Source organism: Thermobaculum terrenum ATCC BAA-798 (assembly GCF_000025005.1).
GTDB classification, from domain to species: domain Bacteria; phylum Chloroflexota; class Chloroflexia; order Thermobaculales; family Thermobaculaceae; genus Thermobaculum; species Thermobaculum terrenum.
Genome location: NC_013525.1, coordinates 346,029 through 461,371, shown reverse-complemented (window position 1 = coordinate 461,371; position 115,343 = coordinate 346,029). Strand labels below are relative to the sequence as shown.

Annotated in this window: 104 protein-coding genes and 3 riboswitches (2 of these 107 cut by a window edge); of the genes, 46 read left to right on the top strand and 58 right to left on the bottom strand. The window is 48.5% G+C overall.

Annotated elements, in window-relative coordinates:
* From TTER_RS02115 to sppA, 4 genes are all read left to right on the top strand, one after another.
* Nucleotides 1-292: the 3' portion of a LacI family DNA-binding transcriptional regulator gene (locus tag TTER_RS02115; RefSeq protein WP_012874382.1), read on the top strand. 854 nt of this gene lie to the left of the window's left edge; 292 of the gene's 1,146 nt are visible here — the last part of the coding sequence; its start codon lies off the left edge, out of view; the stop codon is at nucleotides 290-292.
* 158 nt (nucleotides 293-450) lie between these two features.
* Complete coding sequence (locus tag TTER_RS02110) at nucleotides 451-1,464, top strand: alpha/beta hydrolase (protein WP_012874381.1); 1,014 nt, start codon at nucleotides 451-453, stop codon at nucleotides 1,462-1,464.
* Nucleotides 1,464-2,123, top strand: a complete 660-nt coding sequence (locus TTER_RS02105; protein ID WP_012874380.1) for a Yip1 family protein — start codon at nucleotides 1,464-1,466, stop codon at nucleotides 2,121-2,123. Before TTER_RS02110 ends, TTER_RS02105 begins: the two co-directional genes overlap by 1 nt.
* 12 nt (nucleotides 2,124-2,135) lie before the next feature.
* Nucleotides 2,136-3,155 carry a signal peptide peptidase SppA gene (gene sppA / locus TTER_RS02100; protein WP_012874379.1) on the top strand — a complete coding sequence of 340 codons (1,020 nt, stop codon included), beginning with the start codon at nucleotides 2,136-2,138 and terminating at the stop codon, nucleotides 3,153-3,155.
* Between the two features lie 26 nt (nucleotides 3,156-3,181).
* On the opposite strand, the gene TTER_RS02095 is transcribed toward sppA, so the two are convergent.
* The 6 genes from TTER_RS02095 to TTER_RS02070 all read right to left on the bottom strand — a co-directional run bounded on the left by TTER_RS02095 (nucleotide 3,182) and on the right by TTER_RS02070 (nucleotide 10,778).
* The gene (locus TTER_RS02095; protein ID WP_012874378.1) at nucleotides 3,182-4,600 is read right to left on the bottom strand and encodes a class II fumarate hydratase; all 1,419 of its coding nucleotides are present in this window, start codon (nucleotides 4,598-4,600) and stop codon (nucleotides 3,182-3,184) included.
* Nucleotides 4,601-4,616: 16 nt separating this feature from the next.
* Entirely contained in the window at nucleotides 4,617-5,918 is a 1,302-nt protein-coding gene (locus tag TTER_RS02090) for an MFS transporter (protein ID WP_012874377.1), read from the bottom strand.
* A gap of 135 nt (nucleotides 5,919-6,053) precedes the next feature.
* Nucleotides 6,054-6,995: an ABC transporter permease gene (locus tag TTER_RS02085; RefSeq protein ID WP_012874376.1), complete on the bottom strand. Its 942-nt coding sequence runs from the start codon at nucleotides 6,993-6,995 to the stop codon at nucleotides 6,054-6,056.
* A gap of 22 nt (nucleotides 6,996-7,017) precedes the next feature.
* Nucleotides 7,018-7,941, bottom strand: a complete 924-nt coding sequence (locus TTER_RS02080; protein ID WP_012874375.1) for an ABC transporter permease — start codon at nucleotides 7,939-7,941, stop codon at nucleotides 7,018-7,020.
* Nucleotides 7,942-8,081: 140 nt separating this feature from the next.
* Nucleotides 8,082-9,950: a peptide ABC transporter substrate-binding protein gene (locus TTER_RS02075; RefSeq protein ID WP_012874374.1), complete on the bottom strand. Its 1,869-nt coding sequence runs from the start codon at nucleotides 9,948-9,950 to the stop codon at nucleotides 8,082-8,084.
* Nucleotides 9,951-10,268: 318 nt separating this feature from the next.
* On the bottom strand, nucleotides 10,269-10,778 hold the full coding sequence (locus tag TTER_RS02070) for a class IV adenylate cyclase (protein WP_012874373.1): 510 nt from the start codon (nucleotides 10,776-10,778) through the stop codon (nucleotides 10,269-10,271).
* 81 nt (nucleotides 10,779-10,859) lie between these two features.
* Between TTER_RS02070 and TTER_RS02065 the strand changes: the two genes are divergently transcribed.
* The 7 genes from TTER_RS02065 to xylB all read left to right on the top strand — a co-directional run bounded on the left by TTER_RS02065 (nucleotide 10,860) and on the right by xylB (nucleotide 21,082).
* Nucleotides 10,860-12,254 (top strand): gluconokinase, encoded by a 1,395-nt coding sequence (locus TTER_RS02065; RefSeq protein WP_012874372.1) that lies wholly within the window; start codon nucleotides 10,860-10,862, stop codon nucleotides 12,252-12,254.
* Between the two features lie 116 nt (nucleotides 12,255-12,370).
* Nucleotides 12,371-14,245: a transketolase gene (locus TTER_RS02060; protein WP_012874371.1), complete on the top strand. Its 1,875-nt coding sequence runs from the start codon at nucleotides 12,371-12,373 to the stop codon at nucleotides 14,243-14,245.
* Between the two features lie 22 nt (nucleotides 14,246-14,267).
* A complete protein-coding gene (gene tal / locus TTER_RS15995; RefSeq protein ID WP_049822929.1) occupies nucleotides 14,268-15,443 on the top strand; it encodes a transaldolase in 1,176 nt (391 codons plus the stop codon).
* Complete coding sequence (locus tag TTER_RS15990; protein ID WP_049822928.1) at nucleotides 15,440-17,101, top strand: bifunctional transaldolase/phosoglucose isomerase; 1,662 nt, start codon at nucleotides 15,440-15,442, stop codon at nucleotides 17,099-17,101. Before tal ends, TTER_RS15990 begins: the two co-directional genes overlap by 4 nt.
* Nucleotides 17,102-17,193: 92 nt before the next feature.
* Nucleotides 17,194-18,738, top strand: coding sequence for a glucose-6-phosphate dehydrogenase (gene zwf, locus TTER_RS02045; RefSeq protein ID WP_012874370.1), 1,545 nt, complete (start codon nucleotides 17,194-17,196; stop codon nucleotides 18,736-18,738).
* A 32-nt stretch (nucleotides 18,739-18,770) separates the two neighbouring features.
* A complete protein-coding gene (pgl, locus tag TTER_RS02040) occupies nucleotides 18,771-19,508 on the top strand; it encodes a 6-phosphogluconolactonase (protein ID WP_012874369.1) in 738 nt (245 codons plus the stop codon).
* An 83-nt stretch (nucleotides 19,509-19,591) separates the two neighbouring features.
* Nucleotides 19,592-21,082 (top strand): xylulokinase, encoded by a 1,491-nt coding sequence (gene xylB, locus TTER_RS02035; RefSeq protein WP_012874368.1) that lies wholly within the window; start codon nucleotides 19,592-19,594, stop codon nucleotides 21,080-21,082.
* A 39-nt stretch (nucleotides 21,083-21,121) separates the two neighbouring features.
* Here xylB and TTER_RS02030 read toward each other — a convergent pair whose 3' ends face one another.
* Both TTER_RS02030 and TTER_RS02025 read right to left on the bottom strand, forming a co-directional pair.
* Nucleotides 21,122-22,273: an Ldh family oxidoreductase gene (locus tag TTER_RS02030; RefSeq protein ID WP_012874367.1), complete on the bottom strand. Its 1,152-nt coding sequence runs from the start codon at nucleotides 22,271-22,273 to the stop codon at nucleotides 21,122-21,124.
* Between the two features lie 23 nt (nucleotides 22,274-22,296).
* A complete protein-coding gene (locus tag TTER_RS02025; RefSeq protein ID WP_012874366.1) occupies nucleotides 22,297-23,715 on the bottom strand; it encodes an FAD-binding oxidoreductase in 1,419 nt (472 codons plus the stop codon).
* A 95-nt stretch (nucleotides 23,716-23,810) separates the two neighbouring features.
* Between TTER_RS02025 and TTER_RS02020 the strand changes: the two genes are divergently transcribed.
* Together TTER_RS02020 and TTER_RS02015 are read left to right on the top strand one after the other, a co-directional pair.
* A complete protein-coding gene (locus tag TTER_RS02020; protein ID WP_012874365.1) occupies nucleotides 23,811-24,284 on the top strand; it encodes a hypothetical protein in 474 nt (157 codons plus the stop codon).
* A gap of 21 nt (nucleotides 24,285-24,305) precedes the next feature.
* Nucleotides 24,306-25,064: a phosphatase PAP2 family protein gene (locus tag TTER_RS02015; RefSeq protein WP_012874364.1), complete on the top strand. Its 759-nt coding sequence runs from the start codon at nucleotides 24,306-24,308 to the stop codon at nucleotides 25,062-25,064.
* Here TTER_RS02015 and TTER_RS02010 read toward each other — a convergent pair.
* Nucleotides 25,054-26,076 (bottom strand): Gfo/Idh/MocA family protein, encoded by a 1,023-nt coding sequence (locus tag TTER_RS02010; protein WP_012874363.1) that lies wholly within the window; start codon nucleotides 26,074-26,076, stop codon nucleotides 25,054-25,056. The genes TTER_RS02015 and TTER_RS02010 overlap by 11 nt on opposite strands.
* 20 nt (nucleotides 26,077-26,096) lie before the next feature.
* A complete protein-coding gene (locus TTER_RS02005; protein WP_012874362.1) occupies nucleotides 26,097-26,999 on the bottom strand; it encodes a GNAT family N-acetyltransferase in 903 nt (300 codons plus the stop codon).
* Nucleotides 27,000-27,236: 237 nt separating this feature from the next.
* On the opposite strand from TTER_RS02005, the gene TTER_RS02000 reads away from it, so the two are divergent.
* The 3 genes from TTER_RS02000 to TTER_RS01990 all read left to right on the top strand — a co-directional run bounded on the left by TTER_RS02000 (nucleotide 27,237) and on the right by TTER_RS01990 (nucleotide 29,872).
* Nucleotides 27,237-27,653 (top strand): DUF3054 domain-containing protein, encoded by a 417-nt coding sequence (locus TTER_RS02000; protein WP_012874361.1) that lies wholly within the window; start codon nucleotides 27,237-27,239, stop codon nucleotides 27,651-27,653.
* A 22-nt stretch (nucleotides 27,654-27,675) separates the two neighbouring features.
* Nucleotides 27,676-27,797, top strand: a riboswitch (FMN riboswitch).
* Nucleotides 27,798-27,953: 156 nt separating this feature from the next.
* Nucleotides 27,954-28,769: an ABC transporter permease gene (locus tag TTER_RS01995; RefSeq protein WP_012874360.1), complete on the top strand. Its 816-nt coding sequence runs from the start codon at nucleotides 27,954-27,956 to the stop codon at nucleotides 28,767-28,769.
* A 20-nt stretch (nucleotides 28,770-28,789) separates the two neighbouring features.
* The gene (locus TTER_RS01990) at nucleotides 28,790-29,872 is read left to right on the top strand and encodes an ABC transporter substrate-binding protein (RefSeq protein ID WP_012874359.1); all 1,083 of its coding nucleotides are present in this window, start codon (nucleotides 28,790-28,792) and stop codon (nucleotides 29,870-29,872) included.
* Between the two features lie 95 nt (nucleotides 29,873-29,967).
* Here the strand turns inward: TTER_RS01990 and TTER_RS01985 are convergent, their stop codons facing one another.
* The 8 genes from TTER_RS01985 to TTER_RS01950 form a co-directional block, all read right to left on the bottom strand.
* Nucleotides 29,968-31,431 carry a DUF512 domain-containing protein gene (locus tag TTER_RS01985; protein ID WP_012874358.1) on the bottom strand — a complete coding sequence of 488 codons (1,464 nt, stop codon included), beginning with the start codon at nucleotides 31,429-31,431 and terminating at the stop codon, nucleotides 29,968-29,970.
* Complete coding sequence (locus TTER_RS01980) at nucleotides 31,428-32,105, bottom strand: PHP-associated domain-containing protein (RefSeq protein WP_012874357.1); 678 nt, start codon at nucleotides 32,103-32,105, stop codon at nucleotides 31,428-31,430. Before TTER_RS01980 ends, TTER_RS01985 begins: the two co-directional genes overlap by 4 nt.
* Before the next feature lie 39 nt (nucleotides 32,106-32,144).
* Nucleotides 32,145-33,005: a carbohydrate ABC transporter permease gene (locus tag TTER_RS01975; RefSeq protein ID WP_012874356.1), complete on the bottom strand. Its 861-nt coding sequence runs from the start codon at nucleotides 33,003-33,005 to the stop codon at nucleotides 32,145-32,147.
* Nucleotides 33,002-33,940 (bottom strand): carbohydrate ABC transporter permease, encoded by a 939-nt coding sequence (locus tag TTER_RS01970; protein WP_012874355.1) that lies wholly within the window; start codon nucleotides 33,938-33,940, stop codon nucleotides 33,002-33,004. Before TTER_RS01970 ends, TTER_RS01975 begins: the two co-directional genes overlap by 4 nt.
* Before the next feature lie 69 nt (nucleotides 33,941-34,009).
* Nucleotides 34,010-35,578, bottom strand: a complete 1,569-nt coding sequence (locus tag TTER_RS01965; protein ID WP_012874354.1) for an ABC transporter substrate-binding protein — start codon at nucleotides 35,576-35,578, stop codon at nucleotides 34,010-34,012.
* A gap of 563 nt (nucleotides 35,579-36,141) precedes the next feature.
* Nucleotides 36,142-37,008: an LLM class F420-dependent oxidoreductase gene (locus tag TTER_RS01960; protein ID WP_012874353.1), complete on the bottom strand. Its 867-nt coding sequence runs from the start codon at nucleotides 37,006-37,008 to the stop codon at nucleotides 36,142-36,144.
* A 35-nt stretch (nucleotides 37,009-37,043) separates the two neighbouring features.
* Nucleotides 37,044-37,607 (bottom strand): ankyrin repeat domain-containing protein, encoded by a 564-nt coding sequence (locus TTER_RS01955; RefSeq protein ID WP_012874352.1) that lies wholly within the window; start codon nucleotides 37,605-37,607, stop codon nucleotides 37,044-37,046.
* Between the two features lie 110 nt (nucleotides 37,608-37,717).
* On the bottom strand, nucleotides 37,718-38,848 hold the full coding sequence (locus TTER_RS01950) for an inositol-3-phosphate synthase (protein WP_049822924.1): 1,131 nt from the start codon (nucleotides 38,846-38,848) through the stop codon (nucleotides 37,718-37,720).
* Nucleotides 38,849-39,026: 178 nt separating this feature from the next.
* Between TTER_RS01950 and TTER_RS01945 the strand changes: the two genes are divergently transcribed.
* The 3 genes from TTER_RS01945 (at nucleotide 39,027) to TTER_RS01935 (ending at nucleotide 42,570) form a co-directional block, all read left to right on the top strand.
* A complete protein-coding gene (locus TTER_RS01945) occupies nucleotides 39,027-40,070 on the top strand; it encodes an NAD-dependent epimerase/dehydratase family protein (protein WP_012874350.1) in 1,044 nt (347 codons plus the stop codon).
* Between the two features lie 100 nt (nucleotides 40,071-40,170).
* A complete protein-coding gene (locus TTER_RS01940; RefSeq protein ID WP_148211866.1) occupies nucleotides 40,171-40,413 on the top strand; it encodes a hypothetical protein in 243 nt (80 codons plus the stop codon).
* Nucleotides 40,414-40,488: 75 nt separating this feature from the next.
* Nucleotides 40,489-42,570 (top strand): hypothetical protein, encoded by a 2,082-nt coding sequence (locus tag TTER_RS01935; protein ID WP_012874348.1) that lies wholly within the window; start codon nucleotides 40,489-40,491, stop codon nucleotides 42,568-42,570.
* Here the strand turns inward: TTER_RS01935 and TTER_RS01930 are convergent.
* The 3 genes from TTER_RS01930 to TTER_RS01920 are packed head-to-tail and all read right to left on the bottom strand — an operon-like array spanning nucleotide 42,567 to nucleotide 44,972.
* Nucleotides 42,567-44,024, bottom strand: coding sequence for an MptA/MptB family glycosyltransferase (locus tag TTER_RS01930; protein ID WP_012874347.1), 1,458 nt, complete (start codon nucleotides 44,022-44,024; stop codon nucleotides 42,567-42,569). The genes TTER_RS01935 and TTER_RS01930 overlap by 4 nt on opposite strands.
* Nucleotides 44,021-44,500, bottom strand: coding sequence for a hypothetical protein (locus TTER_RS01925; RefSeq protein ID WP_012874346.1), 480 nt, complete (start codon nucleotides 44,498-44,500; stop codon nucleotides 44,021-44,023). The genes TTER_RS01930 and TTER_RS01925 overlap by 4 nt, the downstream gene beginning before the upstream one ends.
* Complete coding sequence (locus TTER_RS01920; RefSeq protein ID WP_012874345.1) at nucleotides 44,493-44,972, bottom strand: flavin reductase family protein; 480 nt, start codon at nucleotides 44,970-44,972, stop codon at nucleotides 44,493-44,495. The genes TTER_RS01925 and TTER_RS01920 overlap by 8 nt, the downstream gene beginning before the upstream one ends.
* Nucleotides 44,973-45,089: 117 nt before the next feature.
* Between TTER_RS01920 and TTER_RS01915 the strand changes: the two genes are divergently transcribed.
* Nucleotides 45,090-45,551 (top strand): MOSC domain-containing protein, encoded by a 462-nt coding sequence (locus TTER_RS01915; RefSeq protein ID WP_012874344.1) that lies wholly within the window; start codon nucleotides 45,090-45,092, stop codon nucleotides 45,549-45,551.
* A gap of 12 nt (nucleotides 45,552-45,563) precedes the next feature.
* Here the strand turns inward: TTER_RS01915 and TTER_RS01910 are convergent, their stop codons facing one another.
* From TTER_RS01910 to TTER_RS01885, 6 genes are all read right to left on the bottom strand, one after another.
* Complete coding sequence (locus tag TTER_RS01910; RefSeq protein ID WP_012874343.1) at nucleotides 45,564-46,592, bottom strand: dipeptidase; 1,029 nt, start codon at nucleotides 46,590-46,592, stop codon at nucleotides 45,564-45,566.
* Between the two features lie 104 nt (nucleotides 46,593-46,696).
* On the bottom strand, nucleotides 46,697-47,506 hold the full coding sequence (locus tag TTER_RS14500) for a PP2C family serine/threonine-protein phosphatase (RefSeq protein ID WP_012874342.1): 810 nt from the start codon (nucleotides 47,504-47,506) through the stop codon (nucleotides 46,697-46,699).
* Between the two features lie 200 nt (nucleotides 47,507-47,706).
* Nucleotides 47,707-48,213, bottom strand: coding sequence for a DoxX family protein (locus TTER_RS01900; RefSeq protein WP_012874341.1), 507 nt, complete (start codon nucleotides 48,211-48,213; stop codon nucleotides 47,707-47,709).
* An 89-nt stretch (nucleotides 48,214-48,302) separates the two neighbouring features.
* A complete protein-coding gene (locus TTER_RS01895) occupies nucleotides 48,303-48,779 on the bottom strand; it encodes an Hsp20/alpha crystallin family protein (RefSeq protein ID WP_012874340.1) in 477 nt (158 codons plus the stop codon).
* A gap of 18 nt (nucleotides 48,780-48,797) precedes the next feature.
* Nucleotides 48,798-49,088, bottom strand: coding sequence for a MerR family transcriptional regulator (locus tag TTER_RS01890; protein WP_012874339.1), 291 nt, complete (start codon nucleotides 49,086-49,088; stop codon nucleotides 48,798-48,800).
* A gap of 191 nt (nucleotides 49,089-49,279) precedes the next feature.
* Complete coding sequence (locus TTER_RS01885) at nucleotides 49,280-49,537, bottom strand: glutaredoxin family protein (protein WP_012874338.1); 258 nt, start codon at nucleotides 49,535-49,537, stop codon at nucleotides 49,280-49,282.
* 438 nt (nucleotides 49,538-49,975) lie between these two features.
* On the opposite strand from TTER_RS01885, the gene TTER_RS14495 reads away from it, so the two are divergent.
* The 4 genes from TTER_RS14495 (at nucleotide 49,976) to TTER_RS01865 (ending at nucleotide 53,091) form a co-directional block, all read left to right on the top strand.
* A complete protein-coding gene (locus TTER_RS14495) occupies nucleotides 49,976-50,968 on the top strand; it encodes a hypothetical protein (protein ID WP_012874336.1) in 993 nt (330 codons plus the stop codon).
* Nucleotides 50,969-50,994: 26 nt separating this feature from the next.
* Complete coding sequence (locus tag TTER_RS01875; protein ID WP_012874335.1) at nucleotides 50,995-51,315, top strand: hypothetical protein; 321 nt, start codon at nucleotides 50,995-50,997, stop codon at nucleotides 51,313-51,315.
* 188 nt (nucleotides 51,316-51,503) lie between these two features.
* Nucleotides 51,504-52,436 (top strand): drug/metabolite exporter YedA, encoded by a 933-nt coding sequence (yedA, locus tag TTER_RS01870; RefSeq protein ID WP_012874334.1) that lies wholly within the window; start codon nucleotides 51,504-51,506, stop codon nucleotides 52,434-52,436.
* A gap of 88 nt (nucleotides 52,437-52,524) precedes the next feature.
* On the top strand, nucleotides 52,525-53,091 hold the full coding sequence (locus TTER_RS01865; RefSeq protein ID WP_012874333.1) for a YdcF family protein: 567 nt from the start codon (nucleotides 52,525-52,527) through the stop codon (nucleotides 53,089-53,091).
* Nucleotides 53,092-53,096: 5 nt separating this feature from the next.
* Here the strand turns inward: TTER_RS01865 and purU are convergent, their stop codons facing one another.
* The 3 genes from purU to TTER_RS01850 form a co-directional block, all read right to left on the bottom strand.
* On the bottom strand, nucleotides 53,097-53,948 hold the full coding sequence (purU, locus tag TTER_RS01860; RefSeq protein ID WP_012874332.1) for a formyltetrahydrofolate deformylase: 852 nt from the start codon (nucleotides 53,946-53,948) through the stop codon (nucleotides 53,097-53,099).
* Between the two features lie 82 nt (nucleotides 53,949-54,030).
* Nucleotides 54,031-55,464 (bottom strand): RtcB family protein, encoded by a 1,434-nt coding sequence (locus TTER_RS01855; RefSeq protein WP_012874331.1) that lies wholly within the window; start codon nucleotides 55,462-55,464, stop codon nucleotides 54,031-54,033.
* An 18-nt stretch (nucleotides 55,465-55,482) separates the two neighbouring features.
* The gene (locus TTER_RS01850) at nucleotides 55,483-55,911 is read right to left on the bottom strand and encodes an archease (RefSeq protein WP_012874330.1); all 429 of its coding nucleotides are present in this window, start codon (nucleotides 55,909-55,911) and stop codon (nucleotides 55,483-55,485) included.
* 121 nt (nucleotides 55,912-56,032) lie between these two features.
* Between TTER_RS01850 and TTER_RS01845 the strand changes: the two genes are divergently transcribed.
* Nucleotides 56,033-56,458, top strand: coding sequence for an Hsp20/alpha crystallin family protein (locus TTER_RS01845; RefSeq protein WP_012874329.1), 426 nt, complete (start codon nucleotides 56,033-56,035; stop codon nucleotides 56,456-56,458).
* Between the two features lie 24 nt (nucleotides 56,459-56,482).
* Here the strand turns inward: TTER_RS01845 and TTER_RS01840 are convergent, their stop codons facing one another.
* The 3 genes from TTER_RS01840 to TTER_RS01830 are packed head-to-tail and all read right to left on the bottom strand — an operon-like array spanning nucleotide 56,483 to nucleotide 59,814.
* Complete coding sequence (locus tag TTER_RS01840) at nucleotides 56,483-57,313, bottom strand: QueT transporter family protein (RefSeq protein WP_012874328.1); 831 nt, start codon at nucleotides 57,311-57,313, stop codon at nucleotides 56,483-56,485.
* Between the two features lie 32 nt (nucleotides 57,314-57,345).
* The gene (locus tag TTER_RS01835; protein WP_012874327.1) at nucleotides 57,346-58,107 is read right to left on the bottom strand and encodes an energy-coupling factor transporter transmembrane component T family protein; all 762 of its coding nucleotides are present in this window, start codon (nucleotides 58,105-58,107) and stop codon (nucleotides 57,346-57,348) included.
* A complete protein-coding gene (locus TTER_RS01830) occupies nucleotides 58,108-59,814 on the bottom strand; it encodes an ABC transporter ATP-binding protein (protein WP_012874326.1) in 1,707 nt (568 codons plus the stop codon).
* Nucleotides 59,815-59,980: 166 nt separating this feature from the next.
* Between TTER_RS01830 and TTER_RS15525 the strand changes: the two genes are divergently transcribed.
* A complete protein-coding gene (locus TTER_RS15525; RefSeq protein ID WP_012874325.1) occupies nucleotides 59,981-60,136 on the top strand; it encodes a hypothetical protein in 156 nt (51 codons plus the stop codon).
* A gap of 18 nt (nucleotides 60,137-60,154) precedes the next feature.
* Here TTER_RS15525 and TTER_RS15520 read toward each other — a convergent pair whose 3' ends face one another.
* The 6 genes from TTER_RS15520 to TTER_RS01800 form a co-directional block, all read right to left on the bottom strand.
* Complete coding sequence (locus tag TTER_RS15520) at nucleotides 60,155-60,826, bottom strand: hypothetical protein (protein ID WP_012874324.1); 672 nt, start codon at nucleotides 60,824-60,826, stop codon at nucleotides 60,155-60,157.
* A gap of 5 nt (nucleotides 60,827-60,831) precedes the next feature.
* Complete coding sequence (locus TTER_RS01820) at nucleotides 60,832-61,824, bottom strand: NAD(P)H-dependent amine dehydrogenase family protein (protein ID WP_169302601.1); 993 nt, start codon at nucleotides 61,822-61,824, stop codon at nucleotides 60,832-60,834.
* 41 nt (nucleotides 61,825-61,865) lie between these two features.
* Nucleotides 61,866-62,882 carry an RNA polymerase sigma factor RpoD gene (gene rpoD / locus TTER_RS01815; protein WP_012874322.1) on the bottom strand — a complete coding sequence of 339 codons (1,017 nt, stop codon included), beginning with the start codon at nucleotides 62,880-62,882 and terminating at the stop codon, nucleotides 61,866-61,868.
* Between the two features lie 130 nt (nucleotides 62,883-63,012).
* Nucleotides 63,013-64,173, bottom strand: a complete 1,161-nt coding sequence (locus tag TTER_RS01810; protein ID WP_012874321.1) for an acyl-CoA dehydrogenase family protein — start codon at nucleotides 64,171-64,173, stop codon at nucleotides 63,013-63,015.
* A gap of 4 nt (nucleotides 64,174-64,177) precedes the next feature.
* The gene (locus TTER_RS01805) at nucleotides 64,178-65,362 is read right to left on the bottom strand and encodes an acetyl-CoA C-acetyltransferase (RefSeq protein ID WP_012874320.1); all 1,185 of its coding nucleotides are present in this window, start codon (nucleotides 65,360-65,362) and stop codon (nucleotides 64,178-64,180) included.
* A 15-nt stretch (nucleotides 65,363-65,377) separates the two neighbouring features.
* Nucleotides 65,378-66,598 (bottom strand): acyl-CoA dehydrogenase family protein, encoded by a 1,221-nt coding sequence (locus TTER_RS01800; protein WP_012874319.1) that lies wholly within the window; start codon nucleotides 66,596-66,598, stop codon nucleotides 65,378-65,380.
* A gap of 142 nt (nucleotides 66,599-66,740) precedes the next feature.
* A riboswitch (cyclic di-GMP riboswitch) is annotated at nucleotides 66,741-66,815 on the top strand.
* A gap of 238 nt (nucleotides 66,816-67,053) precedes the next feature.
* Here TTER_RS01800 and TTER_RS01795 point away from each other — a divergent pair.
* Nucleotides 67,054-68,118 (top strand): hypothetical protein, encoded by a 1,065-nt coding sequence (locus TTER_RS01795; RefSeq protein WP_148211865.1) that lies wholly within the window; start codon nucleotides 67,054-67,056, stop codon nucleotides 68,116-68,118.
* Here the strand turns inward: TTER_RS01795 and TTER_RS01790 are convergent, their stop codons facing one another.
* The 3 genes from TTER_RS01790 to TTER_RS14490 form a co-directional block, all read right to left on the bottom strand.
* A complete protein-coding gene (locus TTER_RS01790; protein WP_012874317.1) occupies nucleotides 68,119-70,071 on the bottom strand; it encodes a hypothetical protein in 1,953 nt (650 codons plus the stop codon).
* Between the two features lie 4 nt (nucleotides 70,072-70,075).
* A complete protein-coding gene (locus tag TTER_RS01785) occupies nucleotides 70,076-71,401 on the bottom strand; it encodes a phospholipid carrier-dependent glycosyltransferase (protein ID WP_012874316.1) in 1,326 nt (441 codons plus the stop codon).
* A 1,874-nt stretch (nucleotides 71,402-73,275) separates the two neighbouring features.
* Nucleotides 73,276-73,362, bottom strand: a riboswitch (cyclic di-GMP riboswitch).
* A 311-nt stretch (nucleotides 73,363-73,673) separates the two neighbouring features.
* Nucleotides 73,674-75,407: a S8 family serine peptidase gene (locus TTER_RS14490; RefSeq protein ID WP_012874314.1), complete on the bottom strand. Its 1,734-nt coding sequence runs from the start codon at nucleotides 75,405-75,407 to the stop codon at nucleotides 73,674-73,676.
* A gap of 129 nt (nucleotides 75,408-75,536) precedes the next feature.
* Here TTER_RS14490 and TTER_RS14485 point away from each other — a divergent pair, with 129 nt between their 5' ends.
* Nucleotides 75,537-76,154, top strand: a complete 618-nt coding sequence (locus TTER_RS14485) for a histidine phosphatase family protein (protein WP_012874313.1) — start codon at nucleotides 75,537-75,539, stop codon at nucleotides 76,152-76,154.
* Here TTER_RS14485 and TTER_RS01770 read toward each other — a convergent pair.
* The 5 genes from TTER_RS01770 to TTER_RS01750 form a co-directional block, all read right to left on the bottom strand.
* Nucleotides 76,151-77,020, bottom strand: coding sequence for a DNA-methyltransferase (locus tag TTER_RS01770; protein WP_012874312.1), 870 nt, complete (start codon nucleotides 77,018-77,020; stop codon nucleotides 76,151-76,153). The two genes, TTER_RS14485 and TTER_RS01770, sit on opposite strands and share 4 nt — an antisense overlap.
* Before the next feature lie 6 nt (nucleotides 77,021-77,026).
* On the bottom strand, nucleotides 77,027-77,953 hold the full coding sequence (gene rbsK, locus TTER_RS01765) for a ribokinase (protein ID WP_012874311.1): 927 nt from the start codon (nucleotides 77,951-77,953) through the stop codon (nucleotides 77,027-77,029).
* A gap of 79 nt (nucleotides 77,954-78,032) precedes the next feature.
* The gene (locus TTER_RS01760) at nucleotides 78,033-78,962 is read right to left on the bottom strand and encodes a glycosylasparaginase (RefSeq protein WP_012874310.1); all 930 of its coding nucleotides are present in this window, start codon (nucleotides 78,960-78,962) and stop codon (nucleotides 78,033-78,035) included.
* A gap of 14 nt (nucleotides 78,963-78,976) precedes the next feature.
* A complete protein-coding gene (locus TTER_RS01755) occupies nucleotides 78,977-80,344 on the bottom strand; it encodes an aspartate aminotransferase family protein (RefSeq protein WP_012874309.1) in 1,368 nt (455 codons plus the stop codon).
* 86 nt (nucleotides 80,345-80,430) lie between these two features.
* Entirely contained in the window at nucleotides 80,431-81,252 is an 822-nt protein-coding gene (locus TTER_RS01750) for a M55 family metallopeptidase (protein WP_012874308.1), read from the bottom strand.
* Nucleotides 81,253-81,375: 123 nt separating this feature from the next.
* Here TTER_RS01750 and TTER_RS01745 point away from each other — a divergent pair, with 123 nt between their 5' ends.
* Both TTER_RS01745 and TTER_RS01740 read left to right on the top strand, forming a co-directional pair.
* Nucleotides 81,376-82,335 carry a 2-hydroxyacid dehydrogenase gene (locus tag TTER_RS01745; protein ID WP_012874307.1) on the top strand — a complete coding sequence of 320 codons (960 nt, stop codon included), beginning with the start codon at nucleotides 81,376-81,378 and terminating at the stop codon, nucleotides 82,333-82,335.
* Between the two features lie 74 nt (nucleotides 82,336-82,409).
* Nucleotides 82,410-83,261, top strand: coding sequence for a hypothetical protein (locus TTER_RS01740; protein WP_012874306.1), 852 nt, complete (start codon nucleotides 82,410-82,412; stop codon nucleotides 83,259-83,261).
* Here the strand turns inward: TTER_RS01740 and TTER_RS01735 are convergent.
* The 3 genes from TTER_RS01735 to TTER_RS01725 all read right to left on the bottom strand — a co-directional run bounded on the left by TTER_RS01735 (nucleotide 83,251) and on the right by TTER_RS01725 (nucleotide 84,931).
* Nucleotides 83,251-83,994: a metal-dependent transcriptional regulator gene (locus TTER_RS01735; RefSeq protein WP_012874305.1), complete on the bottom strand. Its 744-nt coding sequence runs from the start codon at nucleotides 83,992-83,994 to the stop codon at nucleotides 83,251-83,253. The two genes, TTER_RS01740 and TTER_RS01735, sit on opposite strands and share 11 nt — an antisense overlap.
* Entirely contained in the window at nucleotides 83,987-84,436 is a 450-nt protein-coding gene (locus TTER_RS01730) for a Fur family transcriptional regulator (protein ID WP_012874304.1), read from the bottom strand. The genes TTER_RS01735 and TTER_RS01730 overlap by 8 nt, the downstream gene beginning before the upstream one ends.
* Before the next feature lie 123 nt (nucleotides 84,437-84,559).
* Nucleotides 84,560-84,931 carry a YggT family protein gene (locus TTER_RS01725; RefSeq protein ID WP_012874303.1) on the bottom strand — a complete coding sequence of 124 codons (372 nt, stop codon included), beginning with the start codon at nucleotides 84,929-84,931 and terminating at the stop codon, nucleotides 84,560-84,562.
* A 178-nt stretch (nucleotides 84,932-85,109) separates the two neighbouring features.
* Here TTER_RS01725 and TTER_RS14480 point away from each other — a divergent pair, with 178 nt between their 5' ends.
* A complete protein-coding gene (locus tag TTER_RS14480; protein WP_012874302.1) occupies nucleotides 85,110-87,455 on the top strand; it encodes a VanW family protein in 2,346 nt (781 codons plus the stop codon).
* A gap of 30 nt (nucleotides 87,456-87,485) precedes the next feature.
* On the opposite strand, the gene TTER_RS01715 is transcribed toward TTER_RS14480, so the two are convergent.
* Together TTER_RS01715 and TTER_RS01710 are read right to left on the bottom strand one after the other, a co-directional pair.
* Nucleotides 87,486-88,145, bottom strand: coding sequence for a histidine phosphatase family protein (locus TTER_RS01715; protein WP_012874301.1), 660 nt, complete (start codon nucleotides 88,143-88,145; stop codon nucleotides 87,486-87,488).
* A 48-nt stretch (nucleotides 88,146-88,193) separates the two neighbouring features.
* A complete protein-coding gene (locus TTER_RS01710) occupies nucleotides 88,194-88,373 on the bottom strand; it encodes a hypothetical protein (protein WP_012874300.1) in 180 nt (59 codons plus the stop codon).
* Between the two features lie 292 nt (nucleotides 88,374-88,665).
* On the opposite strand from TTER_RS01710, the gene TTER_RS01705 reads away from it, so the two are divergent.
* The 7 genes from TTER_RS01705 to TTER_RS01675 all read left to right on the top strand — a co-directional run bounded on the left by TTER_RS01705 (nucleotide 88,666) and on the right by TTER_RS01675 (nucleotide 93,414).
* Nucleotides 88,666-89,256 carry an RNA polymerase sigma factor gene (locus tag TTER_RS01705; protein ID WP_012874299.1) on the top strand — a complete coding sequence of 197 codons (591 nt, stop codon included), beginning with the start codon at nucleotides 88,666-88,668 and terminating at the stop codon, nucleotides 89,254-89,256.
* Between the two features lie 6 nt (nucleotides 89,257-89,262).
* Nucleotides 89,263-90,042, top strand: coding sequence for an anti-sigma factor (locus TTER_RS01700; RefSeq protein ID WP_012874298.1), 780 nt, complete (start codon nucleotides 89,263-89,265; stop codon nucleotides 90,040-90,042).
* Between the two features lie 131 nt (nucleotides 90,043-90,173).
* Nucleotides 90,174-90,785 (top strand): superoxide dismutase, encoded by a 612-nt coding sequence (locus TTER_RS01695; protein WP_012874297.1) that lies wholly within the window; start codon nucleotides 90,174-90,176, stop codon nucleotides 90,783-90,785.
* Between the two features lie 125 nt (nucleotides 90,786-90,910).
* Nucleotides 90,911-91,282, top strand: coding sequence for a VOC family protein (locus tag TTER_RS01690; protein ID WP_012874296.1), 372 nt, complete (start codon nucleotides 90,911-90,913; stop codon nucleotides 91,280-91,282).
* Entirely contained in the window at nucleotides 91,279-92,208 is a 930-nt protein-coding gene (locus TTER_RS01685; RefSeq protein ID WP_012874295.1) for an ADP-ribosylglycohydrolase family protein, read from the top strand. Before TTER_RS01690 ends, TTER_RS01685 begins: the two co-directional genes overlap by 4 nt.
* A 2-nt stretch (nucleotides 92,209-92,210) precedes the next feature.
* A complete protein-coding gene (locus TTER_RS01680) occupies nucleotides 92,211-92,597 on the top strand; it encodes an MGMT family protein (RefSeq protein WP_012874294.1) in 387 nt (128 codons plus the stop codon).
* 22 nt (nucleotides 92,598-92,619) lie between these two features.
* Entirely contained in the window at nucleotides 92,620-93,414 is a 795-nt protein-coding gene (locus TTER_RS01675; RefSeq protein ID WP_012874293.1) for an LLM class flavin-dependent oxidoreductase, read from the top strand.
* Here the strand turns inward: TTER_RS01675 and TTER_RS01670 are convergent, their stop codons facing one another.
* Nucleotides 93,415-94,467 (bottom strand): 2-oxoacid:ferredoxin oxidoreductase subunit beta, encoded by a 1,053-nt coding sequence (locus TTER_RS01670; protein WP_012874292.1) that lies wholly within the window; start codon nucleotides 94,465-94,467, stop codon nucleotides 93,415-93,417.
* A 3-nt stretch (nucleotides 94,468-94,470) separates the two neighbouring features.
* The gene (locus TTER_RS01665; RefSeq protein ID WP_012874291.1) at nucleotides 94,471-96,294 is read right to left on the bottom strand and encodes a 2-oxoacid:acceptor oxidoreductase subunit alpha; all 1,824 of its coding nucleotides are present in this window, start codon (nucleotides 96,292-96,294) and stop codon (nucleotides 94,471-94,473) included.
* A 236-nt stretch (nucleotides 96,295-96,530) separates the two neighbouring features.
* Here TTER_RS01665 and TTER_RS01660 point away from each other — a divergent pair, with 236 nt between their 5' ends.
* The 8 genes from TTER_RS01660 to TTER_RS01625 all read left to right on the top strand — a co-directional run bounded on the left by TTER_RS01660 (nucleotide 96,531) and on the right by TTER_RS01625 (nucleotide 110,652).
* Nucleotides 96,531-99,368, top strand: coding sequence for a 2-oxoglutarate dehydrogenase E1 component (locus TTER_RS01660; protein ID WP_012874290.1), 2,838 nt, complete (start codon nucleotides 96,531-96,533; stop codon nucleotides 99,366-99,368).
* Nucleotides 99,358-100,608, top strand: coding sequence for a 2-oxoglutarate dehydrogenase complex dihydrolipoyllysine-residue succinyltransferase (odhB, locus tag TTER_RS01655; RefSeq protein WP_012874289.1), 1,251 nt, complete (start codon nucleotides 99,358-99,360; stop codon nucleotides 100,606-100,608). The genes TTER_RS01660 and odhB overlap by 11 nt, the downstream gene beginning before the upstream one ends.
* Before the next feature lie 220 nt (nucleotides 100,609-100,828).
* Complete coding sequence (locus TTER_RS01650; RefSeq protein ID WP_012874288.1) at nucleotides 100,829-102,787, top strand: alpha-1,4-glucan--maltose-1-phosphate maltosyltransferase; 1,959 nt, start codon at nucleotides 100,829-100,831, stop codon at nucleotides 102,785-102,787.
* Between the two features lie 6 nt (nucleotides 102,788-102,793).
* On the top strand, nucleotides 102,794-104,449 hold the full coding sequence (treS, locus tag TTER_RS01645; RefSeq protein WP_012874287.1) for a maltose alpha-D-glucosyltransferase: 1,656 nt from the start codon (nucleotides 102,794-102,796) through the stop codon (nucleotides 104,447-104,449).
* A complete protein-coding gene (locus tag TTER_RS01640) occupies nucleotides 104,446-105,903 on the top strand; it encodes a phosphotransferase (protein WP_012874286.1) in 1,458 nt (485 codons plus the stop codon). Before treS ends, TTER_RS01640 begins: the two co-directional genes overlap by 4 nt.
* Nucleotides 105,900-108,032: a glycogen debranching protein GlgX gene (glgX, locus tag TTER_RS01635; protein ID WP_012874285.1), complete on the top strand. Its 2,133-nt coding sequence runs from the start codon at nucleotides 105,900-105,902 to the stop codon at nucleotides 108,030-108,032. Before TTER_RS01640 ends, glgX begins: the two co-directional genes overlap by 4 nt.
* Nucleotides 108,033-108,062: 30 nt before the next feature.
* Nucleotides 108,063-110,258 carry a 1,4-alpha-glucan branching protein GlgB gene (glgB, locus tag TTER_RS01630; RefSeq protein WP_012874284.1) on the top strand — a complete coding sequence of 732 codons (2,196 nt, stop codon included), beginning with the start codon at nucleotides 108,063-108,065 and terminating at the stop codon, nucleotides 110,256-110,258.
* A 16-nt stretch (nucleotides 110,259-110,274) separates the two neighbouring features.
* Complete coding sequence (locus TTER_RS01625; protein WP_012874283.1) at nucleotides 110,275-110,652, top strand: hypothetical protein; 378 nt, start codon at nucleotides 110,275-110,277, stop codon at nucleotides 110,650-110,652.
* On the opposite strand, the gene TTER_RS01620 is transcribed toward TTER_RS01625, so the two are convergent.
* The 4 genes in view from TTER_RS01620 to TTER_RS01605 are tightly spaced (at most 46 nt apart) and all read right to left on the bottom strand, a layout consistent with a single transcriptional unit that may run on beyond the window.
* On the bottom strand, nucleotides 110,638-111,768 hold the full coding sequence (locus tag TTER_RS01620) for a quinone-dependent dihydroorotate dehydrogenase (RefSeq protein ID WP_012874282.1): 1,131 nt from the start codon (nucleotides 111,766-111,768) through the stop codon (nucleotides 110,638-110,640). The genes TTER_RS01625 and TTER_RS01620 overlap by 15 nt on opposite strands.
* A 46-nt stretch (nucleotides 111,769-111,814) precedes the next feature.
* Entirely contained in the window at nucleotides 111,815-113,026 is a 1,212-nt protein-coding gene (locus TTER_RS01615; protein WP_012874281.1) for an argininosuccinate synthase, read from the bottom strand.
* Between the two features lie 15 nt (nucleotides 113,027-113,041).
* Nucleotides 113,042-114,652, bottom strand: coding sequence for a sugar phosphate isomerase/epimerase family protein (locus tag TTER_RS01610; protein ID WP_012874280.1), 1,611 nt, complete (start codon nucleotides 114,650-114,652; stop codon nucleotides 113,042-113,044).
* Nucleotides 114,649-115,343: the 3' portion of a Gfo/Idh/MocA family protein gene (locus tag TTER_RS01605; protein WP_012874279.1), read on the bottom strand. The gene runs 376 nt beyond the window's last position; only the last 695 of its 1,071 coding nucleotides appear in the window; its start codon lies beyond the right edge, outside the window; the stop codon is at nucleotides 114,649-114,651. Before TTER_RS01605 ends, TTER_RS01610 begins: the two co-directional genes overlap by 4 nt.

Sequence of the window (115,343 nt, the reverse complement as noted above, 5' to 3'; positions counted from 1 at the left end):
GGTACCCGAGGACGTCGCGGTAGTAGGCTTCGATGACATAGAGGAGGCTAGCTACAGCAACCCTACACTCACCAGTATATCTCCCAATAAGGAACAGATCGCACGCATCGCGATGTCCATGCTGATATCTCGCATGGAAGAAGGCACTACAACTCCTCCCAGAGAAGAACAGGTAGACTTTAGACTGATCGCTCGCGAAAGCACTCTTGGCGTAAGATGCCAGGAGCAGGTAGTCTATGACTCTCTACAGGAGGACAAGGCAAGGAACAATAGTGCCCTGATGGAGGGCTAGCGCAAGACTGATAGCGGCAGATATGCATCATGGATGTCTGCTCAAGCGCCGATTTCTTCATACTTACTTACTACATGGCTCTCAAAGATTTACGCTCTTAGTGTGGTATCCTGCTTCTGAGAAAATGCCTGTAGATATTGGACTCATAGGAGCTGAGGATGAAGAGAGGAAGAGTTGAGTCGATCACAATACAGAGCGAGGTGCTGAAGACCAATCCCCTGGGTGACCCTTGGGAGCGTGAGCTGCTAGTGTATTTACCACCTGACTACAGCGAGTCCTCTCGGGGCTATCCTGTGGTATACATGCTCGCGGGGTTCTCAGGCACCGGCAGATCCTTCCTGAACTTTCAGCCCTGGCAGCCCAACATTGCCGAGCGTATGGACAGACTCATATCTCAGGGGGTACCCCCTGCTATACTTGTTATGCCCGACTGCTTCACATCCTTCGGGGGTAGTCAGTACATAAACTCCACTGCAACCGGTATGTACGAAGACCACCTCATAACTGAGGTTGTGCCCTTGGTAGATAGTAGCTTCAATACTCTGCCAGGTCGTGACCATAGAGGGATCATGGGGAAGAGCAGTGGGGGATATGGCGCCCTGGTGCTGGGAATGAGACATCCTGATATCTTCTCAGCGGTCGCCTGTCACAGCGGGGACATGTACTTCGAACTGTGTTACAAGCCGGATTTCCCGAAGTTCGTGAGCGCCATCGAGCGGGCAGGAGGACTCGAGGTCTGGTGGCAACAATTCAACGACAAGCCCAAGAAGTCTGGCAGCGACTTCGAGGCCGTGAACATACTGGCTATGGCTGCCGCCTACTCGCCTGATCCCAATAAACCTCTGGGGATAGACTTCCCCTTTGACCTGAGAACCTGCCAGATAAGAGATGACGTCTGGCAGAGATGGCTGGAGAATGACCCTATATACATGGTAGACCGCTATGCTGACTCGCTTAGATCACTCAAGCTACTCTTCTTGGACTGCGGCTTCAGAGATCAGTACAACCTTCATTTCGGGGCCAGAATCCTTACATCCAGACTGGAAGAGCTTGGAGTGCCCTATGAGTACGAAGAGTTCGACGACAACCACTCCAACACCAGCTACAGATACGACGTATCCCTGCCCAAGGTCATACAGGCACTGGCGGAGCAGGATCCCGGAGGCAGCTAATGGAAACCCTGCGAATCCTTTGGGCCCCAAATGAAGAATTCCCGCGACTGCTAAAAGCTGGCGGCACCCGATGGGCGGTAGGTACTGTATCACTGCTGGCGTTCCTTAACCTTATTACTACCCTGATCAATCTCAACAGTGGCGTTCTACAGCTGGAGCAACAGTATTTCCCTGACGTGCCGCGTGACGTCCTCCAGGCCACCCAGCAAGCAATGAAAGTGCTAACGCCCGTAGCAGCTGCTACTTACCCTTTTATAACTTGGCTGGTGCTTGGTGTACTCATGTACCTTACTGGCAGAGTGTTCGGTGGCACGGGCAGGCTGTCATCCATGCTAGTGGTCTCGGGCGTATCCCAACTTCCGCTGATCGTGGGTCTGGTAGCAGGCTCAGTCCTGGCAGCAGCCGCATCCACTACATCCCCAGATAGTCCAGCGGCGGCATTCCTGGGCTCACTGTCCTTCAGTCTGTTGATAGGGCAATTCATGTGGATGGCGTGGCTGGCAGTTACGGGCATCAGGCACGTACATCAGCTGGATCCAAGGAAGAGCACGGCCTCCTGCGGGTTATCTTGCCTGGGTTGTCTGGGCGTATTTTTTATACTTATGTTCGTGGCAGCTATAATACTAAGTCTGGTCATAACTACAAGAGTAAGCTCATAAGAGGAGACCCTATTGGAGACACCTGCACAACCACAACATCAGACTCAACCTCAACCTCAACCCAGGAAGAGATCATGGATACCTATAGTTGTGTTCCTATCTGCACTGGTGGTAGCATGCGTGGCGTGTGTGGCTCTGGCAGTACTAATGGGTAGATCCGTGGAGAGCACGGCAGAATCCATACATGAGGAGGCAGTCCAAGGTAGCGGTGAATGGAAGATAGCCATAATCCCTGTAACAGGGACTATACAAGAGAGTGCCGGAGGTTTCACCACCTCTGCTGCTACACCTGAATCTCTGAAAGCTATGCTCGATCAGGCCGAAAACGACTCCAAGGTCAAGGCCATTATCCTTGAGGTGGACTCTCCCGGCGGAGAGGTCGTAGCTAGCGATGAGATGTATAGGGAGATCCTGGACTTCAAGCAGAGAACACGTAAGCCCGTGGTGGTGCGTATGGTCAGCACAGCCGCCTCGGGGGCATACTACATCTCGATGGCCGCGGATAAGATAGTTGCCAACCCCATGACCCTCACAGGGTCTTTGGGGGTGATCATGGAATACATGAACTTCTCCAAGGCTGCTGATAAGGTAGGCATAAGCCAGGTAGTGATCCGTAGCGGAGAGTTCAAAGATATAGGCAACCCGTTTCGGGACCCGACCAAAGAAGAGAGACAGATCCTGCAGCAGCTGGTCGACGAGGCCTACAACCAATTCGTTAACGTCATCGCCCAAGGCCGCAAGATGCCGACATCCAGGGTCAGACAACTTGCTGATGGTCGTGTCTATTCCGGGCAACAGGCCAAACAGCTGGGGCTGGTAGATGAGCTTGGAAATCTGGATAAGGCTGTACAGGTAGCGGAACAGCTTGCAGGTATAAAGAATGCCCAGGTAGTAAGGTACCGCCACTCGGTGTCCCTGCTCTCACTACTTAGTAGCAGGCTACAGATGTCGACCGAGCCCGACGCTATGAAGATCCTCAGATCCGCCGGTTACGACATCACCCCAAGGCTAATGTACATCTACCGGCCGTAGTAGTTAGGTAGGAGTCTCAGCCCCGCCTAACCACCAGCTGGACCTATGTTCCTGCCAGGCTCGGTCATGACCTCTGGGTTGAGTATCCGGTCCAGCTCTTCGTCTGAAAGCTGTGTCCTCTCCCTAGCCACCTCACGTATAGTCCTGCCTGTCCGATGTGCTTCCTGCGCTATCTTGGCAGCAGCATCGTAACCTATCTCAGGAGCAAGGGCTGTGCATATAGCCAGCCCTTGCTCCACCAGCTGAGGGCCTCTCTCCGTCGCTCTCAGCCCCCTGACACACTTCCTCGCAAAGTTGCTGGAGGCAGAAGCCATTATCTCTACCGATTGTAGTAGGTTGTAGGCTACCACAGGCATCATGGTGTTCAGCTCGAAGTTGCCCCACTGACCGCCAGTGGCCACAACAGCATCACTACCTATCACCTGTGCACACACCATGAGCAGGCTCTCAGCTATCACCGGATTCACTTTCCCCGGCATTATAGAACTGCCAGGCTGAACCTCGGGTAGCTCCAGTTCACCGATCCCGGCCCTAGGGCCCGATCCCAACCACCTGATGTCGTTGGCGATCTTCATAAGGCTCACGGCTATCGTCTTGAGTACGCCGCTGGTGAGCACACAGGCATCCAGCGAACTCTGCGCCTGAAAGTGGTTCGTCGTTTCCCTGATCTCAAAGCCGTTCAGCTGCGAGAGCTTTTCGCACACCCTGCGTGCGAACTCTGGATGAGTGTTTATTCCTGTGCCCACTGCTGTACCACCAAGCGCCACCTCAGAGAGCTCGGCCTTGGCATAGGATAGGCGCTGCAATGCCCTCTCCACCTGGCCAGCGTATCCTTCAAACTCCTGGCCCAGACGGATGGGAGTAGCATCCTGCAGATGCGTCCTGCCGGTCTTGATGATAGGCATGAACTCCACAGATTTCTCCCGTAGAGCTGCTAACAGCTCACTCAGTGCCGGCTCCAGATCCTCCTGTATGGCTGACAGCGTAGAAACATGAATGGCTGTGGGGATAACATCATTGGAGCTTTGCCCCAAGTTTACGTGATCATTGGGATGCACTGGGGACTTTGTCCCAATCTCACCTCCCAGTAACTCTATAGCCCGGTTGGCAATCACCTCATTAGCGTTCATGTTGGTCGAAGTCCCAGAACCAGTCTGAAAGATATCGACCACGAACTGGGAGTCCATCTTACCCTCGATAACCTCTTGAGCCGCCTGCACTATTGCCCTTGCTATCTCAGGATCAAGCAGCCCAAGATCTGCGTTCACCTCGGCAGCAGCCATCTTGATCTGTCCAAGAGCTTTGATAAATCTCCTCGGAAATCGCAGGTCGCTTATCGGGAAGTTCTCAACCGCTCTCTGAGTCTGCGCACCATAGTAAGCATCAGCTGGAACCCTGACCTCACCCATGGAGTCTCTTTCTATCCTGAACCGACCATCCGTCATATCCGCCCTCCTGTTCTTATAGTTTCGTACTCCTGGTAAACCTTGGGTCTCTAACCAGCATAGATGTGACCAGGAGCGCCAATAACGCTGCCATCATCGCGATCACGAAGATGATTACATAGCCGTATCCTGCTATCACACCTCCCAGGATCGGCACTAAGCTCCGCAGAGGTGCAGTGATAGCCATGTTGATGGAGCTGTAAGTAGGCACCTGTCCTGGGGGTGCAAATTCTAGCGGCATGTTGGAGCTGCCCATATTGGATCCTACTATCATTAGTCCATTGAGGGCGAACACTATATAGAACCACTCTATAGATGGTGCCATAGCCGCGATAAGCGGTGCGATCACCCCGGAAGACATAGCCACCTGGAGGACTATTTTGTTACCTCGCCTGTCGGCCAAGGTGCCATAGAGTAAGTTGGCTACAGTGTTCGAACCCATCAGGATAGTTGTAAATAGAGCTACCTGCTGGGGAGAAGCCCCAAACCTATCTATAGCATATGCGGTGTAGAACGCTGAGGCCATGAATGCCAAGGTGTAGATCGCCTGTGCCCCAACAAATAAGCCAAACTCCCTGTCCTCGAGCAGCAGCTTGGGAGCCCTCCTTAGATACTCCAGGATAGATCGATGCCTCGTCACATCTTCCGACGGGAGCTCTCGAGTGAATGGAAAGCCTAATATGCCTACGAAGAGTATCACGAACGCTATGAAGAAGATCAGAGCAAAAGCATCCGGAAAACCATACCTCTCCAGGAGAACTCCAGAGAGAGAGCTTCCCAATATCGCCAGTAGCCCACCTATGGTACCCCCAAGCCCCCAGGTGATGCCCCTCCTGTTGGGTGGTATGACCTTCGAGAAGAGGTTAAAGTACGAGGGCATGTTCAAACCCATTGCAAGGTTATGCATTGTCCATGCACCAAAGAATACCCATAGAAGAAGATCAGGGTTGCTCCGGCCTAAAAGCGGCGTGAGTATGGACAGTGCCAGTATGGGGAACCTCTCTATTAAGGCAACAATGAACAGATACCACTTCTGGATGGCCTTCTGCTCTATATAGCCAGCGACAAATATTGCTGGCAACAGCGTCCCGAGACTCGCTATGGCAGTTATCAGTCCCACTGCCAAGGTAGAATCAGTTATCTCTCTCACGAACAGAGGCAGTATCGTGACTTGAGACATTAGGCTGGTAGCAAGCTGAAAGGAGATCGAGTCTGCAAGCATTATCAGAAAGTTGTGCCTGAAGTTGAGCCTTGTGAACCTCTCGCGCTCCAGCTCGCCCGCCTTGTAAGCAGCACCGGACACTACCCCCTCGGACACACCAATCCCCTCCGAAAGTGAGATTATGAGAGCATACAGTCGGCAAATCCGACTCACAATACACAGCCGAGGGCTTTGTGAACCCTCGGCTGCGGCTTACCTCTATAATAGAGCTTTGCTAGGCCGTATGGCTAATTACTTGCCCATGTAGGGGTCAAGGGCATCCCTCAGACCATCACCCAAGAAGGTAAAGGCAAGCATTATGAGGGCTATCAGGATCGAGGGCATCAGCACGAACTCGGGAGCATAAGTCACCTGCGGGAAGCTATCGTACACCATGCTGCCCCAGGTAGGTGTTTGCGGTTTGACGCCCAATCCCAGGTAGCTAAGGGAAGACTCGGCAAGTATGTATGATGGTACTCCAAAGGCTATCGAAACAATGATCGGTGCCAAGCTGTTGGGCAGTATATGTCTTATGAGTATTCTTCGCGTGGGTACTCCCAGAGCTTTGGCTGCCTCCACGAACTCTCTGTTCTTCAGCCTCAGGACTTCTCCTCTAACCAATCTCGCCATGCTCACCCAGTCCGTGATAGCAAAGGCTATGAACAGTAGTAGCAACCCACCAAATATATCTCCGATCTTAGAATCCCTGAAAGCAGATTGGACAACTATGTAGAACAGGAGTGCAGGGAATGCATACACTACATCCACTATTCTCATTATGATGTTATCCGCGCGGCCTCCTAGCCAACCTGAGGTCATTCCTACTGTTACGCCTATAGCAGTAACTATAAAGACCGGGACAAAACCAACTATCAGGCTGACTCGAGCTCCGTAGATCAGCCTGCTAAGCTCATCCCGAGCGAGGGAGTCAGTGCCTAGTAAATACTGAGGATTATGACCCGCTACCCAGAATGGTGGGGTGTTTGGAGCCGCGGTCGGGTCTATAGCGTTGGGGTTGTGGGGCGCCAGAACATCAGCAAATATGGCAATAAGCGCCATTATCAAGATGTATATTGCGCCTGCTATAGCCATCTTGTTACGTTTGAGTCTTCTCCAGGCATCCACCCAAAGTCCCCTAGGGCGTACAGCGCTGGCCTCTCTTAATGCCGTGATCTGATCTGCTGCCTCTGCCATTGGATTTACTCTTGCCTCCTTCTTAGCTAGTCTTGATGCGCGGATCTACCAAGCCATATGTAAGGTCCACTAGCAGGTTGCCTATTACTATGAAGAAGGTATAGAACAAAGTGGTGCCCATTATCACTGGATAATCCCGTGCAGAGATGCTTTGGATAAATAGATAACCCATCCCGGGCACATTGAAGACGTTCTCTATGATAATCGTTCCAGTTATAAGAGATGCCAGGGCAGGTCCAGAGATCGTTACCACCGGAATTAGGGCGTTGCGAACTATGTGCCTGAGGTTTATTATGCGCGGCGGTAGCCCCTTAGCTCTAGCCGTACGTATATAGTCCTGCCGTATTATCTCCAGGACGCTCGCTCTTGTGAGCCTAGCTATGAAAGCTGCGGTGCTTAGTCCTAGAGCTACGCTAGGTAGTATGTAGCTCTTCCAGCCCGCAAACAGCACAGGCACCCATCCCAGCTTCACAGCAAAGATGATTAGTAGAAATATACCTAACACAAAGCTGGGGATAGTATAGCCCACAGTAGCGAAGAACAGACTCACATAGTCGATCCAGGTGTTCTGTTTGAGCGCAGCTATTATTCCTAGAGATATCCCTAACACAAGCGCCATAACCCAAGCGTACAGACCTATTCGAGCGGAATACGGGAAGCCTGCCATTATACGCTGTACGACAGTCTGCGACTCATTAGAGTAGGATTGCCCGAAATCCAGCTTGAGCACGTTGCGCCAGTAGATCAGGTATTGCACTACTAGAGGCTTGTCAAGACCATACTTCCTGTTGAAGGATTTCTCCAGCTCAGGGCTGATATTTTTTCCTCCCACTCGAACATCCCAAGGGCTGCCAGGAGCAGCATGCATCAGGAAGAAAGTTACAGTCCCCACAAGCCACAGTACTGGAATCATCCATAAAAGCCTGTTGACTATAAACCTAAGCACCTTATCCCCTCTACTATAAGAACTTTATCTGCTTGAAGGTTTTACATCATTTTACCGGTTATGTCCAGAATTTGACCAAATAAACAGAGGGGGCCGCCACCTTGTGGCAACCCCCCTCTAGTTGTGCTACCTAGGCAACCCTACTTGGTCTTGTAGATCTTGTCAGACTCGTAGATCAGGCCAAGAGGATCGCTCAGGTGATGGGACACACCCTTGACATTTGGCTTGATCAGCACCAGCGACTCGGAGTGGAACTGGAAAGCGACTGGAGCCTTTTCAACCAGGATCTTCTCCGCTTGCTGATACAGAGGTATAGCCTGATCGATTGGCAGTTTGTCAGCCTTGTTCACCAGAGCGTTGAACTCTGGATCGTTCCAACCGTTAGGAGCCAGCGGGCTGTTGTTGCCAAACACCAGGGAATCCCAGTCCTGTGGGTGTGGATAGTCCTGAATCCATCCCAATCTATAGATTGGTGGGTTCTTGGACCTGTCGTTCAGCATAGATTGCAGGGTCGTGGACTCCAACGGAGTAGCTACGATGTCTATGTTGAGGACCTGCTTCAGGTTCTGCTGTATGAAGATAGCTCTCTTCTTGGCAGCACTGTCCTCAGCATCGTAGTACAGCTTCTGCGGTGGGAATCCTCTACCATTGGGATAACCAGCCTCGGCAAGCAGCTGCCTGGCCTTCTCAGGATCATAGGTCTGCTGAACCTCATCCTGGTGACCTGGAATTCCAGGCGGGATGAAGGTGCCAGCGGGCTTACCTACACCACCGTTGATCTGTCGTATGTACTGCTCGCGGTTGAGAGCATAGGCTATAGCCTGGCGAACCTTCTGGTTATCAAATGGCTTCTTCTCCAAGTTGAAGCCGATGTAGAAGGTCGCTGCATCAACCTGCCTTACCAACTGCTTCTGGAGATCACCCTTGATCTGAGGTAGCTGGTCAGAAGAGATACCTACTGCATCCAGCTCACCCCTCTGGTAAGCCAGGAAACCAACCTGAGGATCGTTGATGACCTTGAAGACGAGCTTGGCAACGCCCGGCTTACCACGGAAGTAGTTGTCGTTGCGCTCGAACACTACACCCTGCTGTGGGTTGTAGCTGACCATCTTGAATGGGCCATTACCGATGAAGTACTTGGGATCCTTCCACCAGTTAGTACCACCGGCCTCTACCAGATCCTGGCGGGATGGATAGGTAACCCATGTAGCCATCACGTACGGGAAGTAACCAGCGGGCTGTGTCAGCTTGATAACCAGGGTCTGGTCATCAGTCGCGGTCACAGCCTTGTCTACTACGGCCTTGAGTTGTGGCAGCTTAGCCTTGTCCTTCTCCAGATCTGCCTCGCGCCAGGCCTGGCAGCCCTGTATGGCGTACAGGATCGAAGAGTACTTACCGTTTACATTGGGGTCGCATGCCCTCTTGATGGCATAAGCATAGTTCTCAGCAGTTACAGGCTTGCCATCGGAATAGGTCATGCCCGAACGAATCTTGAACGTGTAGGTCTTGCCATCAGGAGAAACGGTCATGCTCTCCGCAGCATTTGCCACCAGGTTGTTATCCTTGTCGAGAGCCAGGAGAGGTGCAAACACCTGAGAGCTTACCTGGATCTCATTGACGAAGGACTCAACCTGTGGGTCGAAGGTCTGAGCCCCTTTGGCATAGTCTATAGTCAGAGTGGCGTTGGGATCTGCGTCTGGATTCTCAGCTCCACCACCCATAAGGGCGGGCCCGAGCTTATAAGCCTGCCCGCCAGAGGTCTGTCCACCGGTAGTAGGTGTCTCCGAAACAGTCGGAGTCTGAGACACGGCCGGCGTAGCGGACGCTGCCGGTGTCGGACTGGCTACAGGCGAAGCTACAGGCGTTGGACTAGCTGCCGGTGAGGGCGACGGGCTGGCAGTACTTGGGGTAGGAGTCTGCCCGCCTCCACCGCCACCGCAGGCAGCCAGGAACAGGCTCATAACACCTGTAGCAAGCAGCATCTTGAAAGAGCGCTTGTGGCTGTCCATTGTACCTCCTTTGTGCTGTTTTCTATTCTGAGATTACCCTAAGGAAAACTAGCTTTTTACTCTCAAAAATAAGCAAACGCTACGAAGACTAAATTCGGTACCATCACCCCCTTACCTTGTTTACAGATCCCTTCTTACCCCTCGTTTTGCACTTTCGCACTAACAGAGGCTCCACATAGAGGTTATTATAACCCCAGGCTCGGAAAAATATAACAAGTAATTTGACTAAATACTGCTCTTACCTAACTATGATTAGTCTACACAACTAATTTTCCATGACTAGGATAATGCATTACTGTCATATATTTTGTCAAGTCGTCATTTCCCGAGATGTATTCTGGCCATCTCAGGATAGCTCAGCTTTACCTCCTCAGCAGCTTCTAATTCCAGTATTCGCCTCACTCGCACTATCGCAGCCTCATCGCCTTCTATCTCAATAAATCTGCCAAACGGTAGCGTGTCCAGGCTCACCATACACCCTTCTAGCTCCCAGTAGTTGCGCACTTTGGAAAACTCAAGATCGACTTCGAAGCCCAGGCGTCTTAATATCTCGATCATAGCCTCCGCTGATTCTACTCCTGTCTGTTCTTCTTCCCTCTCCTTCACCCCTCCTCTAAACTTGGGCTCACCCTTCCATGTGAGTGTGTTTTTGCCTGCAGAGGTACGCAGGCGCAAAAGCTGACTCTCAAGACGATCGCCGGTAACATCCCGGAAGATCCTGTCAACCTCTTCTACGCGCTCTTCCCTGGGCATAGCTCCTACCCTTCTGAGTCTCTCTTCAACTTCTTCCAGGTTCTCAACCCTAAGCTTTATCTCAGTTTCCCTCATTATTCTGATATCCCTTCCGCGCCTTGCCCTAGAGTTTCAAGTTATGCGAAGATTCTAGAAAATACACTACCAGAGTTTCCCATGTCCCATAAACCGTCAGAGCCTTGTGTCCTAAGCATAGATATAGGAACTTCATCTATACGCTCATGCCTGATAGATGCTACTGGCGATATAGCCGATAATACACTGTTTGCCATCGAGCACTCACCAACAACCACCCCGGATGGGGGATCTGAGCTAGATCCCGAAGAGGCTTTCACTAAAGTCTGTGCTGTCATAGATAAATCGCTATCAGCTGCTCGGGAGTACAGCGTACTGCCAGCTGCAGTAGCGATGACATCTTTCTGGCATAGCCTCATGGGCATAGACCACAGAGGAAAGGCTATCACCCCAGTTTACCTGTGGGCAGATACACGCTCAGCACCATATGTAGATCAGCTAAGATCTGAAGCGAGCGTAGACGAGACATACAAAAGGAATGGCTGTCCGCTTCATTCCTCCTACTGGCCGTCAAAGCTGCTCTGGCTAAGAGACTCGCGGCCTGAGCTGTACTCTCAAGTAGACAAGTGGCTGTCATTTGCCGAATACGTACAGCTGAGGTTCACAGGGGAGTTAAGATGTGCCCATGGCATGGCATCAGGTACGGGCATCTACCTACAGCGTGAGATGTCATGGGATCCCTTCTGGATCGACCTCCTCGATCTGAGAGAAAATTCTCTCCCGAGACTCACTTCTCTGAGAGAACCCTTGGGGTACCTGCGCGTCTCAGATTTTCCATGGAAGGATCTTGCTGGTATCCCATGGTACCCTGCAGTAGGAGATGGAGCCTGCTCCAATATAGGTAGCGGTGCCTTCGATAGCAGCAAAGTCGCTATAAATTTTGGCACTAGCGGAGCCATTCGAATCGTGGTTGATCAGTACTTAGAACCACCCTATGGTCTATGGTTGTACAGGATAGATAAGGACAGGTTGCTATTTGGAGGTGCCCTGAGTAACGCGGGCAATATATATGAATGGTTAACTGAGACACTGCGCATCTCGCACGAGCAAGCCGAGCAATGCCTGCTGACCATTCAGAAGGTCAAACCAGGCCTGGTATTCGAACCTTATCTAGCTGGGGAAAGAAGTCCCAGGTGGCGACCTGATGCTACTGGCACCATCAGAGGATTGAGGCTGGACACAAAACCCGAGGATATATTCAAAGCCGGCATGCTGGGCGTGCTTTATGAGTTCGCCAAGGTACACGATATGCTGGATAACTCATTAGGCAGTGACGATAGAGTCACACTCTTAAGCGGTGGTGCAATCATAAAATCTCAGGCTTTGAGAAAGGCTCTCAGCGAAGTCTTGAGACGCCCAACGATGATTTGTCTGGAAGAAGAACCTTCAGCGAGAGGAGCTGCTCTACTAGTTCTGGAAGCTATAGGAGCGGTCAAGGAGTTAAAAGACGCTCCTACAAGGCTAGTAGCTCCATAGTTTTCGCCTAGGATAATGCCCTGGGTATATAATCTATATTCAGGGGGAATGTGAATTTGGAACCATGGCGGCACGAATCTTGATCTGTCGCTTAACTTAGTAAGGAGGCTGAGTAAATGGCTGTAACAACCGACCAGAAGACCCAGATCGAGCAGTGGCACGAACTAGCCCAACAGTTGAGGGTTGATAGCCTTAGGTGCAGCACTGAGGCAGGGTCCGGTCATCCCACCTCTTCCATGTCTGCTGCGGACCTTATGGCAGTCCTGATGAGCAAATATCTGCGATATGACTTCAATAATCCAGAGAATCCTGGAAACGATCACCTTATCTTCTCAAAGGGGCATGCCTCTCCCCTGCTGTATTCCATGTTCAAGGCAGCGGGAGCCATCACCGATGAGGAGTTGATGACCTTCAGAAAATTTGGTAGCCGGCTCCAGGGACACCCCACACCCGCTATACCATGGGTGGATGTTGCCACCGGGTCCCTTGGGCAGGGACTTCCCATAGCCATAGGCATAGCACTCTCTGGCAAGTACCTTGAGAAACTTCCCTACAGAGTCTGGGTACTCTGTGGCGATAGCGAAATGGCTGAAGGCTCAATGTGGGAGGCCTTCCAACACGCAGGGTACTACAAGCTCGACAACTTGATAGCAATAGTAGACGTCAACAGGCTTGGCCAGCGCGGCGAGACGATGCTCGGATGGAACCTGGACGGCTACGCGGAGCGCGCTAAGGCCTTTGGATGGCACGTCATAGAGATAGATGGTCATAACCTTGAGGAGATAGATCGAGCATACGAGGAGGCCATACAGGTCACAGGCCAACCTACCGTTATACTCGCACGCACCCATAAGGGCAGAGGCGTAAGCTTCCTTGAGGATAAGGAAGGCTGGCATGGCAAGCCCATAGATAAGGATAGCCTCCCCAAGGCGATTGAGGAACTGGGCGGTGAAAGAAACATCACCATAGAGGTTCCTAAGCCAGATCCGGTAGAAGCTCCAAGCAGAGGGGAGAACAAGCCCTTGGAGCTTCCGAAGTACGAGGTGGGAGATTCCGTAGCCACCAGAGGTGCCTATGGTGATGCCCTCAAGGCGCTGGGCGCAGCCAGAGGAGATGTGGTGGCTCTCGATGGAGAGGTAAGCAACTCCACTTATTCTGAAAGATTCGCCAAGGCCTATCCAGACAGATTCTTTGAGATGTACATAGCGGAGCAACAGATGGTTGCCGCAGCCATAGGCCTTGGAGTGCGCAAGTGGGTGCCCTTCGCATCCACGTTCGCCGCGTTCCTGACAAGAGCTTATGATTTTATACGAATGGGTGCTATATCCAGGGCTAACATCCGGCTCTGTGGGTCCCATGCGGGCGTATCCATCGGAGAGGATGGTCCTTCGCAGATGGGTCTGGAAGACATAGCGATGATGCGTGCGGTGCATGGCAGCACGGTGCTGTATCCTTGTGATGCCAATCAGACCGCCCAGCTGGTAGCTGCGATGGCAGACCAGAACGGCATCAGCTTCCTGCGAACAACCAGAGAGAAGACACCCGTCATTTATTCCTCTGACGAGGAATTCAAGATAGGCGGCAGTAAGGTCGTCAAGCAGTCAAGTAACGACGTCGCCACAGTCGTTGCCGCCGGCATAACGGTACACGAGGCGATTAAGGCCTACGAGGAGCTACAAAAAGAGGGGGTGTCTATCAGGATAGTAGATGCTTACTCTGTCAAGCCGATCGATGTGGCGACTCTGATCGAATCCCTGCAGGCCACAGGTGGCAAGCTGGTGATCGCAGAGGATCACTGGCCAGAAGGAGGCTTGGGCGAGGCAGTACTCTCTGCTCTGGCCGATTCAGGGCAAGTATCGCTTTCTGATATCAAGGTCAAGCACCTGGCGGTCCGCGATATGCCTGGCTCTGGTAAGCCGCAGGAGCTGTTGGACGCAGCAGGTATCAGCGCCAAGCACATAGCCAACGCAGTACGTGAGCTATCCAAATAGCGCTATCGGGAGGTAAACAAAAATGCGCACTAGACTACATGAGCTTATCGAACAAGGGCAGAGCCCATGGATAGACTACATCACCAGAGACATAATCAAGTCCGGAGAGCTCCAATCCCTGATAGATAAAGGCATAAGGGGTTTGACATCTAACCCAACCATATTCGAAAAGGCTATCTCTAGCTCGAAAGAGTACGATGAAGCCTTCAGGGAGTTGGTACAGAATGGAGCTTCCCAGTCCGAGATCTACGAAGGGCTGATTGTGGAGGATATACGCATGGCCGCTGATGTCCTCCGGCCTGTGTATGATGAAACAGGAGGGCTTGATGGCTACGTCAGCATAGAGGTCAACCCCAAACTGGCCTACGATACTGAGGGTACAATCGCTGAGGCCCGAAAGTTCTTCCAAACAATCGATCGTCCGAACATCTTCATAAAGGTGCCCGCTACCGACCAGGGCATCCCTGCTATCAGGCAGTTGATCAGTGAGGGCATAAACGTCAATATCACCCTCATATTCTCGATCGATTACTACGAGCGCGTCATGGATGCCTATCTTGAAGGTCTTGAGCAAAGAGTATCTGAGGGCAAGCCCATAGATAAGATCGCTTCTGTAGCCAGCTTCTTCGTAAGTCGAGTCGACACAGAGGTGGATAAGAGGCTCCAGAAGCTCATCGAATCTGAGCAGGACAGCCAGGAGAAGAGTGAACTGGAGAGCCTACTTGGAAAGGCGGCAATAGCTAACGCGCGTATAGCCTATCAGCACTTCCTCAAGAAATTCCAAGGTGAGAGGTGGGAGAGCCTGAAAGCCAAAGGAGCACGGGTACAAAGACCTCTGTGGGCCAGCACGAGCACTAAGAACCCCGCATACAGAGACGTCATGTATGTAGAAGAGCTCATCGGACCCGACACGGTCAACACTATGCCTCCACAGACTATAGAGGCTTTCCTGGATCACGGCAAAGTTGCCAGGACCATCGACAAGGATCTGGACCAGGCGTATGCTGTGATCGAGAAGCTCGAGAGCCTTGGAATAAGCATGAAAGAAGTAACTGACAAGCTCCAGGCAGATGGAGTCAAGCTCTTTGCAGATTCCTTCGATAGCCTGGACAAGGTGATCAACGAGAAGAGGGAGACTCTGATGGCGGAACTCAAAGACAGGCAGTTCGCTAATTTGGGCTCCTACGAGGGAAAATAACCGACCGCCTCCACCGATTCCAGCAGGAGTCGGTCGGCAGGCGGTTATGGCAACATGACGCCAGCATCTGGAAGGATGATCCAGCCGTACAGCAGAAGATCTGCAATAGGCTGGGTTGGCTGGATGTCATTCCAGAGATGATCAAAGAGGTCCCCAACCTGCAAAAGTTCGCAGAAGAGCTCAAAGCTGAAGGTTTTACCCATGCAGTGCTTCTTGGCATGGGAGGCAGCAGCCTTGCTCCTGACGTGCTGCGTCATACCTTTGGCTCAGCACAGGGGTACCCAGAACTCCACGTACTTGATACTACAGACAGTACAACTATCAAGTCTGTAGAGGACAAGATAGATCTGGCAAAGACCTTGTTCATAGTTGCCAGCAAATCCGGCACAACTATTGAGACGGTCTCGCAGTTCAAGTACTTCTGGGAGAAGGTTAGCTCGCTAGGGATAAGCGACCCTGGTAAGCACTTCATAGCAATCACAGATCCAGGGACAAAGCTTGCAGAAGAAGGCAGAAACAAGGGATTTAGGGCCGTATTCGAGAACCGAGAGGATATAGGCGGTAGATACTCCGCATTGTCCTACTTCGGCCTGGTGCCTGGGGCTATCATTGGCGCTCCAATTGATAAGCTTCTGGACAGAGCTCAGGACATGTCAAAGGAATGCGGTCCTAACGTAGAGCCTAAGGACAACCCCGGAGTGTGGCTCGGCACCATCATGGGTGAGATGGCCCTAGCTGGCAGAGACAAGCTCACTCTGGTGATTTCGCCTGGGATAGGCACCTTCGGCTATTGGGTAGAGCAACTTATAGCCGAAAGCACAGGGAAAGAAGGCAAAGGCATACTACCTGTTGAGGGCGAGACCTTAGGTGAGCCCAGCTCCTACGGGGATGATAGGCTCTTCGTCCATCTAGACATGGGCTCTCCTGAGGACAAAGAAATGGGGCAAAAGCTCGAGAGCTTGGCCCAGGCCGGGCACCCCGTCGTTACACTTCGCCTGGCAGGTCCAACTGATATGGGCGGAGAGTTCCTGAGATGGGAGATAGCTACAGCTATAGCAGGAGCCATACTTGGTATCAATCCATTCGATGAGCCCAACGTGCAGGAGAGCAAAGATAACACCAATCGCCTCCTGAAAGAGTACGAAAACACAGGCAAGCTGCCGGAGCCAGAGCCTGATATAACCGAGGATTCGATCTCTCTGTATGGATATCAAGGGCATACTCTTGCAGGGGCGCTAGAAGCGTTCCTATCCAGCGCAAAGGCAGGGGACTACCTGGCTATCATGGCTTATGTGCCTTACAATCCAGAGGTCGAAAAGCCCCTACAGGAAGCCAGAATCCAGCTAAGAGATGCACTAACGATAGCTACTACCTTTGGCTATGGACCGCGATTCCTGCATTCCACAGGGCAGCTACATAAGGGCGGAGCAGATAACGGCATGTTCCTGCAGGTAACTTACGATGAGCCCCAGGACATGCCAATACCAGGAGTTCCTTACAGCTTCAACGTTCTCAAGAGGGCTCAGGCTCTGGGAGACTTCGAAGCCTTGAAGGGAAGGGGGAGAAGAGTGCTCAGGGTGCACTTGCGAGGAGAACTCGTAGAGGCACTCAGGCAACTACAATCCCTCGTACAGGATGCTATAAAGGTTAGAAGCTAGGGTGGTATCATAGAGGGTGGGGCGATAAAATCTAACGTCCCACCCTCGTAGTTTTCGTAAAGGTAAACGTAATAAAGAGCTGTGAGGCGTATATGACGACTGTAATCGAGAACCCACTTAGGGCAAGTACGCATATAGAACGTACTCCACAGCCCTGTGCGATAGTGGTCTTTGGTGCTACCGGCGATCTAACACATCGCAAGCTAGTTCCTGCCTTATATAACCTTGCAGTTGATAAGCTTTTACCACCTAACTTCGCGATAATAGGTTTTGCCCGACGCCCCTGGAGCGACGATTACTTCAGGGAAGAGATGCTCAAAGGGGTACAGGAATTCTCGCGTAGGAAGCCTGATCCAAAGATCTGGGAAAGTTTTGCACAAAATTTGTACTACGTGCAATCAGAATTCGACAACGTAGAAGGTTATCAAAAGCTAAAGGATTTTTTGGATAAGCTCGACAGTGAAAAAGGACTCGGTGGGAACAGGCTATACTATCTGTCAGCCTCTCCATCCTATTATGAAACGATAGTCGAAAGATTAGGCGATGTAGGTCTAAGCGGGAGGTCTCGCAGAGCTGAACAGGGATACACCCGTATCATCATAGAAAAGCCTTTCGGCCATGATCTGCAGTCGGCACGAGAACTTAATGACCTGTTGCACCAGTTCTTCTCTGAGGATCAAATATTCCGCATAGACCACTACCTGGGTAAGGAAACCGTACAAAACATACTGGTATTCAGGTTTGCTAACTCCATATTCGAGCCTATATGGAATCGGAACTACATAGACCACGTACAAATAACGGCAGCTGAATCTATTGGCATCGAGGGGCGTGGGAAATACTACGAGGAATCAGGCGCGCTGAGAGATATGATGCAGAGCCACCTATTGCAGCTCCTCAACTTAGTAGCAATGGAGCCGCCTGTGGCGTTCGATGCAAACTCAGTGCGCGATGAAAAGGTCAAGGTCCTTAGGGCTATTCGACCGATTCGAGGTAATGCCGTAGCCGATCAGGTAGTAAGAGGCCAATATGGTCCCGGCTTAATAGATGGGAAAGAGGTACCTGGCTACAGGCAGGAGCCGAACGTAGATCCCAACTCAGTTACTGAAACCTACGTGGCGATCAAGCTATTTATAGACAACTGGCGCTGGCAAGGAGTACCCATCTATATGCGCACCGGCAAGCGCCTGAAGAAGAGGGTCACCGAGATCGCAATCCAGTTCAAGCAGCCCCCGTTACTGCTGTTTGGGCAACAAACAGATGGCATTATCGAGCCTAACGTATTGGCGTTGCGGATACAGCCAGATGAAGGCATCTCATTGACTGTATCCGTCAAGACCCCGGGCACCAGGCTCAATATACGGCCAGTAAAGATGGAATTCCTGTACGGAACAGGCTTTGGCATTGAGCCTCCCGAGGCCTATGAGAGGTTGCTGCTGGACGCCATGATAGGTGACTCAACCCTATTCACTCGCCACGATGAGGTGGAAGCTTCTTGGGCCTTCATAACCGACATACTTGATGCTTGGAAGCAACTGCCTCCACCCCAGTTCCCGAACTATGAAAGCGGTAGCTGGGGGCCGAGAGATGCGGATCGATTGCTCTACCGAGACGGTAGGGAGTGGCGCTGGTTATAGGGATCAATTATCTTGACAGAGGTTGTTGGTAGATGGCAGGAAAGTTATCGATTGTAGAAAATTCCTCCGAGGTAGCTCGAGCTGGAGCTGAGCAGTTCATATCCAGAGCTAAAGAATCAATAGATGACCATGGTTCGTTCTTCGTGGCGCTATCAGGTGGATCAACGCCTGTGGCAATGTACAAGTTGCTAGCTTCGGATGAATACAGAGGCAAAGTCGACTGGGACAAAGTGCTCTTCTTCTGGAGCGACGAGAGGTGTGTGCCTCCAGATCACCCGGATAGTAACTACGGATCAGCACATCAGCATCTCCTGCAGCCACTCGGTATAACCGAAGACAGGGTCTTCAGAATGAAGGGCGAACTCCCACCCGAAGAAGCTGCAAGAGAATACGAGGAGATTGTAAAGAAGGCTGTACCTGGCGATCCTCCAAGATTCGACCTGATATTTCTAGGATTGGGAGATGATGCGCATACAGCCTCATTATTCCCTGAAACCGACGCTCTGCATGTCACCGATAGATTAGTGGTACATAACTACGTACCCAAGCTGAATACCTACAGGATCACTTTTACTTCTACCCTTATCAATGCGGCAGCCAGTGTGGTCTTTCTGGTATCTGGGGAGGGCAAGGCAGAAGCGCTCAAGTCGGTCTTGGAGGGCGAGCAAAATCCGACTAAGTACCCTGCTCAGATGGTAAATCCAACCAGTGGCGCGCTGCTGTGGGTCGTAGATCGGGCAGCAGCCAGTCTGCTCTCAGGCACACAGTAGCCAAGCCGGAATTGGCAATTTTCCCCAGTTCGTATACACTATTTCTGCCTTCTAGGAAATCATTTTTATGATGGGGAGTAATCATGCCTGTAGTAATAGGTATTGACGTAGGCACGACAGGTGTCAGGGTTCTGGCTGTAGATCAATCAGGGAATGTCGTAGCGGAGTCAACCTCGGAATATCCACTGTACACTCCCAGACCAGGATGGACAGAGCAGAACCCAGAAGACTGGTGGGTAGCAACCCAGGAATCCCTACATAAAGTCATCCAACAGGTTAAGGATGAGATCCTAGGATTAGGGCTTACAGGACAGATGCATGGATCCGTTTTCCTCGACGAGAGAGGCGACGTGATCCGTCCCGCACTGCTATGGAATGATCAAAGAACCGCTAAGCAGTGCGAAGAAATGACCGAGGTCGTAGGTTACGACAAGCTTATATCCATAGCTGGGAATCCAGCACTAACAGGCTTCCAGGCCCCAAAGATCCTATGGCTTAGAGAAAATGAGCCTGAGAACTATTCCAAAGTTAGGCACGTCCTTCTTCCAAAGGACTACGTTCGTTACAAGCTGACAGGTGAATTTGCAACTGACGCATCGGACGCTGCTGGAACTCTTCTTCTGGACGTGAAAGCTAGAGACTGGTCTCGTGAGATCCTAGAGGCGCTCGAAATCCCCTTAGAATGGCTCCCAAAGGTATTCGAAGGTCCAGAAGTAACGGGCTATGTATCCCAGGACCTGGCTGATAGCCTAGGGTTAGGCTCCAAGATACCAGTAGCTGCGGGCGGTGGAGATAACGCAGCGGCTGCAGTAGGGACAGGTATCATCAAAGAAGGATTGATGAGCTCCTCGATAGGTACTAGCGGTGTTCTCTTCGTACATTCTGAAGAGTTTCGTCCCGATCCCTCAGGCAGGATACATGCATTCTGTCACGCTGTCCCTGGTAAATACCACCTGATGGGCGTGACACTCTCGGCCGGAGGATCGCTTCGGTGGTGGAGAGATCTCCTTGGAGGGTTGAACTATGATCAACTCTCAGAGCTTGCTAGTACAGCTCCACCTGGATCTGAAGGACTTTTATTCTTACCATACCTGACAGGTGAACGCACACCTCACTTAGACCCACACGCACGAGGATCATTCTTTGGGCTCACAGCTAGACACGATAAATCCCACATGACTCGTGCGGTAATGGAAGGCGTCGTATTCAGCATGCTGGATTCTCTCCAGATCATCAGAGAGTTAAATGTGGAAGTAAATGAGGTCAGAGCAATAGGCGGCGGCGCACGTAGCCAGCTCTGGAGGCAGATCCAGGCTGATATATATCGCCTACCCATAAAACGTACGGTAGCCGAAGAGGGTCCAGCCTATGGTGCTGCACTCCTAGCAGGCGTCGCTTCCGGCATATACAAAGACGTCGAAGAGGCATGCTCACTCATAGCACTCAGAGACGAGGTCACATATCCGGACGAATCAAGATCCGACTTATATGCTCGCTACTACGAAGTCTACAAGAGCCTTTATCCAAGTACCAAAGACGCCATGCATCAGCTATCAGAGCTAGCTTCAATGTAAGAGATGCGATGGGCTGGAGGATCAATCTCCAGCCCATTATTATGCCATGCCTGTACTATGCCCCGCCCCTAACACCATAGCATCAAATGGGAGCCCCACCTCTTGCCCTATGCCCCGCAGGGTCTCGACGACTTTGTAATAGAGGGGAACTCCTTCACGAGAATATTCCTCTTGAAGCTCCCACTCTTTCTCACCTGCTACCCATATCCTATCTTCCCCCTCAGCCTTGGGGGATTCCTTGAGCATTCTGATGTAATCATCCATCTCTTGCTTGAACTCGTCAATGGGCCTGAAGGCATCTACCCTCAACGCCCAGAAGAAGTGTCCCACCCTGGATGGTACTAGCTTGCCATCTACAGGCTCATCTACTTTGGGACCCCAATTTGAACCGGGCAGCACCCCGCATAGCAGATCTACCATTACAGATAGGTTATAGCCTTTATAACCACTAAACAGAGCTGTACCTCCTAAAGGTAAGATACCCCCTCCCAAGCGGGCAGTTAGAGCATCCAGAACCCTCTGAGCGTCTGTCGTAGGCTGACCGGTTTCATCCACAGCCCAACCAAGGGGCATGGGCTTGTTCTTCCTTGCGTACACCTCAAGCTTACCCCTCGGGACCACACTTGTCGCCATATCGAGCACCCATGGCCTCTCTTTACCCGCAGGAATAGCCACAGCAATCGGATTGGTCCCTATCACAGCTTTTCTACCACCAGTAGGTACCACCAGCGGACTTGAATTAGTCAGGCTCATCCCTATCATGTCATGCTCTAGCGCCATCATCGCATAATAGCCCGCTATGCCATAGTGGTTACTGTTCCTTACAGCAACTGTACCGCTCCCAACTTCCCTGGCTTTATCTATAGCCAGCTGCATAGCCCACATAGCCACGGGTTGCCCTAGTCCATTGTTACCGTCTACAAGAGCGGTAGATGATGTTTCCCTAACTATCACAGGGTTTGCTACCGGAGAGATAAGCCCCTTCATCAATCTGCTAGTGTAGCGGCCAAGACGAGCCACCCCATGACTCTCTATGCCTCTAAGATCAGCTGCAACCAGCACATCTGCAGTAACATCAGCGTCCTCCCTAGGCACGCCCAGCTTACAGAAGACTTCTGTTACCCAGGATTTGAGCGCCATATGATCTACGCTTATATAATCCTGATCCCGAGACTCCTCCACGTTAGCCATAGCTTACTCCTCTCAACTCTAGATTAAGTCCTACCCACATCAAAAGGTACCTGCAGGTACGACGCCTCATCAGGAAATATCTTGCCAGGATTGAGTATATTGTTTGGGTCGAGCGCCCGCTTAATGGTCCGCATCACTCCTATAGTAGTACTGTCGAGAGCCAACCCAAGAAAACCCTTCTTGAGCAGCCCAATTCCATGCTCCCCTGTGAGCGTACCACCCAACTCCACAGCTGCTTGAAAAATCTCTGCAGCTGCTTTCTGTACCCTACTCACCTCATCAACGTCCCGCTTATCAAAGAGTATGTTGGGATGAATGTTCCCATCCCCAGCGTGACCATAGATAACCAGCTTCAGATCGTACTTCTCAGCTATCTCTTGGCACCTGCGTATCATCTCCGGGACAGCGCTACGGGGGACACACACATCCTCGCCAAGTTTGTTGGGCTTTATCTTAGCTACAGCGGGACTAACGGATCTTCTAGCTCGCCACAGCTCCTCAGCTTGCGATTCATCCTCGGCCAAATTCACCTCAGCAGCTAGTTCCGATAATATCCCATCTATATGCCTTATCTCAGCTTCTACCGCTGACTCATAGTATCCATCTGACTCCACAAGCAGCATCGCCTCCGCTGCAACCGGCAGTCCTATACGCAGGTAATCCTCTACCACCTGGATACAGGACTTGTCCATCAGCTCCATAGCGGCCGGTATTATCCCTGCTCGTGTAATCTCTGACACAGCCTTACCAGCATCTTCTAGCCTGTCGAATACCGCCATCAGAGTACGCCTATATTTTGGATAAGGAATCAACCTAAGCGTTATCTCGGTAATGATAGCTAGCGTTCCTTCACTGCCAATAAGCAACTGCTCAAGCTGATACCCTGTCACGTTCTTGATTACTCTTCCACCAGCCCTGCCTACCTCGCCTGTAGGAGTTACATACTCCATACCCAATACGTACTTGCTGGTTACACCATACTTCAGACACCTTAATCCACCAGCATTCTCTGCCACGTTCCCCCCTATAGTACTATGCTGCACACTAGAGGGATCGGGCGGATAGTAAAGACCATATTTGCGGACTTCGCTCTGCAGATCATGAGTTATTACTCCCGGTTGCACTACGGCGATCAGGTTGTCCGGATCTATCTCGAGTATCTTGTTCATCCTGGTGAGACTCATAACTATGCCCCCATTAATGGGGATGGTGCCGCCAGAGAGATTAGAAGAGCCTCCACGAGGCACTACTGGAACGAGCTCTCTATTGGCTATAGACATCACCTGGGCAACCTGTTGTGTAGATGTGGGCAAAACCACACAGTCTGGCATAGCTTCTAACCAGGTGCCATCTATAGAGTAGGCTAACAGATCCCCTTGATCCACAAGCAGTCCTGAAGGACCAAGTATCGACCTTAATTCCTCGATCACGCTCTCCTTCATCAAGCCATTACTCCTAAGGTTCCCTACAGGCTGAGTATAACAGAGTAATCAATTACAATTAGACAGAGCTCTAGAAACCACTTCGAGGATCGGATTTGCTTGAGACCATAGTCGTTATCTCCAGAACTATACACATAGTATCTGCCGCTGCTTGGCTAGGCGGTAGTATATTCTACGCTTTTGTACTGATCCCCAGCCTCAAAGAGGCAACTATCGACGAGAAGCTGAGGATAAATATAGCCAGGAGATTTCAAACCATAGTATCTATAGCCATGTGGTTGCTGCTCGCCAGTGGAGGTATCCTCACGTTCGATAGACTATCCAATACGCGTTTGGGAACCACCTATGTATCCGTGCTCGTACTTAAAGTAGCGCTGGCTATATGGATGTTCTTCCTGGCTGGCTCGCTAAGACGTAATAGACGCAAGGCACAGTACAACCCCTACCAAGAAGGTGTGCTAGCCAGATGGAGGGGCACCATCCCTGTACCCTGGGTGATCCTTGTAACCGGTATGGTAGTCTTCTTGCTGGGTGCAATATTGACCACGATGTATCAAAGCACAAGCTAGATTTGCAAAGGAGCTGGATATTTGCAAGATAGAGTCGATAGAGACTTCACGAGAGAGGAGCAACCTCTAGCTGTAGGTGATGAGCATCTGTCCGAGCTGGAGGAAAGGATCGGAGCAGCCCCTGCTAGGATCTCAATACTCCTCCTAGGATTCGTGGGGTCCTTGATGCTCATCCTTCTGATGGCTATAATCGCCCGCGATATATTTCCGGAACAATCGATTAGCTTAGATCGAACAATATACTTATATCTCAGGAACCATGCATCAAGTTTCCCCGGCCCACTGTTTGTTTTAGGGACCTACCTTGGATCGTTTATAGTAATTGGTCCGTTAACAGCTGCGATCTGTGCTCTACTTTTCCTAAAGGGATATAGGAGAACTCCAACATTCCTTGTGGTGTCTGCAGTTGGAGGCATATTAGTAAACCAGGTCTTTAAGGACTACGTAACACGCCCTCGGCCCAGCTGGCCAGGTATCCATCAAATAGGAGACTATAGTTTCCCAAGCGGACATGCTATGAACTCTGTGGTGTTCTATATAGCGCTCGCCAGCATCATCTGGGTGCTATTCGGTAAGCTGTACGGCACGATAAGCTTTATAATAGCTATCTTCCTGGCATTGTTCATAGGAACTAGCAGGATATATTTCGGCTACCATTACTTCACGGACGTAATCGGTGGTTACATAACCGGCCTGTTATGGGTAGTAATCGCGGCTACCGCCACTCAAGGCGGTAGCCACATAATAAGACAAAGAAGGGCAAACAAATCTAAAATCTAGGGAGCTCAACCTCACAACGGCTTTTGGCTGATGCATAAGCTCCCGTAATTATCTGTAGTGCCGCCCTAGCCTCTTCGCCTGTGGAGAACGGCTCAGCCTTATCCAGCACCCAGCGCACGAAGTAATCAAACGGATTGTTCCTACGGCTACTCTGAGGAACTTCCAGCTCTACCAGCTTACCATCTGGAGAATCCTCAGACCTGAGATTCGCAACAAGCGGTTTTCCAGGATATGCCCAAGCATACAACGTACCCTTATCGCCGTAGACGACTAGATTAGCCTCATTCTTCGGCCTGTAATTCCATGAAGCCTGTATGAAACCAAGTACATCATTGCTGAACCGGATCGTAGCCATACCCATATCTTCAACATCACCAAAACGGCCACTATTGACCACCATAGCCGAAACTGAAGACGCAGGAGCGCCCACAACCCACTGAACCAGGTCAGCAACATGAATACCTAGATCCAACAAGGCCCCACCACCTGATTTTGTGAGTTCGAAGAACCAAGTATCAGTAGCTCCCCAGTACTCTATAGGTCCGGCATGGTTGAGAAGAGCTCTTACTGCCTTCACCTCTCCTATAAACCCTTCGCTGACTAATCTTTGAGCCTCCTCGGCTGGTGGAGCGAATCTCAGGCTGTGGGCAACCATCAACTTGACCCCGTTCTTGTTGGCAGCCTCGATCATAGCATCAGCTTCAGCAATAGTCCTAGCTATGGGTTTCTCAACTATGATGTGCTTGCCTGCCTCAGCGGCAGCTATCGCAGCTGGGGCGTGTAGGTAATTAGGCAAGCAAATATCTACCACATCCACATCGTCCCTTAGAATCGCTTCTTTCCAATCATCAGTGGCAGCATTAGCCCCATACTCATTCTTCAGCCTCTCCGCCTTAGATAGGTCTCTACTAGCGAATACTGTTATCTGCGCATCCTCGGACTTTACATATGCAGGTATATGCTCTCTTTGGGCTATGAGCCCGCATCCCAATATAGCTACTCTTACAGGCATACTACTCCCCTACAACTTAGTTAGATCTGCTTACCTAGTACCCAGAATACTCTATTTATCTTGGCATCCGCCACCTTCGCATAAAACGGTATAGGCCCCACCCATATTACCTCACATTTCTCGTGACCCAGCATCCTAAGATCACGCATGCATCTATAGAACAGAATCCGGCCAATCCCCTTACCCCTCAGTTGCTCTTCGGTACCAGTAGGGCCAAACCCATTCTCAAAAGCCGTACCTCCATAAGAGGCAAAGGCACATATCCTACCATCACGCAGAGCTATATGTGTCGATATTGGTTCATTTTGGTAGGTAGCCAGAGCCTCACATTGCCAAGTAGAGCCCCAAACATCCAGAAGCCATTTGCTAAACTCCTCCCTGTCATCCAACGATAACCTTCGAAACACGAAGCCCTCCCTCGCAAGCCTGTCCTCGTCGGCAGATGTATCCCAGTCTCGAGAGAGCAGATCTACTTCCATGTTGAAACATCTAACATCCGCGATCTGAAAACCATGCTTGATCAAGAAACAGATTGCCGGGGTATACCTTACATCTACTCCTGGCCAGAAGTAGATGGGTGCACTACCCCCAACCCTCAGGGTTTTCATACCATCAGCTTGAATCCTGTTTATCAGCTCTTTCAGCAGCTGAGTAGCATAACCTCTCCTCTGGTAAGCAGGATCGGTAGCAAATAGCCTTATAGCAGGAGCAGGACCTTCTTCTGATGTACGGACCCCCCCCAGCATAACGCTCACTAACTTATCTCCATCCCATAAGGACAGTTGGTATTCTGGCCTATGCTCTGGCTCCTGGAATATACGGTGCTTTAGTAAGTTTATAGAGAACTTATCCAGAGGCAACGTCCTGCTACATAGGTCCAAGAGATCAAGCAGATCACACTCTCTAAGCTCGCGAAGTTCCATCTAGCTCCTCCCAAACACTATTTTTGAACCATCGATTAGGTGTTCAGAGACAAATATAAATAGAGTATAAAGCAGATCGAATAAGAGCTTACGACGTATTCGTGTCCCAGCCACAAGACACAATACCAAGGCTTTTCTAATCAAGGAACACAAATAATTCATAAGGGCTTAGGAACTGCTTACTGGTACACTATTGTTAGAGATTATCTCAGCTGAGAATCCGCCAGGAGTTTGCAAATGAGTGTTGCCGAAAGAGAAAGACCGCTGGGAAGGGGAACCACATACTTGCTAGTGGCTGGCGATGTACTAGCTATTGTACTTTTCGTAGTACTCGGCTTTAGAAGCCATCACATACAGGTTCACTATTTGGCAAACCTGATAAGGGTGGCAACACCCTTGCTTGCAGGTTGGTTTATCGTCTCAATGTTCACGGGCGCATACAGGCCTACTGCGGTTCTTGGAGAGTTCATGAAGAGATCGGCGCTAACGTGGATAGGAGGAATATTGCTAGGTCTCCTGATAAGAGGTCTAGTTCTCAGAGAAGGCTTCATCTTTACGTTCATGTTGGTCACCCTTGCTGTAACAGGCGTGCTACTGCTTGGATGGCGATTGGTATATTTCCTGATTATCTCTGGGCGTTCACCATCCAGGTGATGATATAATCTTAGTGGATAAATAAGGCCTTCGGGGCAGGGTGCAATTCCCGACCGGCGGTAGAGCCCGCGACCCCCTGCAACAGGGGTGGACCTGGTGAGATTCCAGGGCCGACGGTAAGAGTCCGGATGGGAGAAGGCCGCTATAGCTAGGTGTATCGCATAAGTCGATACTCCTGATAGGTAGCGGATTGAAGCCTCGAAGGTTCGTACGAACCTTCGAGGCTTTTGATTTGTACATTACCCTTCCCGGTTCCACCTCCCCAAGGCCCATAAGGATTATTTGGGAGAGCAAATTATTATGCGCCAGGAGAGCTATGGTCTACCAGCATACAAAATCTCTACGGGTGCGGGAGAGCTAAAGGGCAAGCTTTCACTATGGGGCTGGGTAATAGCCTCGCTTATACTTGCCATCCTGCTATGGGAAGCAATAGTGCTCGTAGGCAAGTATCCAACATACATACTGCCTACCCCAATGGAGGTCTGGCAAAGGTTTCTACAGAGCCTTGCAGACGGTACCTGGTGGACCCACACAAGGATTACTCTCCTAGAGAGCATCTTGGGTTTTGCTCTGGGATTTGGCGTGGCAGCTGTGTTCGGATACATACTAGCCCATTGGCGAGCTGTAGAACGGCTCCTTAGTCCTCACATAGCAGCTAGCCAGGCGCTCCCTGTGGTAGCTATAGCTCCTCTGATAACTCTATGGTTTGGATATGGACTCCTAGGAAAAGTAATAGTATGCGCGCTGGTAGTGTTCTTCCCCATCCTAGTCAATACCATCGTGGGAATTAGGAATGTTCCAAGAGACTTGATAGAAGTAGCGCAGGTATACGGAGCAGGATGGTGGCAAACATTCTGGATGGTAGAACTACCTCTATCCCTACCTGTGCTACTTGGAGGTATACGCCTCGGATTGACATTATCCATAACAGGAGCTGTTGTGGGCGAGTTTGTGGGGGCAGATGTGGGGCTGGGAGTACTTCTAAATATCTCAAAGGGCATGTTTGATACCCCTCTGATGTTCGTAGCCCTCATAACACTAGCGCTGATGGCAGCGTCCTTTTATGGCATAGCCCTATTACTAGAAAAAATTCTACTAGCCTGGCATTACGAGTAAATTGTTCACGGAGGGTGTTGATGTTCACAAAATCGTCTAAGGTATGGGTTCTTCTACTGTTATTCTTGCAACTTGTGGTTGTCGGTTGTGGGGCAGGTAACAGCACACCAACCATTGGTAGTACGTCGGCTAATATCACCCCTACTACATCCTCGGAAAGCAACCAGAATTCGCAAAATACGAGCAGCAACCTAAAGCAGGTCACTTTAGCTTTGGGATACATACCAACTGTTCAGTTCGCCCCCTACTACGTAGCACAGGAGAAGGGTTTCTACAAAGAGGAAGGCCTGAACGTAAAATTCAACCATGGTATCATAAGCGATCTCATAAAGATGGTTGGCACTGGGAAGATACCTTATGGCGTCGCAAGCGGCGATGAGGTGCTCGTTGCCAGATCTCAGGGGGTACCCGTAGTATATCTTGGCGCCTATTTCCAAAAGTATCCTGTAGTCCTTATAACCCGTAGCGAAGATCATATCACAGATATAAAGCAGCTCAAGGGGAAGGTAATCGGAGTGCCAGGGCAGTTCGGTGCCACCTACACGGGACTACTTGCTCTGCTTCACTCGGCCAACATGAACGAAAAAGACGTCAAGATAAGGTCCATAGGCTTCACCCAGGTACAAGCCCTGGAGCGCAAGCAGGTAGATGCGGTGATGGGTTATGCCAACAACGAACCTATACAGCTAAGACACCTTGGAGTAAAAGTAAACACCATACCGGTCTGGGAGCATTTGAACCTTGTATCAAATGGCCTGATAACTAGCCAGGATAAGCTGAGCTCTGACCCTCAGGAAGCAGCAGCGGTCGTAAGAGCAACGATGAAAGGACTTCAATACACCATCGATCATCCAGAAGAAGCCTTCCAGATAAGCCTTAAGTATGTGCCAGAGGCAGCACAGGATAAAGAGATCCAAATGGAAGTGCTCAAATCCTCGATAGAGCTCTGGCAAAGTCAGGCCACAAAAGAGCACGGCCTTGGGTATACAGATCCTAACATGTGGAAAACTACACTGGACTTCCTCAAGAGCATAGGACTTATCAAACATGATGTGGATCTCTCCAAGGTTTACACCAACCAGTTTGTGGAAAGATCCAGGTAGTTATCCACAAAAAACACGTTTTCCTGTGGATAACATGTTGATAAAGTGACACCCTTTACTCATAGTAAAAGATTGGCCATTTAGCCAACCTTTTACTATGAGTAAGTTACGTATTGACCGAAAGTATCGGAATTGGGTACCGGGGAGAATTCAAACCCGCCTATCCGTGGTGGTGGTACGGACTTGCCTAGCTCCTCGCCCGCATCCATCCGCAATATAAGATCTACCGTCTCTTTCATATCCACGGCAGGCTCAAGTGGATATTTGGCCACATCACGCAGGTCCTGCAGTGTTACGCCGTCCAGAAGTCTTCTCCCATCGTTATCTAAGGCTACCCTAGGGATGAGTATCAGATCCGTCCCTTCAATAGATTCTATTATCGGCACAAGGTCCTCACCCACCAGCAATCCTGAGACGTTAGTACTGGGACCGTAAAACTTGTTTTCGACCGGGATCACATCCACACTCAGTCCCGAGCAAGCATCTTGCATTTTGTCAGCCACCTGCCTTAGCACCTTGGCGGGAAGCGTTCCGCAAAGTATGGTCACTTTTCTGGTTGACTTCAAGCGCTCAGGAAGCTTTCTCCTAGATTCCTTAAAGCCCTCGAGCATGTACCTTACCATCCCTATGCCGTTCTCGAGCTGTGGAAAGCCCTCGTAGTGCTTAGCAGCAGGAACACTCTTCCCTGCCATGAGGTAGAACTCATCAGAGGCGAACACCAAATTCGTGCCGAGCTCCTTACGAAACTGCGCTCTACGCCTATCAACCTGCTTTACTACCTGCTTCGCTTCCTCTGGTGTATAGCTCCTGACGGGAGTGCTGGCTTGGGAGGCTATAATCCTGTTATGCCTTCCCCCCGCTCGAACACTTCCTCCTCTAAACTGAGTAAGCCCCACAGGAACCACAGCTATAGAGAGCACAGTAGGATAGAGCGCAGCAAGGTCATCTATGGTCCTCTCAAGCTGTGGACCATCATTGAGCCCAGGACATAGAACTAGCTGTGTATGGACCTGAATGCCAATCTCACGCAACCGCGCAAGCTGCTCCAGAATATCCGGAGCTTTAGGATAGCCCAACAACCTGCGACGAAGATCCGGATCTGTTGTATGCACGGAGACGTAGAGAGGGCTAAGCCTTTGCTCCTCTAATCTCCGCCAATCAGATGGAGTCAGATTAGTAAGTGTAACGAAGTTACCAAACAGGAAACTATACCTATAATCGTCGTCTCTTATGTAGAGACTATCCCTCATACCTTCACGATTTTGATCCACAAAGCAAAAAGGGCACGCATTTGCACACTGCCTTATGGGATTAAACGTTGGTCTTGCGAATTCAACACCTAAAGACTCATCGGGATCCTTCTCAATCTCGAAGATGATATACTCTTGTCCTCGCTTGACCAGTAGTTCCACATAGTCAGCTGCACCGTAGAACCTATAATCGATGATATCTCGCAGCGGTCGACCATTGATCTGCAGCAACACGTCCCCGGGCTGAAGTCCCAGGTCGTCTGCTATGCTGTTTGGCTGTACTCTTACAACTTCTCCGCCGTGAATCACAGCATCTTCACCTTCTTGGCTATCTTCGCCCACGTACTAGCTAGATGAACAGGCCAAGGGCTTAGCCTCGCCTCAGTAAGCACAGCCTGCCTTGCAGACATAAGAAACTCATCTGCGTTCGAGAAAGGACTTAGTAAAGTAGTACCCGTCCCCACTTCAGGATAAGTATGCGCATCCGAACCGGCTACAACCGGGATACCTTTGGAGGCAGCATAGATCTCCGCCTTGGTATTATCCTCGGGCTTAGTAGTCCTGGAATTGAAAGCTTCTATGATATCCACCAGATTTTTCGTTATTAGCCTCTCCAAAACTTCTGTTTTGAGTCTGCTATTGCGCAGGCTATCAAAGGGGTGAGGAACACTAACGATCCCCCCTTGAGACTTGATCTCCATAGCTGTGTCCTCAGCTGACAAACCCTGGGGTATATAGCGCTTTAGGAAATAGCCTATTAACTCCCCCTCACGAGTCTTGATCTCCTCTCCTACAATAACCGTAAAAGGAGCTATAGAGGCTACCTCAAAGGCGCCCCCTATCTCGTTATGGTCGGTTATCGCCAGGACTTCTATTCCCTTTTCAATGCACACCTGAACCAGCCTGTCTGGTCGCATCAAGCAATCACGAGACCAACTGGTGTGGCAGTGCAGCTCAGCTCTAACAAGGTCATTAGTTGACATACCTAACTATGTTATGGCAGAGAAGCGCCAGGCGTCAAACTAACCCTTGATCGAACCTGCTGTTAGACCCGCTATGATTCTCCTCTGGAAGATAAGGGTGAGCACTATCAGCGGCAGAGTGACTACCAGTGTTGCCGCCATTATCTGTCCCCAGGGAACTGCGAAGTTACTTGTGGCAGCATTCTCAGGAGTGAAAGCCTGTAGAGCAAAGGTTATCGTTCTCTTCTGAGGAGTCTGTATGAAAGAGAGGGCGTACAGGAATTCATTCCATGCCGCAATAAAGGCCAACAACCCGGAGGTCACTATACCCGGTGCAGCTAACGGCAAGAGCACCAGCCTAAAGGTCTGGAAAGGCGTAGCACCATCCACATAGGCCGCCTGCTCTAATTCCTGAGGCATGCTCCTGAAGAAAGTAATCAGCACCCACACTGTAAACGGCAGAGTGAATATTAGGTAAGTAAGTATCAGGGCGCCTAAAGTATCGAACAGATGCAGGAAGTTTACTAACTGGAAGAGAGCACTAAGTACAGCTATCTGAGGGAACACCGTCATGGATAAAATTATGTACATTACCGGTGTGCGTCCCCTGAACTTAAACCTACCAAGGGCATAAGCTGCTAATGACCCTATGGCCAGCGAGATAATAGTGACTGAGCCTGCAACAATCGTGGAGTTGAGGATAGCGCGCAGGAACAAGTCGTTACTGAATATAGCCCTGAAGTGCTCCAACGTAGGCCTGCTTGGCCAGTAGCTTACTGGCGTTGAAAAGAGCTCGCCGGTGGGAGTAATGGCAGAGCGCAGAGCCCAGTAAAAAGGAAAAACTGTGTAGACTATGATCACCGCCACGAGCAAATAGAATAAAAGCTTAGTTATTACCTTCCAAGATCTCGAACGGCTCATTGCTCAACCTCCACACCAAGCGTAGTAACATAGGCCACAACGAATATGCCAATAATCATGAATATGAACATACTTATCGCTGAGCTGTATCCCACATCCTGAAACTGAACCAGGTAATTCTGGACGTATACAGCCATAGGCATCCTGCTCTGATCATTGCCAAACATCACGTAGAAAACATCGAATACCCTCAATGCATCAAGCGTACGGAATATCAGAGTAACCGCTATTGCAGGTCTAAGCAGAGGCAAAGTTATCTGGAAGAAGCGCTGCCAAGCAGTAGCACCATCCACAGTGGCGGCCTCGTAGATATCATTGGGGATAACCTGTAGCCCGGCTAGTAACAATAAAGCTACGAAAGGCGTGGTCTTCCAGATGTCTATAGCGGCCACGGAGGGAATAGCCAAGCTAGGTACAGCCAAAAAGGCCACGTTATGATCCAGGATATGTAGTTTGTTAACCAGAAGGTCATTGATAACGCCGTATATATCGTTGTACATCCATTTCCACATCATTGCTGATACCACTGTAGGTATCGCCCAGGGCACGAGCATGGCAGCCCTCATGAATCCTCTAGCCTTGAACTGAGAATTGACCACGAGGGCTATTACCATACCCAAAACAAATTCGAAAGTGACGGTGATGACTGTAAAGAGGACAGTGTTCCAGACCGTATGCCACCATATGCTGTCATGTATGAGCCTTACGTAGTTATCCAGACCTATAAATTTTGGAGGAGTTGGGCTGAGCAGTTGTGCATTGGTCAAGCTAAGCCAAACAACCTGAATCATTGGCCAGGCAGCCACAATAGCTACTACTAAAAGGGTAGGTATGAGAAAGAGCCACGCTACTCGGGCTTGTCGACGCGCTAGTGCGCTGTTTTCCTGGCTGCTTTTCTCCTGTCTTGCCCTGGCCAACCTTATTTGTTGTGCCATTATGTGTAACCTCCGTGAGGGCAGCCCTTTGGCTGCCCTCGTGATTGGAAACCATTAGCAAGCTTATTTCTAGCTACTGCCTAACAAGCTCTGTAACTGCTGAGCCACAGTAGGCAGTACAGTCTTGGCATCAGCCCCGTTTTCTATGTTATGTACTCCCTGATAGATGGCGTTGGACCCTTGGTTATACCTTGTCCCAAGCTGTGCGGAAGGTCTCGCAACTCTAGTAGCTTGCACCTTTAGGAAAGGTCTCTGCTCCACTATCTCAGGTATCTCTGATACTCCTGGCATAGGAGGAGCGTAACTGCCAGCTATCGCTCGCCAAGCCAATACTTCAGGGCTGGTCAGGTACCTGACGAATTCGATGGCTGCCTCCTGATGCTGAGAGAATCTAGATATACCCAGTGATTGTCCACCTATCGTTGCTGCATGGGGTTCGCCCGAACGTGCCGGCAGCGCAGTAACATCAAACTTACCACGGATCTTTGAATCCTCAGCAGAGGCTAGAGCATATACATAAGGCCATTGCCTGCAGAAAAGTGCAGATCCTGACACGAAGGCATTAGCAGAGTCATCCTCCTGGTATGTAGTAACGCCTCTAGGAGCAATGCTACCCACCCATCCTCTTACTCTGTTCAGCATCTCAACGGCATTAGGATTGTTTATCGTCACCTTACCGTTCTGGTCTATAAACGTCCCACCACCGGTAGATGCTAACCATTCCAGCGCGTTACAAGTCAAACCCTCGTAAGCTTGACCCTGCCAAACGAAGCCATAGAAGTTTCTATTGCCAGCCTGCCTTTCGGCGTCCATCACCTGCTTGGCATACCGCTCAAGCTCATCCCAAGTAGCAGGTGGGTTGTTTATTCCATACTTCTGCAGAAGGTCTTTACGATAGTACAGCAAACCAAAGTCAGTGAACCAAGGCATGGCAACCAAAGCATTATTAACCGTGCTTGCCTGTATAGTGCCCGGATACATCATCTGCGCCCTATCTCCTAAGCTATCACTCAAGTTCAGGAGGAACGGCGCAAACTGTGGTGGCCATATCACATCCAGCAAAAGTACATCGCCATTAGGTGACTTGGCCTGGAATAGACGGCTATAAGTCTGGAACTGCTGATCCGCCGCCTTGGGCCTGGGAATAACTTTCACATTTATACCAGTCTGCTCCTTGAACTTATTGGCAGCGGCCACATCAAAGTCGTGACCAGTGCCTACAGAGTCCCCGTAATAAGTGATTGTCTGCCCAGAGTACCTCTTAGCGTCTTCAGCATTAGGTACATCTGGCGCCTCTTTAGGAGAAGTTGGAATGCTACTTATATCGATGGATAAACCTCGACCGGCAGTACCCGTAGGGCTTACCGGAGGCGTGGCCTCCCCTGATATAACGGTCTCGGTAGGTCCTACCGCTGGGGTTGGGCTTGCACCCACTACAGGTGTAGGAGTTACTCCCATAGATGCCGAGGGTTGCGATGGGCTGGGACTAGGCCCAACGCCTGTGGTTGGAGTCTCAGAACCACCTCCACCACAAGCTGCTAATAGATCTGCGCCTACAACAGATGCGCTCCCGATAGCAAGTAATCGCATAAACTCGCGACGATTAAGCCTCTGACCATTTTTCTCGGAACGTTTCATAATCCAACTCCTTTCTAGATCCGTCCGATTTTTCATAGTCGGGTTGACAACTACGGCCCGACTTACAAATAGCCTTGGATCACCTCCTTTTGGCCACAACAAAGCCCATGTTCCTCTTATCCAGCAGATACCGTACCATGAGTACTCAAACGTATGAAAAATATAATTTCATATGCAGATGTTGCTGTCTTATCCTTTTCTCAGAAAAAACTCCTAAGTTTTGTGATGTTCATATGGGAAGATAGTTTCTGGCAGGTTAATCATCGCTAGAGAGTTCTTTGCTTCCAGAAACTTCTGAGCTTGTTCGAATCCTTGGACCAAAAATATCCCGCACAAAACCTGTAGACTGAAGGACATGATTGTGGTAAATCTTTACCTAGTAGGTAACTAGAGCTCACGGAGGTCATGCTAAAGGATATCGATCCAGTCTTCTTAGGTTCTTGGTCTACCATTACCGGGAATACTAAAGCACCTATTCTTGACAAATGACAGGAAGGTAAAGCCCAAGTAGAGCTTAAGACTCAGCTATACTCTCATAAGGGCATGCCAGAGGCTAGAGAAACTCAGAATCCTATGACTTCTTTGAAGCGACGTATGGCATTTATATGATCCTGTGGGGAGGATAAGCCTGCCCTCATGGTGTTTACAGATATGTGAGTAGCTCCTAGCTTCTCCCAACCTTTGAACTGTGCCACCCAATCATCCTCGGACAGGCCAGCAATGGTGATGCGAGCCTCTAGCCCAAAACTATTTGGGTCTCTACCTTCAGCCTGTAGGTAGGCCCGAAGTCGAGAAAGCGCTTCTTCAGCAGTCTGGTTCGGAGGCATCTGGGGAAACCAGCCATCTGCCATCCTGGCAGCCCTTCTTAGGAGCACGTCCGCCGATCCACCCATCCAGAGAGGAATGGGTCTCTGTACTGGAAGTGGATTTATGCCAGCTTCTGTTATATGGTGGTATTTACCATGAAACGTCACAACTTTCTGGGTCCAGAGCAGGCGCAGGACTTCAACTTGTTCTTCTATACGCCTACCTCTGTTATGAAAGTTCATTCCAAGTGCTTCATATTCCACTTCGTTCCAACCAACCCCAACACCTAGCCTCAGTCGCCCGCCAGTAAGCACGTCGACTTCAGCAGCTTGCTTGGCAACAAGGGCAGTCTGCCTCTGAGGAAGGATTATGACCCCAGTTACTAACTCCAGCTTCTGCGTGACGGCAGCAAGGTAACCAAATAGCACAAATGGTTCATGAAACGGATCATCTATAGAATAGCTTCCCCTCCAACCAGGCCTGTTAGTAGGATCTGCTCCCAGCACGTGATCGAACACAAGCAGATGGTTATATCCCAGATCTTCCGCTGCCTGTGCATAGTCTTTTATCACATGGGGATCATTGCCGATCTCTATCTGAGGGAAAGTAACACCAACCTTCATCCTACAGGATCTCCCTTCTGAAATAAGCAGTTAGCCTATTCTACATCCAGGTACATCTGTAGGAGATCTGCAGCAGCCTGTCTATTAGCCCCCAAGGCCACATCTAGGGGGGTCTGTCCATGCTTATCCCTTATATCAACGGCGGCTCCATGGCGAACCAAGATATCAATGATACGCGTGTCACCATTCTGAGCAGCTATATGCATAGCAGTATGGCCCGCGCTATCCTGGGCATCTGCGTACGCTCCATTCCTTACGAGCACAGCCACAACTGCTGCATTTCTTCCATGCGCAGCGGCATGTATAGGCATATAACTCTTTTCGTTCAAGGATCCCAGATTGAGATTTGCACCCATCTTTATCAGAAGTTCTACCACATGGACATGCCCAGAGAAAGATGCCAAGTGCAGCGGAGCCCAACCATCTTGGTCAAAGCTGTCTATCTTGGAAGGAAATAACTCTAGCAGGTTCTGAACTATTTCTATCTGTCCAAAGTTAGCTGCTTTATGAAGCGCCCAAATGTCCAGGAAGCTAAGAGTAGCTGCACCCTTATGTGAACCTACATAAGAGACTGCTCCCGACCTTTCGGCTACACGCATTCAAAGTATCCTCCAGTTTTGACTATGCACAAAGTACACTCCCAGCAGTCAAATTGCAACTAAAGGAATTGAGGGAGTTGAATTTGATCCAACTCCCTCAACATCTGGACCTAAACCTTCTCAGCGGTATCTATTGTGGTCTTGAAAGGCAAGCAGGTATCATCCTTGCCCTCTATGAAATCCTCAGTCATTCGGCGTGCCACATCATCATGGTATTGTACTGGCGGGCTCTTCATGAAATATGCGGATGGGCCAGCTATCGTGCCAGCCAACCCTCTATCAAGCGCCAGCTTTGCACACCTCACTGCATCTATTACGACGCCAGCGCTGTTAGGGCTGTCCCAAACCTCCAGCTTGAGCTCCAGGCTGATGGGAGCCCCACCAAAGATGGTCCCTTCCATGCGAATGTGGCACCACTTACGGTCCTCAAGCCAGGGAACGTAATCGCTTGGACCAACATGTACGTTCTTCTCATCCAGCTTGCTATGTTCAAGTTGGCTGGTTACGGCGTTAGTCTTGGATATCTTCTTGCTCTCCAAGCGATCCCGCTCCAGCATGTTGTAGAAGTCTGTGTTACCACCAAAGTTCAACTGATAGGTGCGTTCTAGCTTAACGCCCCTTTCCTCAAACAGCCTCGTAAGGACCCTGTGAGTGATAGTAGCACCCACCTGGCTCTTGATATCATCCCCAATTATGGGGAGTCCCTTCTCCAAAAATCTACGCTGCCAGTATTCTTCCCTCGCGATGAACACCGGTATGCAGTTCACAAAGGCACAACCTGCCTCCAGTACCTGCTCCACATACCACTTAGTAGCCATCTCGCTACCTACGGGCAGGTAGTTTACTACTACATCAGTACCAGTGTCCTTCAGTATCTGCACTATGTTAGAGGTAGGGCCTGGCGCCTTCTCTATCATGTTGCTTAGGTACTTGCCCAAACCATCATGGGTCATACCTCGATACACTGGAACACCTAGGTAAGGTACATCAGCAAACTTTAGCGTATTGTTGGGTGCTGCCCATATAGCCTCGCTTAGGTCCTTACCTACCTTTGTGGACGCCACATCGAAGGCTGCGCTGAACTCTATGTCCCTTATGTGATAGCCCCCAAGGTTGACATGCATGAGGCCGGGAACCCACTCATCCTCTGGAGCATCCTTATAGTAATGCACTCCCTGCACGAAAGCGGAAGCACAATTACCTACACCTATGATTGCGACTCTAACCTTCTTATCGGCCACTTCATTCCCCCTTTCCCTGTTTTTACACACATACAACGGAGTGTAAGCATGTGAACTCCGTATTGTCAAGGCATGCACTTATATAACGCCTCGCATGTGTAAAGGTTATGGTATGTTATCCATGGAATCTAAGAATAGACACTCAGTACAAGACTAGCAAGGAGCGCAACAGATAGTCATGAGCAATGAGAAAGTATTGATAACCGGCGGAGCAGGGTTCTTAGGGATTAACCTTGTTCGTCACCTTCTACGCAAAGGATTCAGAGTAGCATCTCTTGACATCGCCGAATTCGATTACCCAGAGAGAAATCAGGTGGAGGTAATAAAGGGAGATATCCGCGACAAAGCTCTACTCGACCAAGTAATGGTAGGCGTGGACTACGTGGTACATACCGCAGCTGCCCTACCCTTATACTCTCCGAAAGATATCTACACTACAGATGTCATAGGCACAAGAAACGTGCTGGATAGTGCTTACACCCATGGCGTAAAGAGGGTCGTACATATATCATCGACCGCGGTCTATGGAATCCCCGATCATCATCCCATACGAGAAGAGGACAGGTTGGAAGGTGTGGGTCCATATGGCCAGGCCAAGATACAGGCTGAGATGATATGCCTGGAGTACAGAGCAAAAGGTTTGATAGTACCTATAATAAGACCCAAGTCATTTGTGGGGCCAGAACGCCTGGGAGTCTTTGCGCTGCTTTATGACTGGGCATATACAGGCCATAACTTCCCTGTGCTTGGTAGCGGTCGCAATCGCTATCAGCTGCTGGATGTTGAAGATCTGTGTGATGCAATAGAGCTATGCTTGACACTTCCTGAAAATAAGGTCAACGATACATTCAACATAGGTGCTAAGGTCTTCTCAACGGTAAGAGAGGATTACCAAGCGGTTCTCGACTACGCTGGCCATGGCAAGAAAGTCATCCCTATACCCGCAGCCCCAGCAATTTTCATCCTTAGGTTGCTGGAAAAGCTAGGCATATCTCCGCTCTACAAGTGGGTCTACGAGACAGCCCCCAAGGACTCATATGTCTCTATTGAGAAGGCGGAGAAACAGCTAGGTTTCAAACCCAAATACTCCAATAAAGAAGCTCTTATAAGAAACTTCCAGTGGTACATCGACAACATAGACAAATTCCAAAACAAGAGCGGCGTCTCGCACAGGGTACCTTGGAAGCAGGGAGCGCTTAGCCTAGCCAAGCTCATCTTCTAATAACTCCTGGTATGGGGCTATGAGCTGGTACAGATATTGCTCTCAGATTTGTAACCGGCAAAGGGCAGTATTATAGCAGCCTAAAAGGGGGTAGGAGAAGATGAGCATGGAAGATGTCAATCAGAACGCACAGCAAATAACTGGAGTTTCTAACGTAGCTTATGACCTAATGTCCGTTCTACAGAACTTCCTGGAAGCGATGTCGGCTATAGAGGTCTACAAAGAAGACGCAGAAGAAGCAAATGACCAGGAGCTACTTGAGCTCTTCAACCGAATACAAAGTGATCTAGGCAGCTACGTGGAGGACCTCAAGCCATTGTTAGTAAGTAGACTCCAATCCTAAATCCTGCTGTTTTGAGATAATTACCTGGGGCAGATGATGTCCCAGGTAATTTTTTGTTGCATATAATCATCAGTAGTGATCGAGAAGATATTATTAGCTTATCTAGCTGCCCTAATTGTCATAGGCTTACCAGGATATATATGGAGCAAGCTCCTCTTCCCATGCATAGACTGGGTTGAGAGGATAGCGGCCTCAATAGCCATTTCGATCGGAATAGTTCCGGCTATTGCTCTGTTACTAACCAGGATGTCTGATACAGGAATAACTCCTGCTATTGCTTACACTTCGGTCATTCTTGCAATCGCTATAGGTATCGCGCTCTACTTGCTGCTAGGACCATCTCCCAAGCCCGAAATGCTCCCCTCACTGCAGATCAGCTCCCCTAGTGCGCCCGCACTGGTGGGTATATCTGCTCTTGCTGTCGTGGCCTACGCAATGATCATAGGAAGGCTGGATGTGCAAAAATACTCTCCTCGCGTGGTGCCCTTGGTCCTAGCAATCGGGGGACTATGGTTCCTGGCCAAAGGTAGACCTGCAAAGCTGTGGTGGGTCAAGTTTGAGCCTTCATATAAGTCACGCGCTCTCAGCTACCTGCAGGGGATATTAGTAATTCTCCTCTCTCTATTTAGAGGTTACTCTGGTCCGGTGCTTAGGGACTGGCCCTATATCCGAGGTCACGATCAGTATGCTCATGCTATCATGACCAATCTTATGATTAGTCAGGGGTACAGCAGAGATTATATGATCTATCCCCCGGGCTTTCACACCCTTACTGCTATCCTGAGCCACGTTAGTCACCTTTCACCACTAGACATATATATCGTGTTATCACCCGCACTTATGATCCTCCCAGCGCTTGGGTGTTATGTACTTGCAAGCCGAATGATCGGCCCTCGATACGCCTTCCCAGCAGCCGTATTTGCTTCCCTGGTGTTCGATAGCTCGTGGCTGTACTTGGTAGTGGGCATCTATGTTGATGTCATAACAGGCCAGTTCCTGCTTGCCATGTTTCTGGCAACAGTTACAACTATTGTTTGTAACAAGCTGCGGAACCTCAAGAGGCAAGCGCTTTTGTTAGCGCTGCTTGGCTTTACTATAGTGCTTTACCATACAGTAAGCACTCTTTATCTGGCTATCATAAGCCTGGCAGTAATAGTTCTGCTGCTTCCGTATTTGCTATGGAAAGATAGGCGGGACGCCGTTGCATTAGCTTCTTCCTTCCTGCTAATGGCAATCCTGTCTCTACCTGTGCTATGGGAAACCTATGATCTTCCCCATGTAATAGCTGCTTTCTTAGGATCTACTGCCAAGAGAGGCGCAGCTCAACTGGCATCTAGCCTCTTGCATACCCAAATCCCACTGACCATAGCGAGGCTACCTAACTATCTATCCCCAATAGGCTTTTGGATAGGCTGTATTGGGTTACTGGTACTACTTGTATCACTTGTCTTTCTCCCTCCCAGGTATCGTCTTACTCTCGCCCTGTTGTTAGTATGGGGGATAGCATTTTTCGGAGCCGCCAGGACACCTACCAGTATTTCCCCCTGGCGGTTCGACCGAGACACCGCAATTCCTTTATCTATTTTGTCGGCCGTAGCCTTGGTAGCGATGTTTGGGAAGGTACGTAGAGCTTGGATCATACAGCTAGCAGCACTTACACTAATCATTTTTGCCCTCTTTACGGATATACAGCGAAATCTCTACTTTTCATCACTGCCATCTGGCTATCTGGTCATGAATCGTAGCATCGAAGCGGCAGCCGAATGGCTAAAGGAGCACAACGACGGCGGGCGGATAATAAGCACCCCATATATACACCACGCAGCTAATAACGCACTATTGGCTATAGCAGGTTACTCCGAACTGGAATCAGCCCCCGCAGATAACTTACGAGACCCCCGAACAGTCCTCCCTGGGGAGCAGCAACAGGAGGTTAGCCTGTCCTTATGGGTGGTCACCCATCCGGATTCAGGTCGAACTATACAGATCCTGCAGCAGTACGACGTCAGGTACATAGTAGTGTTCGAAGGCTTTGAAAAATATCTGGACGAGCCTTATAAAGAAACGATAAGCTCGGACATATTTTTGGACTATCCAAATCTTTACAGGCTAGAGTACCAAGGATATGGCGTGATGATATTCAAGGTTCTGGCTTAGCTAGAAATAGACACTAGACTAGTAGCAGCCTCTCCTTTAGCCGAAGGTCTTTTATCCAAAAAGATTCGTAGCCCATACTGTACGAGAGTGAAAGCGACCGGCAGCAGGAATATCATCAGAACTCCCCAATAGAGCAGCTCGATGCCATCTTGTATCCATAAGTATCTTACCCATATAAAAAGCCCATATACATAGAGCATACCTATGGACATGGATATAGCCCTGGCCCTATGCCAGCCATTAATCAAAGCTGCTATAGCTACCAACCAGACACCATACCAGTTCTGTACGCTCCAGGCAGCCAGAATAAGATACATGAAAAGACACTCGAACACGGCAAAAGGTAGAAATTTAGGAGACTTCCAGACTACCCATAGAAGAATAAGTAGTACGATCAGGAAAATACCCCTGCCAGTGAGCTTCACCCACGAAGCAATATCTTGATCCACCTTGCCTCCAGAGAGGAGGTTTATAAGAGCGCTAGCGGGAGATACTAGCATTATCCTATCCTGCTCACGGATGCTTTCGTATATAGCCCAGGGATTATAGAAAGGCCAAAAGGATATAAGCAAAACCACGCAGCATGATACAACTCCGAATAAGATCTTCCGCAGATCTAATGACTTACGTAAGGACTGCGACCCTATAGCAACCAAGAATATAGGTAGCAGAATAAAGGGTACATATTTGACCATTGCCCCAGCCAACAACAATGCAGGAGACACGAAACCAAAACCCCGCTGCCAGGCCAATATCGCCAATAGCACAAATATCAGAAACACCAGGTCATTGTGACCATTACCAGGTATCTCCCAAAGAACCAATGGATTCCACAGAAACAGTAGCACCCCTAGAGAAGCACCCTGGGGAGAAATCTCCCTAAGAACGAGGTAAATCAGGATGGCACTAGCAATAGTGCTTAGAACAGCGAGTAGCTTGAACCCCACTATGGCCTTCCCCATGGACTCACCAGATAATACAGTAATGGGCGCAGCTAACAGGTTCCAAAGAGGGCCATAGACCGATATGTTATCTCCGTACTGCTGCGCAAACCTCACAAAGTGGTCAAAGAAGAACTTATTGGCAGGTGTGGTCATAGGATCCGCACCATAGTGAGTAAAGACCCTAGATCTGGCAGCATACACAAAAACGTCTATTGCAGTGGTTGGATACATGAAGGCAAATATAATAACCAATGCCACGCCGCAGATGAACACCGGATATCTAGCGCTGTAGTTATCAACATGCGTGCAGGTAATTATTGCGTAGGAGTAGACGAGGAACATACAGGTTATAGCCAGCAGAAATTCCCAGAGACCTTGCTGGCTATGGCCTGACATCCACCCCATATCTGTAAGCTTGATATTCCCTATCAACGGATAGCGCAGGACGAAATATAGGGAAGGCAAGACCATGAGAAGCCCAGCGAACCAGAGCTTTCTCGTTCCTCTCAAAACTGGCTCTCTCCTCTTGGGTCGCGGTTAGCAGGTATATCCAAATAATCAGGGCGACGCTTCTCTTTCCTATCAACTTCTGGGAGAACGTATCCTGGGAGCAATCTGGTCAATATGCTCTTTAGCTCCCTGTGATAATAGGTATTGAGTACAACCTCATCAAACCCAGCATCTACAGCGCTGTTCAGAAGTTTCTCCTCATGCGCCGGACCGAAAGCCAGAGTCTTGGATCCATTTGACCTAGCAACTATATCAGGCAATACGGAAACATCACATTGGGTTAGATCCACCACAACAAGAGCTGGATCATGCCTGGACAGCAAATCTAATAATTCCTCAGAGGACGTCGGCTGCAACAACTTGAACCCGGCCAGAGACAAAAAGTCCTCTAGATTAGCCCCGAAGTAGTAGCGCTTGATCAGCGCTACTACTAACCTGTCATTAGAAACTTGTCTATTACGAAACCACCTAACCACTGTACTTGAAACCTGCCTCTGACAAAGTCAGAGGTCTCAAGTCCCTGCCGATTCCAGCGTTTACCACTTCACCCAACATCAAGGTATGATCACCTGCGGGAAGAGTCCCCACTAGCCTGCATTCTACCCATCCTGCCAACTCTTTCAAGATAGGGCTGCCAGTGACTTCACCGGGCTCCCACTCCACCTCTGATATCTTGTTAGGATTCTGTTTGGAGGATCTGCCCATCCTGCCCGCAAAATCCCGATAGCCTTCTGGAATAACATGTACCGCGAAAGCTCCAGATCGCTGTATCATGCCAATAGACCTGGAGTCGTTTTCCATCGAGAAGACCACCATCGGAGGTTCAAAAGATGCCTGGGATACCCAATTTGCAGTAAAGCAATTAGCTTCTTCACCATCCTTGACCGTGATTAGATAAAGACCGTACGTAAAGCTCCTCAACACCTGCTTCTTTACGGCTTGATCCATTGAATGACAACTCCTCCTTCACATGGTACTCCAGCTAATGTTATCCTACCAGCTAGATGAGATTCTGTCTTGTCTCGCTGCTCACTACAAATTATTTCTCAGGAGCCTATCACCTGCATGGCAAGGTTGTACCAGATAAACATCTCAAAGGGTGGAGTACCCAAGCATAGAGTAGAAGACGCTACTGTCGACTATCTTGGAATCCTAGGTGACTATCACAACGATCGAGAACATCATGGGGGTCCTGACAAAGCACTATGTATGTTTTCGCTGGAGTTAATTGAGCAGCTGCGATCTGAAGGGCACAATATAGCTCCAGGGCATCTCGGAGAGAATCTGACTATAAGTGGCTTGAACTGGGAGCAGATAATTCCCGGAACTAAACTCCTAATCGGAGACACCCTATTAGTAGAAGTTACGGGGTATACAAACCCTTGTTATAAGATAGGTGCCTTTTTCAAAGACGGCAAGTTCTCTAGGGTCTCTCAGAAAACACATCCTGGAAACAGCAGGGTTTATGCAAGAGTTATAGTACCTGGCCGCATTAAACAAGGCGATCAAGTAACTATCGTACCCTGATCCTGCAGCGTCCTAGCTCTTCCAGGTTAATTTCAGCACCCGCAGCCAGTTTCTGAATGCCATCTTCTCTAACTCTTCCTGGCTGTAACCATGCTCCCTCAGGGCATTTAACAGCTTTGGAAGCCCGGTTACATCAGATATATGGGAGGATATCAAAGCCCCGTCAAAATCTGAGCCTAGCCCAACCCTGTCTATTCCCACTCTTTCGACCAGATAGTCTATATGACGTATCATGATATCTATAGGTGTATCAGCTATTCTTTTGCCATCAGGCCTCAAAAAGGCAACGGCGAAGTTCAGCCCTACCATTCCATCCGAATCTCTTATCGCATCAAGTTGACGATCGGTGAGGTTGCGACTAACAGGACATATAGCATGGACATTGGAATGGGTCGCCACAATAGGGGCTTCGGAAATCTTCACAACGTCCCAAAAACCAGCTTCGTTAAGATGGGATACGTCCACTAGTATCCCTAGTTCGTTACAGGCCTTAACCAATCTCTTACCAGCATCCGTTAATCCTGGACCTATATCAGGAGTTGAAGGAAAAACAAAAGGAACCCCATAACCAAAGGCGTTTGGTCTGCTCCATACGATCCCTATTGATCTTAAGCCAGCCCTGTAGAAGACTTCCAAGGCGTGCAGGTCTTCATCTATGGGCTCCGCACCCTCCATATGCATTATCGCCCCTATCCTGCCCGACTTCACCTGCCCCTCGAGTTCACCTACGTCTTGTACCACCTTTAGCTCTCCACCAGACTGCCTCTCAAGCTGAAACAGGCAGGATGATATAAGCATAGCCTGCTCTAGAGCATAGTAACGGTCTAAGGGAGCATGAGAATCATCAGATACTGGCGGTATATATATGGCAAAGAAACCACCAGCGAATCCTGCTGCCTTGGCTCTTGGAAGGTCAAGATGACCATCTTGGTTTTCCAAGAAGAATGAGTAATCCTCGCCTTCTTGTCTGTAAGCTACCCTTAGCAAAACATCGTTATGGCCATCCAGGACAGGTATCAATGCACTATCAACGCTCATCATAGCACCCCTAAAGAAGTAAAGAAGCTGATACTATGGTGCCACAGATATACCGATAGGCAAAGTGCCATAAACCAAGCAGTCTTGTAAAGCCAATACAGATGGCATCAATCAGGAACTTCGCTCAATTGCTGGCCAATAACCCTAGAGGCAAGAAGCAGTGTCTTATCATCCTCAGTATATTCATTGACCCTTGGAGAACCCAGGAAATTCTTCAGCTGTTCAGACAATTCCTGAAGATAACCATCGAATTGGCCTCTCAATGGATTGAACATTCCACGAAAGAACGGGTTATACGCTTCGTTCTCGGTAAAATCTAGAGCTATCCGCTGCAGGCCGTCAGTGAAGATCGCCAGATCGCAAATACTGACATCATCCAAAGACAAGATCAATAGGTTCTCATGTGAGTTATTGTCCGTCAAGAAAAAGGTCGTGGATTCATACTCACCCTTCTGGGGCCAGAAGATGGCAGTATAGCTATCCGGATCATCCTCCGTTGAAGCTACTATAGCCCCGTCACCAATCTGAAGAAATACTGCCGACCTGCTACCAACGACTGCAGCAAGTAGCGTAGATGCATAATCTGATATCTGAGCCTCACAAGAATTAGCTCTCTCCTCTAGATGAGAAAGATAGTCTTTCACCCAGCCAACGCATAACTCCCTATCCAGGGTACATATCTCCGAACCTGACAGAACGAAATCATGCAGCTTCTCAACAAAGAATTGGCAGGCAAACTCTGATCCCTCATCCCCCCTCGCAGCGCTACCTGCTCCATCTGATACCACTGCAAGCAGCACATCCTCTTTTTCAAGCCTGCATAGGCTAACCCTTATGGCATCCTGACAAGGGAGTCCTCTGGACAGGTGATAGGTTCCAATAACGCTTGCAAATGCGTATTTCCAAGAACAGGTCATTTACTAGATATTCCCCTTAGTTAAGTGGGCTAGTCGTGAAAGGCCACATATTGCTATAAGCACTAGGACTTTCAGCTATATGCATTATATACATCGTTCGATAAAAGCATATGAAGATATAAACAGCTAGATAAGCATGTAATTTCAGCAAATAAAAAAGGCGCCCGGAGCCTTCGCCGGGCACCTTCAGCAATACCAGACTAGCTCGTAGAGTACTTAGCCGATCTGCTGACTCCTGGGACGGTAGCAAGAACTAGCAAGAGCATTATTACCAAGAAACCAGCCAATACTACCCAACTGGGAAGGGAGATATTCAACAGGTTGTCTAGTGAGTATCTACCATAACCAGTCAAAAGAAGAGCAACAGCAATGGCACCGTAGACAACTGGCAATTCTGCACCACCACTAGAGGACCATATAGGCTTACCCCAATGGGCCTTCACGGTGGCCATGATCATCGCTCCAAGAATAGCAAGTGGGCCAATAGGATTAAGCAAACCTGTAAGCATCAACAGCCCACCAACAAACTCGGACAAACCAGCCAACACAGCCCAATACCTTCCAGGAGTAAGCCCTAGAGATTCCATAAAATGCGCAGTTCCTTTCAGTCCTCCTCCACCAAACCAACCGAACAGCTTCTGAGCACCATGACCAATAAACAATAGGCCAACCACAACCCGTAATACAAGGAGCGCAGCATCAAACATGATACCTCACCTCCTTGCTGCAAAATCTACTGGCAAGCTAGTAACTAGCCTGCCAGTAGATAATTTGCTCTTATATTGTGGAAATCAGTCTATTGCTGTACCTGTTCCTGACCGCTCTGTAGCTGCCCACCAACATTGATCTGTATCTGCTTGGGCTTAGCCTCCTCAGCCTTGGGCAGCGTAAGCACCAACTCGCCGTGCTCAAAAGTAGCCTTTGCGTTGTTGGCATCTATCCTAGTCGGAAGAGTGAATGACCTCGAAACAGAGCCAAACCTGCGCTCTCTTACCAGGTAGTTAGCACCCTTACGCTCTTCCTCACCCTTCTGCTCAGCAGATATAGTCACCGTATCTCCAGTGACGGATACGTTAACATCCTCGGGCTTGAACCCAGGCAGAGAAGCCTTGATCACATACTCATTGTCTCTTTCCTCTATATCTACCGGCATACCTACAGTGGTTCGGGTAACTATGCTGGTTGGACTTACCCAGCTTTCCTCAAACAGTCTGTTGATAGCATCTCTCAGGCTCAATACCTCTCTAAAGGGATCCCATCTCTGCAGTGCCATAGCTTATCACCTCCTAATCTAAGCTGATTGCTTATTAGGCTTATCCGGATGGTTGGAGGTATGTTCCTTACGTATACGAAGCACTTCCCTTATCCCTGGGTAGTTAATACCCTTACGCGCCAGGTCGGCTATCTGCATGATCATCTCGACATCTTCGTCCGAGTACCGGCGAGTTTTGCCAGTTGTTCGGGCTGGTCTTATCAGCCCCTGCTGCTCATATTGTCTAATTGTATGCACAGGAACACCGGTCATCTCGGACACAACGCTAATCGTGTACTTTGGGAATGACCTGTCATTTCTATACTCCATAGTTACTACCCCCAACCTCCAGGATCAATATACAAAATATAACTGTATTTGTCAAATCTTCTTATATACATAGTAATTCTTATTGTAAGGCAACGTCTATTATAGCTCACGATTAAAATTAGATTTGGGCAGGAAGCATAAAATAAGGGGCTCAGATGATCATCTGAGCCCCTTATGAAATTCCTTATACTCTATGCAGCTCTACCTTCCAGGGCAGCTAAGAGCTCGTTTACAGAGGGCTCTACCAATACCTTCCCAGTAGGTAGAATTATCGTGGGAACCCTCCAAATACCCCCATTTACCTTTAGCATCTCCTCTTCAGCATGAGGATGAAGCTCAAGATCTATAAGCTTATAGTTGATATTCATACTATCTAGAACCATCTTTGCCCTCTTGCAGTCGCCACACCAAGAGGTACTATACACAACTATAGTTGCAGAATGTTCCATACAGATACACATCCTCCTAAAGATATTCTAGTAGCTATGCTACCTAAAGCGTTCATAAGATAGCAAAACTGTCATTATTTGCTACTAATGAAACTCTTCTGACACATCTGTATGCAACTGGGGTAACACAAACTGATGATAGACAGCTTTGCTTATATAATCGAGATCTTCATTAGAAACGGGATGAGCTCCCTCTTCTATAAGATGAGTACGCAAAAATATCTCCCCCTCAGGGGATTCAACCATTATCACCTCCACCACTGCTCTGCAGAAAACACAACGGACCCGAAGCCCTGGAGTTTCCTCAGGAGCATCAATCACAACTTCCCATTCGTGACGAAATTCCACCTGTCTTTGCCTTTCGTGTAAACTTGGCTTACCCTATCTATGATACTAATTTTAGTAAGCTGGGCTATCCCTTCTAAAAAGAGGAGATTTATGATTCGCAGAACCAGAACCCTGATCAATCTCATGAAAGAGGTCAGCTTAGATGAGGTACGGGAGAAAGCCAGCATGCCTTTTGCGCTGGTGATAACCGGCCCATCACGAGAGCTTCGCCAAAAGACCACAAACCTTTTATCAGGAGGAGCAAGCTATACCTCTGGAACCTTGATAGAGCACGATGCAAATACTGGATGGTCTCCAGTATTTGAGCGAGCATCATTAGTACTCTATGTACTGGACCACGGACAGGTCAGACAATCGGACCTAGAACTACTGGGAAGGATAGCTCGCATAGGGCTACCTATCATAGTATTGCTCTTGAATGCTGCAGCGCTTGTTGGGGATCAAAACACTTTGGACAGGTTCAACAGCATGATCCGGGACTCTCATGCCAAGATCAAGCTAGTACGTATCCAGGATTCTATCGAGACCCTATTGCGTACAATATTGCAAGAGTTGGATGCATTTGACATAGCTATTGCAAGGCAACTTCCACCCTTCAGACCGATAGTTGCCAATCAGCTTATATCCGAAGCTTCAAGAGCTAATGCTCAATTTGCGCTCATGTCCAATATCCCTATGGTTATACCTATTATCGGTAACATCGCAGCAGCTAGTGCCGATCTGCTTGTGCTCACTAAGAACCAAATTATGCTGGTCTTCAAGCTGGCCGCGGTAAATGGCCAAGACATACATAGCGGCAGAAAGATTCTAGCGGAGATAATACCAGTCGTCGGAGCTGGCTTCTTCTGGAGAACAGTAGCCAGGGAGCTGGCAGACTTAATGCCTTTTGGTGTGGGCGCCATACCCAAGACTATAATCGCCTACGCTGGCACATTTGTGGTTGGTAGAAGCGCTCAGTATTACTACTCCACAGGATTGCAGCCCAGCAACGACTTGCTCAGAAAGTTCTACTCCGACGCACTGGAGAGAGCCCGAAAGCTGTTTCCAAAGCAAGATACTGAGCCCAAGGAGCAAACTGATTAATCCAGAACCGGAGGTAAGAAAAGAGAATGGCTGTCGATAGGATGCCTGCTCAGTGGCGGAGAGCCTTAGGTAGATGGGAGAGATGGAAGAGCAGGGGCAGATTGAAGCCTGAGTTCGAGGAACTCACCTATGTAATGCTAGAGAAGCTACGAGAAGTAAACGACCCACAGGAGCTGATCAAGAAATACTATCTGGGCAACTACTGGGCGCTGCGTATCGCCAGGAAGATGTATCCTGACAGAGAGGATCTATGGGACATGGGCATGACGGCCGATGTTGCCTATGCTATGAGATACCAGGAGCTTACAGGTGAGAGCATCGCTGAGGACGAGCCAGAGGAAGACTAATTAGCCTACAGCATCAGAGATTTTGCCTGTTTAGATATAGGCAAACAAGACTTAACAGTATTCGTAAGGACCAACTCTCTGTGCCAAATAACTGGCAAGAGTGGCGCCGAGGTAATGGTATATACTGAGTATACTGAGCCTATATACCACTGAAGAGTAACAAAAACTTAGTTTCCAACCTGCAGAATATGAATGTTGAAGATAAGCTGCTAGACACAGGACCTGGCCTGGTTAAGAAGGGCGCTCCTTCTGCTATACATATCTTGCTTGCACTTTTAGCAGTATACCTCATATGGGGATCCACTTACTTAGGCATAAAATTTGCCCTAAGCAGCTTCCCACCGTTGCTTCTAGGGGGAATAAGATTCCTGATAGCGGGCTCCGTACTCTATATATGGTTACGGTTTCAAGGTCATTCAAAACCTACAAGAGAACAATGGCTCTCTTGCGCCTTAGTGGGTGCTCTCCTCCTGCTTATAGGAAATGGTGGAGTAGGCTTTGCTGAGCAGAACGTAGCCTCTAGCCTAGTCGCCTTAGTTATAGCGGCCACGCCTTTGTGGGCAGCAATATTCCTTAGCTTGATGGGAAGAAAACCAGGCAAGCTAGAGTGGATAGGTCTGACAATCGGTTTTCTCGGAGTAGCGCTGCTCAATCTAGATGGACAACTAAGATCAGAGCCTATATCAGCGGCTATAGTAATTGCCTCCTCCATCTGTTGGTCCTTTGGCTCAGTCATAAGCCAGAGGCTATCTATTCCATCAGGGCTTATGGCTAGTGCTTGCGAGATGCTTACAGGGGGAGCATTGATGTTGTTGATTGGCTTGATTCTTGGGGAAAAAATAAGCCTTCCAATAACTTTCGAGGCTTCTGTAGCGATAATTTATCTCACGATGATAGGCTCTCTGGTCGGATTTACTGCCTATAGCTTTCTACTGGAAAACGTCAGACCTTCTTTGGCGACAAGCTACGCGTACGTCAATCCGATAGTAGCAGTGATATTAGGCGCGTTCATTGGGAACGAACATATAAGCCCAATGATAATCGTTTCCATGCCCCTTATAATCTTAGGGATAGCTATAGTAGTTATGACTAAGAGCCCTAGTATGGAAAAAGAGGACTAGAAAGGCTCTAAAGCTTGCATCTAATCATACGGAAACCTTTTCAAATAAGTTACTGGTAGTAAGGAGCTAGCTTATAAAGCGTCTGTTATTGATCATAGCGCTTCTGTTGGTAATTGTCTGGTTCGGAAACGTACTAATAGAGATCCATAAGGTAGGAAACACCGACAATGCAGTGAAGTCGGATGCTATACTCGTACTTGGAGCTGCCCAGTACAACGGTAGACCCTCCCCTGTGTTCAGAGCAAGGCTGGACCACGCGCTCGCTCTATATAAGAAGAGGCTTGCCCCGAAGGTTGTGGTTGTGGGAGGTAAGGCGAGAGGGGACACCTATACCGAAGCGGATTCTGGTGTACGCTATCTCTTAAGAAGGGGCATACCTTCTAGCTCACTCGTGGCAGTACCTCATGGCCGAAGCACTTACAGCAGCTTGCGTGCAGCCAAAAACATGCTGCAACCCAAACATGTTCGATCTTTGATCATCGTAAGCGACAGATTCCATATGTATCGATCCCTGGAGATGGCCAAATCGCTTGGCTTTAGGGTAACTGGTTCCCCTACTCCCGACAGTCCTATAGATAAGGATCCCGCAGCTGAGACCAGGTATGTTATCAGGGAGGCACTAGCTTATACAGCCTACAGAATATCGGGACGTTGAGCCCCCTACTCGAAGACAACCGTACGGTTACCATCGACCAATACTCGGTCCTCAAGATGCCATCTGACCGCACGCGCTAGTACCCTTCGCTCAACTTCACGTCCTATCCTGATCATGTCCTGAACTGTGTCTCTGTGAGACACGTGAGCTATATCCTGATTGATTATGGGGCCTGCATCTAGCTCCTCTGTCACATAGTGAGCAGTAGCTCCTATAATCTTAACGCCTCTAGCATGTGCTTGATGATAAGGATTAGCCCCCACAAAGGCTGGAAGGAAGGAATGGTGTATGTTTATCATCCTCTGGCGATACGCGTTCACCACCTTGGGTGTGAGTATCTGCATGTACCGTGCAAGTACTACCAGGTCTATTGAGTACTTATCTAGGAGCTCTAGGATCTTGTCCTCCTGCTCTTCTCGAGTTTCCTTCGTCACTGGCAGATGATAAAAAGGAATCCCATAGGCTTCCACCCTGCTCGCGGCATTTGTATGATTTGAGATCACCAAAGGTATCTCAGCCGGAAGTTCTCCGGCATCCCACCTCCACAGCAAGTCAACCAGACAATGATCCTGCTTGGACACAAGTATAGCCACCCGCTTAGGTTGATCAGTGTAATATATCTGCCAATTCATAGAATACTGCCTGGCGAGCGGAGTAAAGGCAGCCCCAAACTCCTCCTTTCGCAGGCCAAACCCCTCACCCTCTATTACAAGACGCATAAAAAATCTTCCTGAATCGCTAACGTATTGATCAGCGCTCAGGATATTGCCGTTATGCATAGCTATAAACGAAGAAATAGCTGCTATAAGACCCTTCCGATCTGGACAATCAATAAGCAACCTAATGTTATAGCTCATGGACACCTCAAGTCTTCGAGGAAGTATGCAAGGATTGCCTCATTATTTTACTGGTTTCGCGCCAGTAGAGGATGCGATCTCGCTAACCCTTCACGCATATCTTAGGGCGCAATAAGGCAACTCTGTTAGCCAAGCCGGCATATTCCGTAGCCTCCGCTACAAGATCCACGTTTTTGTAAGCATCAGGAGCTTCCTCTGCAACACCTCGAGATGAGTGTGCGCGTACTATTATGCCTCTCGCTGCCAGTTGCTGAATGATCTCCTTGCCGGACCACTGCTTGAGAGCCTGCCTACGACTTAGCGCCCTTCCTGCGCCGTGGGATGCCGTGGAGAGAGCGCGTTGCTCGCTCGTATCCACTCCTACTAATATATAAGACCCCGTCCCCATACTGCCGCCGATCAGTACTGGTTGGCCTATATTTCGGTATCTTTGGGGTATATCTGGGTGTCCAGGTCCGTACGCGCGCGTCGCGCCCTTCCGGTGGATGTAGACGAATCTCTCACGCCCATCTATGACATGTTTCTCGCGCTTACATGTGTTGTGAGAAACATCATACAGAGTCTCGACCTTAGTACCAGGTATTATCTTCCTGAATGCCTGGCGGGTGAGATGAGTCAATATCTGTCGATTTGCAAGGGCACAGTTTATACCTGCATTCATCGCCCCTATGTACTCATGCCCCTCTGGAGAGGTTATAGGGGCACATGCCAGCTCTCTATCTGGTAAGTCAATCTTAAGTCTTTGAGCAGCCTTGGCCAGTGACAGCAAGTAATCAGTTCCTATCTGGTGTCCTAACCCTCTGGAGCCGCAGTGGATGGATACAACTATCTGCCCCTCCCATAGGCCGAACGCTTCCGCAGCTTTCTGATCGTAAACCTTCTCTACGACCTGCACTTCAAGATAGTGATTACCTGACCCCAAGGTACCCATCTCACCTTTCTGGCGCTTCTTCGCTTCTTTTGAGACGAACTCAGGGACAGCGCCCTCCATCCGTCCATGCTCTTCTATATACTCCAAATCCTCTGGCACACCATAACCTTCCCTGACTGCCCACTCAGCGCCGCCTTCAAGCACTCTGTCCAGCTCTTTAGGGGAAAGTTTGATCTCTCCCTCTTCTCCTACACCAGCAGGAATAGTTTTATACAGCTCATCAGCCAGCCTCTCGGCATAGGGCTCGAGATCTCTCAACGATAGGTCTGTGCGTAGGCAGCGTATACCACAAGAGATGTCGAAGCCAACGCCCCCAGCAGATATTATGCCTCCTTCTTCCGGGTCAAATGCAGCTACTCCGCCAATGGGGAATCCGTAACCCCAGTGTGCATCGGGCATAGTCATAGCCTTGCCGACTATTCCGGGTAACTTTGCCACGTTAGTTATCTGCTCAAGTACCTTGTCGTCCATAGACCTGAGCAGTTCCTTGGTTCCATACAGAACTACGGGAGCTCTTTTCTCCCCAGGCTTAAGAGGCACTGTCCATGTATACTCATCTATCTTCTCTAGCTTTGACAGGTCCATCTGCCTTCCCTCCCTGACCTATACATCTACTACGCACCTAGCCTGCCACACTCCATTCTCCTGCTCGACCGAAAGCATAGTGAAAGTAGCCCCTTTCACTTCAGTTCCACGTTCAAGGTCCGTGCTCCAGGGCTGTCCCCATGCCTTACCTATCCACTTATTACCTTGCCTAACCAAATGAAACTTTCCTAGCGCCAGATCATACTCTCGAGCTAAGACCAGAAGCTTGTTAAGCCAGGTAAATAAGGCAAGCTCTGGATCTTCTTCCTCGAATTCAAAAACTACTTCTTTTTCCGGCTTAACTGCTTCTAAATCCAGCATGACCGCGAACATAGCCTTTGCGGCAGATTCGAAGGCCGACTCTAGCGAACTTCCCCTGCCTACTATGCCAACATCTGCATCGTGATCAAAGTACTCGTAGTCATAAATATCGCTCATATTCCCCATAAGATTGAAGATAATATGCTGAGCAAGATATATTTTGTGCTCTAAGGATTAGTTCCGCAAGGGCGATGCCGCTAGCATCTTTCTTGCTGTACAGGTGCAGCAAACACGGGAGGAGACAAAGGTGCAGGACAAAAAGCAGAATTTACCTATAAGGCTTTATCGAGGGGAAGGACATCTAGTGATAGCTGCTCCTATGCCCGGACTCGAACCACAAGACATAAGGATAACTGTATCTATGGACAAAGTAGTATTAAGTGGGTCTGAAAGAGGGCCAAAGCAGCACCTCAGGGATCTGATTATATCTGAGTGGTCGGTGGGACCATACTACCGGGAAGTGGAGTTGCCTGAGAGGGTGAACCCCTCATTGGTCAACGCTACCTATGGAAACGGCATAGTTGTAGTTTCCATGCCATTACTAACCAAAGAAGAGCATATTGAACCACAGGAGTTCACCCTCACTCCGCTAGAGTCCACCCGTGGTGAACACGTAGGGCATTCGGGCAAGGATATGACACCAGTAGATATGTCGCAGCGTGCCAAGAAATAGACCAAGCCATGCAGGAGCTATCTGCTACTCCTGCATGGCCAATACTTGTTCCTTACCTCCGAGCATCCAGCCCCCAATGAAAACTAGAGCTATGAATGGGATCATTATTATGGCCAGGGCTACACCCCCTTGCGTGCCCTTGCCAAAGCCAGCAGCTGCCATTGCCTGGTTATACAACCCAAGAGCTATTATAAGTCCTACAATCACTCCGCCTATGGCGCCTATCCATACCAATAGCTGCCCCAACCTAGGAGATACCGAGGGAGATACGTCTTCAGGACGCATGATCTCGGTCCAAAGCAAGCCCCACTGCTTGATGCGAGGATAGATTATCAAGAGAATAAACGGCCCCAGCACTATCCCGGCAATGGCGTTATTGATGGTGATTATTACCGAGAGAGCAGCGAATGGGGCAAGCCTGATCAAATCTGCAAACCAGCTAATCACAAGGGCACACGCGGCAGAGCTTACTATCACCACTGCGATATAAGCTGCAAGCTTCTTGCCCGAGTTGATAGAAGGCTCCTTGTCCTTGGAATTGTAAAATATTGCCCCCCATAGCTTGTAGGGAATGTACCCTAGCAGGAAGTTACCAACAAATCCTCCGATGCTGCCTAGGGTTAGAGTACCAAAGAAATCTCCTATTAGGTTTCCAATCGCTGCCCCCCATGCACCGGCAGGACCAAAGAGAAGACCAAACACGAACGGGAACACGTTGGCTGGTCTAACCTCAGTGAGAGAAGGAATAATAACAAATCCTTTGAAAGGTATAAGAACTGCTGCGTAAATAGCTGCGCTCAACGCCGTGAGAACAATCATCTGGGTATACTTCCACATAGTAAAGACTTCCTTCATTGCATAAGCCCTCCCCGAATTATGTAATAAGATTATAGATATCCCAAGATACGAGCTAATATGATGAATACCAATAAACCTAGAGCAATGAATATAACTACAAAGTCCCTTCCTACCATCTTCAACTGTAGATAGTAGGTACGACTTGGCATCGCCCCAAACCCCTTGGACTCTAGCGCCATACTGAATATATTGGTGGATCTTATTGTAGAGATGAAAACAGGTATTAACAAGGGGATGTAGTTTTTTATCCTTTGGATTGGGCCTCCCGTGTCAAGATCCAACCCTCTAGATCTCTGTGCTTGGGTGATGGTGGTAGTAGTGGAGGCTATCGTCGGGACCAGGCGCAAGGCTGTCGAGACCACAAAAGCAAACCTATATGGTATACCTATCCTTACTAGCGCCATGGCTATGTCTTCGTTACGAGTTATAGAAAGAAAGATCAGGCCAGCTATAACCATGGTGTCTATTCTAATAGCCACAGATACGGCGTAAACGACGGATTCACGCTCTACGATCCAGAATAGGGGAGTAGTTCCCTGCTGGAACAAAGACCAAAGGACTATGGTCACCAGAGTTATCATGAACAATACAAACCTAATCCTCCGAAGGTTGACCAACACCCCAGCTACATAACCAGCTAGTAAAACCAACAACAATATGGCTAACAAATAAAGAGGGTTCAGAGAGATGAAAACTAACACAAAGGTTACCAGGAGCAGCAGCATCTTGGTACGAGGATCAAGCCTATGGAATATTGAATCCCGATCTATATACAAATAATAGGGATCCATCTATCTATTCTCCTTAGTGACATGTACTAGCTCCTCAACCGAACGCACAGTATAGCCCAGCAGATTGCTCATCGACACTATTTGAGGTGGCTTTAGCGCGGCATCTCGCAGCTCCTCCTCCCTGGAGAACACCTCTCGCACAGTCCCAGACAGGTAAACTCTGCCATCCTTCATGACTACAACTCGGTCCGCATATTCAGCAACCAACCACATGCTATGTGTGACTACGATGATGGTCGAGCCAGATTCGTTCAACCTCTTTACTAGCTCCATCATGCTGCGCTGCTGGGAATAGTCCAAGCCAGTGGTGGGCTCATCTAGGATCAGGACCTCGGGATTGCCCGCAAGAACAGATGCCACAGCTACTCTCTGTCGCTCACCTTTGGTAAGGGAGAATGGATCAGCGTCTTCATATCCTTCCAAGTCGACCGCCCTCAAGGCATCGGCAACTCTCTGCTTGATCTCGCTCTCAGGTGTATGGCGTAGCCTCAACCCAAAAGCGACTTCATCATAGACCTTATCAGAAAATATCTGGTGATCCGGGTTCTGAAAGACATAGCCTATATGTTGTCCCAGTGTCCTGATACCTAGCTTGCGTGTCTCCTCACCATTTACCCTGACACTACCGGAGGTTGGATATAACAGACCATTGAAATGCTTAACCAGAGTTGTCTTCCCAGAGCCATTCTGGCCAAGAATCGCCAAGAATTCCCCTTTATGAACATTTAGGTTTACATCCTCAAGTGCCAGCACTCCACCCGGATACATGTGGCTCAGGTTTCGAACCTCGATAATAACTTCATGGTTAGATTCCATCCTGGACTTTTCTTCTTCCACAAGCTTCGTGTAGGCCCCTTCGTCCACTCTATATCCCCGGCGTCGAAACTCCTGCACCCCTTCTTCAGGGGTAAGAGGTAGCTCCATTTCTGGTACGCCCATCACACTGAAAAACTGAGGCACCTGCAAAGGCATCACCCCACACTCTTCCATAAGATCTACCTTGCGCAGCATTTCCTTGGCAGGATAATCTGCCACTACCTGACCATCTCTCATCAACACTATCCTGTCAGCGTTGAGGGCTTCTTCGGTCTCATGTTCAATAACTATGAGTGTGACATCTTCTTCCTGCTCAAGGCTGCGAGCGATTTTGAAAACACCTTCCTTGCCAATGGGATCAAGATCGGTAGTGGGCTCATCCATACATAGAACTCTAGGCTGAATAGCCAAGACAGATGCTATAGCTAAGCGCTGTTTCTGCCCACCGGACAAGGTAGCAGGACGCCTCTCCTCAAAACCCTGCAAACCCACTTTGGCCAAGGATTCTCTTATCCGTAAGCCTATTTCATCTGGATGTACGCAGAAATTCTCAGGGCCAAAAGCTACTTCAAGAGCCACGTTGGTGGAGAACAACTGAGCTTCAAAATCCTGGAAAACCAGCCCCACATAACGAGCCAGCTCGCCGACCCGACTATCCCGAGTGGATTTACCAAATATAAAGACGTTTCCTTCCATCTTGCCCCTATAGAAATGAGGGATCAGGCCATTCAGAGAGATGGCAAGGGTACTCTTGCCGGCACCAGAGGGACCCATTATCACTACGAAATCGCCTTGCTTGACTTCCAAGCTGAGGGACTGAACGGCAGGCTCTTTCCGGCCACGGTACCTCCAAGTAAAAGATTCAATCTTGATGGGTATATCTTCTTGCATAAGCGCTCCAGTAATATCAAGCGTCGTGATTGTACTACCACATTTTGCACTTAACAAGAGAGTGTTTCTAGGCCAACTAAGCCTTTATTTTATGTTGGCACGGTAGATGCTATTACTACGCCGATTGATTTCGGGGGCCGAGTAATCATTGTAGGGAGGGGAGTAAATGTCTTTACTATGGTTGCTCATCATACTGCTTATCATAGCTATACTATTCGGGGGATGGGGTTACGGCAGATACGGTCCTTATGTGAGCATTGGTCCAGTCGCTCTAATAATCTTGATCATACTGATTCTGTGGCTAACCGGTAGCCTAACTTGATCAGCAGGCCACGTGGAACTACTCGGCCCTCCACGTGGCAGCCATAAATTCCAGTACAGAAATGTAGTTGGAGAGGTTCTTATCCTTACTTCTCAAGGTCATTACCCAAGCCTTACTACCATAAACCCATACTAGTTGCCTAATGTAGAACACCTCGGGTGACTTACTAAAATCAGTCCATGCTAGCCACTGCCCTGATATAAGTCCACCTCTATAATCCCCTAATCTTTGAACTCTCACTCCGGCTATCCTGCTGATATTGTTCACGCTGGCATCTACGTAGCTATCGAGGTTGACACCCGGATTTAGGTCTTCGGCAAACACCGTAATATAAGCCTCAACTCCAGGCTTTCTCGGATAAAACACATCACCCCTTACTCCGGCAGAGCTTATCCCACCACTTACTCCGTACCAACCTGCAGGTAGCTTCAGAGTGTAGTTATAGATCTTAGATTCAAAAGCTATACTAGACGATATAACTTTCGATGGTGTTGCACTAGGGATAACAGAAGGAGTCGAAGCTGGGCTATTTGTTGTAGGGGTAACAACAGCTGCAGGGGAGCTGAAGCCCGTTGGGGTGGGTAGATGTACTTTTGAGGATCCACTCCCCTGAGTCAGAAATCCAAGTGGGCTGCATGCCCAACATGTAGCAATTAGTATAGCAAGCAGCCCACTTAGAAGATGCTTCATGATCGCTAGCTGCGGAACCTTAAAGGCATCACATCGAGCATAGTCCTCAGACCAGGGGGCAGATTCATAAGAACGCTTGCAGCATTAACTACTATAGAGGCAGTAGCGCGATCACCATGCACGCCACCATCGAACCTCAGATCCAGATCCGGTATACCCCATATTTGTATGTGGTCAACAGGTTCATCGGCACCTACGTACATCTTTAGGTCCAGTACTAACTTCTCTATATCCCGACCATAAGCTCTGATCGTCTGCCTAACTCCCGCAACCTGACCTGGCTGTATGTTGCCGATGGCAGCTAATATCTCACGCTCCGCAACTATGGGCTCTATGCTTTCCTCAAAATCTTTGCACTCCCAACCCATAGCATCGATGATCATCCAAGCTGACTCAGGCAAGCCTACATGCCTTACGTTCCCTGTGGCCACAAGCTGCCTAAACTCCTCAACGGTCAGCCCAGCACCCACTTTGCGTTGCAGCTGCAGCCGCCTACCTCCAGCATCTACCACCCTCTCTATGTGAATGCGGTCCACCTTTTGACAAACTGTAGTCACTGTCAGAGGAAAAGCATCCATAACAAAACCAGGATTCACCCCAGTCCCCAGTATCCTGACGTTCGCCTCCTTGGCCTTCATATCTAGTTCAGTTGCCAGACCGGGATAGGTACGCCAAGGATAAGAAAGTTCCTCACAGGTGGAAACAACACTTAGTCCCTTTTCTATGGCGGACTCTATCTGAGGCTTGACTACTTCCAGGAAAGATGAAGTTGTGTGAAGGATAAGATCTGCTTCAGTATTCTGTAACGCTTCCTCCAGAGAGGAGCTAACTATGACCTCGGAAGGGGCACCAGTTACCTCCTCAACTGTACGACCGACCTTAGATGGGTCTATATCCACGGCGCCGACCAGACGCATATTGCTTTTGGAAGCAGCGACTCTCGCCACCTCGGACCCTATAGGGCCAAGACCGAAAGAAATTACTCTTATCTCAGACACAATAGGCTCTCCCACATCCACAAGTATTTTTCCTCGAATACCTAGTCGAGGAAATCCCTTAGATGGTTGAGCTTTCCAGGCTTGCGAAGTTTCTCTAGGGCCTTAGCCTCTATCTGGCGTACCCTTTCACGAGTAACACCAAGCCTATGGCCAACCTCTTCTAGTGTATGGGGTGAAGAGCCTTCTAGTCCATATCTCAGCACCATTACCTTGCGCTCTTTCTCTGTGAGGGAGTTCAGAACCTTGGATAACTCCCTCTTAAGCACTTCTCCTATAGCCAGATCTACAGGAGTCTCAGTAGTCGAATCAGGGATAAACTGCCCTAAAGAAGAATCGCCATCCGTTCCCACTGGACCCTCTAAGGAAAGCGGATGGCGAGACGCTCTCATTATTAGCCTCACCTTCTCTGGGTTCATTCCCATATACTCAGCAAGTTCCTCGCATGTAGGTTCCCTGCCGAGCTCCTGTGAGAGCTTACGTGAGGCCTTATAGAGGTGATTCATGGTTTCCGTAATGTGTACTGGAAGCCTTATCGTCCTGGCCTGATCTGCTATAGCCCTGGTAACGGCCTGCCGTATCCACCAAGTAGCATAGGTCGAGAACTTAAACCCCTTGCGATAGTCAAATTTATCCGTAGCCCGCATGAGGCCTATGTTACCTTCCTCGATAAGATCAAGGAGGCTAAGGCCCCTATTCATGTGCTTTTTAGCAACGCTTACGACCAGTCTGAGGTTTGCTTCTATAAGATGCCTTCTCGCTCTTTCCCCTTCGTCCACTTCTGCGAGCAGTTTATCGCGTTGCTCGGGTTCGTATTTGCCACTGTCAAGAACACTTTGGGCTTTCTTGCCCCTTTCCATCTTTTTAGCCAGCTCCACCTCCTGTTCGGCGGTGAGCAGAGGCACAAGCCCTATCTCCCTAAGATACATACGCACGGAATCATCTAAGTCTTCGCTAAGGTCCTCCTCCTGCTTGTCGTATTCTGCTTCCTCGGGTAGATCTTCGTATTGATGAGAAAAATGGGGGTCTTGAAAGGGGACATCATGGATCTCAGATAACACTGGCTCCTCCACGCACCTGGCTTTTGCAGAAAGTTTGCTATCAGCGAATAGTTAAAGCAAACTTTTGACTTTGAATATAACATACTACGAAGGATTTGAGTAGGGTATATCCTATATAATCTTTCCTTACCTACTGTAATTCCTTCAGTAGCCTGCTAGCTATAACCATTCTCTGCGCTTCGCTGGTACCTTCGTAAATCTCCGTCACCTTAGAATCTCTATAAAACTTTTCCACGGGATATTCAGCGCTATATCCCAAGGAGCCGTGTATCTGTATTGCTTCCCTGGCAGCACTGACGCACATCTCAGAAGCAAATAGCTTAGCCATTGAAGCTGCCAAAGTTATATTTTCTCCTTTATCTTCAAGCATGGCTGCCCTATACGTCAGTAGCCTTGCAGCCTCAACCTGAGTGGCCATATCTGCTATCTTCCACTGAATGGCCTGAAACTCCGCTATGGGCCTGCCAAACTGGCGCCTTTGAACAGCGTACTGTATTGACATTTCCAAACACGCCTGACCTATCCCCACCGCTTGCGCAGCTATTCCTATTCTGCCACCATCTAGCGACTGCATAGCTATCTTGAAGCCCTGGCCCTCCTCTCCAAGCCTGTCACGCGCAGAGACTTTCACTCCATCGAGGTGCACAGTGCAAGAGTGGGCAGCTTTTATACCAAGCTTGCTTTCGGAAGGGTCTACAACCAAGCCGGGGGATTCACGATCGACTATGAATGCTGAGATGTCCTTATGGTTACCCCTATTATCAGTCCGGGCAAACACTATGAATAATCCAGCATGACTAGCATTGGTTATCCAAACCTTAGTGCCCGTCAAGAAGTAATGATCTCCGTCTCTTGAAGCTCTCGTTTGTATAGATGCAGCATCAGTACCAGATTCAGGTTCAGTTAGAGCAAACGCCCCTAAGGTCTTGCCGGAAGCAAGCAGGCTCAAATATTTACCCTTTTGTTCCTCAGTTCCCCAGCGCTGAAGTGGCACCGCCGTCAGAGAGGTGTGAGCAGAGACTATAGTGCCTATGGAAGGGTCTACTCTGGAAAGCTCCTCAATCAGGATAGCATAGGACAAAAAATCCGACCCAGATCCTCCATATTGCGGGTTTATGGGAGCTCCCATAAACCCTAACTGTCCAAGTTCTTCTATAATACCCGCTGGGAATCTAGCCTCTCTGTCATTTTGCAAGACTTGGGGCCTAATACGATCCTCAGCAAACTTTCTTACGATCGATCTAAGGACTTGATAGTCTTCAGGTAGGGCCAAACAGTTGGAAAGCCCCATCGATCTATCCCTCCACTTGTAAGACCAAAGCATCACCCTGAGCTGTGCCACTGCAGATGGCTGCTAGTCCATACCCTCCACCACGCCTATGCAGCTCATGAAGCAGAGTGGTCACGATCCTAGCTCCGCTAGCCCCAATTGGGTGTCCCAACGCTATGGCTCCTCCGTTAACATTGACCTTCTCTGGATCCGCATTTAGCTTCCTGATAGAGATGATAGCTACACTAGCAAAAGCCTCATTTATCTCTATAAGATCCATGTCATCTATAAGCATGTTTACTTTGCACAGGGCCTGTTGAGCCGCCATGGCTGGGGTATACGCCAAGTATGGGGGATCCCATGCAGCTGCGCCTTGAGCCAAAATAAATGCCAATGGCCTTAGGCCGTGCGCACGCACGTAATCCTCGCTAGCAAGCACGAGTGCTGATGCTCCGTCGTTTACGCCTGGAGCATTTCCAGCCGTGACTGTGCCATTAGGATCAAATACTGGCTTTAGCCTAGAAAGTGCCTCCATGGAAGTATCTCTTCTGGGGGCTTCATCTTGATCTACGAGGCTTTTGTCCCCCTTGTTAGAGCTAACCTCTACAGGGATTATTTCATCATCGAACCTACCAGCATCTATTGCTGCGATAGCACGCTTGTGGCTCCTAAGAGCCCATTCATCCTGCTGCTGCCTGGTAACTCCTTCCTTGCTAGCAACAGAGCTACCATGGTTGCCCATGTGTACGTGCAAGATGGGATCCCATAAACCATCATGGATCATAGCATCCAGCAGCTCACCATTGCCCATCCTGTAACCCCACCGAGCCTTAGGGATGAGATAAGGAGCATTACTCATGCTCTCCATGCCGCCAGCAACTACTATGTTGTGTTCGCCGAGCCTGATAAGAGCATCAGCCAGAGCTATGGCCCTCATTCCACTACCGCACACTCTATTGAGTGTATCGGCAGTAACCTCTCTACCCAGGCCAGCCCTAAAAGCTGCCTGCCTGGCAGGTGTCATGCCAAGACCTGCGCCTATTACATTACCCATAATCACGTGCTGCACTTCTGATGGGGGGATCCCTGCCCTCTCTATAGCAGATCTGATAACAATAGCGCCCAGATCTACGGCGCTCAGGGAAGCTAATGCACCGCCAAGCTTGCCTATGGGAGTTCTAACCGCGCTTAGTATTGCCGTTCTGGACATCATAAATCTCCGAGGTTACAAATGCCTGGAGGGGAAAGAAGAGGGATCATACCCCTTCACTGGTGGCTGCGGACATCTTAGAGGGTGATCTTTTCTGTAGCCTAATGCATATTCAGCCTGAATTAGGGTATGAATCTCCCTGGTCCCCTCGTATATTACAGCCCCACGAGCATTACGCCAGTACCTCTCTACTGGAAACTCATTAGAGTATCCATTAGCACCATGTATCTCTATTGCATCTTCGGCAGCCTTCAACGCAACGTTACATGCGTACCATTTCGCCATAGAGGTCTCACGAGTGGACCTAATCCCATGATTCTTTAGCCAAGCTGCCCTGTGTACCAATAGCTTGGCTGTGTCTATCCCAAGCTGCATGTTTGCTATCATCTGTTGCACGAGCTGAAACTTGCCTATTTCCTGGCCAAAGGCTTCCCTATCATGGCAGTACTTTAGGCTCGCTTCAAGGCAGGCCCTTGCAAGCCCAACAGCTCCAGCAGCCACAGTCAACCTGCCCTGATCAATAGCGCTCATGGCTATTTTGAAGCCCTCTCCTTCTTCTCCTAACCTGTTTTCTATCGGGACTCTGACATTATCAAGGAATATCTGCCCTGTATTGCCCGCCCTTACACCTAGCTTGCCATGTATCGTGGATGTTGAAAGCCCTTCAAATCCCCTTTCCAGAATAAATGCCGTGATTCCCTTGTAGCCCTTAGAACGATCTAAGGTCGCAAATAACAAGAAATGATCTGCTTTATCTGCAAGGCTTATCCACGTCTTCTGGCCATTAAGTACGTAGTAATCTCCTTCTCGTCTTGCGGTAGTCTCGATATTAGCTGCGTCAGATCCATGCCCCGGCTCAGTCAATGCAAAGGTAGCAAGCTTCTCACCCCTTGCCTGGGGTATCAAATACCTCTGCTTCTGATCCTCATTGCCCCATTGCAGGAGTGTCAAGCTGTTTAATGCGACATGCACACTCATAACTACCCGGAAAGCCGTCTCAGCTCTCTCGAGTTCTTCACAGATGATCGCCAGGCTGTGATAGTCCATCCCACTCCCGCCATACTCCTCAGGAATAGGGGCTCCAAGCAGTCCTAGTTCGCCCATGCGCTTGACTATGTCCTTATCCCAATATTCATTTATGTCATTCTCTCTTGCCTTTGGAGCTATCTCTCGCTGAGCAAAGTCACTTACCAGATCCTGAACCATTACATGCTCTTCACTCAGGCCAAAATCCATATTCACCTCCAAATCAGCCGGTTTAGGCGGCTCATTATAGCACCGTACAGAAAAGAGGAATAGCCTAACTCCCAATTGCATTAGTACTAATTGGCTATTGTTGTAGTTGCACAGCAGCAAATATACTGATGGCTAGCGATGACCCAGAAAAGGGCAAACCCGTCGTGAGATGGGGACGCAAAGCCACGGGACTCTAAGAGTCAGCCGGGCTGCCTGGGAGGCTGACCAGTGCCTCCCTAATCACCCTATGGGAGGACATACAAGATATGACAAAATTGAAACCTAGGCTCCTAGTATTTCTGATTTTGTGCCTTATGGTAACAACATTGTCTCCGCTAATTAGCATCAATCGAGCCTCGGCAGCTGTCACTACTTGGAGGGCACTTTTCTTGGTATATCGTAGTACAGATGTTACCTTCACTTGGAATGGGCAGACGCAGAGGGTGAGGACCTCTATGTCCTCTTCGGACTTGCAGAAAGCACTGTACGTCATAAGGAGAGTGCCATCTACGGTTTACAATTGGTCCAGAGGCAACACATACCTTAGCCAGACTATAGTCTATCCAGATCACCCCATATCATCGGTTACTTCCCTGGGTGCGAATGGTTTCTGGGTTTCGCCCCTGGACATAAAGGCAGATATCAACAAGTACGCTCCTCAAGGTAGGTACGACAGCATCTTCGTCATATGGAGGTTGGATACTGATAGCGGCAAGCGAGTACCTAGCCTAGGTTGGGGATGGACTGTCAGGCCAGGTCCTTGGGCGAATGGAGCAGGTTACACAACCGTAAATATCCCTCAACAGCACGGAGACTGGCTTGGTCGCTACCCAGAGCAGATATTTCTTCACGAGTGGACTCACCAGGTAACTGGTTTCTATGAACAGCTAGGATATAGAATGCCCAACATAGATCGAGCCTCGGACTATGGTTACAGTCGAGAGGAGGCTGGACAAGTCTTCCTCTCAGACGTACTTAGCGGCAGAGTCCCTTATGGCTCCACTTACATAGGGGTCAAACCCAGCATCTGGGCTTCTTCCACCCCTAGGTATCTATACGCTGCGCAATCTAGTAACTACCTGCCTCGCGTGACTTCTCTAACACCTGGGACAGGTACGAGTTACGTAGGAAGAAGCTACTCATTCACGGCGACCTACTACGACTCTAATGGAGCCAAGAATATCAACAAGGCTTATATCAAGTTCCAGAGCTCCTATTACAACAGGTCCGTCAAGATCTGGTACAACCAGGACAAGAACAAGATCTACATGAAGGACCTTTCTAACGGGGTGTTATATAGTGCAGTGCCTGGCAAAGATGTAGTGCTAAGGGGAAATATCGTGCAAATCAACGCCAGGTATACTACAGTCAGTCTATCCGGCAATCAGCTAACTATTAGATGGAGCATAGTTTTTGAACCAAGAGCCGATAACAACAACTATCGCGTGCTTGCATCAGTACGAGATGACTCTGGGGCTTATCCAGACTATAAATTGATGGCCTATAGATACGTACGGTAGCTACCTGCTACCGTAAACGGAACTAACATCAAATACCGTATACTGTCCATAGCGCAGTACTACCGGGAATCTTTCCTGGTAGTACTGTTTGTTTACTCTGAATAGTTGTCTCTCTGTGGGACCTATGACTAGGTACCTGGCTCCATATTTTCTGATCAAGTCCTGGGCTCGAGATGATCCTGTATATATCAACTGGAGATCCTCCATCCTGGGTCTCCAGGGTAACCCCCAGTCATTTGCCAGATAAGGTGGGCCAAGTACCACTTGCCTCCCAGCAAGGTCAGTTATAGGATGATGTACCTGGGTAGCGGTGATGTATACGGCATCAGCAGGCAACCTCTCCTTGACTTGGTTAGCAAAGGCTATATCCTCATTACTAAATTCAAGATATCTCGATTGAGAAGGAATAGACGCCCTAAATAGATCCAGGGAGCCCGTGAAGACGAGCAAGAATATCAAAAATGCAACTAGAAACCTGGAGATTATATCCCCTGTAAGGATCAATTTTACTAGTACCAAAGATATGACCACAGCAGAAACCAAGTACCAATACACCAACAACTTGCGATTGCAACAGTCGAAAGGCTGCATTACTACCAAAGTAGCTATAAACCATATAAGGGCAAATGGAGCGTAGAAACTCCTTATCCTATTTGGCAAAGCGCCCTGCACCACAAAAATCAACCCAGCAAGTGGCAGGAAAAGCCCTACATTTTTGAGCCAGTACCATATATAGTTTTCAGTTGCTATAGCCCTAGTGGTTATTTGTACGCTTAGACCGCCATTGCTGGTAGCTCCAAGGTTTCCAAGTTGCCACAGAACTTGCAGCATCCCTACCGTGACAGGAAGAGAGAATAGGACTCCAGATAACAACGCCCTATAGCATCCTTGCTTATCGTTACACAAGAATGAAAGCACAAGGTACTCCACAACAAGGTAACCCGACACTATGCCAATCGTTACAAGCGTGTGAGGATGCACGAGCGGGAGAAGGGCTGATGCCAAACCTACTAACAACATATCGTAAGGTCTTCTAGAGAGCCTGAACCTGTAAAGCAGGCTCAACATCAACATACCGAGAGGAAGTGCCAACAGGAATGGCCTCTGGGGAAGGAAAAAACCTAGAACTATATTAGGATAGGTCATGGCGTAATCACGCAAACCTGTATAGTACGAAGGCAGATTGAGAAGTGTGTGGATGAAGTTTCCCGACCTATTAGCCTCTACCAAGAAGACTATGAACCCCATACCACCACTCAGTAAGACCAGAACCACGGTCAATAAGCTGGCAAAAACGGATCTCGAAATCCGCAGAGCTAGCAAATATATACCTGCAACCGTACATATACCCAGCAGAAACCCCGGGATTACAAATGCGGGCCCCAAGGACCAGCCCAGGATCATAAGGATCGAGCTAAAGAAATCGGCCATGAAGGGATAAGATAGCAAGGTGCCACTGAAGTATATGTTTGGAGGCGGGAATTTACGTATCTCGACGAAGCTCTCGATAAGTCCTGTGTGTATAGGTAGATCACCCCATATAAATGAGTGACCTGCATACCACCCATCCGGGTATAGTCTCCAGGAATTGTAATACAGGTGAAAGAAGAAAACCCCTATTACCAGGAGCATCTCAGCAAACCAAACAGTCTCTCTAAGCTTCAACCTAGATCTAAAATCCTGCAGCTCATTTTTGATCCTTGCAGCGACTTGGGATCTAAGCCAAAAAGTCAACACAAAAGAGACTATCAACAAACATAGAGATGTCAGACAAACCTGTAACAGATTGAAGCCAAAGAAGATTGCTGATACAAAGCACGCTATAGAGATCAATATGACACCGAGATCAAAACCATAAAATATACGTTCTTCAAACGTTAAGCCAGGAACCAGCAGATAAAGTACTAGTATTCCTAGGATCAAGCAGGAAATCAGCAGGAGTACTCCCAGCAATATCTCATCTCCAGCTAGGAATAAGTATGCGCATATCGAATTGAGCTCTAGTTAGTGGGATAGCTGAATATATCGGAAACAGGAACACAAACATAGCCACCACAGCTACACAATAACATATAGCCGCAGTTCTCCAGGTCCCCCCTCTTGAGAGGAATTGCCTAATAGTGTAAGCAAGAGCTACACATCCAAAGGGTACTGATGGCAGGAAGTGATAAGCAAAAGCTATCCTTGGAACAAGCGCCCAAGGTAGCCAAGCTCCAAAGAACCCAAGAACTACTATAAGCAGAGCCTTCCAGTTCTCATCAATCCAGTCAGAAGCGGCCCATAGCACAGCAGGTATGAGAGCAAGATAGATTACGGGATTACCGTTAGTATATATGTTAGCTATACGACCATCCGGATAGTATTTGACATAGTACCAAACAGGTCTGAGAGTTAGTGGCCATTCCCACCACTTGGATTGATAGTTATGTGTAGCCTTAAGGTGCGAGTGGTAGTAATACATCTGATATTGGAGCTTAAAGAAATCCTTTATGCCATTCCCACTAAGGAAGAACTGGGTATAGGAGAGCAAGTACAACACAGCAGGCACTAGCAACATAAAAGCAAACAGTAGTCCTGCTTCAAGCAGCCATTTACTTACGGGGGCTCTACTCTTGTACAGGGTATATGCCGAACAAACTACCAGCGATAGCCCCAGGAACGCATATACATAGACAGCATTCCACTTGGTAGATACTGCCAGACCTATAAATACTCCAGTCAGGAACAGGTACCTAGTTCTACCGTTGGTAGCAGTCAAGTACTTATAAGCCATCAAAAGGGCAAGCATCAGAAATACTACAAGGAATATATCTACCATCCCAGTACGGGATTGCACATAGTACATACCATCAAACAGTAGCAAGAAAGACGTGAGCAGCCCAACAACCATGTAGCCGGTAAGGGAGTACCCTAGCCAGTAAGCAACACCAATACCAATAGCACCAAAAACAGCAGAAGCAAAACGCCAACCAAACGAATTGTCACCAAAGATCAGTATAGAATCAGCAATTAGAAGCTTCCCTAGTGGTGGATGAGTCCACTCGTAGGCAACCCCCTCTCTTGGAGCTCTCTTGTACCATAAGTAGGCATCCGTATTACCAGAAGCATACTGAGCAGCGGTATAGGCATGGTAAACCTCATCGTAGATGTATTGAGGAGGCACACTAAGCCTGTATAAGTAAAAAGCAAAGGAAACCAATATTAGCAAGAGAGGAATAGCTCTTATAGCCAGGGAGTTCCACTCCTTCTTCTCAACAAGTTCTTTGCCTGCTATCTCTGCCATCAACAAAGATCCTTCACAAATCAAGCTGGTAACAAGAGCAAGATACAGGCATAGTATCCCTACGTCAAGTAAAGATAGAAGAATAGATAAAGAAAATTAGGGGGGAGATCAGAAGATCTCCCCCCTCTTCAAAGACTCTTACTACCACTTGCGCCTTAGTAGCATATAGGTTGCTACTAATATTAGACCCAGGTAGTAGCCTGCTACTGGCAGGGAAGACCCAGAGCCAGTACTCGCCATCCCTCCATCACCAGTCCTGGGCACAGTAGGCATATGGCTTGGAGACGGGCTTGGTGATGCCTCTGGGACAGGTACACCACTCGCACTGGGCGAAGGACTCACGCTTGGAGCAGGCATCGGGATAGGTGTAGGTGAACCTGATGGGCTTGGTGATGGTAGTGGTGATGGCACAGAAGATGGAATAGGTGTTGGTGATACCGATGGAGCAGGTAACTCAGATGGACTCGGACTCGGTTGCGGAGTCGGTACAGGAGTCGCTGAAGGACTCGGTGATGGGACAGGTGTTGGCATAGGCGATTCGGAAGGAGCCGGGCTAGGCAGTGGGCTAATCGATGGACTTGGCACCGGCGTTGGCATTACCGAGGGTGATGGGCTTGGTTTCGGGCTATTACTCGGAGATGGTAATGGAGTCGTACTTGGCGACGGAGTAGGCGACACGGATGGTACAGGCGTTGGCACAGGTGACTCACTAGGTGATGGTGTTGGGCTGAACGAGGGGCTAGGTACAGGAGTAGGCGAAGGCGCCGGACTCTCCGAGGGACTAGGAGTTGGAGATGTAGACGGGCTTGGTGTCGGCACTGGAGAAACACTTGGTGACGGGCTAGTAGATGGCACAGGTGTAGGACTCACGCTCGGAGACGGGCTGGGTATAGCCGTCGGTGATGGGCTTGGCGTCGGAGCCACCGAAGGTGAAGGGCTTGGTATCGGCGATATCGATGGACTTGGTACTGGTGTAGTTGAAGGTGATGGACTTGGGCTAACACTCGGTGATGGGCTGTTAGATGGAATTGGAGTATTGCTTGGGCTAGGTAGCGGACTCTGGCTCGGAGACGGGCTAACTGAAGGCACAGGACTATGAGACGGCTGTGGTGTAGGGCTCACAGATGGGCTGGGGAGCGGAGACTCCGAAGGACTTGGTGATGGGACTATGCTTGGTGTCGGCACTGGAGTTGGACTCATTGATGGACTCGGAGTTGGCGATTCACTTGGTAACGGAGTTGGGCTAGGGCTTACTGAAGGCGATGGAACAGGGGTTGCCGTTGGGGTAGGCGTTGGCTGTGGATTTTCCGGCTTACAGTTCACCCAAAAAACCTTGTGCTTTACATCGTTGCCCTTAGACCCGGGGGCATGAATAGTTAGCTTGATATGGTAGCCCTGATTAGAATGTGGTTCATACTGTGAAAGATACTGCGATAGATCATACTTAACCGAAGCATCCAGGCCAGACTCCGATCCCCCTCCCGAAGCGTCATCTTCACCTATGAACACTTTATCTTGAAGTATTACCTGATCTTTAGGTTCAGTAGGCGCCTGCGTCTCAAAGGTAACTGTAGCGTAATAATCTCCTTTATCAAACCCATAAAAGTCTATCTGGAATACACAACCCGGGTGAGGCTCGTTGTTCGGATGATCATCAAAATCCCTACCATCGACTTTGATCGTACCATTGTTGCCAGGTGGATTCTTGCCATGAGCACTAGTGGTACCACCAAAGAGTGTGGGAGCGATCATAGATAAGACTAGTGCAGAAATAATTAGGCAAGTTATTAAAAACGGTTGTCTTATTTTCAGTGTCATGTTCCCCTCCTTTACGTTGACTAATGGACCTAAAAAACGAACCGGCTACTGAGGGTCTTCTCAGTAGCCGGTTGCACCAGTGGCTCCATCCGCTCCCATGGTGCCCATATAGGTAAGCGGACTTCGTCGCCTCTACGCTAATTAGCGCCTTTTACACTTTTAGCATTAATGCAAAAGTTTCTACAGTTTCAATTATATAAACCCAATTAATATCCGTCAATAGAAATTAAGATTTTTCCGCGGCAAGGTATACTTATTGCTTAGACGCAATAAGTATACCAAAGCTTCACCTTATATATTATCGTTTATGCAACAGATCAGGGTTGGCATTACCTCGAAAAAGGAGCTTTAGGAGGGTGCTATAAGAGGGACAACATGATGAACTTTTCAGTTAGGCAGAGCTGTGTAAGGCCAGAGGGGAAACTCTATAGATCTTGATTGTCAGAAAATCTCTCTAGTTGCCTGGAGCTAGTAAAGGTTTGAGGGTGAAGCTCACACTGGTTGTGGTCCCCATTGTAGTGGATACGTTTTTAGTCACAGAGGTGTAGTCCTTGAGACTAGCGGTTACTCTCACTATACCTATAGGCACATTTTTGATGAAATACCTACCGTAAGAGTCTGTAGTATCTTGTAGGTCACTACCCTCCTGAGAGGTCACACTAACAACAGCATTGGAGAGAGGCGTTCCACTAGAAGACCTAACGTAGCCGGAAAGTCTGGCTAGTGGTGCTAGCCTGATACCTGTATATTCAGTAGCGGCAGGTTCTATAAAAATGTTCCTCATCCCTTGAGCATAGCCCTGCTTGCTGAATATCAGCTTCCCAGCTCCATATCTTATATTCCGAAATACAAATCTCCCTTGACTATCTGTGTATGTATATCTAGGAGTTCCATATAGCTGCACCCTGACTCCAGGGAGAACATTGCCGGTCTTGGCATTTCTAACTCTTCCAATCAAGGTCCCAGGAACAGCCAAGGACCTGTATAGATTCAATCGTCCATACCCATAGCGCGTATCCAACCCCTTGGGACCTAAATCGTCTGCCCCTGCTTTTAGCCTTTGCCATATTTGATTGGCAGAGTACCAAGGGAATTCTGCCTTGATTACCGCAGCAGCTCCGGTAACAAAAGGAGCTGCCATAGACGTCCCGCTCATGTAAGCATATCCTCCAGGGTAAGTGGAGTATATGTCGACTCCAGGAGCGCTTATATCCACGTATGAGCCATAATTGGAGAAGCTCGCATATCTATCATCTTGATTGGTAGCTGCTACCCCTATAACTCCAGGATAGGCAGCTGGATACAAAGGTATATTAGTCGACTCGTTGCCTGCTGCAGCAACTACTAATACCCCCTTTTCCTGGGCATATTGTATAGCCTGATGCAGGGTATCGGAGTCATAGTAGGTTCCTAGGCTTATGTTGATCACTGAAGCCCCATGATCAGTTACCCATATTATGCCCTTGGCAACGTCAGTATCCGTAGCACCTTCGGCAGTCAAGACCCTGGCTACTAATAACTTGGTACGCCAACCAACACCGGCTATCCCTATACCATTATTACCTGTAGCTGCAGCTATACCAGCCACATGAGTTCCATGACCATCCGTATCTTGCGGATAGGTATCATGTTGCACAAAATCGTAGCCCCCAGCATACCTATCCTTTAGTTCAGGATGATTCATAGCTATTCCTGAATCAACTATGCCTATCTTGACCGTGGAGCTACCTGTGCTTATCTCCCAAGCCTTAGGAGCTCTGATCCTCTGTAAGCCCCATTGCCTGGGATAATCAGGGTCATTCGGGATTACATCCTGCGGCTGTAGCAGAACTTCAGGTTGAGCATATATCACACTAGGATTCTGTTCTATATGATTGGCCAATCGCTCCAGGGTTCCCAGAGACTGAGCAAGAACTGTTCTCGGCCTTACAACCTTCACCCCAAGCGGATTGACCCGATCCACAATAATCCCACTTTGAATCGAAGCTGCCTGCAAAACTTTAGAAGCATCTGTACCTGATCTGAATTTCACTAGAATCCTGCCAGTAGTTAGCACTCTAGGTTCAAGATCACTATTACGAGAGGCAGCGTAAGCATAGCCAGGGCTTTGGGAAATAGTTAGGAAGAACAAGGCAAGTGAGGTCGTGACTACAATAACTAGTCTACGGATACTGCTGGACAGAACCAAAACTAACCTCCAGGTAACATTGCAAAGCTTATGAACTGACTTATAAGTTTACTATTATCACAACGCAGAAAGCTACGGTACTTTTTTCCCATAATTAGGACATAATAGAATCAAAAATAGGAGGTTATATTGACAGTAAGGCTTATTTTAGTCAGGCACGGAGAATCTGAAGCGAACGCCATTGGCATAATGCAGGGAAGAATGGATTCTCCCCTCACACGCAAAGGCAGGCAACAGGCTGAAGCTGTAGCTCAGAAGCTTGCCAAGATACTTGTTCCAAGTAATGTATTCTCCAGTCCCCTCAGTAGAGCTCTCGAGACGGCTAAGATAATCGCGACGAAGTTCGAGCTTGAGCCAGTAATAATACCTGAGTTGCAGGAAAGAGATCTTGGCCTTGCCACAGGAATGACGTGGGAACAGGCCAGCTCCCTATGGCCTGAAAACGCCTGGGATATCAAGATAGGTAAACCTTCTGGGGCATGGCCTCAAGGAGAAACCAGAGTAGAACTTCAACAGAGAGCCCATAAGGCCCTGGAAAAGATACTTAGCATACAGAAAAGCGGAACTGCAATAGTTGTATCTCACGCGGGGTTGATGAGAGCACTTATCAAGCAGATAATGTACAAGCACATGAATACCGATTTGGACCCTAAGATCAGTAACTGCTCTATCACCGAGCTACAAATAACAGACGGTAAGTATAATCTATTATGTCTAAATGATACCTCTCACCTGGAGCTGGTCTAGACAGCTTTGTCCTCGTATTTATAGTCCTCAAGGGTTATAAACTCCACAGGTACATCACGGAACCTTGAACGCATTACTCTTATGGCTTCTTCGTTATTATCAACCAGGATAAAGCTTCTACCCAACTTATGGGCAGCTACACCAGTCGTGCCGCTCCCAGCAAAGAAATCCAGCACTATGTCGCCTGGGCACGAAGAGGCCCTTATAATCCTCTCAAGTATTGCTAACGGCTTCTGTGTGGGATAACCCGTCTTCTCCTTTCCAGTTGGGCTAACTATAGTCTGCCACCAAACGTCGGTTGGCAACTTACCTAATTTAGCCTTATCACCCCCCACCAAAGAAGGTGCCATATAGGGCAATCTATCTATCTCATCAGCATTGAATACGTAGTTGTTTCTGTCTTTGACGTAATAAAGGATGTTATCGTGCTTGGTAGGCCACTTTCTCTTGCTCCTACCACCATAGTCATAAGCCCATATTATCTCGTTAAGGAAATTGTCTCTCCCAAAGATAGAATCAAGAAGGATCTTGCAATAGTGAACCTCGCGATAATCTATATGAAAATACAATGCACCATTTGCAGTCAGCACCCTATGAGCCTCTCTCAATCTAGGCTCTAAAAAAGCTAGATAGTCGTCGTAGATGTCATCAAAAGATAACTTGCCTAATACCTTAGTCAAGTACTTATAGCCACCGAAGCCCTTCCTATCACCTTGATCATCTCTATCAACGCTCATGGATATGCGTACCTGACGACGGCCTGTGTTGAATGGGGGATCAATATATATAAGATTGACAGAATTAGATGGCAGGCTTTCGAGAACCCTTAGATTATCTCCGAAGAAGATCTTATTTGAAGAACTCAACGTCACTTACCCAGAAATTTGATGTCTAGAGAGGAAGGTTTCAAGCTCTGCTCTAGTAGGCATGGACGGCTGAGCGCCCATCTTAGTAACAGATAGAGCAGCCGCTGCGTTAGCAAAGCGTACCGCATCTATTAGCTCAAGCCCCTCAGCTATTGCTACCGCCAATGCCCCACTAAAGGCATCACCAGCAGCTGTAGTATCCACAGGACTAACTGCAAAAGGTTCCACCGCTACCAACTTATCTTGCTGGGCCACTAGCGCCCCTCTCTCCCCCAAGGTTAGTATGACTATTTTCACCCCCAGATCCAACAGCGCCTTGGCCAAGTCTTCAGATGGCATATCACGTCCCACCAGTGCCCTGGCCTCTACTTCGTTAGGAGTGATCACATCTACATGGGAGATAATGTCACTTGGGAGCCCTGTAGCAGGAGCAGGTGCTGGATTGAGCATAGTCACACAATCCATTTTCTTACCGAATTCCAGGGCTGTTGCTACCGTATCCAGAGGAACCTCAAGCTGAGTTAGCAAAATCCTGGCATTTTGTAGGACCTTTGAGCTGAGCTCGATATCTTCTGGGAACAGACGAGAGTTTGCTCCCGGGGAGACTGCTATGGAGTTATTGCCCGAAGGATCCACCATTATCAGGGCAACACCACTAGGGGTTCCATCAACTATTTTAACGTAGCTAGTATCTATACCATCTGCATTAAGCCCCTTGATGGCTTTTTGACCAAAGTCATCACTACCTACAGCGCCGATAAAAACCACCTCTGCACCCAGCCTAGCAGCAGCCACAGCCTGGTTGGCCCCCTTCCCACCGGGGGCAATAATCAGATCCCCACCCAGCACCGTCTCCCCCACTCCAGGGATATGAGGGACAGGTACCACCATATCAGTATTGCTGCTACCAACAACCACCACTCTAGCTGTCATATCTATCCAAAATACAGGTTGTCTCTAGCTTGATGATATTGTAAAAGACGTAATAATTGGAAGTCCTCAGCATTTTGCTCTATGCGACATATATCCTGGGCGACTCTTGGTAGCTATCCATTCCCTCCTCTAACCATACATATGTAGTATCCGGTCTATTAGACACAGCTGCATGGTTGCCATCTTTGTCAAGGGCAACCATGCTCAGCCCAGTTGCATAAGGATCTTCCAGTTTGTTTATATCCTGCATCGTCTGACAGAGAGCGTTGATTAGCGATTCCCCTCTTTGTACCCTGACCACCACGGTATAAGCTGCGGGAATCCTCATGGCAAGCTCTCCCCTACCAGTACAGCCCACAGCAGCGAACCTACTATCTGCATAATTGCCTGCACCTATAATTGGGGAATCGCCTATTCTGCCTGGATATTTGCAATACCAGCCACTGGTACTTACTCCGCAAGCAAGATTGCCTTCCCTATCAAGCGCAAGAAAATTAACCGTACCACCTGCAGGCTTCTCGGGATCGCTTATAAGCGATAGCCACTGTATAATCTGCTCATGGTAGCGGATCATTCCAGGATCTACATCAGAAGATTCCCCTCGTATACGCTCCTCCCACAGCCGCTTGGATTCTGGGGTAAGCAGATCTGTTGGCTCAAACCCCATTTCTTTGGCAAACCTTTCAGCACCACTACCTACCAAGCAGACATGGGGCGTGAGCTCCATGACTTTGCGAGCTATAGATATGGGATGTTCGTACCCCTTGACCGCAGCTACAGCACCAGCCCGGAGTGTCGTACCATCCATTATCGAAGCATCAAGCTCCACCTCGCCTATCAGGTTAGGCAGACCTCCGAGGCCGACCGAATGATCCTCAGGATTACTCTCTACCAACCTGCAGCCAACTTCTACCGCATCGAGAGCACTACCCCCATTTGCCAAAACCCTGGCAGCTTCCTCAATGCCAACTCTTCCATTGGCACTAGCAACCACCACGAACTTGCCCAAAATCATCACCTCAACTATAGATAACCTTCATTCTTAAGCTCCGAAACCACCTTAACAAAGGCATCTATCGTCAGATCTATATCCTCATCCGTATGATAACTACTGACGAAAGCACTGCCAGAGAACAAATCTACACCTTCATTCATCATCGCAAGATCAAATAGCCACATCAATTGCTGGTTGGTACCTTTGGTACGGAGCACATCCTCAGGCAGATCAGGCCTTTGCAAGTCTCCCCGAACCCTATTAGGCACCTCTTCGCCAATTATGATGTGACAGATAGAGCTCTCGCCGTATGCACATCCAGGTATTTGCAGATCCTCGAACTTCTCATTGAGTCTCGAGCGGAGTACAGCTGCCTTGCTTGCTGCCTGCTGGCAAACATCGCTTGAGCCCACTATCTTCAAGCACTCAACACCTGCGGCAGCAGATACGGGGTTGGCATTGAAGGTACCTTGATGTACTATCCTCTTGGCAGGATCGCTGGCATGCGATATCAGATCCAGGATATCGGCCCTACCAGCAACAGCCCCTCCAGGGAAACCTCCTGCGAGGATTTTGGCCAATGTGGTAAGATCAGGCTTTATTCCTGCTAACGCCTGCACTCCCCCGGGAGACCATCTAAAACCTGTGACCACCTCGTCACATATAAGCAGCACACCATAGCGATCAGATAAGTCCTTCAGCCCTTGCACAAAGCCTTCGGGCAGAGGCACCGTACCATAGCTGGCCCCCGAGGGTTCAAATATTATTGCCGCTATATCTCTATCCGAGCTAAATATCTTCTCTATAGATTCCAGCTTGGCTGGCGATACCAGCGTGAGCTCAGATATCTCATCTGGAATGCCCGGAGTCTTCCTGTCGTAGGGAGGAGTTTGAGCCTTGGCTACGCCATCGTGCCAACCATGAAAGTGCCCCTCAAGCTTCACGATCTTCTTCCTGCCTGTGTAGGCTCTGGCCAGACGGATAGCCATATGAGTTGCTTCCGTCCCTGAGCTCGTGAACCTTACCTTCTCAGCAGAAGGTATCAGTGATTTGACCAACTCCGCCCACTCTACCTCTAGCTCATGGGATCCTCCAGGATGGGTGAACTTTTGAACCTGCTCCACCACGGCCTGAGTTACTTCAGGATGACAGTGGCCTAGCAGTAATGCCCCATGGCCCATGACGTAGTCTACGTATTCATTACCATCCACATCCCACTTTCTACTACCTTTAGCCCTTTGGATATATGTCGGGAAAGGGGTCATAAACCGCTTGTCATGAGTAACACCATCGGGAAGATCCTCTACGGCACGCTGGTATATCTCTGCCGATCTAGGTCTCTGCTGGATGTACCTATCTACTACCGCACTTAGCTCCCGTGTTAGATGCCCCATCATTTCTCTGTCTCCAAGAAGGTTATCTATTAGCTTATGGTACAACAATCGACAGCAAATAGCTGGCCATAGGCTATAAAATGCTTTTTCTAGAAAGGCGTAAATAACGACGCTGCGTTCACCACGGTACGAAACATCTCGAAAGCCTTTATGATATCTTCGCACTCAAAGCCAATAGTTCTACCCCCTATCCTATGCACACCAGGCACATACTCAGCTCTGTCGGCCATCTCAGTAACCATTAGATCAAGCTCTACCTCACAAGGACTCGGAGGAGACAGCGGTTGTATATTGCGCACCGATACCGCCTCCTTGGCGCAGCTCCTTATAAGCTTACGAGACTCCGACAAAGGTAAGCACTCTGCTGCCCACCTACCAGTAGCCAATTTGACCACCGCTACTTGGATTCCCGGAATAAGAGCTTTAGCTTCATTCTCTAGTGCTTGATCTCCGCTGGCCATAACCACAGGAACACCAAAGTAGCCACAGATATAAGCATTGAGAGCGAACTCCCCTATGGAGTGGCCGTTAAGCCTCAGGTCATCGACACAGCTTGAGCTCCAAGTATGGTCTGCAATAGCATAAGGGGTACCATGTTTAGCATGATATCCGATGAACAATGCCAAGTCTGCTCCCTCCACCCCATGCACCATACCTAATCGCTTAGTGCTTCCGGAGATCAGCCTAGCGCATGGATGCAAATCTTCCAGAAGAATGTTGCGCTGAACCCAATGAGAGTCATTGACTATCACCTCAGAAGCTCCTGCCTGTAAAGCCCCCTCTATAGCAGCGTTCACATCCCCTGTTTGCAAACGACGACCTCGTAGATAGTCGCTACCGTTTGGATCTATCTGTGAGGGATGTACAACTCCTGAGATGCCCTCCATGTCTGCAGAAATGTAGACTCGCATTCCTTACCCCCAAAATCTAGAACACAATAAGAAGCAGATCCTCGCAGAATCATTGATGTTATGATGCACTTTATGATATCTCAGCGTAAACTGTTTCCAAAGCACATATATCGGAGGTTAAGGTTGTACAGAGTATACATTACGAGGAAGATTCCCGAAGCAGGGCTAAGGTTACTGAAAGATCATGGATTCGAATTAGACATATGGCCAGGGGATCTGCCGCCGAGCAAAGAAGAGTTGAAGAGAGGGATTTCTCAGGCTGATGCTATGATATCTCTGCTGACCGACAAGATAGATGAAGAAGTAATATCTAACGCACGCAATCTCAAGGTTATAGCAAACTACGCAGTAGGGTACGACAACATAGACCTGGAAGCTGCAACTAAAGCGGGAATAGTGGTCACCAATACGCCAGATGTACTGACTGAGACCACAGCAGATCTTGCATGGGCATTGATGCTATCCGTGGCCCGCAGGCTTATAGAGGGAGTCTCTCATGTTAAAGATGGCAAGTGGCGCACCTGGGAACCTCAGCTGCTGCTTGGACAGGACGTCTACGGAGCTACTCTAGGAATAGTGGGAATGGGGAGAATAGGACAGGCTGTAGCTAGGCGGGCAATAGGTTTTCAGATGAAAGTTCTGTACACCTCAAGATCTGAAAAAACGGGCATAGATGCTCAAAAGGTAAGCTTAGACGAATTATTAGCACAATCCGACTTCATAAGCCTTCATACTCCTCTCACTAAAGAGACCAGGCATATGATTAACAAATCAACCCTTAAGCGCATGAAGCCAACGGCGATCTTGATCAATACTGCCAGAGGACCGCTAGTAGACACAGCAGCCCTGGTAGAAGCGCTAAGAGAAGGGCAAATCGCTGGTGCCGGACTCGACGTCACAGATCCAGAACCTTTACCAAGGAACCACCCATTACTTTACCTGCCTAACTGTATAGTTGTACCTCACATAGGAAGTGCCTCACAAAGGACACGTGACCTAATGTCCGAGATCGCAGCACGAAACGTGATAGCCGTGCTGGAGGGCTCACAAGCGCCAAATCAAGTCAACATATTAGGCTCCTAGGGAGTAACCTTTACACGACTGCTACAGTTATTAGTATTATGGACAACAGTATACAAGCACTGGAGGATAAACCTTTGAGGGGTAGCTTTATAGCATGCGTCATAGCCCTTCTGTTATGCCTAGGTTTTATCGGAGATGCTAGCGCTAACTCAGGACCTTTTATCAGTATCTCCACCAGCAAAGGCAAACCTGGTACAAAAGTTACCTTAGATGGTAAAGGCTTCACACCTAATGCACAGGTAATAATTGCAGCCAACCCGGAAGGAATAATCATCAGCAAGGGGAAGTCCGACCACAAAGGCAATATACACCTGTCTTTACCGATACCTCCTCAGGAAAAGATTCCCAATCTAGAAGGTAGTAATCTTAGAATCTTTGCTGTGGAACCAGTATCAGGCAAGCAATCAAACGAAGTCCAGTTTAACTACCTTGGCAGTGATACTCCTAGCATACTAGCTACAGTAAAGGCTTTTGAATTCAGCATCAAGCTCAAAGTATCAGAAGATGAGGCAAACAAAAACTATACTTTCTGGGCTGTTTATGGGCCACCCAATTCCTCGCAGGTAGCCCACAGACTTACAGATCCAGATGGAGACCTGGTCTATACATTTACAGATGAGGTTGTAGGTAAATCATTACTGATAGTAAAAATAGTGCGTGGTACAGGAGTAAAGACAACCAGCACTGGTGCTGAACCTGGAGATCCCCAGTTAGTTCTACAAGACCTGGGGGTCTTAGAGGTTAATAGGAATATCACATTAGAAATCAACGAAACTTCAGCAAATAAAGAGGTTCCAGAAGTAGAGTCTGCAACAAGCAGAAACCTAGTACCTCAAGGTCTACCGCTTACCGGTGGAGGCGGTATGAGTATATGGGATAGATTCTGCTATATGGAAAGTCATAAGCTACCTGGCGTTAGAAAGTAGAGTCCTTTCTCAGTCTCTCAGGTGGCTTTCGCTGCTGGAATAGATGGGCAGGTACGACTATAACTTGCCTAGCAGCCTCGATCCCCAGTGCAACAGGACCGTTCTCTGTTTCTACCGTTACAGCCTGAGTAATAGAGTTAATTTCCCTCACACTCAGCTTCTTACCAGGCATTATGAGATGATCCTGAAAAAACTTGAGCAAATCGATGTTTTCAGTAGCACTGTCTGAAATACGCTCAACTATTAGCTCTCGACCTACTTCAACATCTGTTAATTTGCGGGAATGGGGAGAAAAGCATGCTCCCGTACCTGGTATGGGGCTACCATGGGGGCACGTAGTTGGCCTCCCAAGCGCTATCCAGAGCTTCTCTTCGGTCTCATCAGTTATCGCATGCTGCCATCTCTCGGCTTCCACATGTGCTCTGTACCAATCCACCCCTAGCATATCAGTTAGCAGCCGCTCAGCCAGATAGTGCCTACGTGCAGTCGTGAGTGCTATCTGCCACCCCTTAGTCGTCAGAGTAATCTGCTTTCCCCTGCCTACCTGTACCAAGCCTTCCTGGCTCATCCTGTGGATCATGCCGGTCACCGATGCCGGAGACACATCTAACCATTCAGCCAGACGAGCGCCGATGAGTGGCTGATTCTCCCTGCGGAGACAATACATAGCCAAGAGGTACTGTTCCATGCTGGCAGTTACATGGGTTGTTTCTGTTGCTTGGGAACTAGCCATCGGCGCCCACCTCCCTGCAATATGGACATATACCCTCTAGGTCGAGCCTGATTTCTAGATCTGACCAACCAATATCTGGGACTTTGAGCGACACTTCGCCATTCTCTAGTATCTGCTGCGGAGCATCCTCCACCCTGCCACAACGCTTACATACCAGATGCGAATGTCCATATGGACGAAGCACGTCATATCTAATACCGCCCTGAGGAGGCCTTACCTCCAACACCTGCCCCAAAGACTTAAGAGCCTCCAAGGTGTTGTACACCGTCGCCAAACTTGTAGTGGGCAGCTTAGCGCTGACCTGCTCGTAGATCTCCTCAGCGCTAGGGTGACTGCCATGCACCAAAGCACTCACAATCTCCAGCCTCTGAGGAGTAACCCGCATACCAGCGTTTCTAAGCAAGTCAACCAGCTCGGATGTCCGCTTGTCCTGTATGGTCATATTTAGAACTATTCCTAATTACTATAGTTTTTTACCTTGGTTATATTATGACATTTAGGACGTCTAAATACAACCTCTAAGGAGCCCTCCTAGAGGGTGGTTAGAAGGCATTAAAGGCTAGATTTACGAGAACAGCAGGTACCCAAGCCTTACTAAAACATAGGAAAGCAACATATACACGGCTATAGCCACAAGGGAGCGCCATTCTATAACGGCTGTTCCGAAGCTAGGTTCAGAAAACAACCCTCTGAAGGGTGCCAATAGGGGGGCTGTTAGGTTGTAGATCAGAGCTGCAAATTGGCTATTAGGATTTGCACCCAACAGCCTCAGTACAAACCTGATGGCTATCAAGCCTTCTATTATCCCAAATACGAAGTACACGACCCTGGCCCATCGATAGGCCAACAGGCTTCTCCTGTCTACCTCAACATATCTTTCCTCGTATATCCTATCTTCGTTCAAACTTCTGGCGTTATCATCATCTATCCGGCTCATTGCTACTCTCTCCCACGAAAAATGCAGAACCTTTGTATAATTTCCTGCATTAAGAGCATGAAATATGCCCGGATGCAATTTACGTTTGAGTGAAACCTTGAGCCTAAATTAGACATTTATATAAGGAATAAGGTTAACTGGTATCTGATCATAATAAGCATTAGCATTATGGAGAGATATGGGTAGTACAGAACATTGGTCTCAACCGACCGAAACTATACCAACTATAAAGCCGAAGGCCAGTTCCCAAAGGCGACAGTCTCGTAATGGCTCGGTCCTAAGGACTTACCTGCCGCTAGTAGGAATATCGGTATTTCTATGTGCTTTCCTACTTCTAGCAGTATCAGTTGGATATTCCTACTACTACCGTAGCAAGATTTACCCAAACGTATATTCTCTTGGCATAAACCTCGGTGGGATGACCCCCGAACAAGCTCGACAGGCGTTGAACGCTAAGGCAATGGAGTACGTTAGGACTCCACTTGTCCTAACTCAAGGAGAGCATACATGGAAGATCACCCCTGCAGAGCTTGGTTTGCAACCGAACGTAGACCCTGCAGTACAGCAAGCATACAAGTACGGCCGCGATGGCAATATTTTCCATCAATTCGCTGAAAGAATCCCTATAGGCAGACGTACTGTAAGGATTCAATATGTGCTCGACAAGAGCAAAATCGATAACTATGTAAACAACAAATTGGCTCCACAAATAGCACGGCCGGCCACCGACTCAAAGCTAACGGTCAGTGGCGATGGTACCATTTTAGCTTCCAAAGAAGTCGATGGACAAAAGCTCAATACTAGCATGGCTATTCAGCAGATATACAGCGCCTTAGTAAACCTGAGGAAGGGCGATATAGCCTTGCCAGTAGTAACGGTCAAAGCCAATATCACCCAATCAACATGGCGAGATCGTCAGAACTTAGTACTAAAGCTGTCCAAACCTGTAACCCTAAGATTTGAGAACCGTAGCTGGACCATAACATCTGATGAAATAGAGCAAGCTATAGTAGCAGAGTCAGGAGCTGAAGGCGTTGTAGGCAAAATAGAACCCTCCAAGTTAATGCCCATATTAGCTAATATCAACAAGGATATAGCCCTGCCACCGGAGCCAGCAAAACTAGAGATAAAGGGCAACCAGGTAGCACTAACACCCGAGCAGCCAGGAAGGAGGGTGGATTATAGCGCTACCCTCAGTGCTATCTATGCAGCTTTACAATCAAGCGGTGAGACCGACTTAGCGACAAAAGAAATAGAACCAATAGTTACAACGAGTGTTCTAGAAAACGCTAGATCACAGCTAGAGAAACTATTAGCATCACCGCTAAAACTCCACTTTAAGGATCAGAGCTGGGAGATTCCAACGAGCACATTAGCTGATTGGACATCTATAGATATCGATAAGGCAAATCGAACTTCTTCTGTGAAGCTAGACCCTAACAAAGTAAACGAGTTTGTAGATAACTTGGCAAGCGAAATTAACCAGAATCCCATAAATGGCGAACTAACTTGGCGCGGGAAGTTAGTAGTGCTAAGAGAGAGCCAGGATGGCCAGGATCTGGATACAGAAAAAACTAAGGACCTGATAGCACAGGCTGCTTTCAGCGATGACAGAGATGTCGACCTTCCTGTAAAGGTAACCAAGCCTAAGATCCCCACTGACAATTTAGCAGCTCTGGGTATTAAGGAATCGATTGGTTGGGGCAGCAGCGAGTTCACAGGCTCGCCCCCCGAAAGGGTTCATAATATACAAACTGCGGCAGGATACTTAAACAATACTGTTGTGGCCCCTGGAGAAACCTTCAGCTTCGAGAAGGCCATAGGAGAGATTAGTGTCGAGAGAGGATACCAGGAAGGACTAACAATAGTTGCAGACCAGACAGTGCCGGGTATAGGCGGTGGTGTATGCCAGGTAAGTACTACCATGTTCCGTGCAGCCTTCTGGGCCGGATTGCCGATAGTTGAAAGGCATCAGCATTCATACCTAGTGCCCTACTATCAGTTAGATGGTGACCCTCCAGGATTTGATGCGGCAGTGTACTTCCCGTACAAGGATCTCAAGTGGAAGAACACTACAGGGCACTATATATTGATCGAAGCCAAATGGACAGATACAAAGTTGACTATAACTCTATATGGTACTGACCCAGGGTATGAGGTGACACGAGGGAAACCAGTAATAACAAACATAGTTCCGCCTCTCCCTGATAAGACTATATATGATCCGACATTACCCCCTGGTACCAAAGAGCAGGTAGACTGGGCGCATGAAGGCATGGACGTAACCATAACCAGAACAGTTACCAAGAATGGTAAGGTCGTACTGCAAGACTCATTCTTTAGCCGCTACAAGCCCTGGGGCAACATATACAGGGTAGGACCACCAAAGAAAGAACCTTCGAAGAAGGAGCCACCGAAGAAGGAGACTAAAAACAAAAATAAAGAGTCAGAAAACAAAGACAAGCAACAAAAGAAAGACGTAAATAATTCTAAAGATTCGACTAAGAAAATAGAGCAAAGATAATGGTAAGTAAGAGGGCAATTGCCCTCTTACTTACACACCCACTGGCACCTTTTTTCTACTGGGTTTCTTCTCACTCTCTTGCTCCGGGGTTACCCTAACGCTAATGGCCGGATTCTCATATTTAATGCTAACCACATGATCGTCATTGAAAGTGATCGTAGTAACCGACGCTCTATCTGGATAAGGTGGCTTACGAATGTTCTCAAAAGTAAGCTCTTTACCCTCAAGTGCTACCCAGGCTATCTTTATAGGATCTGCGTGGCTAACACAAATCACGGTTTCACCCGGATGTCTGCGCACCAGAGTTCTAATGATCCTGAGCATCCTCTTGGCTACATCTTCTATGGTCTCATTTTCCGGGTCTTTGATAGGCTCGTATAGGTTAGCATTCGCACCTATTTGTGACCAGGGTATACCCTGCCAGCTGGTATTGATCTCGGCAAGAAGCTTTGAAATCCTCAATTTGGCATCAGGATGATACTTAGCTATAGCTTTGGCTGTCTGTCTGGCTCTTAGCATTGGGCTGGTATATATGTATTTGACGTCTTCCTTGGAGAGAAATTCAGCAGTAGCTTCGGCTTGCGCCTCCCCCAATTTGCTCAGCCTGAACCTAGGAAGTCTGCCATATACTATTTGATCAGGGTTATGTACATCAGCGTGACGGACCAACAAAATCTTTGTTTCGGGCATAACACTCCTACCTAATGTTTTGCTTTTACAACTACAGATTATAGCCCACTATTCATCGTAGCCTTCCAGTGCATTATCTAAGGACTCTATCCCCACAATCGGTATCATCTCTCTATAGAACGTTTCCTTGCTTATTCCCATACTCCTGGCTTGCTTATACCATTCTCGTATCTTTTGTAATTGCTCCTCGTCTTCTCGGTCGTGATTTGAAATATCATCTACTTGCAAAGTCTAGCCTCCAAAAACTCAATGATGGAACTAAAATTGCTGGTAAAGTGACAAGAGTTGAGCATAATATGCATAGTAGTTGCATAAACTCTCTTGATCACCGATACTTGATCACCAACAAAGGTCCAATGCTATGTTAGATGCCATTGAGTATATTGCAAATCAATCCGCATATACTTACAATTCCTTCCGAAGCTCTCAAATTATTAATCCCGACAGCCTTTCCTTACGTATAGTTATAAAGAAGATTACAGGAGGTGCTGTCGGGCAGAAAATGGCGGAACTATAGGCTATGTCGAATCAGCCCCTAGACGACCAGGCAATCATGGAGCGACTATCTCGTGGTGATTTATCCGCCATGGAGGCTTTGTACGACTGTTACTCAAGAGCTGTCTACTCCATGATATTGAGAATCGTTCAAGATCAACAGGTGGCTGAGGAGCTGACTCAAGAGACTTTCTTCAGAGCTTGGAAGCAAGCCAAAAGCTTCAGTAACGACCGAGGTAAGTGCGCCAGCTGGTTGATGAGTATAGCTCATAACATAGCCATAGATGAGATCAGGAGGTGCAAGGCCCGTCCCAAATCGATTCGCTCTGAAGACTCCTCTAACTACCTAATGAACCTGCCAGATAGCAGCTTAGAGGATCCAGATGAGATAATAATGGGTGGTATAAGGCGAAATATAGTCTTAGAGGCTCTGAGAGAGCTTCCTGAAAACCAGCGCAAAGTTCTTGAGATGTCATATTTCGGGGGGCTTACTCAATCCGAGATAGCTGATAAAGTAGGTGAGCCCTTGGGCACAATCAAGACTAGAATGCGCTTGGCCTTGCAGCATCTTCGCAGAAACCTAATAGAAAAGGGAATCAAGCCTGAACAGCTATAGAACAACGTGAAGATAGAGCATAACAATCACGAGCAGTTATATGAGGTAATCACCGCTTATGTGCTTGGAGCACTTGAGCCCGAGGACATGAGGCTCATGGAGTGTCATCTGCAGTCATGCATGGATTGCACGTCTGTGTTGGATGAGCTACTACCTGTAGCTTCAATACTTGGTATGGCTAGCGAGCAACATTCACCTCCCCCTTCTGTAAAACAGCGCTTGCTGGATCGTATCCGCAGCGAAGAGCGTACGCCTCACGAGCAAGTGATTGCACCAAGGACAGCATCTACTGGCAGCTTCTGGGCGAGATTCTTCCTAGGAAGCAACACTTTGAAGTTCGTAGCTCCAGCAGCACTAGCCGTAGTTATCTTAGCTCTAGGCGTAATAGCTCTTCTGCAAAGGGGGCAAATAAACCAACTCAAGGCAGACGTAGAAGAACAAAGAACCATAGTTGCCCTATTAACATCGCCAAGCACGCAGGTAGCCGAGATGCAGCAAAACTCCATCCACGGCAGGATGATTATGAACCCCAACAATAACAAAGCCTACCTGGTTATACAAGGACTTCCTCCTATACCCGAGGATAAGGACTACCAGATATGGCTGATAAAAGATGGGCATAAACAAAGCGCAGCAGTAGTGCACCCTAACGGCACACTAGCTGTAGTGCTTTCGGCTCCGGAGCCAATTGGCCAGTACTCGGCAATGGGAATAACTCGCGAGCCCAAAGGTGGTAGTCCTCAACCTACATCTAACCCCATCATTGTTAGTAGTCTCAAGGATTAATCTATCCCTAGCAAAATATAGGCAGTTAAGGCTATTATTGCCCTTGAAGGGCACATATTTTGCTGGGTAGGTCACGTTGGGATAAATATCCCACCTGCCAAAACTAAAAACTTTCAGGAGGTCTTATCACCATGCATGAGTTACCACCACTCCCATATGATTACAATGCCCTTGAGCCCTACATAGATGAGCAGACCATGAGGCTCCACCATGATAAGCACCATGGCACCTATGTAAACAATCTCAATCAGGCATTAGAGAAATATCCAGAGCTACAGAACAAGAGTGCCGAGGACTTGCTTAGGGATATAAACAGCATACCCGAGGATATACGTACGGCTGTGCGCAACAATGGTGGTGGTCACGTCAACCATAGTATGTTCTGGGTAATCATGAAGCCGAATGGTGGCGGGGAGCCTTATGGCCCAATAGCAGACGCTATCAAGCAGACCTTTGGGAGCTTCGAGGAGTTCAAGAGGCAGTTCAACGATGCTGGAGCAAAGAGGTTTGGCAGCGGTTGGGTATGGCTTGTACGCACTCCAGACGGTCAGCTACAGGTAATCAGCACTGCTAACCAGGATAGCCCACTTATGGAAGGTCTTTATCCCATAATGGGCAACGACGTTTGGGAGCACGCTTACTACCTCAAGTATCAAAACCGCAGAGCAGAGTATCTGGAAGCTTGGTGGAACGTCGTCAATTGGGACGAGATCAACCGCCGCTTTGAGCAGTCCAGCAAGTAAATCCTCAGCGTCAACCAGCAAACTATAGATAGGATCCGCGCGATCCTATCTATAGTTTTTATTTGCGTCCTAGATCTTCGGGTAAGTAGAGAGCTTGTATTTTCTCGATCCATGGAGGGAGAGTTGTGAGTATTGCCATCCATCACGTACAGATAGCTATTCCAAAAGGGGGTGAGGACAAGGCTAGAGAGTTCTATAGCCAGATTCTTCTCCTTACAGAAGTCCCTAAGCCTCCAACACTAGCATCCAGAGGTGGAATATGGTTCTCTACGGGAAACCTAGAACTGCACCTGGGGATAGATCCTAACTTCTCACCATCTACAAAGGCACATGTAGCGTTTTTGGTAGACGATCTTGATGGCATTAAACACAGACTGTTACAGTACGGAGTAAAGGTTATAGATGACCATCTGCTGCCTGGCTTCCACCGCTTCTATACAGAAGATCCCTTTGGAAATCGTATAGAGATACTCCAGGTCCAAGAGGAGAAAGCATGAGTACAGACCAAGGAGATCTGAAGCTATTATCCAAGGCTCGTGGTACTCTGATAGCTGCAGCCTGCGGGGATGCTCTTGGGGGACCACTAGAGTTAATGGGTAAAAACGAGATCCGTAGAAACCTAGGGCAGGTAAGAGACTTCATAGGCGGAGGATGGCTCTCGCTTAGCCCAGGAGAGGTTACTGACGATACCCAGATGATGCTGGAGGTTGCTCGCAGCATAGCCACGTTAGGAAGGGTAGACCCGCAGGATATCACAACTCGCTTAGTCGAATGGATGAACTCCAACCCAAAGGATATTGACCACACCGTTTTTGAGTCACTCAGCTTGATCCGAGATGGCACACCTATCTATGAAGCTAGTAAGCTGGTGATTGAACGAGAGGGCTTTATGAATGGCAGCAGAGGAAACGGGTGCCTTATACCATGTGTGCCTATAGCTCTGCTCCTTTACAAACGAGAGCAAGCGCTCGTGAAGCAAACACGTAGTGTAGCTTCCATTACCCACGCTAACCCAGTATGTCAATGGGCGGCTGTAGCGCTAAACATGATGATATCCGAATTACTTAGAGGAAGGTTCGAGCAAGTAGTTGTTCGAGTAGCCGACAAAGTTCCACAGCCTGAAATCAGTGAGATGTTGCGCAGTATAGAGAAGAAGAGCGAAGATGATCTAGATAACTCCGGAGACGTGCTGGCGACTCTCGAGAGCGCTATTTGGGCATTCGGAAATACCAGCAGCCTGGAAGATGCTATCATAAAGGCAGCCAATCTGGGGGGAGATGCGGATACCAGAGCAGCCGTTACAGGAGCGCTTGCTGGCGCTCACTATGGAATAGAATCCATACCTCAAAGATGGCTAGAAAGGCTGGAACCAGCGCAAGAGCTAATAGTCCTTGCAGAACAGATAGTGCGGACAAGCAGGTAAAGATGAGCACGCCCAAGGAAGCCAAGTCTTTCAAGGAGATCGTCTGGAAGATTGTATCCTCGATTCCCAAGGGCAAGGTAATGACCTATGGACAGATAGCAGCACTAGCAGGCTACCCAGGATCAGCTCAGGTTGTAGGATGGATCCTCCACTATACTCCTCCTGAGCTAAATATCCCTTGCCAGCGGGTGGTCAACAGGTTCGGAGGACTGGCAGCAGGCTACGGATGGGGAGGAGTATATAGTCACAAGAAAGATCTGGAGAAAGATGGTGTAGAAGTTAGAGAGGACTTCACTGTTGATCTTCAGAAGTATCAATGGTTCCCTCCACAAGAGTTAGTAGACGAGTGGCTAAGTTTCAAGCTCGAGCGATTGAGCCAGGATAGCTAGTTTATTTAGTGAGGCAGAAATCATGAAGTTAGGAATAGTATTTAGTCCTGCTAGTAACTGGCAGGAGATCTTCCAGGCGGCACTCTTAGCAGACAAGTTAGGGCTAGATTCAGTCGGCTTCTGGGACCATTATCACTCCATGAAACCTGAATGGGGATACGTCTGTGGATGGGCTTCCTATGGAGCAATAGCCTGTGCTACTGAGAGGGTCAAACTAGTACCTATGGTTATCTGTAACCTTAACTACGCGCTAGGTGTTATGGCTAAAGAGACATCTATGTTAGCCTTGATTAGCGACGGTAGGTTCGAGCTTGGTATAGGGGCAGGGGATTATCCTGAGGAATATGCTGCTTGGAATCTTCCTTATCCGGATGCGGAGTTTCGCATTGCATTACTAAGAGAGAACATGCTTGCTTTGAGGGAGGTTTGGCAGGGCAAGCAAGTTACGTTTAATGGACAAAAAGTGAAGCTGCAGGATGCTACCTGTGCCCCTCCTCCTTCAAAGCCACCCAGGATCATAGTAGGTGCCGGTAAATCCAAGAAGCTGATACGCTCAGCACTGGAATACGCAGACGAAATCAATATCTATGCGGACCAAGAGCTTGTGAGATATACAAAGCGAGTAATATCCAACTCTAACAAGCCCATAGGTCTTTCTGTCTACCTACACTTTGATTGGGATCAATGGCCCCAGGATATCTCCCAAGAGATAGCTAAATGGAAGCAAGTTGGTATAGACCGACTGTTTATAAACGTCGGCTATGAGTGGCCACTACAAGAAAAGGTCAGAGAAATAGCAAGCGCAATTATAGACTGACTACATCAAGCCTGACATAATAGCCTCAAGTGCCTCTTTAGGTGGGCGCAGATCCTCCTCTTGAAGCTCAGCTAAGGGCTTCTCGGGCAGCCGCATAACTTCTGGGAAGGAAGGTCTATCTTCGTTGAAATATATCAGCCCAGTTATAAATTCCCTGTTTGCCTGGGCTTCCTCCAATAGCCTCAAAGCTTCAACTTTGTTAGTAGGATCATAATCTCTATCCAGCTTACGTAGCTGGATTACAGAGCCATCATGCAACTCGACCTCTTTCACCGTGCCAGGGTCATAGTCCACAACTATCTCTTCATACTTTGGCACAAACCCTATCTCATGCAGAGGCTCCTCATTAGCCTTGCCATATGGGTAACTCTTAGTACTGTCCTCGGCATTATTAAAGGTCACGCAGGGGCTTATAATATCTATCACAGCGGTACCCTTGAAGCTCATAGCAGCCTTTAACAGTTGACGGACCTGCTTAGCGTCACCGGCAAACGATCTGGCGACAAAACCACATCCAGCTATTATTGCCTCCATACATAGATCCATAGGAGGAAGCTCATTAATACCTGCGTGCTTCAGTTTCTGTCCTATATCCGCTGTCGCCGAGAACTGCCCCTTGGTCAAACCATAGACGCCGTTGTTTTCTATTATGTAGACCAGTGGGATATTACGACGAACCATGTGCTTGAAATGCCCTATACCTATGCTACCGGTATCACCATCACCGCTCACTCCTATAGCTAGCAACTTCCTGTTAGCTAAAGTAGCCCCTGTAGCCACCGCCGGCATACGCCCATGTATGGCATTGAAACCGTGAGATCTACCTAAGAAGTAGGCTGGCGATTTGCTCGAGCAACCTATACCACTCAGCTTGATTATCTGCTCAGGCTTCAGCGAGAGCTCAAAAGCTGCTGTCATGATCTGGCTGGATATCGAATCATGCCCACAACCTGCGCAAAGTGTAGAGACTCCCCCCCTGTAATCAGTCCTCTCCAAGCCTATCCTGTTTACTTTTCTTCCGGGAGAGCTGCCAGGCTTAGTTATGGTTTCCATGTTCTAGCACTCCTTTTCCAATAGGGCATTCGCTATATAGTTAGCGGTCATAGGCAGGCCATCGCAGTAAGCTATGGAGATTACCTTATCTGCTACTTCTGGGAATTCCATACGTATGAGGTTAACCATCTGCCCATCATGGTTAAGCTCGATAACATATGTTCTATCATGTTTCCTTATGAATTCGCGAAGGGTTTCCTCTAGTGGCAAAGCCCTTATGCGTAGGTAGTCAGTACTCAATCCTTTCTCTGCAAGCAGATCAATAGCCTCCATCACAGGATGGTGTACTGATCCAAAGCTGACTATACCTACACTCGAATCAGCCCATGACTCTATTACTGGCTTAGGGACTAACTTGCGAGCCGTCTCATGCTTACGCCTTAACCTCTCCATGTTCCTTCGCCAGTCATCCGGTCTCTCGCTATACTGAGCGTACTCATTATGACCAGAACCTCTAGTAAAGTAGGCAGCAAGTGGATGATCAGTCCCTGGCAAAGTTCTATAGGGAATTCCGTCTCCATCTACGTCTCTGTAACGCGCGAATTCTCCTATGCGTTGCAGGTCCTCTGCAGAGAGCACCTTGCCTCTATCCATAGGTTCAGATGGATATTCAAAAGGATCACTCATCCAAAGGTTCATACCAAGGTCGAGATCGCTGAGCACAAACACTGGCGTCTGCAAGCGTTCGGCCAGATCAAAAGCTTTGTAGCCAAACTCAAAGCACTCGGCTACAGTTCCAGGGATCAGGCAGACATGTCTCGTATCTCCATGTCCAAGGAAGTAGACCTTCAGCACATCTCCCTGCGAAACTCGCGTTGGCAGACCGGTACTGGGACCTATTCTCTGTATATCCCAGATAACCCCAGGTATCTCAGCAAAGAAGCCTAATCCCGCAAACTCCGTCATCAGCGAGATTCCGGGTCCGGAGGTAGAAGTCATAGCCCTGGCACCGGCCCAGCCAGCTCCTAAAACTATCCCTAAAGCCGCCATCTCATCTTCGGCCTGTACGACGGCATATGTATGGTTACCATCTTTGTCCGTGCGTAACTTAGGGAGATAAGACTGTAGTGCTTCTATCAAGCTAGTAGAAGGAGTTATAGGATACCAGGCTGCGACAGTTACTCCCCCAAATATAGCTCCTAGAGCAGCAGCGCTGTTCCCATCTATAAGTATCTTACCCCTTGTAGCTTCCATCCTTTCCACTCTGTATGGGTCTTTCTTGGTTATGTTCTCTTTGACCCAATCAGCAGCGGAGACTATCACCTGGAAGTTCTGATCAACAACTTTCTCCTTGCCGCGAAATTGCTGAGAGAGAGCCGCTCTAATCTCTTGCCTATCAATACCCAGGAGCTCTGCTAAAGCTCCTACGTACACCATGCTTGCAAATTTCTCTCTCAGCTTCGGATCAGCCCCAGTAGCTTCCACAAAAGGCTTTACTGGGACAGAATAATATACTATGTCATCCCGAACCAAAGGCAGCTTGGACTCTGCAGGGTATATGCAGACCCCTCCTGGTGGCAGAGCCTGTATGTCCTCAGCAGCGGTCTGCGGGTTAAATGCTACGAGTATCTCTGCTCGTTCCTTCCTGGCTATGTAACCATCCTTATTGACCCTAATGGTGTACCAGGTAGGCAACCCCGATATATTTGAAGGAAAAAGATTCTTACCATTGACCGGAATCCCCATCCGAAACAGGGCTCTGATCAGCGTCAGGTTAGATGTCTGACTTCCGGAGCCGTTGACCGTCGCTGCCACTATGGAAAAGTCGTTGATCACCTCAGGCGTTTTACCCACAGGTATAGCTTTTATGTCTTCAGCCAGGCTCATGACATACCCTCTCGATTAGTTATTCCCCTCGTACCAACAGTCTGTATAATTTTATTATGTTTATTAGGCTACTATCATATGACGAGCTCTAGGCTTATAGTACCACTCATTGACGTCCTGTAAAGGGTATGATTTGCAATAGATCTCATATGGCTAGCTTTTTGCTGTAATCAGGTATTGACACAGGATGCCTATAGCGCTATCCTGCAAGCCGGCTTGCACTTAGGTAGGGTGATATGTGGGGGAAGAACGATAAACTGTATGGTTTGAATGCTGGGTTAGTAGCCGAGCTATATCTCAGATACTTAGCCGACCCATCATCTGTAGATCCTTCGACTAGAGCGTACTTCGACAGGGTAGGTAATCCATTCCCAGAAGAGCTTGAGGAGTTAGTAACCCAAGCAGAGCTGCCCACTGAGATAGACGTACTCAAGATAGTAGGCGCAGCCAGGTTAGCCAGGCTAACCAGAGAGTACGGACACATGGCTGCACAATTAGACCCATTGGGCACTCCACCCCCGGGAGACCCTGAGCTCGAACTTGATACCCATGGTTTGACCGAGGCTGATCTTGAGAAACTACCTGCATCGGTAGTTGGGGGACCACTTGCCCAAACGAGCAGGAATGCCCTCGAGGCTTATCGAAAGCTCAGGGATATATATTGTGGATCCATAGGCTATGACTTCGACCAGGTACAAGACTCAAAAGAGCGTGACTGGCTGCGTGATATGGTTGAAAGCCGCAGGTTTGCGATTGGTGACGACCCGGAGTTCGATCGCAAGCTCTTGGAGAGATTATCAGAGGTAGAAACCTTCGAAAGGTTCCTCCATAGGTATTTCCCAGGGCAGAAATGGTTCTCCATAGAGGGACTGGATATGCTCATACCGATGTTGGATGAGATTATATCCAGAGCCGCGGAATCAGGCGTGAGAGAGGTCGTCATCGGAATAGCCCACAGGGGAAGGCTAAACGTCATGGCTCACATCCTGGAGCAACCCTATGAAAAGATCATCGCCGAGTTCAAGCACGGGCTTGAGCACACGAAGGGAACTTCTAATACGGATGTAGGTGTCGATAGCTGGACAGGTGATGTGAAATATCATCTGGGTGCTACCCTTAATTTGAAGACCAACCTGGGTTGCACTATCCCTATAACGCTGGTTCCAAATCCTAGCCACCTGGAGCATGTAAATCCGGTGGTCGAGGGTAGGGCACGAGCTGCCCAGGAAGATAGGAGCCTTCCTGGACCACCTCGTCAGGATGAGCGCGCATCGCTAGCTATACTCATTCACGGAGATGCAGCATTTCCTGGACAAGGAATAGTTGCAGAAACTCTCAACTTATCGCGTCTTCCAGGCTATCGGACCGGAGGCACAATCCATATCATAGCCAATAATCAGCTAGGTTTTACCACAGAGCCTTCGGAAGGTAGATCCACAACTTACGCTGGAGACCTTGCCAAGGGTTTTGAGATCCCTACCGTACACGTCAATGCAGATGATCCTCATGCTTGCATCTTAACCGCCAGACTCGCAGAAACATATAGGGAAACCTTCCGTAAAGATTTTATGATAGACCTAATCGGTTATAGACGTTACGGACACAACGAGAGCGATGAGCCTAGCTTTACTCAACCCCTGATGTACGAGAAGATAAGGAAACACCCTACAGTCAGGGAGATATTCGCTCAAAAGCTAATACAGAGGGGAATAGTATCTACTGAAGAAGTACAAGCCTTCGTCAGCAAAGTTGAGGGGAAGCTTCGCAGGGCTATGCAGGCAGAGGTCGAGGATGGTAGGAGTCCTGAGTCGGAGATGGAGCTCCTAGAACCGGAGAAGGATCACTTCTTGCAGGAGACAAAAGTATCTAGAGAGTTAATCGCCGAGATAAATGAATCCCTGCTAAGCTTACCCGAAGGTTTTGAAGTACATCCCAAGCTCTGGCGCACCCTTGCAAGAAGAAGAGATGCTCTTGAGAGAGGTGAGATAGATTGGGGGCACGCAGAGACCTTAGCATTCGCAACGATACTTATGAACGGTACTCCCATTCGTATCAGCGGGCAAGATACAGAGAGGGGCACATTTAGCCAACGACATATGGTTTTGCATGATGTGAAAACTGGGCAAAGATATATCCCGCTGCAAGCAATACCTCAAGCCAGGGCATCTTTTGCTATTTACAATAGCCCACTATCCGAGAACGCTGTACTAGGTTTTGAGTACGGATACTCGACCCACGCACCCGAAACTTTGGTTCTCTGGGAAGCCCAATACGGGGACTTTGTGAACGGCGCCCAGGTGATGATCGATCAGTTTATTGTGTCCGGGCAAGCCAAATGGAGGCAGAAGTCCGGGCTAGTGTTGCTATTGCCGCATGGTTATGAAGGGCAAGGCCCTGAGCACTCCAGTGCTAGGATCGAGAGGTTCCTACAGCTCGCAGCTAACGACAACATCAGGATCGTATACCCAAGTAACGCAGCCCAGTATTTTCACTTACTCAGGCGCCAGGCGGCCAGTCTCAAGTCGTCCCCAAAGCCTCTTGTGGTATTTACACCCAAGAGTCTGCTTAGGCATCCACTTGCCATGGCATCCGTTGAGGATCTTGTAGATGGCAGATTCCAAAAAGTTATAGATGACCCACGTTCAGATGATATAGCCCCTAGGGTTAATCGCATAATCCTCTGTAGTGGCAAGATCTATGTCGATCTAGTATCGAGCAAAGAATACAGAGAGGCTAATCACGTAGCTATAGCAAGGGTTGAGGAGCTGTATCCTTTCCCGGCAAGGGAGATCTTGCAGGTAGTATCTAGATACTCAGCAGCCAAGGAAGTAGTATGGGTCCAAGAGGAACCACGCAACATGGGTGCCTGGAACTACATAGCCTTAAGGCTTAGAAAGATACTCGATCCCGACATCAACTTGGGTTACATAGGTAGGCCTGACAGGGCTAGCCCTGCAGAGGGATCTGTAACTTTGCACAACGTACAGCAAAGCAGAATTATTAAGGCGGCTTTCGGAGAAGCTCCAGATATATCTATTAGTGGAATAAGGGAGACCGTAAGACATGGCAGTTGAGATCAGAGTGCCTGATCTTGGAGAATCCGTAGTCGATGTTACAGTTCTAAAGTGGCATAAACAACCAGGAGACAGCGTAGAAGAAGGGGATGTAGTCGTTGAGCTTGAAACAGACAAGGCCAACGTAGAGGTTCCAGCTCCTTCGAGCGGATTCCTGGAGAGTATCTCTATACAGGAAGGAGAATCTGCCTCCGTAGGTGATCTGCTTGGAACAATCACGGAAACCCCTTCACAGGCCAGGGAACCATCACAACCTGAGGCTCCTCAAGAGAGGGAAGCAGTCAGCCCTCAGGCTGCGCATCATACAGAGGTACAACCCAAGGCAACACCTTCTGTACGCAGACTGGCCGAAGAGTTAGGTATAGACATCTCAAAGATAGAGGGATCTGGAGCGGGCGGCAGAATCACACGGGAAGATGTGCTAGCTATGAGGCAAGCTCCGTCCGGAGCGCAACAGGCGGAATCAAGTAAAACTGTAGAAGCTCAGCCCATTAAGGAAACCACCCCTGCCCCCTCAGAAGCCCCTGCAAGGGAGCTATCAGAGCTGGAGAGACGAGAGCGCATGTCTACTCGTCGTAGAGTTATAGCCCGTCGATTGGTAGAAGCTCAGCATACAGCCGCTATGCTTACTACCTTCAACGAATGTGATATGAGCAACGTTATCGAGATACGCCGAAGGCTGGGTCCCAGGTTTCAGGAAAAGTATGGCGTCAAGCTCGGCTTCATGTCGTTCTTCACGAAAGCAGTAGTTGCCGCTCTCAAGGAGTTCCCTTATCTCAACGCTGAGATAGATGGCGAAGACATAATTCTGAAATACCACTACGATATAGGCATAGCCGTTGGCGCCAAAGAAGGATTAGTGGTGCCTGTGATTAGAAACGCAGACCGCAAGAGCTTCGCAGAGATAGAAAAGGAGATAGATGAGCTTGCTACCAAGGTAAGAAATAACACTATATCTTTGGAAGAGGTACGTGGAGGAACCTTCACTATAACCAACGGAGGTATTTATGGTTCCCTGCTATCAACCCCCATACTAAATCCTCCACAAGTAGGTATCCTCGGAATGCACGCAATCAAGGAAAGGCCGGTTGTGGTGGAAGGACAAGTAGTGGTTCGGCCTATGATGTACCTAGCTCTTACTTATGATCACAGGATAGTAGATGGAAGTGATGCGGTGCGCTTCCTCGTGCGTATCAAGGAGCTAATAGAAGACCCTACTTCTCTCATGCTCGAGAGCTAGGATAATAAGTCTACGGTATAATTATATCCCAAGCATATCCTTCATCAGGCGTATGGGCAGGTAGCTTGATAAGCTGGCCATACGCTTTTTGTTTATTACGTAAAAGCCAGCCACTTGCACCCGATACCAATGTGGCTCTAGAATATGCGCTACTGCCAACCCAAGCTATGATATCCTGAAACTTAGCACACACTGCCTACAGGAGGTGATCGCCGACATCATGGCAGATCAACAACCAGATCCCTTCTATCGAATAAGTATAGTATCTGTAAGGCCACAGATAGATTGCGGTAGATTCCCTATAAAACGCATAGTTGGCGACAGACTAAGGGTAACTGCTGACATCATAAAAGAGGGCCATGATACCCTTGGAGCCGAGGTTAGATACCGGCGACAGGGCTCAGAAGAATGGGAATCTGTCCCCATGTCGTACTCTTACGATGACGACGAATGGTCAGCGGAAATCCCTATCGAATTCATAGGGATGCTGGAGTATACGGTAGCCGCATGGACAGAAGTCTTCATAAGTTGGACTCATGAGCTGAGCCGAAAGGTTGCGGCCGGCAGGGATGTGAGCTCGGAGCTCCTTGAAGGACTTGAGCTAATACGCCAGGCAGAGGCTAGAGCTGTGGGAGAACCCAAGGTGCTGCTGGCAGGATACATCAACAGGTTGCAGGAAGCTTCAACTCAGAGGGAGAAAGTAGATCTAGCTCTTACGCCGGAGCTTGCACAACTTGTATCATCACACGAAGCTAGAGAAGATCTCACTCTGTACAATAAGTGGCTCAGGGTTATAGTCGATAGAGAAAAGGCCAGGTTCGGGGCATGGTACGAGATGTTTCCCAGGTCCCAAACAGACGATCCTCACAAGCACGGGACCTTTAGAACTGCCATGAAGAGGCTAGAGGCTATCAAGGATATGGGGTTCGATGTGCTCTACCTTCCTCCCATACACCCCATTGGTTTTACTAACCGTAAAGGGCGTAATAACGCTCTAGTGGCCCAACCTGGTGACCCTGGTAGTCCATGGGCTATAGGGAATCAATACGGCGGACATGATGCTGTAAATCCCGAACTGGGCACAATCGAAGACTTTGATGCTTTTGTAAGAGAAGCCCAAAATCTAGGAATAGAGGTAGCGCTTGATCTGGCGATACAGTGTTCTCCAGATCATCCATATGTGAGGGAACACCCGGAATGGTTTCGCAAGAGGCCGGATGGCACTATAAAGTACGCCGAAAATCCTCCCAAGAAGTATGAAGATATAGTTGCTCTCGATATGTGGTGCGAAGATTTCCTTAGCCTATGGAACGAACTCAAGCGTGTGGTACTTTTCTGGATCGAGCACGGCATACGCATCTTCAGGGTAGATAACCCCCATACCAAGCCGGTAGCCTTCTGGGAATGGCTTATATCCGAGATAAAAAGAGAACATCCAGACGTGATATTCCTCTCGGAAGCATTTACCAGACCTAAGAAGCTTCAGCTACTAGCTAAGATAGGGTTCTCCCAGTCATACACCTATTTCACATGGCGCAATAGTAGGTGGGAGATAGAGCAGTTCATGCATGAGCTGCTACATACTGAACAGGTGGAGTTCCTAAGGCCCAACTTCTTCGCTAATACACCTGACATTCTCACAGAATACCTGCAGAAAGGAGGCAGACCGGCATTCAAGATAAGACTGGCCTTGGCCGCAACGCTGTCTCCTACCTATGGTATCTACAGCGGCTTCGAGCTTATAGAGAACGTGCCCTTACATCCAGGCAGCGAAGAGTACCTAAACTCTGAGAAATACGAGATCAGAGTCAGGGATTGGAACGCTCCAGGGAACATAATCCCATACATAAAGACGATAAACCAAGCTAGAAAACAGAACCGTGCACTACAGCTATACACTAATCTAACGTTTCACTACCCTGACAACCCAAACATCATTGCTTACAGCAAGATAAGTGAGGACGGCAGCAACCGTATCCTGGTGATAGCTAACCTTGATCCATTTAACTGGCATGAATGCACGGTACATCTCAATGGTGAAGCTCTTCACATCGCACCTTGGGATACTTATACTGTGCACGATCTAATCACTGATGCCTACTACCAATGGCACGGCACGGCTAATTACGTTCGTCTAGATCCAAACTATGAACCAGTACATCTCTTTAGGATAGAGTGATGAGCTATGAGCAACTTGAATGATGATCCAACTTGGTACAAAGATGCCATTATCTATGAAGTAGGTGTCCGATGCTTTTTTGATTCAAATAACGATGGCAGTGGAGATATACCAGGACTGACTGCCAAGCTTGACTACATCGAGTCTCTAGGTGTTACAGCCATATGGCTGCTTCCCTTTTACGCCTCTCCCCTCAAGGATGGAGGCTATGACATTTCCGACTACAGATCTCTTCACCCAGACTTTGGAACTATCGAAGATTTTAAGGTCTTCTTAGACGAAGCCCATAGGCGTGGTATTAGAGTAATTACTGAGCTTGTACTGAACCATACCTCAGACCAACACCAATGGTTCAGAGAGGCCCGCAGCAATCCTAACTCTCCTTACAGGGACTACTACGTATGGAGCGATACGGACGATAAATATAAAGACGCTCGCATAATATTTATAGATACCGAGCGATCTAACTGGACTTGGGATCAGGAAGCAGGCAAATACTACTGGCATAGGTTCTTCAGCCATCAGCCTGACCTCAATTACGACAACCCAAAGGTACAACAAGAGATCCTTGACATAGTAGGTTATTGGCTCGACATGGGAGTAGACGGATTAAGGTTAGATGCCGTCCCCTACCTGTACGAAAGAGAAGGTACCAACTGCGAGAATCTGCCGGAGACACATGAATTCCTCAAGAAACTGCGTAAATTCGTAGATGATAACTGGCCTAATAGAATGCTCCTTGCTGAAGCCAACCAATGGCCAGAGGACGTAGTAGCTTACTTTGGAAATGGCGATGAATGCCATATGGCTTATCACTTCCCGATAATGCCCAGAATGTACATGGCCTTACGCAGGGAGGACCGACATCCGATCACGGAGATACTAAGACGCACTCCCCCCATACCAGAGACATGTCAGTGGGCACTATTCTTGCGTAACCATGATGAGTTGACTCTTGAAATGGTTACCGATGAAGAACGGGATTACATGTATCACGAGTATGCGAAAGACCCCAGGATGCGTCTTAACCTTGGGATAAGGCGTAGGCTGGCACCTCTACTGGACAACAGCGAGAGAAGAATACAACTGATGCACCTGCTTCTCTTTACCCTGCCTGGAACGCCTATCATCTACTACGGAGATGAGATAGGTATGGGGGATAACGTGTATCTGGGAGACAGGGACGGTGTACGTACTCCCATGCAATGGAGCGGAGATCGCAATGCCGGATTTTCAAGAGCTAATCCGCAGGCACTATACCTGCCTCCAATAAGGGATCCGGTATTTACTTATGAAGCTGTTAACGTAGAAGCTCAGGAGCAGGTGCCAACTTCACTCCTGAATTGGATGAAGAGAACAATACAGATAAGGAAAAAGTACCCGGTATTTGGGAGGGGATCCATACGCTTCCTGCAACCATCCAATAGAGCTGTGCTTGCCTATATAAGGCAGTATCAAGATACTACCATCCTCTGTGCGTGTAATCTCTCAAGGTTTTGCCAGGCAGCAGAACTCGACCTGAGCGACTTCAAGGGATTATATCCAGTCGAACTGTATGGGAAGACCGTATTTCCACAGATAGGAGAGCTGCCATACCTGCTTACATTCGGACCACACGTGTTCTATTGGTTCGAGCTAAAACCACAGGAGCAGTTACCGTGAACAACAAGCTATATATAAGCAACAAGTATAACAACCTTGTTGAAGCCTTGCATGATGCACTTGAAAGAGCATCGCTTGATCTACAACTACCTGCCTATCTTGAATCCAATAGATGGTTTGGTGCCCATACAAGGCATCTCCAGTCTGCCAGGTTCGAGCGATGGGTAGAGGTTCCAAATTCAGGCGGAGCATGCCTGTGCGTTGTCACCGCAATAGATGCAAGCAACAACCTTACTGATTATCTACTATATCTGCGGCCTGCTGAGCCAGAAGAAGAGCAGACGGAGATCGCCGATGGCATGCAGTTCGAAGATGCTAGGCAAGCCCTGTTACGGCTATTGACAGATGATCAAAGCTTATCGGGATTCAGGCTGGACGCCGTAGCAGAAGTGGTAACTACCCCAAGGTGCGAAGGTGAGGGCAGGACGCTGCAAGGAGAACAGAGTAATACCTCTGTAATACTAGATGAGTCTTGCATTATGAAGCTGTATCGTAAATTGGAGCAGGGTAGAAACCCAGAAATAGAGCTTGGCAGATATCTCAGCAACTTGCGCTTCGATAAGACCCCCTCACTGCTGGCGTTCCTCAAGCTATCTTCATCGGATGGTTACGACGTGGATGCATTAGTGCTCCACGAATACGTACCCAACCAGGGAGATTGCTGGTCCTGGGCACTGCAAAAAGCCAGACTCTTTCTCGAAAATGTTGAACAAGATTCTGAAGCCGGAGCATGGCTAGATCAGGAAACAGAAACTCTACAAGGTGCTAGCAACATAGGAAGCACATTAGCTGAATTCCATTCCCTGCTAGCCAGGGCTGATATAGAAGGGCTACAACCTGAACAAGCATCTCAACAAGATTTCGATAACTGGGTTGAGTCGGTACAAAATGAAGCTAACAATGCGCTGGAAGCCCTCAACCGCGTTCAATACCCAGACGAATCACTCAAGAACCTGGTTGCAGAAGCAACCTCTCTGCAGCCAGATCCTCCAAGTCAACTCGGCTTAAAGACAAGGATTCATGGGGACTTACACCTAGGACAGCTACTAGTTGGTAAAGACAGGTTCCTGATCATAGATCTGGAAGGAGAACCAGCAAAGCCGTTATTCGAGAGGAATTCACTCGAGAGTCCCCTTGTAGATGTGGCTGGCATGCTCAGATCCTGGAACTACGTAGCTATGTCGTTGTCCAAACAGTATCCTGAGAAGAAAACACTTCTTTCCATATGGGAGAATCTAGTAAGCAACCAATTTTTGAGATCTTACATTGATGCTGCCGACTCATCAGACACCAAGTTCCTCCCACAGGATGACCAAAGCACCAGACAACTACTCGATTTATTCAAACTCCGCAAAGCTCTATACGAACTCAGGTATGAACTTGACTACAGACCAGACTGGGTAGACATACCTGCAGTATCTATCAAGAACTTGCTGGAGAGTAATCTGAGGTGAATTTTACATTCTGTCCGGGAAAGCCGTATCCATTAGGAGCAACATGGGACGGAAGCGGGGTGAACTTTGCCCTGTTCTCTCCTGGTGCTGAGAAAGTAGAGCTATGTATTTTCAATAATCCTTTCGAGGAGAAAGAGAGCGTTAGGATTCCGGTAACCAATAAAACCAACTATATATGGCATGTATATCTGCCGGAAGCAAGGCCCGGACTGTTATACGGTTACAGGGTTTATGGGCCCTATGACCCTGCTAGAGGGTTAAGATTCAACCATAACAAGTTACTCATAGATCCCTATGCCAAGGCCATAGCAGGAGATATAAAGTGGTCCGATGATGTCTTTGGATATAGGATTACGGGCCATGACGACCAGGACCTGATAGCCTCTGAAACAGATAGCTCACCTTACGTACCTAAGTCGGTAGTTGTGGATACAAGCTTTACTTGGGGAGACGACAAAAGGCCCAACATTCCCTGGAAAGATACGATCATCTATGAGCTCCACGTGAAAGGCTTCACGCAGCTACACCCTGGCCTGCCAGAAAATCTCAGAGGTACGTACGCTGGGCTAGCTCACCACGAGATTATAAAGTACCTGAAAGATCTTGGTGTCACCGCAGTGGAGCTACTTCCAGTACATCACTTCGTGCGCGATAGGTACCTTGTTGAAAAAGGACTAACTAATTACTGGGGATACAACACGATCGGTTTCTTCGCCCCAGATTCAGCATATAGCTCTTCAGGCTTTATGGGGCAACAAGTGCATGAGTTCAAAACTATGGTTCGGAAGCTCCACAAGGCAGGCATAGAGGTGATATTAGATGTCGTATATAACCACACAGGAGAAGGTAACCATTTTGGACCCACTTTGTCCTTCAAAGGGATGGCTAACGATCGCTACTATAGGTTATCTCCTGACTCCCCACGTTTCTACATAGACTACACCGGTACAGGTAATACGTTAGATACAACCGAGCCATACTCTCTAAGGCTAATTATGGATAGCCTTAGATATTGGATCCAGGAAATGCATGTCGATGGCTTTAGATTTGACCTGGCAGCCACCTTGGGAAGAGAAGCTCATCACTTCGATAAGTTTGGATCATTCTTAGATATCATCAGCCAAGACCCAGTTATATCTCAGGTAAAACTCATAGCGGAGCCGTGGGACCTGGGAGAAGGTGGCTATCAATTAGGAAACTTCCCAGAAGGATGGGCTGAATGGAACGATAGATACAGAGATAACATCCGTCGCTTCTGGAGAGGAGATCCAGGTCAAGTCAGAGAGCTCGGTTGGCGTCTATCTGGAAGCAGCGATATATTCGCCTCAGGGGGAAGAGGTCCCAATGCTAGCATCAACTATGTTACCTCCCATGATGGCTTCACCATGCGGGACCTGGTCAGTTACAACTCCAAACATAACGAGGCCAACGGTGAAGGTAACAAAGATGGTACTGATAACAATCTTAGTTGGAATTGTGGCTTTGAGGGAGAAACAGACAATCAGGCAGTATTGTCACTTCGAAGAAGGCAGATTCGTAATTTCCTGACTACCCTGCTTGTTTCCCAAGGCACGCCCATGATCCTCCATGGGGATGAGGTTGGTAGAACTCAGAGGGGAAACAACAATGCTTACTGTCAGGATAATGAAACCACCTGGCAACCTTGGGATCTAGAGGAATGGCAGCGAGAACTCCTGGAGTGGACTAAACAGGTCATAGCTTTCAGAAAAGCTCATCCCGTGTTACGCAGAGGCGAATACTATAAAGGCCAGATTATAGAAGGCTATGGCACCAAGGACCTTACATGGCTAAGGCCAGATGGCAGGGAAATGACTGAAGAGGACTGGTTGAACCAAGAAATAAGAGCCTTTGGTATGCTCCTGTCGGGAGCGTCAGCTCTAGAATGTGTTGACGATAACATCCTGGTGATATTCAATGCGAGCAAGAGGAATATCACCTTTTACCTGCCACAACCCCCATCGGGACTTAGATGGCAGCTGGTCTTGGATACTAGCAACCCTAGATATCAGGAGACCCTAAATCGCAGAGTTGCTAAGAACTACAGGTTAGCTCCCACGTCTATGGCAATTTTTAAGTATCCTATTCAAAGCCCGAGAACAGAATCATAAGCGAGGGTTGACGGAACGGAGGTGCGCAATATGCAAATAGAAGGCGCATGCAGGATAGAGGATCTCATAAATGGCACGTGTTATGATCCACACTCCATACTTGGAATGCACCCGGTCGAGAGGAACGGTAGGAGATGCATAGAGCTGAGAGTCTGGGTACCGGGAGCCATAAAAGTATCAGCCCTCGATTACAAAACAAACGAAGAGATACTACCCCTTGAAAGGGTACATGAAGCCGGCTTCTTCATTGGTACTTTTCCTACCAGGACAGAGGTCTTCCCCTATAGACTACGCATTTCAACAGCACATCACACTTGGGTGCAAGAGGACCCATACCGCTTTCTGCCGACTATAGGAGAGCTAGATCTATACTACATAGGAGAAGGTACCCACAGAAAGCTGTACGAGGTACTGGGAGCCCATCTTAGAGAGATAGATGGAGTCAAGGGTGTCTCTTTTGCAGTGTGGGCACCAAATGCTCGTGGCGTCAGTGTTATAGGGGATTTCAACGGTTGGGATAAACGCAGATACCCAATGAGAGTGCTTGGGTCATCAGGCGTCTGGGAGATCTTTCTCCCAGGAGTCCAGGTTGGAGAGAAATACAAGTACGCTATAAATGGCGCCGATGGCATAGAGAGGGAAAAGGCTGATCCACTGGCATTCTACAGCGAGTTAAGGCCAAGGACAGCATCCATCATATATGACTTGAGCGGTTACAAATGGAAAGACAGAGAATGGATGCTAAGACGCCTTGAAAACAATCCATACAAAAAGCCCATGAACATTTACGAGGTTCACCTCGGCTCATGGAAGCGTCATCCGGATGGCTCATGGCTCTCTTATAGAGAGCTTGCAGATGAACTGGTACCCTATGTCAAAAGAATGGGATTCAACTACGTGGAGTTTATGCCCCTACTGGAACATCCCTATGACGGATCATGGGGTTACCAGGTAACTGGATTCTATTCGGCAACTAGCAGGTTTGGTACACCTGATGATCTCAGATATCTAATTGACAGATGTCACCAGGCAGGCATAGGTGTGATCATAGACTGGGTACCTGCACACTTTGCAGTAGACGAACATGGCCTTTGTAGATTCGACGGAACTTATCTGTACGAACATGAGGATATCAGGCGGAGATTCCAACCTGACTGGGGGACTTTTTCTTTCAATTATGGGAGAAACGAAGTTCGTAACTTTCTAACAGCTAGCGCCCTATTCTGGGTCAAGGAATTTCACGTCGATGGCCTCCGAGTTGATGGCGTAAGCTCTATGCTTTACCTCGATTACAGCAGAGGTCCTGGGGAATGGACGCCCAATAAGTATGGTGGTAGAGAGAATTTAGAAGCCATAGATTTCTTACGTGAAATGAACTCTCTCGTATATGCGGAAGGCGAAGGAGCCATCACCATAGCAGAAGAATCTACAGCCTGGCCAGGTGTATCTAGACCCGTTTACCTGGGGGGGCTGGGCTTTGGCTTCAAGTGGAATATGGGATGGATGCATGATACTCTAGAGTACTTTCGTAAGGATCCCATATATCGTAAATATCATCATAACGATTTGACTTTCTCTATGGTGTACGCATACAACGAGAACTTTATTCTCTCCCTTAGTCACGACGAGGTCGTTCATGGCAAGGGTTCCTTAGTCAACAAGATGCCTGGTGATGAGTGGCAGCAGTTCGCTAATCTTAGACTACTCTTTGCCTACCAATGGGCCCACCCCGGTAAGAAGCTCATATTCATGGGAGACGAGTTCGGGCAGAGATCTGAATGGAATCATGACTGGCAGCTGGATTGGTGGGTACTGCAGTTCGGCTATCACCAGGGAGTGCAAAGATTGCTGCAGGACTTAAACAGATTATATTTGCACGAACCAGCACTATATAGACTCGACCATGATCCCAAGGGTTTTACCTGGCTCGATTACTCCGACTGGGAGAACTCGGTGATATCTTTTGCACGATGGTCTGGCGATGGTAACAATCACATAGTATGTGCTTTCAACTTTACACCCGTGCCTAGATATAACTACAGGATCCCAGCACCTCATCTAGGTAAGTACCGAGAAGTGCTGAATACGGATGCCCAAATTTATGGTGGTAGTGGGATAGGGAATATGGGTGAAGTAAGCTCAGAGGTGGTCATGCATAATGGGCACCCTTATTCCGTAGCTATAACACTTCCGCCCTTGGGGGCAGTCTTCTTTAAGCCCATGTAACCGGAGGAGTCGAACTATGGCTAAGGACATAGTTCTAGCGATCGATAACAGCTCAGAAACGCTAACCCAAATATGTGAGGCGGCAGGACGAGCAGGTATAAATCTCGAAGGTGGATGCTGCTTTTTCTGTGAGGGACAAGGTGTATTTCATGCCCTCGTAGAAGATATAGAAGGTTTTAAGAGGGTGATAAAAGAGGCCGGATTTAAGATTCGGGAGGAAAGAGATGTACTGCTGATAGACATAGAAGATCGCCCAGGAGCCCTTGGAGAAGTGTTAAGAGAGCTAATAGAAGCAGGCTTAAAAGTCGACCTGTTGTACCTTGCCACTAGGACCAGAGTTGCTATAGGTACCAATGATCATGCTAGGGCTACAGCTACCTTACTTGGTATCTAGAAAATCTTCGTATCTAGCTCCAACCACGTTACTTATCGACTTTACACCGTTCTTATCCAACCATTCTAGAAGCCCCAGGTTAGTCCTCGCTGCTACTGCAAGCCCCTCACTGCGGATAGCAGTCACTACCTGTACGGCCGTAGCTCCGGCAAGGATCTTCTCCAACGCAGTGTGAGCATCCTTGACTCCCCCCACGCCAATTATGTCTATACTCCCCTTGGTTTGGGAATATATATATGCCACCTTGGATGTGGACATATGCCTGAACACTTCGTCATCCCCACTGAGCCCACCTGGCTGTAGTCTCCACCCCTCTCCATATCTAGCCTTGACATCTCCCAACGCCACAGTATTGGTTGCTACCACCCCAGCAAGCCCTAACTGTAATACTACATCCAGGATTTCATCCACTTCCTGGTAAGAGAGTTCCGGCGCTATTTTGATAAATAAAGGTTTTCTAGCTCCATAACTGTCCATGACATCTAGCACTGACTGAGCTATAGATAGTAGAGCCTCCTTTCGCTGGAGTGACCGGAGACCTGGAGTGTTAGGGGATGAGACATTAATTACGAAGTAGGAGCCGTAAGGATACAGCTTCCTAGCAACTTCAGCATAGGCTAATGGAGCCCTGTCCTCGGGATCATCTTTATTCTTCCCTATACTTATACCCACTGGTATGTTGTCGGATTTATATGACTCCAAATTAGCCGCAACCGCATCAGCTCCAGGGTTATTGAATCCTAGTCTGTTTATCACCACACCAGAGCTAAGTACAAACTGCCTGGGCCTAGGATTGCCTGGTTGCGGTCTAGGAGTTACGGTGCCCACCTCAACGCTTGCGAAACCGAGCGCATATAGAGCTCTTATTGATATACCAGATTTATCCCAGCCTGCCCCCACTATTAAGGGGTTTTCGAGTTGCACACCAGCCAAGCTAACTTTTAGCCTTGGATCTACTACACGTCTACCCTTCCAGGCCAAGATCTCAAGGAACTCGGGCCCCAAAGGCACTTGTTCCACGGTATGTAGACCGTGCCTTACCCTTTCGTGCCAAGTTTCGGAGTCCAGTCTATCTAGCAAGGGTAGTACTAAGTGCTTATATATACCAGTAGCCAATGCTAATCCTTAAGAGAAGTTTTCCTGTATTTATATAAGTATACTGTTATTCTCCTGGCCCTAGCCTCTTAGCTGCGTGTGTTCTCAGCCTCAAAGCCTGGAGCCGTATGAAACCTCCAGCATCGGCCTGGTTATACACTTCATCCTCTTCGAAAGTAACAGTCTTGTGATCGTATAGAGAAGCATCCGATTTTCTGCCCGTCACGTAAGCATTACCCTTGTATAGCTTAAGTCTGGCAACACCACTAACTCGCTGCTGAATATCATCCATGAACTTCTGTAGGGCGATCCTTTCTGGAGCATACCAGAAGCCGTTATACACCATCTCAGCGTACTGAGGTATGAGTTGATCCCTGAGGTGCATCACCTCCCTGTCAAGAGTTATAGACTCGACAGCTCGATGAGCAATGTGTAGCAATGTTCCCCCAGGAGTCTCATAACATCCCCTAGACTTCATACCAACGAATCTGTTCTCGACGATATCCACTCTGCCTACGCCATGCTTACCAGCTATCTGATTGAGACACTGTAGTAACTCTAGCGGCCCCATCCTCTGGCCGTTCACTGCTACAGGATTACCTGCTTCGAATTCAATCTCTATCTCCTCAGGAACATCCGGGGCGTCTTCAGGATCGCGTGTAAGTCGCCACATACCCTTTGGCGGTGCTACCCATGGATCCTCCAGTACACCACCTTCATAGCTTATATGAAACAGATTAGCATCTATAGAGTAAGGCCTCTCCGGAGTAACCGGAACCGGAATACCCTTTTCCTTGGCGTAATTGATTAGATCGGTCCTGCCTTTAAAACTCCACTCCCTCCATGGAGCAATGACTTTTATATCAGGCTGCAGGGCGTATGCTGTAAGTTCGAATCTTACCTGATCATTACCCTTACCAGTTGCACCATGGGCTATTGCATCGGCTCCTTCTTCTCGAGCAATTCTTACTAGTTCTCTAGCTATAAGAGGTCTGGCTATCGATGTACCCATTAGATATTGGTTCTCGTAGACGGCTGCCGCTCTTATGACAGGGAAAACGAAGTCTCTGACGAACTCTTCGCGTAGATCCAGCGCATAGGCCTTAGAAGCACCAGTGGCCAGAGCCTTCTGTTTGGCCTCTTCTACCTCTTCTCCCTGCCCAACATCAGCGGTAAAAGCAATTACTTCTGCTCCGTAGTTCTCTTTTATCCACGCAAGTATGACGGAAGTATCTAGCCCTCCAGAATATGCCAGTACTACTTTCTTGATCTTCTCCATAAGCCACCCTTTAAGCTAATTTTGATCTGTGATACTAAGCACTTGCTTTATGACACTTGGGATATGATCCATAGGTAGATGTTCAAGTATCAGAGAAAGATCAAACCTCTGTGTTCTCAAGAACTCTAAGTAAGGTTGCTGCCTGAAAACTCCAGCACCAAATTCAGGAGTCTCCACCTCAGCGCCCTTAGCCGATACATCCTTCAGGTGAGCAAGTACAAAACTACTTTCAAACCTGAAAAGGAAGCCCTGTGTAAGCCTTTCATGCACCGGTAGCAGATAGCTCGAGATATAGTTATAAGGGTCTAGTACCAATTGAAGGTTATCGCCATCGTAACGTCTATTTAGAGCCTCTATCTGGCAAAAGTTATATAGCACATTATTCACATAGCCCTCGAGAGCCAAAACTACGTTGTTTTCTTTAGCCACAGGCACAAGCTCATCCAAAACATCCAACAGCATATTCCAAGCTTGTTCGGTCTTATTGAGTTGAGTAGGCAACCAGTCACTCTCTGGATTACAACTACCGGTCTCCGTAGCAACTACATACGTACCGAGACCAGGAGCAGCTTCGATACACCTCTTTAGGAAATCAATATTCTCTCGCCTTCTCCCATCATCCGGAGCTACAAGGTTGCGATAGGCCCCGATAGCAGCAACCGATAGTTCCGAGTTCTTGAAATAGCTCAGAGCTGAAGCATAGCCAGAGTCGCTGGCCAAAGCACTTGTGAGCAAAGGACCTGATAGCTGTACGTATTTGAGGCCGTAACTGACAAAGTCCTCTACTAACTTACTCCAGTCCTCAGGTTGATAGTCCCAAGTAAAGGCTCCAAATTGAGGCCACTCAGGCAGCCCCACCTCTGGAAACCACTTACGAGCGAAAGTCGCATCTCTCTGAACTATTGGAGGAGGCGAAGCTGGAGTTTCAAGCACTAGCCATCCGTCGAAACCTATCTCACGCAAGGCCTTTGATGATTCTGCAAAATCTACAAAACCATGCCCAGGATGGCAATCACCAGTACCAGCGAGGCAGTCCTTTATATGCACCTGAGATACCAAGGAGCCCAGAGTTCGGATCTCAGTAGCAGTATCAAGTCCTCTCCAGACTACGTTGGCCAGATCAAAGTAACAACCAAAGCCAGCAGGCGATCCTACTGCCGAAGCCATCTCCTTTATTCTCTGGGCTGGGAGGGTACCCTCATAGCACAACTTTATCCCAAAAGCTTCAGCCTCAGGGCACAGTTCCCGAAAGGCTTCTACTGCTCTCTCAAAGTCTCCCTGAGTTATAATTTCCCCTTTACCAAAGAAAGGTACAAGTATAATACTCGCGCCTAGCTCTCTGGCCCAACCAATAGCTGCTTTTATATCTTCCTTAGCCTGAGAAACAACGTCCTGATCAGAACTGCTAACTCCTCCGTAGTTATGTTCTCCAAGGACTAGAGAAGATACCTCTACCCCAGTAGCTTCAGACGCGTTCTTGATCTGCACAAGCTGACCATTATCAGACCTTAGATGTTCTCTATGAAGGTTGATTTCTACTCCGTGGAAGCCCAGGGATTTTGCAAGAGTGAACATTTCGCCAGGAGTTTTGCCCGGCAATAGATAGTCCATTGCTCCCAGTTTCAATTCTCCACCTCCTCCAGACGCACAGGCTTCCCTGAGCTCTCAGCTGACTTGCAAGCCGCAAGCACCATCTGCAAAGAGAGCAAATTATGAGAAGCTGAGTTATAGGGCTCTCGATCCTCTCTCACAGAGGAGAGAAGTTCAGCCATACTTCCTGCAAAACCATCTGGAAACCATTGCCCTTCGAGTTCGTATTTATGATAGCTACCGTCTTTTTCGAGCTCGACGTAGTCACTCCCTAAAACACTCCCTCTAATAGTGCCTTCCTGACCATGAATCCAGAAATAATGACCTTCTTGAGAGGTCTGTGAACAGCCAATACCACGTATGAAGGCACTGTAGCCATCTGGATACTCAAAGTCGATCCACATACCCCAAGGGGTAAGGCTATCCTGTGGTTGGACTGGAGTCCTGTACTCTCGAGCTCTGACCAAATTGGGAACCTTTCCCTCCATCCAACACCTAGTTATATCAACCCAATGGATGGAATAGTCATATATGGCAAAATGCTTGATTAGATCAAAATTCGTACCTGTGACCCAAGAGTAATTTATGTCGTATAGGTGAGTAACCGACAGTACATCGCCGATAACGCCTTTTTGGATTAGAAGGGTAGCCACCCTCCATGGAGGTGCCCACCTGCCATTCTGATTGACAGCTAGCTTTAGTCTTTTGTGCTCCGCCTTACTAACTA

Bases quoted from the DNA above. Each gene is read 5' to 3' on its own strand.
- TTER_RS14480 (WP_012874302.1), top strand. From the start codon at position 85,110: ATGGGTAGTACAGAACATTGGTCTCAACCGACCGAAACTATACCAACT.
- TTER_RS01830 (WP_012874326.1), bottom strand. From the start codon at position 59,814: ATGCAAGAAGATATACCCATCAAGATTGAATCTTTTACTTGGAGGTAC.
- TTER_RS02065 (WP_012874372.1), top strand. From the start codon at position 10,860: ATGTCCCATAAACCGTCAGAGCCTTGTGTCCTAAGCATAGATATAGGA.
- TTER_RS01990 (WP_012874359.1), top strand. From the start codon at position 28,790: ATGTTCACAAAATCGTCTAAGGTATGGGTTCTTCTACTGTTATTCTTG.
- TTER_RS01660 (WP_012874290.1), top strand. From the start codon at position 96,531: ATGTGGGGGAAGAACGATAAACTGTATGGTTTGAATGCTGGGTTAGTA.
- TTER_RS01725 (WP_012874303.1), bottom strand. From the start codon at position 84,931: ATGAGCCGGATAGATGATGATAACGCCAGAAGTTTGAACGAAGATAGG.
- TTER_RS01885 (WP_012874338.1), bottom strand. From the start codon at position 49,537: ATGGAACATTCTGCAACTATAGTTGTGTATAGTACCTCTTGGTGTGGC.
- treS (WP_012874287.1), top strand. From the start codon at position 102,794: ATGAGCAACTTGAATGATGATCCAACTTGGTACAAAGATGCCATTATC.
- TTER_RS01945 (WP_012874350.1), top strand. From the start codon at position 39,027: ATGAGCAATGAGAAAGTATTGATAACCGGCGGAGCAGGGTTCTTAGGG.
- TTER_RS01805 (WP_012874320.1), bottom strand. From the start codon at position 65,362: ATGTCCAGAACGGCAATACTAAGCGCGGTTAGAACTCCCATAGGCAAG.
- TTER_RS01785 (WP_012874316.1), bottom strand. From the start codon at position 71,401: ATGGCAGAGATAGCAGGCAAAGAACTTGTTGAGAAGAAGGAGTGGAAC.
- TTER_RS01875 (WP_012874335.1), top strand. From the start codon at position 50,995: ATGGCTGTCGATAGGATGCCTGCTCAGTGGCGGAGAGCCTTAGGTAGA.
- TTER_RS02060 (WP_012874371.1), top strand. From the start codon at position 12,371: ATGGCTGTAACAACCGACCAGAAGACCCAGATCGAGCAGTGGCACGAA.
- TTER_RS01750 (WP_012874308.1), bottom strand. From the start codon at position 81,252: ATGCGAGTCTACATTTCTGCAGACATGGAGGGCATCTCAGGAGTTGTA.
- TTER_RS01810 (WP_012874321.1), bottom strand. From the start codon at position 64,173: ATGGGGCTTTCCAACTGTTTGGCCCTACCTGAAGACTATCAAGTCCTT.
- TTER_RS01715 (WP_012874301.1), bottom strand. From the start codon at position 88,145: ATGCCCGAAACAAAGATTTTGTTGGTCCGTCACGCTGATGTACATAAC.
- TTER_RS01735 (WP_012874305.1), bottom strand. From the start codon at position 83,994: ATGGCTAGTTCCCAAGCAACAGAAACAACCCATGTAACTGCCAGCATG.
- xylB (WP_012874368.1), top strand. From the start codon at position 19,592: ATGCCTGTAGTAATAGGTATTGACGTAGGCACGACAGGTGTCAGGGTT.
- TTER_RS02030 (WP_012874367.1), bottom strand. From the start codon at position 22,273: ATGGCTAACGTGGAGGAGTCTCGGGATCAGGATTATATAAGCGTAGAT.
- TTER_RS01755 (WP_012874309.1), bottom strand. From the start codon at position 80,344: ATGATGGGGCATCTAACACGGGAGCTAAGTGCGGTAGTAGATAGGTAC.
- TTER_RS01665 (WP_012874291.1), bottom strand. From the start codon at position 96,294: ATGAGCCTGGCTGAAGACATAAAAGCTATACCTGTGGGTAAAACGCCT.
- TTER_RS02005 (WP_012874362.1), bottom strand. From the start codon at position 26,999: ATGGAACTTCGCGAGCTTAGAGAGTGTGATCTGCTTGATCTCTTGGAC.
- TTER_RS01850 (WP_012874330.1), bottom strand. From the start codon at position 55,911: ATGGGGAATATGAGCGATATTTATGACTACGAGTACTTTGATCACGAT.
- TTER_RS01730 (WP_012874304.1), bottom strand. From the start codon at position 84,436: ATGACCATACAGGACAAGCGGACATCCGAGCTGGTTGACTTGCTTAGA.
- odhB (WP_012874289.1), top strand. From the start codon at position 99,358: ATGGCAGTTGAGATCAGAGTGCCTGATCTTGGAGAATCCGTAGTCGAT.
- TTER_RS01685 (WP_012874295.1), top strand. From the start codon at position 91,279: ATGAGTACAGACCAAGGAGATCTGAAGCTATTATCCAAGGCTCGTGGT.
- TTER_RS02085 (WP_012874376.1), bottom strand. From the start codon at position 6,995: ATGGCAGAGGCAGCAGATCAGATCACGGCATTAAGAGAGGCCAGCGCT.
- TTER_RS01670 (WP_012874292.1), bottom strand. From the start codon at position 94,467: ATGGAAACCATAACTAAGCCTGGCAGCTCTCCCGGAAGAAAAGTAAAC.
- TTER_RS02010 (WP_012874363.1), bottom strand. From the start codon at position 26,076: ATGCCTGTAAGAGTAGCTATATTGGGATGCGGGCTCATAGCCCAAAGA.
- TTER_RS02000 (WP_012874361.1), top strand. From the start codon at position 27,237: ATGAGTGTTGCCGAAAGAGAAAGACCGCTGGGAAGGGGAACCACATAC.
- TTER_RS14495 (WP_012874336.1), top strand. From the start codon at position 49,976: ATGATTCGCAGAACCAGAACCCTGATCAATCTCATGAAAGAGGTCAGC.
- TTER_RS01965 (WP_012874354.1), bottom strand. From the start codon at position 35,578: ATGAAACGTTCCGAGAAAAATGGTCAGAGGCTTAATCGTCGCGAGTTT.
- TTER_RS01795 (WP_148211865.1), top strand. From the start codon at position 67,054: ATGTCCTCTTCGGACTTGCAGAAAGCACTGTACGTCATAAGGAGAGTG.
- TTER_RS01855 (WP_012874331.1), bottom strand. From the start codon at position 55,464: ATGGACCTGTCAAAGCTAGAGAAGATAGATGAGTATACATGGACAGTG.
- TTER_RS01835 (WP_012874327.1), bottom strand. From the start codon at position 58,107: ATGGATCCCTATTATTTGTATATAGATCGGGATTCAATATTCCATAGG.
- TTER_RS01910 (WP_012874343.1), bottom strand. From the start codon at position 46,592: ATGATGAGCGTTGATAGTGCATTGATACCTGTCCTGGATGGCCATAAC.
- TTER_RS01915 (WP_012874344.1), top strand. From the start codon at position 45,090: ATGGCAAGGTTGTACCAGATAAACATCTCAAAGGGTGGAGTACCCAAG.
- TTER_RS02110 (WP_012874381.1), top strand. From the start codon at position 451: ATGAAGAGAGGAAGAGTTGAGTCGATCACAATACAGAGCGAGGTGCTG.
- TTER_RS01895 (WP_012874340.1), bottom strand. From the start codon at position 48,779: ATGGCACTGCAGAGATGGGATCCCTTTAGAGAGGTATTGAGCCTGAGA.
- TTER_RS15525 (WP_012874325.1), top strand. From the start codon at position 59,981: ATGTCTTTACTATGGTTGCTCATCATACTGCTTATCATAGCTATACTA.
- TTER_RS14500 (WP_012874342.1), bottom strand. From the start codon at position 47,506: ATGACCTGTTCTTGGAAATACGCATTTGCAAGCGTTATTGGAACCTAT.
- TTER_RS01650 (WP_012874288.1), top strand. From the start codon at position 100,829: ATGGCAGATCAACAACCAGATCCCTTCTATCGAATAAGTATAGTATCT.
- TTER_RS01975 (WP_012874356.1), bottom strand. From the start codon at position 33,005: ATGAGCCGTTCGAGATCTTGGAAGGTAATAACTAAGCTTTTATTCTAT.
- TTER_RS01615 (WP_012874281.1), bottom strand. From the start codon at position 113,026: ATGGAGAAGATCAAGAAAGTAGTACTGGCATATTCTGGAGGGCTAGAT.
- TTER_RS02070 (WP_012874373.1), bottom strand. From the start codon at position 10,778: ATGAGGGAAACTGAGATAAAGCTTAGGGTTGAGAACCTGGAAGAAGTT.
- tal (WP_049822929.1), top strand. From the start codon at position 14,268: ATGCGCACTAGACTACATGAGCTTATCGAACAAGGGCAGAGCCCATGG.
- TTER_RS01675 (WP_012874293.1), top strand. From the start codon at position 92,620: ATGAAGTTAGGAATAGTATTTAGTCCTGCTAGTAACTGGCAGGAGATC.
- TTER_RS01680 (WP_012874294.1), top strand. From the start codon at position 92,211: ATGAGCACGCCCAAGGAAGCCAAGTCTTTCAAGGAGATCGTCTGGAAG.
- TTER_RS01890 (WP_012874339.1), bottom strand. From the start codon at position 49,088: ATGGAGTATAGAAATGACAGGTCATTCCCAAAGTACACGATTAGCGTT.
- TTER_RS01960 (WP_012874353.1), bottom strand. From the start codon at position 37,008: ATGAAGGTTGGTGTTACTTTCCCTCAGATAGAGATCGGCAATGATCCC.
- TTER_RS01800 (WP_012874319.1), bottom strand. From the start codon at position 66,598: ATGGATTTTGGCCTGAGTGAAGAGCATGTAATGGTTCAGGATCTGGTA.
- TTER_RS02025 (WP_012874366.1), bottom strand. From the start codon at position 23,715: ATGAAGGAGAGCGTGATCGAGGAATTAAGGTCGATACTTGGTCCTTCA.
- TTER_RS01705 (WP_012874299.1), top strand. From the start codon at position 88,666: ATGTCGAATCAGCCCCTAGACGACCAGGCAATCATGGAGCGACTATCT.
- TTER_RS02095 (WP_012874378.1), bottom strand. From the start codon at position 4,600: ATGACGGATGGTCGGTTCAGGATAGAAAGAGACTCCATGGGTGAGGTC.
- rbsK (WP_012874311.1), bottom strand. From the start codon at position 77,953: ATGACAGCTAGAGTGGTGGTTGTTGGTAGCAGCAATACTGATATGGTG.
- TTER_RS01695 (WP_012874297.1), top strand. From the start codon at position 90,174: ATGCATGAGTTACCACCACTCCCATATGATTACAATGCCCTTGAGCCC.
- pgl (WP_012874369.1), top strand. From the start codon at position 18,771: ATGGCAGGAAAGTTATCGATTGTAGAAAATTCCTCCGAGGTAGCTCGA.
- yedA (WP_012874334.1), top strand. From the start codon at position 51,504: ATGAATGTTGAAGATAAGCTGCTAGACACAGGACCTGGCCTGGTTAAG.
- TTER_RS01970 (WP_012874355.1), bottom strand. From the start codon at position 33,940: ATGGCACAACAAATAAGGTTGGCCAGGGCAAGACAGGAGAAAAGCAGC.
- TTER_RS01995 (WP_012874360.1), top strand. From the start codon at position 27,954: ATGCGCCAGGAGAGCTATGGTCTACCAGCATACAAAATCTCTACGGGT.
- TTER_RS15520 (WP_012874324.1), bottom strand. From the start codon at position 60,826: ATGAAGCATCTTCTAAGTGGGCTGCTTGCTATACTAATTGCTACATGT.
- TTER_RS02105 (WP_012874380.1), top strand. From the start codon at position 1,464: ATGGAAACCCTGCGAATCCTTTGGGCCCCAAATGAAGAATTCCCGCGA.
- TTER_RS01955 (WP_012874352.1), bottom strand. From the start codon at position 37,607: ATGCGTGTAGCCGAAAGGTCGGGAGCAGTCTCTTATGTAGGTTCACAT.
- TTER_RS01900 (WP_012874341.1), bottom strand. From the start codon at position 48,213: ATGTTTGATGCTGCGCTCCTTGTATTACGGGTTGTGGTTGGCCTATTG.
- TTER_RS01920 (WP_012874345.1), bottom strand. From the start codon at position 44,972: ATGGATCAAGCCGTAAAGAAGCAGGTGTTGAGGAGCTTTACGTACGGT.
- TTER_RS01980 (WP_012874357.1), bottom strand. From the start codon at position 32,105: ATGTCAACTAATGACCTTGTTAGAGCTGAGCTGCACTGCCACACCAGT.
- TTER_RS01940 (WP_148211866.1), top strand. From the start codon at position 40,171: ATGAGCATGGAAGATGTCAATCAGAACGCACAGCAAATAACTGGAGTT.
- zwf (WP_012874370.1), top strand. From the start codon at position 17,194: ATGACGACTGTAATCGAGAACCCACTTAGGGCAAGTACGCATATAGAA.
- glgB (WP_012874284.1), top strand. From the start codon at position 108,063: ATGCAAATAGAAGGCGCATGCAGGATAGAGGATCTCATAAATGGCACG.
- TTER_RS01625 (WP_012874283.1), top strand. From the start codon at position 110,275: ATGGCTAAGGACATAGTTCTAGCGATCGATAACAGCTCAGAAACGCTA.
- purU (WP_012874332.1), bottom strand. From the start codon at position 53,948: ATGAGCTATAACATTAGGTTGCTTATTGATTGTCCAGATCGGAAGGGT.
- TTER_RS02075 (WP_012874374.1), bottom strand. From the start codon at position 9,950: ATGGACAGCCACAAGCGCTCTTTCAAGATGCTGCTTGCTACAGGTGTT.
- TTER_RS01840 (WP_012874328.1), bottom strand. From the start codon at position 57,313: ATGAAGGAAGTCTTTACTATGTGGAAGTATACCCAGATGATTGTTCTC.